This window comes from Streptomyces sp. PH10-H1, assembly GCF_030063355.1.
In the GTDB taxonomy this organism is placed as follows: Bacteria; Actinomycetota; Actinomycetes; order Streptomycetales; family Streptomycetaceae; genus Actinacidiphila.
Genome location: NZ_JASISZ010000005.1, coordinates 1 through 115,343 on the forward strand (window position 1 = coordinate 1; position 115,343 = coordinate 115,343).

Here is a 115,343-nt window from a genome sequence, read left to right on the forward strand (position 1 = left end):
GGGCGCTGGACCCGGGAACGACGCGAACGAGATATCGGCACGTCCAGAACAACGACCCGCACTGATCGAAGTACCGGCCAACTCATCAGTTCATCCGATTCAGCTATGTGCGGAGGATCGGCCTAGCCGCCCACGTCACGCTCCCGCGGCTGCCCGGCCGCGCCCGGCGCCCGGCGATGGCGTCCCGGTGGGCGCCGCCGGGCCGGTACCCGACTGTCGGCGGGGGCCCCGGCCGGGGTCTTGGCCAGGGCGCTTCCGGCGGGCGCCGGCGGGGCGGCGGGCGGGTCCGTGGTGGCGCGCTGCCGCAGGGCGAGCACCCCGAGGGAGACCACCAGGGCCGTCAGCCGCAGCGCGAGCCGTACCGGGTCCGCGGGCAGCCGCTCACCGAAGATCAGCGTCCCGCTGACCATCACGTGCGCGTTGCCGACGACCACCTGCGCCGGTACCAGGATGGCAGCCCGCGAGCGCTGCAGGCCGATCTGCAGGGCGCCGAGCATCAGGACGGCGAAGACGACGTAGATGTACGGATACGGGGTCGCGGCCAGGGCGGCCGGCGCGTGGCGGCCGGTGCGCGCCAGCACCGCGGCGCAGGCCTTCCCCAGCAGTCCGCCGACTCCGTTGAGCAGTCCGACGGCGGCCCCGTAGACCACACCGCTCCCCGTCCGCCCGGCGGCGGAGAACACCAGCAGGGCCACCGCGCCGGACACCGCGGCGACGACGGTCACCGCCACCGGGTGATCGCCGTGCGCGACCCGCTCCTCGCCCGGGTCGTACGACAGGCCGAGCATCACCAGCGAGCAGCCGATGACGGCCAGCGCGCCCCAATCGGCCCGGCTGATGCGCTCCTTGAGCACCAGCGCGGAGCCCGCCACGACGACCGCGGGTCCGACCGCCAGCATCGGCTGCGCGACGGTGATCGGCAGCAGTGCCATGCCCGTCACCTGGCAGCCGAGGCCGAGCAGCATGAGCAGGAATCCCAGGAGCCACAGCGGCCGTCCGAACAGCGTCCGGAACAGGGCGACGGGCGCCCGCACCCGCAGGGCGGGCAGCGCCGTCAGCGCGCTCTTCTCCACCAGCACGCCCACGTTGTAGAAGACCGCCGCGAGCAGGGTCACGAGAAGGCCGGTGATCACGCGGGGGCTTCCGGCACGGTACGGTCCGGTCTCTGCGGCCCCTCATGGGCGGGCGGACCGGCCGGACCGGGCCGACCCGCCGCCCGGTCCGGACCGGGGCCGGGGTCGTCGGAGCCGCCCGGATCGCGGGCCGGGCCCTTGGGCGGTTCCGGCTCCCGCGGCCCGTATGGCCCGTCAGTCCGCTCAAGCCGCCTCGTCTCGCGCGGTCCCTCATACGCGGGCGCGCCGGGCGGCAGCGCCGCGGCCAGCGCCGTCAGGGCCAGCGCCTGGGCGACCGGCCCGAACGCCCCGCGCCCCGGCGCCAGTCCGTCCTGGGCGGCCACCGCGGCCACGATCGCCGCGGCCGTCATCGCGGTGACGGCGACCGCCGGTGCGACGGACGGCCGCCATCGGGCCAGCAGGGCGATCGCGACCGCCGCGAGGGCCATCGGACCGCCGACCACCACCAGGACGAGCACTGCCACCACTGGCCCCGTCAGCTCCCTCGGCGGCCGTTCGCCGGCTTCCGGTCGGCCCTCGCCCCGCCGTCGGCCGAACGCCCCGCAGGCCACGGCCACGACCAACAGCGCCAGCACGACGCCCACCGCCAGCGCGAGATGGTAGGCGCCGGCCGGGTCGTAGTGGAGCCGCACCGTACCTGTCTCGCCCGCCGGAATGACGTACGCCTGCTGCCAGCCGTCGAGGGTGACGGCCCGCAGCTCCTTGCCGTTGAGGGTCGCGGTCCAGCCGTCGGCCCGGTTCTCATGGACCTCCAGATACGCCTCAGGACCCGTCCCGACGTGCACGCTGCGGTCCTCGTCCCCCCACTCCCACTGGGTCAGCGCCCGTACCGGACGGCTGGTGGGCGCCGAGTTCCCCAGGCTGTCGTTGGCAGCCCCGCCGGTCAGCACGGCATCGGTGACGGCGAGCGGCACGCCGCTGCCCGGCGAACTGAGCCGGTGCTCCCCCGCGCCCAGCACGAGCCGCTGGTCGGGAATGCACAGCGTCACCCGCACCGGCAGTCCCGCGGTGAGATCGCCCAGGGTGCCGGACGCGGAGGTCTGGTAGGCCGTGCCGTCCACGGTCACGGCCGGGCCGCTGCCGCAGGGCAGTTGGAAGGTGCGGGACGTGCCGGCCGGTGTGTGGCGCAGGTCCGCGAGCGCCGGGAAGTGGACCTCGGCCAGACCGAGCGGCAACGGCAGCCGGGTGCCGGTCACCGCGTCGTACACGGTCAGTCGCTTGACCTGAGGGAATGTCAGATCGATCCGGTCGGTGCGCAGCGCGGGCCGGAAGACGACATGGCCGTCCGACTCGACCTGGCCCTCCCGTACCCCGTCGGGGCTGCTGATCCGCACCGACAGCGGCGGCGCCGAAATGCCCTCCGCCGCTTCGAGATAGAGGTCGCCGATCGTGCGTCTACCCGTCCAGCTCAGGTGCAGCGCCGGATCGGGTCCGGCCGCGATCCAGCCGGTGAGATAGGAGCCGTCGATCAGATTGGCGGGGCGGAACTGCGGCAGGCCGCCGAGTGCCGGACTGCCGGTGATCTTCAGATCCCCCGTGTCCTGGGCGGTGGTCTCCAGCAGGCGGTCCAGCGCGGGGCCGGGGGCGGGCAGGGCGCTGAGCCGCGCCGTGAACGACTCGTCGCGGTCGGTGGTGAAGATACGGGCCAGCTGGGTCTCGGGATTGCCGCTCCCGGCGATTCCGGAGCCGGCGGTCTGCCGCTGGAAGGAGTAGACGACTCCCCCGGGGCCGCTGGTCGGAGTGTCGTGCGGGGCCCGCAGAAAGCGCGTGATCCGCACGTCCGGTATCGACACCTCGCTGATTCCGGCCCCGAATCCACCGGGAACCGCGCCCTTGGCGGCGGCGATGGTCAGCTTCAGCGTCGTGGTGGCGCCCTCCGGCGCGCGCAGGGTCTGCTCCCGGTCGTCGGGTGTGACGGTGTCGGTGACCGAACCGGTGTCGGTGGTGACGGTGATACGGGTGGCGACCGGCCGGAAGGAACTGTCGGCCAGGAGCCGGACCTTGACACCGTCCGACAGGTCGATCCGCCGGCCGAAATCCGTCCGCAGCCACTGGCCGACCGGGGTGCCCGCACTGCCCTCGACCCAGGCGGTTCGGGCGTCGCCGTCGAAGGCGTTGACGGGATCGAAGGCGGGCGACTGGAGCAGCCAGGAACCGTAGGTGGAGGCGGTGACCGAGGCCGCGCCGTCGATCACGGCGGTGGTCTGGTGGCCGGCCGCCGGGAACTGCAGCAGCAGCTGGCGCGGTGGATCACCGCCGCTGCCGTCCGCCCGGCCCGGCGGATTGGTGCCGGACGGGGTGTAGGTGTATGAGACGTTGTCGCGGATCAGGCCGAAGGAAGTGTCGGTGCGGCGCAGTCCGTCGGTGACGATCAGCGGGCCGGTGTCCGAGCCGGTGGCGTCGCCGGTGAGGGTCACCGCGCGCCCGTCGAGCAGTCCGCCGGCCGAGGCCGGAAGCAGCGATTCCGGGCCACCGCTGAGCTGGACGGCGCTGGACTCGGCGAGCACCGAGACCGGGTCCTCCGGCCGGAGCGTCGGGTCGACCGCCTCGTAGATCTCCACGGCGCGGTACTGCTGGTCGATGGCCTGGATCTGCAGCGGAGTGCCGCTGCGGATGGGGCTGGCAGGGGTGACGGGGCCGAACCCGGTCACCAGGCGGAAGCCCGACAGCTGCAGAGTGCGGTGGTAGAGCGCGGGCGAGACGAACTCGAACTGGGCCGGGTCGAGATCGTGCCGCACCACGACGTAGCGGATGCCGCCGCGCGCCAGATAGGCGGCCAGTCCCGGCACCTGCGACCCCGAGGTCATGGCGCGCTCGGCGGCGTCCAGATAGCGCTGCGAGCCGGCGCCGCCCATCGGGATGAGGGTGCGCTGGACCCAGCTGGACTCCGCGTAGGGCTGCAGCGCGTCGTCCGTGGTGGTGCCCCAGGCGTAGTAGCCGTGTGAGGCGGCCGGTTCCAGCAGCGCCCGGCCGTCCCCGCCGTGCCCGGCCAAGTAGGTGGCGGTGTCCTTCCAGTACCCGGGCACGGCGGTGAACGAGCCGCTCTGCAGCACCCGTCCGCCCAGGTACGGCAGTGCGGCGCCCAGCAGCCCGGCGGCGAGGAGTACGGCCACGGCGCCGCGCAGCAGCGGCATCCGGGGCAGTGGCCGTCCCAGCAGATGTATCAGGCCGATCACCAGGGGAAGCGCGATCAGTGGCTGGAACTTGTAGACGCTGTGGAACGCCTCCCCCGGCCCGTTGAGGAAGTCCTGCAGCGGGCCGTGGAAGGGACCGCCGAGCCGTCCCGGATACACCGCCATCGTGGCCACCGCTCCGGCGCACACACTCCACCGCAGCCAGCGGGCCTCCGGCACCTCCGACCGCGCCAGCCCGCCCAGTCCCAGGGCGGCGACGAATCCCGTTCCGGCCACCGCCCAACCGGTGCTCACCAGGACCCAGCCCGAAGGGAGCGCCGGTGAGCCGAAGTTGAGGTAGTCCAGCCAGTTGCCGGTGCCGCGCAGCGCCTCGGTGGCCGCCATGGTGCTCGCGGTGGTGTGCGGGGTCTCGATGTACGGGAGGAAGTCGAACCCGTACCCGGCGAGCAGCAGCAGCGGCAGCCACCACCACGCCGTGATCAGCGCGACGGCCGCCAGCCACCAGCCCAGCAGCGCGCGGCGGCGCGGCCCGGCGGTCCGGGTGAGCAGATAGAGCAGCGGGGCCGGCAGCACGGCGAGCACCGACACCGCGTTGACCCCGCCCATGCACAGCACGGCGACGCCGGACCGCGCGGCACACAGCAGCGGGGAGGACCCCGCCCGCGCCCCGTCGGCCAGCGGCACCAGCACCCAGGGCAGCAGCGCGAGCGGCAGGACGGCGGCGGAGGTGGAGCCGACGAGCGCGGTGAGCGTCGGCCACAGCGCGTACGCGAGGCCGCCGACGAGACGGCTTCCGGTGGTGCCGACGGCCAGCCGTTCGGTCAGCCGGACCGTGCCCCAGAAGGCCACGGTCACGATCAGCGCCATCCACATCCGCTCGACGATCCAGGGCGGCAGCCCGATCCCCTCGGCGATCGCGTAGAAGGGACCCATCGGGAACGCGTAGCCGACCGCCTGGTCCTGCAGTCCGCCGAACCCCTGGCGCGGATTCCACAGATGGCCGAGGCGGCCGAGGAACCCGCCCGGGGTGAGGACCAGGTCGAGTTTGGTGTCGAAGACGATCCGTCCCGGGGCCTGGAGGAGCAGCCCGAGGAAGGCCGCCGCCCACACGGCCAGCGGCCACCCCCCGCCGAGGCGGTCGCCGCCCCGTCCGGCGAGCCACCTTCTGAGCCGGGGACGGCCGGGGCCGCCCGGGGCGGGGGGAGGTGGTCGCCGGGCGGTGCTCTCGGCGGAGGACGGTCCGGCGGTCTCGGTGGCACTCACGTGCTCCCCTTCCACGGTCCGGGCGGTCGAGCACTCGTGACAGGCGTGGCTGGCGCGTTACGCTATTGCGGAGCTGACAAACCGTCAATAATGTGTGCGATGTTGCCTGGGAAAGACCAGGGACGAACGGTGGGCCCACACAGGAGGCGGACCGATGGGCATACAGGTCCTGTGGATCGTCCTCGCCGTCACGGTGGCGGGCGTGTCGCTCGCCGTCGCCGCGGCATTCGGTCTGGTCAATGTGAACGATCCACCTCCTCAGCAGCGCAATGTCCCGCTCATCACGTACGGGGTGTCGTCCTGACAGCGGCGGGTGTACCCCGGCCCGCGGACAGCAGCACCTCCGCGATGGCGTCGGCGATCGTGTCCGGGCGGTCCACCGGCACCAGATGCCGGGTCCCGGGCGCCAGGCGGTACCGCCCGAGGGGGCTCATCGAGGCCAGCGCCCGGTGCGGCCGGGGGTCGCTCAGCGGGCCAGAGATCACCTGAAGCGGCACCTCGGGAAACTCCCGTTCCCTTCTGAGCGCGAGGAGTTCGGCGTTCAGGTCGCGGAAGAGCACCCGTTCCACGAGGGCCGCCTTCAGACAGTGCCCGGCACCGTACGCGCAGCGGTACGCGTCACCGACATCGTCCGGGTCCCGGCCGCGCAGCGACTGCGTCCGTACGCCCTGCCGCCGGATCGCGGGCGCCACCAGCTGACTCAGACCGGTCCAGCGGAACACCTCCCCCGCGCCCTTGGCCGCGCGCACCCGTGCCCGCGGCCAGCGCAGCGGCGCCCCCACCTCCTTCTCGGCGGCGGCTTCCACCAGCACCACCGCGGCGGTTCGCTCGGGCAGCAGACGGGCGAACGCCTCGGCGTACAGCCCGGAGAGCGAATGCCCGACGAGGACGACCGGGCCGACCGGACTGCCGGGGCCGTTTGGGCCGTCGGTGCCGCCTGGGCCGTCGGTGCCCAGGACGTCCAGCACCGACGCCAGCCACGCGGCCTGGCCGGCCAGCGTCGGCGCGTCCGGCGACGGCTCGCTCCGGCCGAGACCGGGCCGGTCCACGCGGATCACCCGGCACCTCTCGTCCAGCGCCCGCACCAGCGCCTCCCAGCCGAGCCACGCCCCGCCGAGCCCGGCGCCCAGCACCACCGCGGGACCCGTGGCCGGCCCGTCCTCCACGACATGCACCGCCCGCCCGGCGACCCGGACGAACCTGCCGGGCGGGCGCCCGGCCGGCTTCAGGGGCACAGCCTGGCGCAGCCTCCGTGCCACGATCGAGGGATGGGACGACATCGGCGGCCTCCTCGACGACCGGAGGGCGGTGCGGACGGTGAGCGGTGGGGCGGTGCGGAGGGGGGTTGTGCGGACGGTGGGGCGGAAGTCAGCCTTCCATCTAAACTGACACGCCGTCAATTACTGATCCCGGCCAGATCGGCGGAAGGCCGGTTCCGGCACATTGTGGAAGACACCGCCCGGTTCCTCACCCGCGGGCGGGGACAGACCGGCCACGGGGCGGCGCCGGCCGATCGTGCCGCTGCGGCTGCCGGGGAAGGCGTTCAGCGGCTACCGCGCGGGCGGCAATCCGACGCCGGACCACGCGGACGGCGGGATCACCTTCGACGAGTTCCTCGCCGGCCGGCAGCCGAACGCGGGTAGGTGACCCGGCGCAGCGCTTCCCCGTCCCCCGAACCGGCGGGGAAGTGCTGCGCCGGGCAGTCGTGGACCCCCGGGACTACCGGTCGAGCAGCGCGTCCTGCTCGTCGCGAGCCCGCCGCCGCGGGTCCCAGCCCGGCCGGGGGATGGAGTCGAGCAGCAGCCGGGTGTAGGCGTGCTGCGGGGCGGTGAGCACCTGACCGGTGGGCCCGGACTCGACGATCCTGCCGTGCCGCATCACCAGCACGTCGTCGGTGACGGACCGGACGACCCCGAGCGTTCAGGCCGATCGCCTGTCCCGCCGCCTGTACGGCGGTCGCGAGCAGCGCCACGTCCTGGCCGATCGGACTGGTCGCGACGGTGATCGTCTTCCCGGCGGCGCCGGCCTGCCTGATCAGATCCCGGGCCGCCGCCAGGTTCCGGGCGGGGTCGCCGGTGGCCGCCGGCAGCGCGGTGAAGGCGGAGTCGGCGACCGGGCCGGGGGCGGCGGACCAGGCGGCGCGCGGGGAGAGCGCGGCGGTGACGCTGCCCACCCCGCCCAGGCCCGTCTTGACGAAGCCGGGACGGTCCAGCGCCATCGACAGCGCCCGGCGCACCCGGACGTCGCCGAGCGGGCCCTTGAGGTTGGTGACGTTGACGTTGACTGTGGTGCGGCCCTCGCCGAAGTACAGGTTGCCGACGCCGCTGGACCGCAGCCGGGCGTAGCTCTCCGACGGGATCAGATAGCCGCCGTCGGCCTGTCCGCTCAGCAGTGCGTTGGTGAGGGCGGACGGATCGGTGAGGAACTGGAAGACCGCCTTGGCCGACTTGGCACGCGTGCCCCGGTAGCCGTCGAAGCGGTTCAGCGTGATCGACTGGCCCTTGGTCCAGGTACCGAGCGAGTACGGCCCGGTGCGGTCCAGGCCGCCGGAGGTGCCGTAGTCCTTGCCGGCCGCCTTGATCCCCTTCTCACCGGCCACGACGCCGGCCGCGCTCGCCATGTACTGCGGGAACTGCGAGTCGGGGCGCTTCAGTTTGACGGTGACACGCAGCGGTCCTGTCTTCGTGACGGACTCGACGTTCTCGAAGTTCTGCGCCCAGGACGAGGCGAGGTCGGGATTCATCTGCCGGCGGAGGCTGTAGACGGCGTCGTCGGCCGTCATCGTGGAGCCGTCGTGGAAGCGCACCCCGGGCCGCAGCTGGTAGACCCAGGTGGTCGGGTCCGGGTTCTCCGCCTTCTCGGCCAGTCCGGGGACCACGGTGAGCTGCGGCGTCCAGCGCATCAGGCTCTCGCAGACGTTGGAGAGGATCATGTTCTGCTCGTAGTCGAACGCGGAGATGTAGTCCAGGGTCGGCGGTTCCGCGTACAGGGCCCAGGTGAACGAGGACAGGTCCCCCTTCGCCGCCGGGGTCCCCGGCGAGAGGCTGTACGCCGCGCCCGGAGAGGCGCTGCCGCCGGTGCCGGGCGGCCCGGAGCAGGCGGCCAGACCGCTGGCCGCCAGGGCGAGGGCGGCCAGCGCCGCCGGGCCGCCGGTGAGCCGGCGGCGTACGGAGACGCGCGGCCGGGGCCGCGGTGCGGATATCGACGCGATCGGCGCTATGGACATGGTTACTCCCTCTCGGCGACGGGGCGGGTCAGCGACCCGTACAGCTCGGGACGGCGGGTGCGCAGCAGGCCGAACTCCCTCCAGTCCCGGCACTGCTGGAGGTCCAGGTCGGCGACCAGGACGGCCGGCCGGTCGCGGGGCGCGCGCAGCATCACCCGGCCGTAGGGGTCGGAGATGAAGGACCTGCGCCGGACGCTGGAGTTCATCAGCGAGCGCGCCGAGCGCCATACCACCGACCGGGCCGCCGACGCCCAACCGCTGGAACCGCGGGAGGAGTTGCGGCAGACCCTGCTGCTGGAGTTCCAGGACGCCCCCGCCGTACGGGAGAACAGCACCGCCTGGGGGGAGTTGAGGGCCAGCGCCGTCTTCGACCCCGAGCTGCGCGAGGACCTGGCCAAGGCCACGCTGGTGTGGGTGCAGGAGATCGCCGAGCTGCTCGGCCGCGCCCGCCCCTCCGGCACCGCCCCCGCCTATGCCGCCTCCGCCGAACGGCTGACCGCTCTGCTGGAGGGATTGAGCGTCCGCTGGCTCAGCGGTTCCCTCCCGCTGGCGCACGCCCGCGAGCTCATGGCGCAGGCCATCGACGCGGAACTGCGCGAGTGACCGGCTGACGCGGTGACCGTGCGGGCGGCACATACACGGACGCCGCCGACGCGGGTCAGGTGGCGCTGCGTTCGCTCGCTTCCCTGATGTCCTGTCCCCCGATGGCGCGGCCGACGGCGTCCGACGGCTCGACGGAGGCGTCGCGGCGGCCGGCGCGCAGCAGTTCGCGCCACTGCTCAATGCCCAGGTTTCCCGGGTCGGTGGTCGCGACGAAGTTCTCGACGAGGGCCAGGAAGCGGATCGGGTCGGTATGAAAGGGGAAGTGGCCGGCCCCGTCGAAGATCTCCAGCCGGCTGCCGGGCATCGCGAGGTGCGCGTCGTGCGCGTGCCGCACCGGGAGCACGCTGTCCCTTGATCCCCACAGCAGCATGGTGGGCATGCCCCGCACCAGATAGCAGCGGTCGAGCATGGTGACCACCTGGCCCCGCCAGTCGACCACCGCCCGCAGGGTCCGGATGAAGGCGCTGCGGGACGTCGCGTCGGGCAGAACGTTGACCAGGTTGAGAAGATCGGGCGCGTCCTGGCCCAGATCGGTGTTCAGGAGCTTCATCAACTGGACGAAGGCGTGGGTCTGCAGCCGCATGGTGGGCAGTTTGAGCAGCGAGAGCATCAGGTCCGCCCCGGGCAGCGAGACCGCGCGCAGGACGGGATTGACCTCCCGGCCCACCCCTCCGGTGCTGACCAGTACCAGACGCTCGGTGCGCTCGGGGAACTGGTAAGCGAACTGCATCGCCACGCCGCCGCCGAGGGAGTGGCCGACCAGGGTGGCCCGCTCGATGCCGAGCACGCCGAGCAGATCACGCATGCCGTTGGCGTAGGCGGCCACCGAGTAGTCGGCCCGCGGCTTGTCGGAGTCGCCGTGGCCGAGCAGGTCGGGGGCGATGACGGTGTGGTGACGAGCCAGGCCGGGGATGAGGTCTGCCCAGGTGGCGGAGGAGTCCCCGATGCCGTGGATGAGCAGGATGGCAGGACCTGACCCCGCGATCCGGTAGGCCCTGCGGTAGCCGTGCACGACATGGTGGCGCAGCTCGACGTCCTCGTTGGCCAGCGTACGGAGCCGGCTCGCGCGCGGCGGGCGCCGGCCGGCTGTTCCGGTCGTGGCTGCTCCGGTCATGAACGCGCCTCCCTGCTCACGGTGCGGGTGGGCGCGCGCCGATCGGGCGCTCCACACCTGCACCGAGCGTAGGAACGCCTGCCGCGTGCGCGGTTTCCGGCAGGTTTCACCTCGGCAACGTTCCCCGCCCGATCTCCCCTCAGGTAGTCGTGGCGCGGGGCACGCCGGTTCCCGCCCTCCCGTGCCGGACGGGAATCACCCCGCCACGGCGATCCGTTCGACGAGTTGCAGGGCGAGCGGATCGGCGGCGTAGACGATCCGCACGACGCCGTCGGCATGCCGGTCCGCGGTCGCCGCGACACCGAAGACGTCCCGCAGTAGCGCCGGTGTGAGGACCTCCAGCACGGGGCCGGCCGCGACGACGACGCCCTGGCTGAGGACGACGAGGTGGTCGCAGAGCCGGACTGCGAGATCCAGATCGTGCAGGACCGCCAGCGTGGTGGTGCCGATGGCGCGGATGAGGGAGAGCAGTTCGAAACGGGCGCGGATGTCGAGGTGGTTGGTGAGTTCGTCGAGGACCAGCAGATGGGGCCGCTGGGCCAGCGCGCGGGCCAGCAGGACCCGTTGGCGTTCGCCGCCCGACAGCGAGGCGAAGTCGCGGTCGGCCAGCGGGCGCGCGCCGCACTGGTCGAGGGCCCGGCCGATCGCTTCGTGGTCGTCGGGTCCGTCACGTCCGAGCAGTCCGTGGTGCGGGGTGCGGCCCAGCGCCACGATCTCCTTGACGCACAGGCTCGTCGGATGGCCGACGTCCTGGAGGACGGCGGCGGTGCGGCGGGCGGCGGCGCGGGCCGGGATCGACCAGATGTCGTCGCCGTCGACGCGCACCGCGCCCCGGTCGGGCCGCAGCGAGCGGTAGACGGCGCGCAGCAGCGTGGACTTGCCGCTGCCGTTGGGACCGACGAGTCCGACGATCTCGCCCTGGCCCACCTCCAGGCACACGTCCCGCAGGATGGGCTGGCGGTCCAGGGCGATGTCGAGATGATCGACGCTGAGTCTCATACGGAATCCAAGCTCTTGTTCCGGCGCAGCAGCCACAGGAAGAAGGGGGCGCCGAAGAGGGCGGTGAGGATGCCGAGCGGCAGTTCGTTGGGCCGGTCCACGGTGCGGGACAGGAGATCGACGACGACGAGGTAGAGCGCGCCGGTCACGGCGGCCAGCGGCAGCAGCCGGCGGTGGTCGGCGCCGACGGCGAGCCGCACGAGGTGCGGGATCATCAGCCCGACGAAGCCGATGCCGCCCGCGACCGCGATGATCGTGCCGGTCAGCAGCGAGGACAGCACCAGCAGCGCGGCCCGCAGCCGGTGCACCTCCACTCCGAGCGCGGTCGCGGACTCGTCCCCGGCCAGCAGCGCGTTCAGCCGCCGCCCGTACAGCGCGAGGACGACGGTGGTGCCGAGCACCGCACCGCTGACCAGCGGCAGCTGGCCCCACTGCGCCCCGGCGACGCTGCCGAGCATCCAGAACATCACCGAGCGCAGCTCGTTGGGGGTGGCCCGCAGCTGCAGATAGCTGGTGGCGGCGAGGAACAGATAGCCGATGGCGACGCCGGACAGAACCAGCCGGGTGGGGGCCAGCCTGCCGCCGCGCTGTCCGAGGAGGAAGACGAGCGCGACGGCAGCCACGGCCCCGGCGAACGCCGCCGAGGAGACGCCCAGGCCGCCGAGTGCGCCGGTGGTCATTGTCATGACCAGCACGGCGCCGAGCGACGCCCCGGAGGACACGCCGAGTACATAGGGGTCGGCCAGTGGGTTGGCGACCACCGCCTGCAGCACCACTCCGGCGACGGCGAGGCCGCCGCCCGCGAGAGCGGCGAGCAGTACCCGGGGGATGCGGAAGTTCCAGACGATCTGGTCCTGGACGGGGTCACCGGTGAAGGACCCGCCGCCCAAGTGGGCGAGGACGATGTGCCAGGTGTCCTCAAGGGGAACGCTCACCGCTCCGATGCCGACGGCCACCATCATCACCAGGACGAGCAGGACGAGCAGGACCGGCAGCAGCACCAGGGTGGGCAGCGGCGTTCGGGTTCCGCGTGTGCGTGTGCGTGAGGTCATCGGCGGCGGGTCAGAGGGCTTCGGGGTGGAGCATCCGGGCGACACGCTCGACGGCGACGTCGTTGCTGGGCCCGAGATAGATGGAGTCGGACAGGACGACGTACTTCTTGTTCCTGGCCGCGCTCCACTGCGGGAATTGCGCGAACAGCTTGCGGGCGTAGGCGTCGGGATCGGGATCGTGATAGCTGACGACGACGAGGGCCTCCACCTGTGCGGCGGCCACCTTCTCCTTGCTGAGGTCGGCGAAGGAGTTGCCGGTGACCGAGGCGAACGCGTTGGCGCCCACGGCCTTGGCGAGGATGTCGTTCCAGATGCCGACGCCCGCGATCGAGCTGAACTCGTTCGCTCCCATCGTCATGTTGGAGAAGATCACCATCACCTTCGGCGGCGTCGCGCCCGCGGCCGTGCCGCTCAGCTTGGCCTTGACCTTCGCGCTCACGGCGGCGATCCGGGTGCGCGAGTCGGCGATGAGCTTCTCGGCGCGGGCGCTGACGCCGAAGATCCTCCCGAGGTCGCGCAGCATCGAGTAGCTGTCGTCGATGGACGGCGGACCCTTGACGGAGGTCACGTCGTCGCAGCCCTTGACCGGCATATAGGTGTTCGCGCCGACCGACGCGAGGTCCTTACGGGTGGCGTAGCCGTTCTTGGGGTCGAAGCCGAAGCCGGTGGTGGACAGTACGAAGTCGGGACGGAGGTTGAGCATCGCCTCGCGCGGGATGTCCTGGATGTCGTTGAGGTGCACTCCCCCGGTGGGGAGCTTCGCGATCGCCTGGACGCGGCCGGGCACCTCCGACATGCCGTAGGACTGGGCGTTGGCGATGATGCGGTCGCCGAGGCCGAGGGCGAGCATCGAGGACACCTCGGCGACGGACGCGCCGTTCATCACGACGACCCGGCTGGGCGGCCGGGTGTACGTGGTGGTCTGCCCGCAGTCGGTGACGATGACGGGGTAGCCGGGCCCCGGCGGTTCCGCTTTGCCCGCGGAGGCCGCCGTCCGGGACGAGGCGCCACAGGCCGCGGTGGCCAGACAGAGTGCTCCGACCGCGAATGCGGCGGTTGGCCGTTTCCATGTCATGCGGGCTCCTCGGGATGATGCGGACTCCGCTTCAGTAGTCGGAGCGGACTCCGCCCGGGTTCCCGGATAGCGCGAACCGTCTGTTCCGGATCAGTGACGGGGCAGCCCGCGCTCCCGGGCCGGGGGCGGCAGCGCTCCGGTGGTGACGCAGCGTTCGAGGTAGCGGAACACCAGCGCCCGGTCGATGGGCGGGCAGACGATGCCGGTGCCGTCGAGCCCATGCAGCAGGTTGTCGGCGATCACCCGGCCCAGACCCAGCTCGGGCGCCGCGCCCCCGTCGCTGGTGATGCTGTTGCCGGCGCTGCTCGCGGTCTCCGGGTCGTCGCCGGTCCAGGAGTCGAAGAACGCGAGGGTCGTGGTAGCGACGTCGGCGGCGCGCGGCAGGTCGGCCCGCCACCGCGCGAGCGGCATGCTCTCCACCGGATAGCCGAACTCCCGTATCCAGGAGTAGAGATCGGCGAGCCGGACGGTCGGTATGGGCGCGTAGTTGTATACCGACCGGCCGGTCGGAGCGATGGTGGCGGCAGTGTCAGTCGCATTGGCGGACAGCCGTACGACGGCCTGTGCCACGAAGTCGACCGGGGTCCACACCTCGGCCTCGAACAGGTCGGGCACGATACCGGCCGGTATGCCCGCACGCAGCACGCTCCACAGGAAGTCGCGCTCGTTGACGTAGCCGGTGTCCGCCGCGCCGACCACCCGGCCGAGCCGGTGCAACGTGACCGGCAGCCCGCGTTCCGCGGCCTGTTCCGCCAGCCGCTCCGAGGCCCATTTGGACTGCTGGTAGCCGTAGACGAGTCCTGGATGCGGCGGCAGGAACGCCTCCGCGACCTCAGGGCTCGCCCCGGCCGGCGGCGCGACGGACAGCGTCGAGACGAGATGGAACGGCGTGCTGCGGGCCGCCGCCATCCGCAGCAGCTGCCGGGTGGACTCCACATTCGGCGCGCGCAAACTCGCGTACTCGCGCATGATGCTGACGGTCGCCGCGTTGTGGTAGATCGCGTCGCAGGTGGCCGCCAGTTCATCGAAGCGCGCGGCGGTGAGGCCCAGCCAGGGGCGGGCGAGATCACCGGGCTCAGCGATGACGCGGTGTTCGGACCCGGGCGGCAGCCGCAGTTCCTGCTCCTCGACGGCCCGGCGGATCCGCTCGCCGGCCGCTTCGCGGTCCTCGGCCCGTACCAGGCAGACGACGTCCGCATCCGTGGCCGCCAGCAGCTCGGTGAGCAGATGGACGCCGACGAATCCGCTCGCTCCGGTGAGCAGCACCCGGCGCGGCGGCGTCGCGGTCACGGCGCCGTCGGCGCGGGAGAAGGTGATGTCGTCGTCGAGTACGGAGTCGGCGAGTACGGAGTCGGCGAGTACGGCTCCCGGCACACCAGCGGGCTGCGCGGCCTCGGGCGCGCCGGGGCTCCGCTGGTCGTCCAGATGGCGGGCGAGTTCGGCGGCGGTGGGGTACTGGAAGAGCCACGCGACGCGTACGTCGGTGTCCAGCTCGACGCCGAGCCGGTTGGCGACCTGGATGGCCTGCAGGGACTGCGCTCCGAGGTCGAAGAAGTCGTCCTGCGGGGTGATGGCCTCGGTGCCCAGAATGCGCGCCCAGGCGGTAATGATCGCCTGCTCCGTGGCGTTGGCGGGGGTGGCGGCAGCAGCAGTGGACGGCTCGGCCGTCGTCGTCCCTGCCGTCGTCGGTTCGGCGAGCGCGTTGCGGTCGATCTTGCCCGAGCCGGTACGGGGCAGCCGGTCCGTGAGGACGACGGCGGACGGGATCATCGCGGCGGGCAGTGTCGCCCGCAGATGCTCACGGACCTCGGCGGCCGTCGGTGCGGGTGGGTCCGTGACAAGGTGCGCTGCCAGCCGGCGGGTGCCGTCCGGCAGCACCTGACCGACGACGGCTGCCTCCCGGATGCGCGGGTGCGTGAGCAGCACGGTCTCCACCTCCGCCGGCTGCACCCGGTGCCCGCTGATCTTGAACTCGCCGTCGGCCCGTCCCACGAACCGCAGCTGTCCGTCCGAGCCGAGCCGCACCAGGTCGCCGGTCCGGTACGCGCGCGGCCGGTCCGGCAGTTCCGGCAGCGGCTGGAACCGGGAGCCGTCGAGGTCGGCGCGACCCCGGTAGCCCCTGGCCAGCGCGTCGCCGACGAGATACAGCTCGCCGACGCCGGGATCCGTACCGCCCTCGCGCGCGGGAGAGGCGGGAAAGACGGGAGAGGAAGAGGTGACGACGACGGCCCGCGTGCCGGGCAGCGGGCGGCCGATCGGGACGTCCCCGAGCGCCAGTTCCGGCGCGTGCAGTTCGGCCACGGTGGCCACCACGGTCGCCTCGGTCGGCCCGTAGGTGTTGAACAGCCGCACCGACGTGCCTACGGCCGCCCGCCAGCGGTCCACCCGCTCGGGCAGCGCCGCCTCGCCGCCGATGATGACGGTGCGCAGGCCGGACGGCAGGGCCGCGGCTCCGGTGGAGACCGCGTACGCCAGCTCGTGCCAGTACGCCGTCGGCAGATCGAGCACGCTGATCCGCAGCCGCTCGCACGACCGCGTCAGGACCGGCACCGACTCGGTCATCTCGTCGGTACGCACCACGAGCACGGCGCCCGCGCACAGTGTCAGGAAGATCTCCTCCACGCTGGCGTCGAAGTGCAGTGGTGCGAACTGCAGCACCCGGTCGTCCGGGCTGATTCCGTAGCGATGGGCCGCGCCCGTCACGAAATGGGCCAGCGCGCCATGGCCGATCTCAACGCCCTTGGGACGGCCGGTGGAACCGGAGGTGTGGATGACATAGGCGAGCCGGTCGGGATCCGATGAGGGGGCGCCGAAATCGCCCGCGTCGAGAACGCCCGGGTCGTCCAGGTCGTCGAGCAGGAGCAGCGGCAGGCCGCCTCCGGCGAACCGGTCGGCGTACCCGCCGGTGGTGATGACGGCCTGTGCCGCGGAATCGGCGAAGAGCGCCTCGATCCGCGCGGCGGGAGCGCCCGGGTCCACCGGGCAGTAGGCGGCGCCCGCGAAGAGGACACCGAGAATCGCGGCGATTGCCTCGATGCCCCGCGGCAGCGCGACGACCACCAGGTCCCCGGCTGTGACGCCCCGACGGGACGCCGGCCGGCCACCTCACGTGCGGCGGCGACCAGTTCGGCGTAGCTGAGCGCGGCACCGTCGTACTCGACGGCGGTCGCACCGCCGCGCAGGGCGGCGTGCTCGGCGATCACGTTGAGGACCGGACGCGCCACGCTGGGCAGGGGTCCCCCGTCGAGAGTGACGGCGGTTCGGACGGAGCGGCCGGCCGGGCGGCTGCCCAGTTCGCGGAGCGGCCGGCCGGGGGCCGCCGTCGCGTCGTTCAGCAGGGCCAGCAACGAACCCTGGTGCAGGGCGAGTTCGGCCTCTCCGTACAGCTCAGGGTGCGCGTCGAAGGCGAACCGCAGGCCCGCGCCCTCGGCCCGGTCGTAGACGTTGACGGACAGGTCGTCGACCGGTCCTGCGGACACATTGTGGACGGTGCTGCGGTGTCCAGCGAAGCGCAGGTCGTACTCGAACGGCATGATGTTGACGCCGGGACCCGACAGCCGGCGCTTGCCGCCGACCAGTTTGAGCTCATGGCGCAGGTGCTCGTACCGGTAGCGCTGGTGGGGCAGTCCGGCGCGCAGCTCCGCCGAGACACGGGCGACGAGATCGCGCAGCGAGTCACGTTCGCCGACCACGATCCGCAGCGGCAGGACGTTTCGGACCATGCACGGCACCCGCAGCGACACCGAGCCGAGGCGGCCCATCGCGGGCAGGCTCAGCACCACTTCGGGCTCGCCCGACACCTGGCCGAGATACCCGGCGGTGACCGCGAGCACCACATCGGACCAGGTGGCGGAGATCTCGCGGGCGACCGTGCGCAGCGCTTCGGTCTCTGGCGCGCCGAGGTCGGTGACCCGCCGCCGGAAGGTACGGGCCGGCAGTGCGGAGCCGTCGGCGAAGCTGGGCACCGCCGGCCGGTCCGCGAACCGGCCGGTCCAATAGGCCCCGTCGACCGCGCGCCGCTTCGAGGTCAGATAGTTCCGGTCCTCCTCGAAGACCGACTCCAGGGTGCCGAAACCGCTCTCGCCCAGCGGAGTGCCCTCGGCGAGCGCCGTGTAGACCTGCGCGACCCGGTGGGCGACGAGCGACAGGCCGAAGCCGTCGAGCGCGATGTGATGGACCCGGTGGTACCAGAGGAACTCCTCGGGCCCGGTCTGCAGCAGCGCGTGCCCGAAGACCGGGTCGCGGGCGAGATCGACGGGACGGGCCAGGTCACGGTCCATCCAGTCGGTGGCGGCGGCGTGCGGGTCCGGTTCGGCGGTGAAGTCGGCGGTGTGCATGCGCCAGTCCACGGCCGGGACTGCGATCTCCCACGGACGGCCGTCCGCTTCCACGAACCGGACGTTCAGCGCCTCGACCTCGCCGACGACGTGATGTACGGCCTTGTCGAAGGCCGCCACGTCCACGGGACCGTGAATCTGCACATACTCGGCGGTGTTGTACGCCGGGCTGTCCGAGTCGAGCTGCTGGCCGGTCCAGATGCCCTCCTGTGCGGCGAGCAGGGCCCGGCGCTCTCCGGGCTCGGTGCGGCGGTCAGGCGTCGGCACGTGCGCCTCCGGACTGCCGGTCCGACAGCAGCTGCCACCACTGTGCGAAGGAGGTGCGTTCCGCCAGTTCGACGAAGCTCACCTCGGTGCCGGCCGCGCGCCACCGCTCGGCGAGGGTGACGATGCGCAGCGAGTCCAGGCCCGCGTACAGCGGGTTCTCCTCCAGGTCGACCTCGTCCGGCTGTTGATGGAGGAACTCCGCCAGATCCGCGCGGAAGGCCGCGAGCGTCAAAGGAGGCACAGGATTAAGGGGCGTTGAAGGTTTCAAAGATGTCGATGGCGTCAACGGCGGCGAAGGCTCAGACATGGCGGTCTCTCTCGAAGTCACGCGGGACGTCATGGGGCGTCGGGGTCAGTTGACCTTGCGCCGGGCGTCGCCCCAGAAGCGGTCGCGCAGCTCCCGGCGCAGGATCTTGCCGCTCGGGTTGCGGGGCACATGGTCGATGAACTCGTAGGCGGCCGGCAGCTTGAAGGCGGCCAGCCGGTCCACCAGGAAGCGGTGCAGGTCCCGGGGCTTGGGCTGGTCCTGGCCCGGTGCGGCGACCACGAAGGCATGTACGCTCTCGCCCCAGCGCTCGTCGGGCGCTCCGACGATCACCGCTTCCGAGATACCGGGGTGTGCCTCGAGCGCCGACTCGATTTCTGCCGGGTAGACGTTCTCGCCCGCCACGATGATGGCGTCCTTGATGCGGTCGCTGATGAAGACATAGCCCTCGTCGTCCAGGTATCCGGCGTCACCGGTGTGCACCCAGCCGTCGACCAGCGTCTCGCGGGTCTTGTCGGGCAGACCCCAGTACTCCAGCATCCGGGCGGGAGTGGCGAGGCACACCTCGCCGACGGCGCCGGGCGGCAGCGGCTCTCCCTTGTCGTCGATCACCTTGCAGCCGACGCCGGGGTAGGGCCGCCCCGCCGCCTTCATCCGCGCGTCGCCGGGCACATGGGCGGCGGGCGGCAGACAGACGGCCGTGTTGCCGGTCTCGGTCAGACCGTAGATCTGGGCGAAGTCGCTGCCGAACATCGCCAGGCTCTCCTCGAGCAGCGCCTCGGAGATCGGCGAACCGCCGTACACGATCTTGCGCAGGGCGGTGAAGTCCTGGGGCGTCAAACCGGGTTCGGCGAGGATCATGCGCAGCATGGCGGGTACCACGCAGACGGTGGTGATTCCCAGGTCCCGGATGAGAGCGACGGCGCCGGGTGCGGAGAAGGCGCGCATCGCCACCACCGTGACTCCGGCGTTGAAATTCTGGGTGGCCCACCACAGTCCGCCGACGTGGAAGCCGGGTATGCCCACCAGGGCGATGTCACCCGTCCGCCAGTCGATCCAGTCCAGGCCCTCGCCGGCCAGCGCGTCCCGGATGGCGAAGAAGCTGCGGTGCGCGAGCACGACTCCCTTGGGCAGCCCGGTGGTTCCGCTGGTGTAGAGCTGGGCGATGGGGTCGTCGGGACCGGAGCCGGGGTCCAGGTCGGTGTCCGGCTGGGCGTCCTTCCACGGCGCGAACGCCGGCCGGCCGCCGATGGCCGAGGGGACACCGATGGCGGACGGGACGCCGAGCAGCACCACGGTGCCCGGCACACCGGTCGGCATCCGCTCGACGACGGGAGCGAACTCCGTTTCCAGAAAGAGCAGTTGGCTTGCCGAGTCCTGGAGGATGTGGCTGACCTCGGGAGCGGCCAGCCGCCAGTTGACCGGCACCAGCACCGTCTCGCTCTTGGCGCACGCGAAAAGGATCGCGTAGTACTGCTCGGACTCCCTGCCGAGGTACGCGACCCGCGCGCCCGGCGCCAGGCCCGCGGCCCGGATCGCGTGGGCGATGCGGTTGCTCTCGCGGTGCAGCTCCTCGTAGGTGAGGGTGCGGTCCTCGCAGCGTACGGCGACGGTCCGCGGCCGTTGGCCGGCGTGGAAGGCCGCGGTGTCCCACAGCGTCCGCAGGAACGGGTAGTACGGGCGGTCGTCGTCCTGCGCGCGACGCGCCGTGGTGACTGGGGAATCGGCCATGGTCGGTTACTCCGCTCTCCGTCGGCCGCTACGGCCGGTGCCACGCGCCGCCGCCTGTTCTGCGGGGAGGGGCGGCGGCGCGTGACGTTTTCAGGGGGCCTTCAGGACGTGCCGAGGGCGGCGTTCTCGACGGCGTTCTCGACGGCATTGACGAAGGCGAGCTTCACTTCACCGTCGCAGCGGCCGCCCGCCGCGTCCCAGTACCGGTAGGAGGTGTCCGCGATGATCAGCGGATCCCCGCCGCCGGGTGCGCGTCTGTCCACCGCGAGGAACTCGAACTCACCCGAAAAGGCACGGGCGTTGATGGGCCGCCGGAAACTGCCGCCGAACCGGGCGATGAGGATGTCGGGCAGCTGGTGCCGCCAGTAGTCCTCCAGCGTCCAGGAGCTGAATTCGGCGAGCAGCCCCTCCTTGACCGCCTTGGCGACCACGTAATACATCATCTGGTTGTAGCTGATGTTCACTTCGACCGCGTTGAGGTGCCCGGTGTCGTCGATATAGCACGACTCATCGATGGAGAATTCGCAGACTGCCGACACCCGGCCGTTCTCCGCGGTGACCTCTGCGGATTTCAGATATTCACAGTGCGCTTTGTAGGGCCGCAGTACCTGCGGCAGGAGCTCGGTGTCTGTGCCGAAAACGGTCATGCCGCTACGCCGCCGGCGCTTCGGCTTCGTAGAGCTTGCGCTCGTCGTGCACAGTGACACGGAAGGAGACGGTCGGCTCCGGAGTGGTGGTGTGCAGCGCCCGGTGGATCAGGCTGCGGTTGTCCCACACCAGCAGGTCGCCCTGCTCGAAGCTCTGCAGGTGGATGGCGGGATGGGTGAACTCGTCGTCGAGCTGCCCGGTGGCCTCGAACAGCCGGTGCAACAGCGTGTCGTCGACCGGCTCGCCGTTCGCGTCCTCCAGGCCGACGGTGAAGCCCTCACTCAGATACAGGACGGTCTCACCGGTGAACGGGTGGGTGAAGGTGGTGGGCTTCACCACCGGCGGGGTCTTCGTCGCGACCTCGTCCAGGATTTCAGAAATGGGCCGGTACACGTCGTGCGGGCGTATCTTGAAGTACTTCCGTACGGTGTGCCGGGCATAGGTTCCCGCGATGTCCCGCTTCAGTTCCTCGGACAGCGCCTCGTACGCCTTGACCATGTCGATGAAATAGGTTCCGCGGCTCTTCTGCGGAATCACCTGCGGATAGATGAGCGTGAGGCCGAACGGTTCCGGCATGAACTGGTAGTCGGCGTGCCAGAATTTACCGGTCTTCGGTACGCCGATCTGCTTGCCGTCCTTGGGGACGTTCGAGGAGACGAATATCTCCTCCACTTCGGGGTGCTGGTACATCGGCTCGTAGTACGTTTCGGGACGGCCCAGCCGCTTGCCGAGTTCGAGGAACTGCTTGGGCGACAGGTCCTGCCCCTTGAGCACCGCGATCTTCTGCGTGTAGACCGTCTGCTTGAGCGTGCCGATGTCCTCGGCGGAGGCGGCGGTGTAGTCGAATCCCTCGACGCTCGCACCGAACGCCTTGCCTGCCTGCGGAGTGACCTTCATGAGTTCAGCCCTTCGTGCGGTGAGTGGATGACGCGCTGCCTGCGGAGGACCCGACGGCCTCGAGCTTGTCGTCGATCAGCCGTACGGTCTCGTCGAGGGTGAGGTCGCCGCGGAGCTCGTTGTCCGCCACCTCGATCCCGAGGTCGCGCTCCAGACGCATGCTGATCTCGACCATCGTCAGCGAGTCGACATCGAGTTCGGCGAACGACGCCTCCGGACGGACCAGCTCCGGGTCCGCGTCGTGCAGTTTCGCGATGATCGCGACCAACTGCTCGTAGGTGGTGCTCATTTCAGCTGTCTCCTCCGTTGTCTTACGGTTGCCGCGGGTGCCGGAAGCGGTGAGATCGGGCCACCGCAGGACACAGGAGCCCCAGGTGAGGCCGCCTCCGAAGGCGGTGAGCAGGACCCGCTGCCCCGGCTGGACGGTCTGCCGGGCGGCAGCGTCGGCAAGGGCGAGCGGGATCGAGGCGGCGCCGGTGTTGCCGACGGACTCGATGTTGGTCACGCAGGCGGTCCCGGGCAGCCCGAGTTCATCGGCCACCGAGTGCAGGATCCGCAGATTGGCCTGGTGCGGTACGAAGTGGTCGAAGTCCTCGATCTTCCAGTCGGCGCGCTCCAGCACCGCGCGTGCCGAACCGGCCATACGGGTCACGGCGTGCCGGTAGACCTCTTTGCCGCGCATCGCGAAGTGCTGGTCGGCGCGGGTGACAGCACCGCCTGCGGAGCGCTGCCGGGAACCACCGGCCGCCACCATGATCAGTTCCTCGCCGGCGCCGTCGCTGCCGAGGTCGAAGTGGGTGACCGCACCGAGTTCACCGGCCCGCCCGGCGCGCAGCACCACGGCTCCCGCCCCGTCGCCGAAGATGATCGCGTTCGCCCGGTCATCGGGGTCCACGATGGTGGAGTAGGTGTCCGCGCCGATCAGCAGGACCCGGCCCGCGACCCCGGCCGCGATGAGCCCGGCCGCGGAGGCCAGCCCGTACACGAATCCGGTGCACACCGCGCTGACATCGAACGCCGCCGCGCCGGTGAGGCCCAGCCGGCCGGCGACCACGGGCGCGGTGGCGGGGCAGGAGTGGTCCGGGGTGGTGGTGGCCACGATCACCGCGTCCACCGTGGCGAGTCCGGCCGACTCCAGCGCGCGGCGGCCCGCCTCGACCGCCAGATCGGAGGTGGCCTGCCCGGGGTCCACGAAGTGCCGCCGGCCGATGCCGGTACGGGTCCTGATCCACGCGTCGGTGGTATCAAGGCGCTGCGACAGCTCCTCGTTGGTCACGACCCGGGGCGGCAGCCAGCCGGCGAGACCACAGATGACGGCGACGGGATGGGACGCCTCCGGCCGGCCGGCCGAGTCGGTGGGATCGGTCGGATCAGTCGGATCGGTCGGATCGGTCAGGGGGTTCTGGTCGGTGCGGGAGTTCGGGCTGAGCACGGCGGTTCTCCTCGGGGTGCGTGCACTGGAGCGGATGCGAGAGGCCGGCAAGGAGCGAGAGGACATCGGAACAGACACGGACGGCGGGCGGCGGGCGGTCGGCGGTCGTCAGCTGCCGGGCTTCACGGGCCCGGAACTCTGCGGAAGGCCAGCAGCACCACCGCGCCGAGACAGATTCCGGCCGCGATCACGTACACGGCCGTGCGGATGTCGCCCAGCAGGGCGTGCCGCAGCGCGCCGCCGGCGAGCCCGCCGTGACGACCGGTGTCGGCGACGGCCACCAGCCCCGCGAGCCCGACCGCTCCGCCGACCTGCAAGGTGGTCGACGCGAGACCGGACGCGATGCCCTGGTCCCCGGGCGCGACGCCGGCGGCGGCCGCGATCCACATCGCGGTCCAGCCTGCGCCCTGCCCGAGGCTGAGCAGCACGATCCCGGGCAGCACCCGCGCGTACGAACCGTCTGAGGTCAGCCCGAGAGCGAGCAGCGCCGCTCCCGCGGCGCCCAGCAGCAGCGAACCCAGCAGGGTCCTCCTCATCCCGACCGCGGCCACCGCCCGCTCGCCCGCCTTCGTTCCGGCCGCCACCACGAGCGCCGGTACGAGGAAGGCGAGCCCGGTGCCGAGCGGGCTGTAGCCGCGCACCGTCTGGAAGTACAGCGTCAGGAAGTACGGCAGCGAGCTGAAGGTCGCGCTGTACACCGCGGTCAGCGCCATGGCGGCGACCAGGCTCCGGTGGGCGAACAACCGGGCCGGGGTGAGCGGATCGCGAGTGCGCCGCTCGATGGCCGCGAAGGCCGCGAGCAGCGCGACGGACGCGGCCGAGCAGACGAGGACGGAGCCGCTGCTCCAGCCCGCCTCGGGCGCGTGCACCAGGACGAAGACCAGCAGCGTGATGCCGCCGGTCGCCGTCAGCGCACCGGACACGTCGAACTCCCGCCGCTCCGCCCGCTCCTCATCGGCGGGGAACAGCATCCGCCCCGCCACCGCGATCGCCGCGGCCAGCGGCACGTTGACGAAGAAGACGGACGGCCACGCGAAGACGTCCACGAGCGCTCCGCCGAGTAGCGAGCCGAAGCAGAGTCCGCCCGCGCCCGCGGCGCCCCAGACCGCGAGCGCCCGGTTCCGGGCCGGCCCCTCGTCGAAGAGCGTATTGATCAAAGAGAGAGTGGCGGGAAACAGCAGTGCCCCGCCGATGCCCTGGACGGCGCGGACGGCCACCAGAACGGTGGCGGATCCGGCCAGTCCGCCCACGAGCGAGGAGCCCGCGTACAGCAGCGCGGCGGCCACGAAGACCGGCCGAGCAGGTCGGTGGCCCGGCCGCCCAGCAGCAGGAAGCCTGCGGTGGCGACGACGTAGGCGCTGACCACCCATTGGAGGTCCTGCGCCGAGAAGCCGAGGCCGCTGCCGATGCTGGGCAGCGCGACGTAGACGACGTTGAAGTCGAGCGCGATGACAAGCTGTGCGGTGGCCAGAACGAACAAGGACAGTCCGAGACGTTGGCGCGATGGAGCGGGTGATGACTTCAGTGCAGACATGCTCGGACGTTCCCCCTTGGAATCCGCTCCTGGTCATATGCCCGTCATACGCCGGGAGCGCGGCCCGTCCTGGATCCTGACCGAGGTCCGGGTACGCGGCAAACGCCGGGCATTCGATTTGGACTGGCTTCCGCCCCTGTTGCGAATTCGGCTTCACTATGATCCGGAGGGGGCACCGGAATAGGAGCAGAGGGGTCACAACGCCGATATCTGGCCACCGAAATGGACACCAGCGGGTACCGTGTCAACCCGGCCGATCGCCGAACCGACTGTTTTTGGCCATTCCTGGACCGCTGCCGGGCACAGGAGATGGCGAATTCCGGCCGTAACTCCCTTGATTTTCCGTCGTTCGCGTCGCACCGGTCTTGAACAGCCGTTTAACAGTAGTCGGATGAGGCAGGCATTCAGTTCCCGGGCCTTCCGACATTTTTCCTCACACCATACTGAGTTGCCAATCTGGCTACTACCCCCGTACGGCATGCAAACATGAGGGAGTGGCATTGACTCCCGTGACGGAATCCCTCAGGCGCTCACGTTCTTCCAGCTCCCGGCGTATATCCCGGGCCGCGCCCCCACCGGCCCTGCTGGGTTTTGTGGCGCTGCTGGTGGCGCTGATGGCGGTCTCGTTCGCGGTGGGGCGCGCGGCCGGGCCGGTGTCTCCCGGCATTCACCGGACGGGTGAGGATTCCCCCGGCGTCTCCGACAATCCGTCGCCCGGGTCCGGGCCCGGTTCCGCGCCCGGATCGTCGTCGGGGCCCTCGTCGGAACCGGGCTCCGAAGACGGCGGGATGCCGGGCATGGGCGGCATGGGATCACAGAGGACCGAGATCCCGGTGGCCGGACGATGACGGGCGCGGACCCGCGTCCCGCGGCGGACGCCCCCCGGCTCACCACCGACCTGGTTGTCGGCGGGATGACGTGCGCGGCCTGCGTCGGCCGTGTGGAGAAGAAGCTCGGCCGGCTCCCGGACGTGACCGCGACCGTGAATCTGGCCACCGGCCGGGCCCGCGTCACCCACCCCGCCGAGGTGTCGGCCGACCGGCTGATCTCGGCCATCGAGCAGGCGGGTTACACCGCCGAACTCCCGCGTCCGCCCGCCCCGGCCGTCGGTGCCGACGCCGATTCCGGCTCCGGCAGCGGCAGCGGCAGCGGCACCAGTGGGGACCCGGCCCGCGATCCGGACCGGGACCGGCTGCTGATCACCGCGCTGCTCGCGCTCCCCGTCATAGCGCTGTCCATGGTCCCGGCCTGGCAGTTCAACCACTGGCAGTGGCTGTGCTTCACCCTCGCCGCACCCGTTGCCGTGTGGTCGGCCTGGCCGTTCCACCGGATCGCGCTGCGCGGCCTGCGGCACGCCGCCGCCACCATGGACACCCTGGTGTCCCTGGGCGTGGCCGCCTCCTTCTTCTGGTCGGTGTACGCGCTGTTCCTCGGAGGCGCGGGCGAACAGAACATGCGGATGCCGTTCACCTGGCTGCCGACGGCGGGCGACGGGGTCGCGCACGTGTATCTGGAGGCCGCGGTCGGTGTTCCGCTATTCGTGCTGACGGGACGGTATCTGGAGGCACGGGCGCGGCGCGGCACCGGCTCTGCACTGCGCGCGCTGGCCGAACTCGGGGCGAAGGACGTTGAGTTGCGGAGCGCTCACGACCGCGGCGGCACGCGGGTGCCGATCGCCGACCTGCGCGTGGGCCAGGAGTTCCTCGTCCGTCCCGGTGAGAAGGTCGCCACCGACGGTGTGGTGGTGGAGGGCAGTTCCGCGCTCGACCTCTCCCTGGTCACAGGCGAGAGCACACCGGTGGAGGTCGGGCCCGGAACTCAGGTCGTGGGCTCGGCCGTGAACTCCGGTGGCCTGCTGGTGGTGCGGGCGACAGCGGTCGGCTCCGACACCCAACTCAACCGGATCACCAGCCTGGTGACCGACGCCCAGGCGGGCAAGGCCCGCATTCAGCGGCTCGCCGACTCCATCGCGGGTGTGTTCGTGCCCGCCATCATCACCGTCGCGGCCACCGTGCTCAGCTTCTGGCTGGGGGCCGGAGCCGGCGCCGAGGCCGCCGTGACCGCCGCCGTCGCCGTACTGGTCGTGGCCTGCCCCTGCGCACTCGGGCTCGCCACCCCCACCGCCGTTCTCGCCGCGACCGGGCACGGGGCCCAACTGGGCATCCTGATAAGTGAACCCGAGGCACTGGAGCGGCTGCGCGGGGTGGACACCGTCGTCTTCGACAAGACCGGCACGCTCACCACCGGCCGGATGACGCTCGTCGAGACCACGACCCTCCCCGAAGGGCCGGACGCCGCCGAGGTGCTGCGCCTGGCGGGCGCGGTGGAGCACGGTTCTGAACACCCCATCGGACGGGCGGTGGCCGCAGCCGCACGGCGCGCCGGGAAGACCGGGGAGGATGCTGCCCTGCCCGAGGCCGTCGGCTTTCGCGCGCTGCCCGGCGTCGGTGTGCGCGGTCGGGTCGGGGGCCGGCAGGTCCTCGTGCACAGCCCCCGGGACCACGCGGCTCTCCCCGATGTCCTGCGCCAGGCGCTCGACCGGGCGGCGCTCGCCGCGCACACAGCCGTCCTCGTGGAGCTGGACGGCCGGGCGGTCGCCGTCCTGACCGTCGGCGACACCGTGCGGCCCTCCAGCTACCGCGCCGTACGCCACCTGCGGGAACTGGGCATCGAGCCGGTCCTGGTGACCGGCGACGGGCTCGCCGCGGCCGAGGCGGTCGCAGGCCAGGTGGGCATCGAGCGGGTGCACGCGGGCATCGTCCCGCAGGGCAAGGCGGCGATCATCGAGGAACTCCGCGCCTCCGGGCGGCGGGTGGCCATGATCGGTGACGGCGTCAACGACGCCGCAGCGCTGGCCGTCGCCGACCTCGGGATGGCGATGGGGGCGGGGACCGACGTGGCGATCGGCGCGGCCGACATCACACTCGTCCGCGAGGACATGGAGGCTGTCGTGGACGCGGTCCGGCTCACCCGCCGCACACTGCGCACGATCCGCGCCAACCTCGGCTGGGCCTTCGCCTACAACATCGCCACCGTGCCGCTCGCGGCGACCGGCTGGCTCGATCCGATGTTCGCGGCCCTGGCGATGTCGGCCAGTTCCGTGCTCGTCGTCGGCAACAGCCTGCGGCTGCGGGCCCCTTCGTACGGACCCGGAGGCAGGTCCCGGCGCGGACCGGGACGCCCCGGCAGCCGGTCCGGGCGCACGCAGGGACAGCGGCCGGGCGGAGAGCGATCCCTGGTGGGTGCGCGATGAGCGCGATGAGTACGCCGACCCGGAACCGCCGGAACCAGCCGGCCTCCCCCGCCGACCGTCCCATCCGTCCGCTGCCGGGTCCGCTGCGCGCCGCCCTGGTGCCGGTGGCCGCCTGCGCGGCCGCGCTGGTGCTGCTCACCGCCTATACGGCGACGGGCTCGGCCGGCGAGGCCCCGGCACGGATCAGCGTCAGCGACGCCCGCGTCTTCCGGCCCACCAACGCCGAGGCGACCGCGGCCCTCTTCACGATCCGCAACTCCGGCGGCACGGCCGACCTCCTGCTGTCCTTGGACTCCCCGTTGCTGGGGGACGCGATGCTCGCGCGCACCGTGGTGCGGGACGGAGGCGGCCGGATGACCCCGGCCGGCCCCGTCGCGGTGCCCGCGCGCGGTGCCGTGACCATGGACCCGGCCGGGCTCGATGCCATGATCCTGCGCCCGCCGCAGCTGCGGTTGGGGCAGAGGGTGCCGTTCGTCCTGCGCTTCCGGGACAGCGGGGAGATACGCGTCGAGGCCGTGGTCGTGCGTGCGGGAGCCTGTCCGCGGTGGGACGACGGGCCCGTCAGCCCACGTGGGCCACGTCGGCGGAGCCGTTCGCCACCGTCACCCCTCCCCCATCAGCTTGCGGATCTCGGTGATCAGGACGACGAGCGCCTCACGCTCCGGAATCGTGGTGCCGGGGTGCCAGAGGTCGATCAGCAGAGCGGTGCGCGGCCGCGTTCCGCGGTTCCACGCCTCGTGCTCGAAGGAGTAGTCGAACATCAGGCACTTCCCCTCCTCCCAGGTCCGGGTCTCACCCGCGACCGTGATGCCGCAGCCCTCCGGGATGTCCACCGCCAGGTGCAGGTTGATGCTGAAGTTCCACAGATCGTGATGCGGGGCGATCGACGCGCCGGGCAGCAGCGTGGAGAAGTGGCTCTCCAGTAGCGGGCAGATCTTCCCGGTGGCGACTGCGTACTCGCTGAGCACGTCGTACGCCGTCGGCACGACGTCCGCCAACTCCCGCACCAGGCGGCCCTTGCGGAACAGATACAGCGCCTGCCAGTCGTCCTGGCGGGTCAGATAGTGCTCGTAGTCGGAGAACGCGCTGCGACGCGCGGACCAGGCCGCCGCCAGCTCGCTCTTCACCGCGGTGTGCGCGGCTTCGAGGGCGTGGACCACCGGGGCCAGCTCCTCGTGTTCGTACGGGTCGTGCCACGGGCGCTGCGAGATCCCGGGCATGATCCACTTCGCGCCCTTCTGAAGCGGGTGCCGTTCCTGCCTCCCCGGTTCCAGCATCCGCTCGACGCGCTCGATCGCCTCCGCTCCGTACTGCTCCCGCAGTGCGGCGAAGGCTTTCTCTATCTCGGGGGTCATGGGTGGCTCCAGACGTGGTGCTGAGTGGCGTGGTTCTGAGTGGCGTGGTTGTGATGGAGGGCCTCCGGGCTCGGCACCGCTTCCGCCGCCCGGAGCAGGACGACCAGGTCGTCGCGGGCCCGCGCGACGCGGGACCGTACGGTGCCGATCGGGCAGCCGCTGGCGGAGGCGGCCTCGGCGTAGGACAGGCCGAGGAGTTGGGTGAGTACGAACGCCTCGCGGCGCGGGGCCTGCAGGGTGTCCAGCAGTTCGAGCACGGCCACGCCCTCCTCGAAGCCCGGTACTCCGATGGGCTGGGTCCCCTCGGCGGCGCTGCGCCAGTCGACGGCGTCGGCGATTCGGGGCCGGGCGGCGGCATGGCGGTAGCGGTCGACGACGGCCCGGCGGGCGATCGACAGCAGCCAGGTCCTCGCGCCGGAGCGGCCGGCGAACCTCGGCAGGCCGCCCAACGCCCGCAGGAACGTATCCTGCGTCAGGTCGTCGGCGCCGTGCACATCGCCGCTCAGATGGGCGGTGAACCGCCAGACGTCGCTGTAGGTGGCCCGTACGAAGCGCTCGACCGCCGCTGGATCACCGCCGCGCGCGGCGAGCGCCCATTCGGTGACCTGTTCGTCGTCCTTGCGAGCCGACGCCCTCGGGGCGCCCTTCAGCAGGGCATGAATCATCGTAAAAGGTCCTTCTCGTGCTGCGCGGCCGCACCACGGCGTGAAGCGGCCGTCGGCGAGCGGCACCTCAGGACCGGCGATGTCCGTCCGGACGGGGCCAGGTCCATGTCCCCCGCCCGCGGTCGGCGGACGCGGGGAAGGAGCCGCGTGGTCAGGGACCGGCCTGCGCGCTGACGCCCGCCGTCTGCGCGGCGGCGTGCGGGCAGGCGGGCACTCCGCCCGTCACCGGGGCACCGGAGGGTTCTCCGTCAGGCGCGAGGGGGACGAACGGTCAGCAGTGCCACGCGAGTTGTGGTGGTCCCCGGCGAGACAGGACGTGGTGCAGCAGTACGCCGCGCAGCGCGTGCGCGGGAGCATCATCGGCGGCCCGGCGTACCGAGAGCGGGTCATCGGCCGGCGCCGTACGGGCCGGGATGAACAGCACCCGCCATACGCGCCGCAGCGGCGCGGCCACCAGGGCCGTGAGAGCCCGTCCGAGCCGGAATGCTGCCGCCTCACCGCGCCACAGCCACAGTCCGCAGACCACGGCGGCGAGCAGGTGGGCGAAGAACATCGCGGTGGAGTCATGGCCGCCCGACGCCATGCCCATGGGGTCCGAAGCGGTGCTCCGGTGACCGGCGGAACCCGCCATATCCATGCTCATGTTCATCGGCATGTGCATGTGCATGCCGCCGATGCGCATGGCCCAGGCCGTCGCGGCCGAACCGCCGTGCAGGTCCGCCATGTCGTGGGACATGAGGCCGGCCGGTTCCCGGCCGGGCGACTGCGTGAGCCCGAACAGGGTGTGCAGGCCGAGTTGGGCCACCACCGTGGATCCCGTGACCACCAGCGCGCCGCGCTCCCGCCCGGCGAGCCACCAGGCCACCGAGGCCGTACCGGAGAAGGCCGCGCCCAGCGACCACAGCGGAACGGCGACTCCGGAAGCCCAGGAGTGACCGAGCGCTGCCATCGACACGCAGACGGCAGCGAACAACGCGGCTCGTGCGGTGCGGGACGCCGGCCCGGTGGTCATGCCGCCATCGTGCCACCCCAGCCCGTCCGGTGGGGGCGATACGCCCCCGGACCAGACCCTTTGTGATGCACGCGATCCGCTTCCGGCGGGTCCGGAAGGCGCCGGCGGGTTCCCGGCCGGGGACCGTGCCGGAGGTGCCCTCTTGGTTTCCGGGCCGCTGGGTGCGAGCATGTCGGTCGCTCGTGAACGACTGGGGTTGGCGGAGTATTCACCGTGGTTCCATCCACGCGCCGCGGGGAATTCTCCGCTGCCTGAGGAGACTGTCACCGCATCCGCTCCGCCATGGACGACCCAGGAGGCCGGCCTTCATGACCGCCATCGACCGCCGACGATTCATGCAGCTGGCGGGCGGCACGGCCGCCGCTTCCCTGCTGTCGACCAGCATCGCCCGCGCGGCGGAGATCCCGGCAAACCGCCGTACCGGCTCCTTGCGGGACGTGGAGCACATCGTCGTCCTGATGCAGGAGAACCGCTCCTTCGACCACTACTTCGGCACGCTGCGCGGCGCGCGCGGATTCGGCGACCCGCGCCCTGTGGTCCTGCCCAGCGGCAAGCCGGTGTGGCACCAGTCCGACGGCACCAAGGACGTCCTGCCGTTCCATCCGGAGGCGGACAACCTCGGCCTGCAGTTCCTCCAGGACCTCAACCACGACTGGAACGGCGGCCACGCCGCCTTCAACCAGGGCAAGTACGACAAGTGGGTGCCGGCCAAGAGCGCCACGACGATGGCGTACCTGACGCGGGAGGACATCCCCTTCCACTACGCGCTGGCCGACACGTTCACCATCTGCGACGCCTACCACTGCTCGCTGATCGGTCCCACGGACCCGAACCGCTACTACCTGTGGACCGGCTTCACCGGCAATGACGGCAAGGGCGGCGGACCGGTCATCACCAACGCCGAGGCCGGCTACTCCTGGACCACCTACCCCGAGCGCCTGGAGCGGGCCGGGGTGTCGTGGAAGATCTATCAGGACGTGGGCGACGGCCTCGACGCGCCCGGCGGCTGGGGCTGGATCCAGGACGCCTACCGGGGCAACTACGGCGACAATTCGCTGCTCTACTTCAACCAGTACCGCAACGCCAAGCCGGGCGACCCGCTGTACGACAAGGCCCGCACCGGCACCAACGCCAAGGCCGGGGAGGGTTTCTTCGACATCCTCAAGGCCGATGTGGCGGCCGACCGGCTCCCGCAGGTCTCCTGGATCGCGGCGCCCGAAGCCTTCACCGAGCACCCCAACTGGCCGGTCAACTACGGCGCCTGGTACATCTCCCAGGTGCTGGACGCGCTGACGTCGAACCCGGAGGTGTGGAGCAAGACCGCGGTCTTCATCACCTACGACGAGAACGACGGCTTCTTCGACCACATCGTGCCGCCGCACCCGCCGGTCTCTCGCGCGAACGGGCAGTCGACCGTGGATGTCACCGGCGAACTGTTCGCCCCCGCCGGATCCGACAAGAGCGTCGCCGGCGCCTACGGCCTGGGGCAGCGGGTTCCGATGCTCGTCGTGTCGCCGTGGAGCAAGGGCGGCTGGGTCAACTCCCAGGTGTTCGACCACACCTCGATCATCCGCTTCATGGAGCGGCGCTTCGGCGTCCACGAGCCGAACATCTCGCCCTGGCGCCGGGCGGTGTGCGGCGACCTCACCACCGCGTTCCAGTTCGCCAGGACCGACACCGCGGTCCCGGCGCTCCCGCCCACCGACGGCTACCTGCCGCCGGACCGTGACCGGCACCCCGACTACGTGCCGGTGCCGCCGGCCAATCCGGTGCTCCCCAAGCAGGAACCCGGACTGCGCCCGGCCAGGCCGCTGCCGTACGACCTGGCCGCCGACGGCCGTACCAGCGTCACGGACCACCGGCTGCGGATCGACTTCGCCAACCACGGCAAGGCCGGCGCGCACCTGTATGTGACCTCCGCGACGAACACCGAAGGACCGTGGACGTACACCGTCGAAGCGGGACGGCGGCTGTCCGACAGCTGGAGCACCGCCGCGGCGGGGAACAGCGCCTACGACTTCACGGTGCACGGCCCCAACGGCTTCCTGCGGCAGTTCACCGGCCGCGCCGACAGCCGGGGCCCGGAGGTCAGCGCTTCCCACGACGGGGACAGCGGCCAGGTCCGGCTGGTGCTCACCAACCCGGGCGCCACGACCGTCAAGCTCACCGTCAAGGACGGCTACGGACACGAGCGCCCGGCCACGTACCGGCTCCGGCCCGGTGCGCGCGCCGTCCACACCGCGCACCCGCGCCGCAGCCACGACTGGTACGACCTGTCGGTGGTCTCCGGCCAGGACGGCAGCTTCCTGCGCCGCCTGGCGGGCCACGTCGAGACGGGCCGGCCCGGTACGAGCGACCCGGCGATCGCCACCGGCTGACCGGGGTCCTGCCCCCTTCACCTCCGTCATTCCTTCCCCTCACCGGACGGTCAGGGCCGGCGCGGCGAGCGCCGGGTCCTGGCGGAGGATCAACTGCTGTATCCGGGTCAGCTCCTGTCCCGGCTCCACCCCGAGCTCGTCGATCAGCATCTCCCGGGTGGTCCGGAACAGGGCGAGCGCTTCCGCCTGCCGCCCGGAGCGGTACAGCGCGAGCATCAGCCTCGCGCGCGGCCGCTCCCGGAGGGGGCATTCGCGGATGAGCCCCTTGAGAACGGCGACGGCCTCCTCGTGCCGGCCGAGTGCCAGGGCCGCGTTGGCCTGGTACTCGGCCGCGGACAGCCGTAACTCCTCCAGCCGGGCGATCTCGGCGGCGAGCGGCTCATGGCCGGTGAGACCGGCCATGGCGGGCCCTCGCCACATGCGCAGCGCCCTCGTCAGGCAGCGGTAGGCATCCATCGCCTGGCCCGCCTCCAGGTGCGCCCGGCCGTCGCCGACCAGCCGCGCGAACCGGACGCCGTCGACCTGTTCGTCCCTGGCGTGCAGCGAATACCCGCCCGGGACGCTGCGCACCAGGCGCGTCGCTCCGGCCGGGCCGGGTTCCAGGAGCTTCCGGAACCGGGAAACGTAGCTCTGAAGACTGTTGACGGCACTGGGCGGTGCGTCGTCCCCCCATACGTAGTCGATGAGCCTGGGCACCGGGACAAAGGTGTTGCGGTGCATCAGCAGGGCTGCCACGACAGCTTGTTGTCTACGCCCTCCCGGGCTGATCGAACGGTTCTCGTCGGCGATGGTGACGGGTCCGAGTACGCGGAACTCCATGGTCTCCCCCCAGACCGATGGTGCGTTATTCACCGTCATTGTTTAACACGTGGATCTCATGGATGAGAAGGACGCCTCATACGCGGTCTGCACGCAGTTTGCACGAATTCTGCAAGCGAGCAGAGGGACGCTGTCATAACCGGCTCCATGGGGGAGCCCTCGGGGGTGATCCGCCATGTCTGCAGACCCATCAATGGTACAAAACGCGCAGGGAGATGCCGAGTCCGTCATACTGACCGCGGCCGGGCAGGTCGGCGTCCATGAAGGGCGTTCGAACGGCAACTGGAACAACATCCAGCGCTACAGCGATGAGGTCCCCGGACTGGAGTGGTCGCAAGGTCAGCCCTGGTGTGCGACGTTCGTCTCCTGGGTGGCGCTGCGCGCCGGCGCCGCGAGTTTGCTCCCGTGTACCGCGTCGTGCACGACGGGCGTGGGCTGGTTCCAGGACCAGGGACGGTTCTCGGAGTATCCGGCGGTGGGAGCCCAGGCGTTCTACGGAGTCGGCGGCTCGGAGCACACCGGGGTGGTGGAGCGGTTCGACGCGACGTTCATCTACACCGTCGAGGGCAACACCAACGTGAACGGCTCCGCCGAGGGCGACGGGGTCTACCGCCGGGTGCGGGAGCGCAAGTCGGCGCGGGTGTACGGGTACGGCTACCCCAAGTACGCCGGCGGCATCGACTCCGCCGACCCCGCCTGGCCCCGCCCCACCCCCGTCCCGCACCCGGTCGACCTCGAACCCTTCCCGGGCGCCCAGTGGTTCCACACCGCGCCGCACAGCCCCATCATCACCGCGATGGGCCGCCGGCTCGTGGCCGAAGGAGTCGCGGTCTACACCCAGGGCCCGGGCCCGCAATGGACCGACACCGACCGCCGCTCCTACGCCGCCTTCCAAGTCAAGATCGGCTATCGGGGCACCGACGCCGACGGCTGGCCGGGGCCCGTCTCCTGGGCACAGCTGCGCGTGCCGAAGGGCTGACCTTTCGCACGGATATTCCGGAATCGAATTGCCATTCCACGCACATGAGTTCGCGTTACCGAGGCATTGGATATTTTCGCGCGGGGGGCGCCATGGCTCGATCCGGCACATCGGTGAGGAATTCGCCGCGAATCCCGCGACCGGCACCGGTCGAATGAGTGTTCCGGGCGGGGCGTGAAGCCCTGCCCGGCCCTAGCCGACGTCGATGCCGTACTCCAGGACCAGCGCCTCGAGCCCGCCCTCATATCCCTTGCCGCCCATGACGAAGTCCCAGTCGCCGCTCGCCCGGCGGCGGAAGGAACCGAGTATCAGGGCGGTCTCACCGGACCGGCCGTCGGAGACCTCCAGCCGGCCGAGCTCGGCTCCCGAACCGTCCGACAGCCGGATGAACGCGTCGGTGAACCCGGACAGATCCGCCCGCGGATTGACCTCGGGATCGATCGACACCGCCAGCACCAGCCGGTCGGCGCTCGCGGGCAGCGCGTCGAAGGCGACCCGGATCGCAGCCTTGTCCCTGGCGGGGCGGGCAATGGCGCACACCGTCCCGTCGGGGGTCCGCGCGTTGTTGAAGAACACGAAGTGATCGTCGCTCAGCGCGCGGTTCCCCCGGCAGACGAGGGCGCACACATCCAGCGCGACACTCCCCGACCAGTCCATGCCCAGCACGTTGTACTCGCCGGCGGGTACCGGGTCGGCGGCCGCCGGAGTACCCCGCTGAGCGGGAACACCCGCGCCGCCGCCGAGCCGGCCGCGCAGTCCGTGACGGCCCAGCAGGTCGACGAGTTCGGTGCCGGAGATCAGCGTCAGCGGTTTGCCGTTGGCGAAGGTGTAGGAGCCCGGACCAAAACCCGACGTCGTCACCAGGACGCCCTTGTTCGCCCCCGCCCCCTGCACCGTTCCGAACAGATCGCGCACCGCCGTGGGCGGCACCGTATGGCGGTAGCGCTTCACCTGCACGATGATCGTGCCGCCGCTGATGGGATCGGGATCCAGCGCCTCCACATCGACACCGCCGTCGTTGGAGCGCTGCGTCATGACCGCCTGCATGCCACGGGCCCGGAACAGGTCCGCCACCAGCGACTCGAACTCGACGGGGTCCATCTCGAAGAGATCCGGATCCTCCTCACCCCCGCGCGAGACCATCCCCCTGCCGAAGTCGTCCGGCACCGCGCCGGGCCGCACCACGGCCCGCTGGTCGGGACGCGCGGACAGCCGGCCGCCCAGACCGTCCACCAGGCAGTCCACGGCGCTGACCTGCCCGAGGTTCAGCCGGCCGAAGACCAGGCGCTCCGCCAGGACCGTGGCGAGAAAGAGCTGCGCCCGCTGTCCGGTCGACGGGTCGTGGTCGTCCACGAATCCGTTCAGCGTCACGGAATCCAGCGTGCCGAACTCGTCCGCCGCGAACAGTTCCCGCAGCGCCAGCAGCACACACTGCGCCACCACGTCCCGGTAGACCGCCCGCCGCTGCCCCACAGGACGGGCGGTCTCCTTGTCCTGGTCCGCGGTGACCAGGTACCGCACCGATTTCGCTCCGGGCACGATGTCGTAGCCCGGCAGCTCCCAGTTCAGTACGAGCCGCCGGCCGGCCGGGTCGTAGGCGCACGACACCTGGCGCGGGAACCCCTCCGGCCACGCCGTGGAGGCGTACAGCGCCGCGGAGAAGTACTCCACCACCGTGTCCGCATCCCCGCGGCGGAGGGCGACCGCGTTCTCCGCGATACCCGCGTTGTGCCGACGGATCTCCGCCAGCTGCGCGGCCCGCCAGCTGTCGTACTGCCGCCCGTGCGCCGTCAGTTGCTGCTGCCGCTGTGCCTCGGCGGCCCGCGCGGCCCGCAGGTCGCGCTCGTACCGGGCCTGCGCCTCCTGCGCCCGCCGCCCCGAGCCGAACCCCCACCCGGACTGCGGCTGATAGCCACTCTGCTGCGGCATCCGGACGGGGACGGCGAGCCGGCCGGGGGCGAACGGCTCCAGCTGTTCCGAACGCAGCAGCGCCGTCGTGCGGAACGCCGGAGCCCGGCAGCCCACCGCCAGCAGCCGGGTCAAGGACTCGACGCGCGAGTCCAGTTCCTGCGTACGCCGCCTGGCGTCCGCCTCGCGGCGCTGCCGGTATGCCGTCTGCTGCTCACGATGGCTGCGGGCGAGTTCTCGCTCGGCGGAGCGCTGCTCCCGCAGATGCGCCTCCAACTGGCGTTGTCTCTGGCGCTGCGCCTCAGCCCACACGCCGATCGACCGGTTGGAGCGATTACTCATCCGGGCACGCGCCCTCCCTCCGGGCCGCCTGACGGACCCGGAACTGTGCACTGGCGGACCGGCCAGCAGTACGACATATCGCGGTGCTTCGACTCTAGTCGGCGCCCGGCCGGTGTCAGGCCGTTTCGGGGGCGGGGCCGCGGTGGAAGCGGCCGTCCAGGAAGAGGAGCGGCGCGCCGGGTTCGGCCTGGTGGTGGAGTACCTCGCCGATGAGGACGAGATGGTCGCCCGCGGGGACGATCCGGTCGCGGCGGCAGATGAGCGTGCCGATCGTGCCGTCCAGGAGCGGCACGCCGTACGGGCCGGACCGGAAGGGGAGTCGGTCGAAGCGGTCGCCGGGTCCGGCGAAGCGGGCGGCCAGTTCGCGCTGGTCGGCGGCGAGCAGATGCACCGCGAAGTGCGCGCCGGCGGTGAAGGCCGCCCGGTGGGTGGAGGCACGGTTGAGGCACCACAGGACCAGGGGCGGGTCCAGGGACAGCGAGGTGAAGGAGTTCACCGTCAGCCCGGCCGGCCGGCCGCGGCGGACGGTGGTGACGACCGCCACGCCGGTGGCGAAGCGGCCGAGCACCGACCGCAGCGGCCGCTGTTGTCCGCGCTCCGCCGCGTCCGTCGTCACCGCTCCGTCCGTCGTCATCGCGCGGCTGCCGCCTTGCGCCGGCAGGTGTCCAGTGCCTCGGTGATGTCGGAGTCGTCGGGGGCCAGTTCTGCGGCGATCTCCAGGTCGGCGAGGGCCTCTTCCCAGTGGCCGGTGTCCTGGTGGACGAAGGCGCGGTTGTAGCGCAGCGCGGGGTCGCCCGGCTGCAGTTCCACGGCGTGTCCGAGGTCGCCCGCGGCGATGTCCAGCTCACCCATGTCGTAGGCGAGGGCGGCCCGGCCGGACAGTGCGGAGATCATGTCCGGGTCGGCCTTGAGGGCGACGTCGAAGGCGCCCCGGGCGGCGGTGAACTCCTCGCGCTCCGCGTGCACCTGGCCCACCACCACGTGCAGATAGGGGTTGTCGGGTTCGTAGCCGAGGCCGGTGACCGCGTCCCGCATCGCCGCATCGAGTTCCCCGGCCTCCAGCAGCAGGCCCGCCCGGTTGACGTACGCGTCGACGAAGTCGGGTACGAGCTCCAGTACATAGCTGAAGTCGGCGAGGGCGCCCGCGGTGTCGCCCTCGGCGAACCGGAGGTCACCGCGATTGTAGTAGATCTCCGGGAAGGGAGGGGAGAGCCGCATGGCCCTCGCGTAGTCCTCGAACGCCTCCTGCGGGCGCTCCAGCCGGCGCAGGATGTTGCCGCGTTCCAGGTAGTGCTCGGCGTGGTTGGGGTCCTCGCGGATAACGATCGCGTAGTCCGCGAGGGCCTCCTCGATCCGGCCGAGGCTGAGGTAGACACGGGCCCGGTTGTTCTTGAGCACGGAGCGGTGCAGCACGTGTTCGTCCGGGCCGAGCAGCTCGTCGAGGCTGTCGATGGCCTCGTCCACCAGCCGCAGCGCATCGGCCGGCTCACCGAGATTGACCTCCACCAGCGCCAGGCCGTTCTTGTAGAAGGCGCTCTGGAAGGCCCGTTCGCTGCGGTCCTCGATCAGCGACGCGGTGGCGATTGCGGAGTTCAGCCAGGACTTGGCCTTGAACTCGTCGCGGTCCTCGGGGTCGTTGTGCCGGGTGTAGAGCATGGCGGTGTTGTAGGCGGCGGCCATGTGGACGCCGGGCTTGGTGGAGTTCAGCCGGGCCTGGTCGTCCAGCCGTTCGGCCTCGTAGGTACGGCCCAGGATGGAGAGCGACAGTGCCACTCCTTTGGTGAAGGCCCACCAGCGGTTGTGCTCGGTCCTGGGGTCGACCAGCGCCAGCCCCCGGCGGCCGTAGTCGACGCAGGCTTCGTAGAAGCCGTGGCACAAGCTGTGGTCCATGGCGTGGAAGACTGCGGGCACCCCGGCGCCGCCGGGGTCGGTGCCGTGCTCCAGGTGGTAGGCGATGGCGCCGAGGCGGAGCGACTCCTCGTCCAGCAGGGCGAGTTCGGCGGCGCGGCGGTCGTGCAGCCGGGCCCGCTCGCCGGGGTCGAGGGCCTCGTAGGCCGCGCGCGGGGCCGGCTCGTCGCTGGTGCAGTCCGAGGCCACGTAGTCCCACGCGTCGGCGGGTCCGCCCGCATCGGATCCGGCTGTCGCGCGGATCTGCCCGGCCTCCGTCAGCCGCGCGCGGCCGGCGAGGACGGACAGCAGCGCCTCGTCGTCGGGCCCGGTGCCGCCGCTGCGGACGACGACGGTCAGGTGCGCGGGGTCGATACGGCGGACCAGCGCGGTGAGGAATTCCAGGTCGGTGCTCTCGGCCTGGTCGGCGTTCTCCACGACCAGGACGCGCGGTCCGTCGGCGGCCAGACCGTCGCGGACGAACTCCACCAGGCCGTTGGAGATACGCGTGGTACGTAACCGGGCGTAGTAACGGGTGCGTTCGGCCGGGAGCGCCATGGAGGTCAGCGTCTCGCGGGAGTTGGGGACGACGGCGCTCAGGTCCGGTGCGGCGGAGAGGAGTTCGATGTCGTAGCGCTCGACGAGTTTCCGGTCGCGGAGCAGAACACCGGGCACCATGGCGCGTACGAGGGTCCCGGCCGCGGTGTACGGCCCGCGCAGCCTGCGGTGCGCGTCCACGGTCATGGCGGATCCGGTCGGCAGGCCCAGCCGCTCCATGACGGCCTCGCGGTCCCTGCGCAGCCCGCCGCGAACCCAGTGGTGAGTAGGGACAACCTCGTTCATGCGGACTGCTCCTTTGCGTCGCGTCGTGCGGCGGTTCAGTTGGCGGTGGCGAGGGTGCGGCGTCGGTAGCCGCGGACGGCGAGGATGCCCGCGAGGATCAGCTCGCCGAAGTTGAGGACCAGGAAGACGGTCACGTCCAGGACGTTCAGCGGCGAGGTGTCGGAGAAGAGCTTTCCGACGGCCAGCCCGGTGATGCGGATCGCGGCGGGGATCACGGCCGTGATGAGCAGCCCGGTGAGGACCGCGTAGCCGGTGACCATCAGCCAGACGTACCAGCGGGCGACCTCGCGGTCGCGCGGGGTCCAGGTCTCCGCGTCCACGATCTTGTCGCGCCGCCCGATCAGGCCGTAGAGCCGGTTCTGGAGCATCCCCTTGGCCACGGACTGCAGGTCGTTGCAGCCCAGCACGGTGGTGGCGAGGAAGTACAGATCGGTGCGCAGGAAGAAGTAGAACTGCCAGGCGAACCGGAGCAGTGTGCCGAAGGCCATCGCAAGCAGGAAGCGGCCCAGGAATCCGGCGAAGCCGTCCGAGGACACCAGGGGCACCGCGCCGAGGGTCAGCCCGGTCACGACCAGGACGTCGACGAGCATGCCCGCGAGCATCGGCAGGTAGCGCTTGCGCCGTGGAACGGCGACGAGTCCGTCGAGTTTGGTCAGGAAGACCACGTAGTAGAAGCGCCGGCCGATGCTGAGGGAGGAGTTGAGCCCGAGCCGGCGTCCGGCCAGCGCGTGGTAGGACTCGTGCAGCAGGATCCACGGCGCCTGGCCGAGGACGTTGCCGAGCGCGAGGGCCACCAGGGACGAGCTGGTGAAGAAGATGTTCTGGTAGGTGGGGACCACGGCCGGTTCGCGGAACATGGCGACGATGCCGGCGATGAACAGCAGTCCATACAGGACCCAGGCCACGGGCGAGAAGAGGGCCTTGCCCAGCCCCTGCCAGCGCACCGCGCGCACCTCGGCGACTTCCTCGCCGTCCGGCACGAGCAGTTCGAACGCCTCGAGGACTTCGAGGAATTCCACCATGTCGACCGTCTCGCCGTACTGGGTGTTGTACCAGCGGGCGGCGTCGTTCGGGGTCTCCCCGGTCTCCAGGCGGCGCAGCAGCGCGGCGCCGTCGGCAGGGAAGAGGCCGTAGGAATCGATATCGGCCCGGCCCACGGTGACCTCGTCGCCTTCCTCCAGGAAGGTCAGCGGGTACAGCCTGAGGGGTCGGTCGAGGTCCACTGCCGCGGCGTCCATCACTACCTCACTGTCACTGGTCCGCAGGAGTGCCGGTCCGGGTCGCGGACGTCATGGCCCGGACCGGCTGGAGCTCCGCGAGCCGCGGCGGGCCGGTATCAGCCGGCTCGCCGCGGCTCGGAAGGGAAAGGTCAGGCGAGGACGGGGCCGCCGCCGCAGTAGCAGGACGTGGCGGCGGAGGTCAGGCGGACAGTGCCGGCCTTGCGGACAACGATCTTCTTCATGTTGTGCTCCTTTTCCGTGATGTGACGCATCGTCGGACGCGGTCGCGGCCGATGCTCCCGACGGGCGGGAGGGTCTGGGTGGCGCAAAGGAACAGAGACTGATGTGAATGAGATTCGCGCTCTCATTCATCTCCGCTCACAGGCTGGCACGCGTCCACTCGGGCGTCAACAGCCTTGAGTGCGCCTGGATTTGACCGCCGACACATCGGATGTCCGGCCAACCACCCTTCTGATCAAGCCAGTTGCAGCCCATAGCACAACGTGATGAACGTGCACCCGGTCTCCACAGGCAGGGCGGTCAGATCCTCGCCTCACCAACTAAGATGCGGGGAACGCAGAGCGGACCCCACCCGCGCTTACCACAGGCGATACGCAGGGCACTCGACCAAGGGAGGTATGCGGTGCCTGATCCGATGTCTGGCACCCCGACGCTCGCGGACAAGATCGACCGGCTGTTCGACGTCGTCCGCGGCCCGGACCACGCGCCGTACACCCACGAGGAGGTGGCACGCGCGTGCCGCGAGGCCACCGGGGAGAGCTTTTCAGCCACTTATTTGTGGCAGCTGCGCACGGGACGAAGGGACAATCCGACCAAACGTCACCTCGAAGCGCTGGCTCAATTCTTCCAGGTGCCGCCGACGTATTTCTTCGACGACCAGCAGAGCGCCCAGATAGCGCAGGAGCTCCAGCTCCTCGGGGCACTGCGGGACGCGGGGGTACGCGAGGTGGCGTTGCGTGCGGTCAACCTGTCGCCCGAGGGCCTCGGAACCATCAGCGACATGATCGAAGTCATCGCCCGCAGAGAGGCGGGATTGCGCCGCGCAGACTGATATCCACTGGTCCACCCCTGGGCATAGGATCGCTCATCGCTCATATCGCTCATGAGCGGTTGCTGATCGTTGTGCGGTGCCTTGCCCGGGGAGGGTTCTTATGGGGGACTACGCGGAACAGCAGAACAAAACGTTGTGGCGGCGATGTCGGCGGACAGTAGCGGCCCTGCCGCTTCCACGGCCGTTCGACGCCACCGCCTTCACCGAGGCACTGACCGAACAGCGGGGAAGACCGCTGGTTCTGGTGCCCTTACCTCCGCACGCCTGCACGCCCTGCGGAATGCTGGTGACGACCGACCGGGCCGACTACATCGGATACCCGACCAGTACCAGCGCCCTGCACCAACAGCACATACTGCTCCACGAGGTGGGCCACCTCGTCCGCGGCCACGCCGGCGTCGCGCATCTCGACTCCTCGGCGTCCCGGGTGCTCCTGCCCCATCTGTCGGGTGAGCTGGTCCGGCGGGTGCTGGGCCGCAGCGTCTACTCCGACGTACAGGAGCAGGAGGCCGAACTCATCGCCTCGCTCGCCCTGCACCGGCCGACGCGCAAGGTCCGGCGGCCACGCGACGCCTGGCTCGCCGCGGCCGACCGCACCGACGTCACCGAGGCGTTGGCCCGGCTCGGCCCGATCGTCGGCCTCGCCGCTTCCACCAGGATCCGGGCCACCGCCACCGTCGGGCCCTTGCGTACGCTTCCCGCTCCGGGAGCGGGTACGTGACCGACGCGGTCGCTTTAGCCGGTTGCCTGATCGTCCTGGCGGGTGTCGGCTGGAAGCTCCTCACCAGCCGCTCCACTCCGGCCGAAACCTCTGTGCGCTATCTGTACGGCTGCGCGCTGTCCATGGGCGGCGCGCTGGCCGTCCTCGCTCCCGCGACCACCCGCCTGGCGGGCCGGGCAGGACCGTTCGCCCTGTGGACCGCTCCGGCCGGACAGTGCTTCGACCTGGCCGCGATGGCGTTCCTCGCACTGGTCGCGCGCACGGCGGGCGCCGCGCCGCACCGCCGTACGGCGGTCCGCCGGCAGCTCACCGGGACGCTGGCGGTCACGGCGGCCGGTCTCGGCGCGTATCTGTGCGCCGGAGTGAGCCGTGAGGGCCGGGACCTGGTCGCGGCCGCCGGGCACGAGGGGTTCCTGGCGGCGTACAACGCCCTGCTCACCGCGCACACCGCATGGTGCCTGGCCGTGCTGATCCGGAGCTGCACCCGGTACATCCGGTCGCGGCTGCTGCGCGGCGGGCTCGGCCTGATCACCGCAAGCGCGGCCGTCGGCCTGCTGTGGACGGTATGGAGCCTGGGCGATGTGTTCTCCGCGCTGGCCACCGGACGTGAGGACGGATGCGAGAGCACCGTGTCGGCGCTGGCCGGCACGGTCTGCCTCGCGCTGGGCCTGGGCGGGACGATGGCCTCCGTCTGGGGCCCGCCCGCTGCGGCCCGCGTCCGGCGGACGCTGGCAAGGCTGCGCGCATGCCGCGGCTACCCCTGGCTCGGCCCGCCCTGGGGCGCGGCACACGACGCCGCCGCCGGGTTACGGGAACGGCTGCCGGGCGGGCGGGCGCTGCCCACGCCGGCCGGCTGGCTGCGGGCCTGGCGCGGCTACCGCAGAATCGGCCCGCTCTGGACCGCGATGCACGCGGCTCTGCCGGAGATCGCACTGACCGGACCCGCGCTGCGGCTCGGCTGCATCCCGCCGCTCGGCGCCCAGTTCGCGCTGTACCGCCGCATCATCGAGATCCGGGACGGGCACCTGGCGCTGCGGCCCTACTTCCATCCGGAGGTCGCGGCCTGGACCGCCGAGGCGGAGGGCTCCGGTCTCGACGCCGGCTCCGCGCGGCTGGCGCCGATCGTGGAAGCGGCGACGATAGCCGCCGCCCTGGAGGCGGCGCGGTCGGGACGCCGCTCCATCCCGGGCAGCTGCGAGGGATATGTGCCGCCGGAGGTGCGCGCGAGTGTGGAGGCCGAGACGGCCTGGCTCATGCAGGTCTCGGACGCCTTCATCGGCTCCCCCGCCGTCGAGCTGGTCCGGTGCCGGGTCCGGGCGGGTCTGGTCGACGGATACGCGACGGCCGTCGGCCCCGCGTCGGCCCGCCCGGCTTTGCAGGACCGGAGCTCGCCCCGGCTCCCGGGCTGAGGTGCGGCCGGGCCGGACACGCCTCAGCCCGCGTCCGGGCCCTGGGTGTGCTCCGGCTCCCGGTCCGGTCCTGGTCCTGGCCCTGGCCCCGGCCCTGGCTTCCCGGCGGGGATCCGGTTGTTGTCGGCCCGGTTGTTGTCGGCCCGGGCGCCGGGCCCGGGCTCTCCGCGGCGGACGGATCCGGGGGCGCGCCGGGCCGGACGCAGCGGTCTGAGCTGGGAGGAACAGAGGTGCCACGGCACACTGATGACCATGACGCCGGGAGTGAACAGCAGCCGGCTCTTCAGCCACAGTGCGGACTGGTTGTGCAGCGCGTTCTCCCACCAGTGTCCGACGACGTATTCGGGGATGAAGACGCTGATCACGTCACGGGGACTGGCGCGATTGAGGGAGCGCACGTACTGCACGACCGGGCGGGTGACCTCCCGGTACGGGGAGGCCAGGGTCTTGAGCGGCACGTCCATGCCGTAGGCGTCCCACGCGGCCTGGAGCGCTCTCGTCTCATCGCGGTCGACATCGACGGTGAGGGCTTCCAGCGTGTCGGGGCGGGTGGCGCGGGCGTAGGCCAGCGCCCGCAGCGTGGGCTTGTGAATCTTGGAGACCAGGACGATGCCATGCACCCGGGCGGGCAGCACCATCTCGTCGGTCTCGTCGGTGACGGCCAGTTCCGCCGCGGTGTTGTCGTAGTGCCGACGGATTCCGCGCATCATCAGCCACAGCAGCACCGCGGCGATCACCGCGAGATAGGCGCCCTGGGTGAACTTGGTGGCCAGCACGATCACCAGCACCAGGCCGGTGACCAGCGCCCCGAGACCGTTGATCGCCCGCGCGGTGTGGTGGCGGCGGCGCAGCGCCGGGTCGGTCTCGGTGCTCAGGGTGCGGTTCCAGTGCCGGACCATGCCGGTCTGGGACAGGGTGAAGGAGGTGAACACGCCCAGGATGTACAGGTGGATGAGGTTGGTGACCGAGGCGTGGAAGGCCCACAGCAGGCCGCCGGCGACCACGGCCAGCGCGACGATGCCGTTGGAGAACGCGAGGCGGTCGCCGCGGGTGTGGAGCTGGCGGGGCAGATAGCGGTGCTGGGCCAGGATCGAGGACAGCAACGGGAAGCCGTTGAACGCGGTGTTCGCGGCCAGCACCAGCACCAGCGCGGTGGCGGCCTGGATGAAGAAGAACCCGACGCTGTGGTCACCGCCGAAGATCGCCGCAGCGAGCTGCGCGATGACGGTGCGCTGCGGGGTCGAGGAGCAGTCGCCGGTGACGCCGGTCAGCCGGCAGGTGTCCTCGGTGATGTGCACGTCGGAGATCATGGCGAGGGCGGTGATGCCGGAGAACATGATCACCGCGATGATGCCCATCGCCGTCATCGTGGTCGCGGCGTTCTTCGACTTCGGTTTGCGGAAGGCGGGCACTCCGTTGGAGATGGCCTCCACCCCGGTCAGCGCCGTACAGCCGCTGGAGAACGCGCGCAGGCTCAGCATCAGCAGCGCGAAGCCCGCGAGATTGCTGTCGCCCGGTTTCGGGGTGATGCCATAGGCGGCGGACTCCGCCACCGGTGCGTCGCCCAGCATCCACCGCAAGAGGCCGGTGGCGCACATGATCAGGACGCCCGCGATGAACAGATAGGTCGGCGCGGCGAACGCCCGCCCCGACTCCCGCATCCCGCGCAGGTTGACGGCCGCCAGCAGTGCGACGAATCCCACCGCCATCACGGTCCGGTACGCGTTCACGGACGGGATCGCGGAGATGATGTTGTCGACGCCCGAGGCGACCGACACCGCGACCGTCATCACGTAGTCCACCAGCAGCGACGCGGCCACCACCAGCCCGGCGGACGGGCCCAGGTTGGTGGCGACCACCTCGTACGAGCCGCCGCCGGAGGGGTAGGCGTTCACCACCTGCCGGTAGGACAGCACCACCACCGCCATGAGCCCGACCACCGCCATCGCCACCCAAGTGGTCAGATGCAGATAGGCCAGACCCCCCAGGGTGAGCACCAGCAGGATCTCCTGCGTGGCGTACGCCACCGACGACAGCGGGTCGGACGCGAAGATCGGCAGCGCCAGCCGCTTGGGCAGCAGCGTCTCCTGCAACCCCTCACTCGGCAGCGCCCGGCCGATCACCATCCGTTTGACCGCATCCACGATTCTCGCCACGTGGGCGAGCGTAGAGGCACGTCAGGCGTCTTGATCACCGCCGCGCGGCGGCCACCACCCCGGTGATACGGCAGCGGTCCCGCACCTCACCCTCGTCCAGGAGATACAGCGGCGTACCGAACCGGTCGGCGGCCTCGGCGAGCGACACTCCCCCGACGGTGACATCGCCGCCGGGCGCGGTCCGGGCCGGGGCGGGCCAGATGGAGAGATCGTGGGGGTCGTCCCCCGGAAGTGCTGTTGCGGCCGGGGACAGGGAGAGTGACATGGCAGAAGCCCTTCTAGCCGATCAGCAGGTTCAGGCAGGTTGGGGACGACGGACCGCCCACCGGCACCGCGGCCGGGGACGCTGCAATGACGCTATCCCCGCAGGTCAGGGCCCCGACCCCGGCCCTGACGCGTGCCTGACGCGGAGAGACGATCCCTGACGCGCCCTTGACGTACGGACTACGGCCCGACCGCCTCGCGCGCTGCCCCGGCCGCCTCGCGCGTTCCCCCGGCTACCCGTCCGCGAGCAGGGCGTCCAGCCGGGGGAAGTGCCGGGCGATCGGATCGCCGGTGAAGTCGCCGATCCAGCCGCCCTCCTCCGCGAAGAAGCGGATGGCGGCGAACTCCGGGCGCGGACCCATGTCGAACCAGTGCCGGGTGCCGGCGGGCACCGACAGCAGGTCGCCCGCCTCGCACACGACGGCGAGGACCAGCCCGTCCAGGTGCAGGTAGAAGCAGCCCGTGCCGTGCGCGAAGAACCGCACCTCGTCCTCCGCGTGCCGGTGCTCCTCGAGGAAGGTGGAGCGGGCCTTGGCGGCCTTCTCCTCCCACTCCGGGCCCTCCTCGGCATGAAGGCGCACGATGTCGGCCAGTCGCAGCCCCTGCCGTTCGCGGAGCTCGTCGATCTCGGCCCGGTAGGAATCCAGGAGCACGTCGGAGCCGAGGCCGGCGGTGACTTGGACGCGCAGCGGCCAGCGCTGGAAGGAGACGCCCTGGGCCCGCAGCGCGCCGGTGATCTTCGCTTCGTCGCGGGTCCTGAGCAGCACTGTTTCCGGTTTGTCCTCGAGCATGATCTGAAGGAGTGTCACGGTGTCGGTCCTCTCACAGTGCGGCAGCCCGTCGAGGCGCGTACAGAGGGAACAACCATGAGTGCTCCTCGGCGCGATGCTGATGCCCCGCCAGCGTGCCACCTGAGGGACGGCCCGGACATCAAGCCCGGCCGGGCGCGGCCGGTTGCCACCCGGCTGTCACCCTCCGGGCCCGGCCGCGCCGTCGTACACCGGGCTCGCGCCCCGGCCGTCAGCGGCGCGGGACTGGGGGCGCCCGCCCGCTGCGATGCCAATCCGGACGACCCGGGCAATGGCACAGCAAAGTTATCGCTTGTCAGGTAAAGCCGTGGGAAGCAATCCGCCAACAGGCTTGTCCTGCACATGATCTACGGGTGTGATCGCGACAGCCGCCCAGCGCGGTCTGACTCCACACAAGGAGGATTCATGCCCAGAGTTCGTCCGCGGCAGCGTGCCGTGGTCGCAGCGGCCGGGGCCACCGCCCTCACCGCCGCCGTGCTCATATCCGCCCCGCTGACCGGGGCCGCCACCGCGGCGCCCGCCGCCAAGGCCCCGGTGACCCGGGTGGTGCCCGCCGTCGCCGGCCACCACCTCGTCCGCGCGGTCGGCAGCCCGCTCAGCACCGAAGAGTGCCAGGCGAAGTGGAAGATCAACTGCTATACGCCGACGCAGTACCGGCAGGCGTACAACCTGAATCCGCTGTACCGCGCCGGGATCACCGGCAAGGGCCGCACGATCGTCATCGTCGACTCGTTCGGCTCGCCGACCATCCAGCACGATCTGGACGTGTACAGCAACCAGTTCGGCATCAAGAGCGCTCCGGTGCAGGTCATCAAGTGGGGCGACGTCCCGCCGTGGGACCCGGCGAACGCGGACATGACGGGCTGGGCGGGCGAGTCCACCCTGGACGTGGAGATGGCCCACGCCGTCGCCCCCGACGCGAAGATCATCCTGGTGGAGACGGCGGTCGCCGAGACCGAGGGCGTCACCGGTCTGCCGGAGATGATGGACGCGGAGAAGTCACTGATCGACCGCGGTATCGGCGATGTCATCACCCAGAGCTTCGGGGCGACCGAGAACACCTTCCCCGGTTTCGACCAGGGCGACTTCTCCAGCATCGAGAACCTGCGGTACGCCTTCAAGGACGCGGCCAAGCACGGCGTGACCCTGCTCGGGTCCTCCGGTGACAGCGGCGCCACGGACTACGTGGCCGACGGCAGCGCCAACTACCCGTACGCCGTGAACTCCTGGCCGTCGGCGGACCCGCTGGTGACCTCGATCGGCGGCACTCAGCTGCACCTGAACGACGCCGGAAACCGCACCGCGCCGGACAGCGTGTACAACGACAACGGGGCGAGCGGCGGCGGGCAGTCGCACGTCTTCGGCCGTCCCGCGTACCAGAACGGCGTCAAGGGCATCGTCGGCGACCACCGCGGCACGCCCGACATCTCGATGGCCGCCGCGGTCGACGGCGGCGCCTGGGTGTACTCCAGCTACGACCCGAAGTCGATCGGCTGGGACGTCTCCGGCGGCACGAGCGAGGCGAGCCCGCTCTTCGCCGGCATCGTGGCGCTGGCCGACCAGGTCGCGGGGCACCGCGTGGGCGACATCCACAACGCGCTGTACACACTGGCCAAGCAGTCCCCGCACAACCCGTTCACCGGCGTCGTGGACGTCGCGGACGGCACGAACAACACCTATGCCGGGGTCCCCGGCTACACCGCGGTGAAGGGCTACGACATGGCGACCGGCGTCGGCACCATCGACGCGGCCCGCTTCGTGCCGGCTCTCGCCCTGCAGAGCTGGCTGCACTGATTCAGCGCTGGGTGCACTGACTGAGCGGCACGCTTCCGGCCGCCGCCGTACCCCCGGGCGGGGCGGCGGACGGTCGTCGCCACGACGCGGCGGCGTTGTTCAGAGCTCCGCGCCGGGGGACGGGGTACCGTCGGCGCCGGCGTGCAGGACCTGGTCCGGAGCGAGCGTCCGCGGGACGAGCCGGGCCGCGACCTGACTGATCGGCAGGCCCTCGCGGCGTGCGTACTCCCGCAGACTGCCCGGCGCCTGTTCGATCGTCCGGTCTCCGGCCGCGGAGAGCAGACCCTTGGCCTGCTCCACCGTGGACTTGGTGGTGAGCGCATGCTGCAGCCGGGTGAGGATCTCGCTCACCGGCCGCGGCTCGGCCGGCCAGTGCAGCACACCGTCAGGACCGCGACGTCGGCCATCGCCTGGACGAGGTGCAGATTGGCGTCGGTGGCGTCCCCGGCCCGGCAGAAGAAGAGGCCGACGGAGCCGACCGTCCGCTCGTGCAGGCGCAGCGGCACCGTGTGCAGGGCCAGGAAGCCGGTCGCCTGGTGCACCTCGTCATGACTGCCCTCTGCCTCTGCCGCCCAGGGTACGTCGCCGTTCGACGATCCGCTCATGTCCTCGTTGGTGTGCAACCGCAGTACCGCGGCGGTGACCGCGTCCGCCACCAGCAGCGCCACCCGCAGTTCGGGCTCCGACAGCGCGCCCGCGACCGTGCGGTACAGGTCCAGCGTCCCCGCGGCAATCGCCCCCACCGCCAGCGGGAAGGAGTACACCGCGCGTACTCCCAGCTCCCGGGCTCCCTGGGCGAAGACCGGCCACCGCTGCGCGTCGGGCCCGCGCTCCAGATCGTCCACGCACACCGCGGCCCCCCGTTCGAACGCGCGTCGGCACGGGCCGTCGCCCAGACTGGACTGGAGCTCGGCCAGTCGCGCCGCGACCGGCCCGGACGAACACAGCAGGGCACGGGACTCCCCGCGCCCGTTCATCAACGAGATCGAGGCTCCGGAGACCGAGAGCAGGTCGACCGCCGCCGTGCACAACAGGGCGGGGATCCGCTGCGGGCAGGCCCGCAGCGACCAGCGGCGCCTGGCCGACCTCGCCGAGCAGATCGTCAACGGCCGGTAGTACTGCGCCGATCGGCCTCGGGGACTCCCGGCCCGGCCTCGGCGGGGTCGCGGGCCGGGAAGCGCAGTCGGCCGGCGACGTCAGCGGGCCTCGATCCGCCCATTGGCGCGCAGCGAACCGCCGCAGGACAGGGTCTCGGTGCCGTCGCCCCTCACATAGCCGCCACTGATCGTGGCGACGGTCACCGGCCACCGGATGTTGCTGGTGTCGAGGCAGTCGACGGTGAGACGCCAGGTGTACGACGCTCCGCTGTAGCAGGTGGCCGTGGCGGAATTGCCGCTGCCCGACAGGAAGCACGGAAGCTGAGCGGCCTGCGCGGGAGCCACGGTCAGCGCGCCGGCAGTCGCGGCAGCGCAGGCAGCCAGGCCCAGCAAGGTCTTCAGTCGCACGGTGGGACCTCTTTCGCATGGCAGGTGGGGGGAGTTCGGCGACGACGACCAAGATCTCGCGCCGTGGCCACTATGACGTCCGGTAGCACCTGGGGTCTAGACCAATTGGCGTCGTTATCACGGGACTTGACGATCCGAACGGCGGCATTCGTCCCGCCACGCACATTACGTAGGGCCGGAATTCCGCCATCGCTCAGACGTCGGTGGCGGTGCCCGCGAGGCGGGCGAAGACCACGACGTTGTCGGCGTAGCGGTGTCCGTCGAAGGCTCCGCCGCAGGTGATCAGGCGGAGCTGGGGATCCGGCTGCGGCCCGTACACGGCGGCGGTGGGAAACCGGTCCTTCGGGAAGCGCTGGACCGACGTCACCTGGAAGCGGGCGCTGCTGCCGTCGCTGAGGGTGACGGTGATGACATCGTCCGGCCTGAGCAGCCACAGCCGCGCGAACACGGCGGGACCGTCGAGGGAGTCGACATGGCCCACCATGACGGCCGGGCCGATCTGCCCGGGGACGGAGCCGCCGCCGAACCAGCCCGCCTGCGCCGGATGTTGCGGAACCCGCAGGACGCCGGTGGACGACAGCGCGAGGGTCTCCAGCGTGCTGCGGACCTGGATGGCCGGGATGGACAGCATGCTGGGGCGCACCGCGGAACCCCGGGCGGAACCCGGCGGCCGGGTGGCGGACGGGACGGGACCGGGCGGTGCGACGGCCGACCGGGGCGGCCTGGTCACCGCCGGTGGGATCGGAGTGCGACAGGCTCACGCCGAGTCCCACCGCGCCACAGAGCGCTGACGTCGCCCCGAGCAACGCCAGCGATCCGAGGGCGACCCGGTGCGGCCGCCCGGGTCGGGCGTGCCGCGGCGCGCGGGTCCTGGTGAGACGCACCATGAAGTCTCAGGTCCGTCGCAGGCGCCGCACGGCGAAGAGGACCGCGCCCAGGCCCAGCACCAGAGCGGCGCTCCACCAGGCGGCAGCCGGCAGGCCGGAGGACGAACCGCCTCCGCCCGCCGTTGTGGCGGCTGGCTTGCTGAGACCGCCGAGACCCGCCTCGACACCGCCGCCCGGCTGGGTGGCGGGCCCGCTGGAGTCGGTGAGGTCCAGCAGCCTGGGCGCCGCACCCGAGGAGGAGAGCACCACCAGGGTGTGGGTGCTGCGGCCGGCGAGTTGCAGCGTACGGGTGGTGCTGGCAGCACCCGCGCTGACCTTCACCGTGGTCGCACCGGCGGGCACCGTGCGGTAGGGCGTCGAGGTCGGGAAGCGCAGCTGGCTCGGGTCGTTCCGCGCGACCTGGACGGCGACGGAGGGCTGGTTCAGCGACGCCTGGATCACCCGTACCCCGGCCTGGTCCGCCGGTGCGGAGAGCTGATCGGCGAGCGTCCGCAGCTCGAGCGCCGATCCAGGGCCGAGACCGGCCACCGTATAGGCCTTGCCCTTCTCGACCCGGACGGTGGAGGAGATCACCGGGGCCACGGAAGGAGCCGCGCCCGCCAGCCGCATCGCCACCGTGTACTGGCCGCCCGCCACGGACTCGTACGGCGAGGCATCGCCGTACGAGACGTTCTTGAGCACCATCGCGGCCCTGGAGCCGCCGAAGGGGTACAGGTACACGTCCACCGCGGGAGCGCCCGGCGAGAAGTGGGCGAGTCGCAGCCAACCGCCCGCCCCGGCAAGGGCGGTGGCGGGTGCGGCGGAGGCGGTCGCGGCGGCGGGACCGGCCGGCACGGCGATGCACAGTGCCGCCGAGAGCAGGGCGGCCGCGGGTCTGCGGAAGAAACTCGTCGTGCGGAGGGAACGCGTCATACGGAGCAGCCTTTCTGGCGTACGGGGTGGTCGGACGGAGTCGGACGGAGTCGGATGCCGTTCACGGAGCCGGATCGTTCTGCGGGTTAACCGGTGCCGGCTGGGAGTAGAGCAGGCTCAGTACGGCCGGGGAGTCCGCCCGGGCCGCGCGGGACACGGTCTTCAGCGGGCGGTAGGGCGCTTGTTGTGCCGCGATCAGGGCCCGTAGGGCGGTGGCCGGCCCGGCGGTGCCCACGGCGGACACCGTGTCGATGGCGGTGATGTCCACCGCGCTCCGGGGAACGCCCGGGCCCGCACCGGGGGCGGCCGCGCCGAAGGACTCGACGGTCAGGGTATGACCGCTGCTCAGCGTCGCGAGCAGCGCGCACACCCGCATGTCCACCAGCCCCTGTTCCAGCGGGGTGCGGGCCGGGGCGGCGACCGTGACACGGCTGTTGGCCAGCAGCGCCCTCCCTGCGAGGCGGCGGTCGGCCAGATCGGCGGCCATCGCGCGGGAGTAGGACGCCCGGCCGGCATGCGCGACGGCCTGGACCGTGACCTGTTGGGGCCCGGAGCCGAACGCGGCGAGCGGCTCCGCGGCCGTCACCTCCAGGACAGCGGCGCCCAGGCGGGTACGCAGGGTCGAGGTGAGCACGGCGATGTCCGCGCTCTGCAGTTCCAACGCGCTGGCCTTGACCCACACCATCGACGAGGCGGGAAAGCCGAGTGCGGCGAGCGATCCGCACACGGCCGCGTCGCAGGCGACCACCTGCCCGGAGCCGACGTGCTGGGCGATCCACCGGGCCGTCTCAGTACGGACCGCGGGCGGCAGTTCGGGCCCCGCGGGACCGGGCGGGCCGCTCGCGACAGTGATCGCCTGCGGCCCGGCGCGCTCCGGATGACCGTCCACGGTGACCAGTACGACCCCTGCGGCGATCAGCGCGACGGTGGTCGTCGCCGCCGTACCGACGAGGAAACGGCGGCCCGCGGAACGGTGGCCGTCCCCGGTGCGCGGGATGGTGGGACCCACCCCTAATCGCCTGCGGCCGAAGGAGCGGAGGGCGTTCCAGCGGACCCGCGCCCAGGTCGGCTCCCCACCCGGCGGGGTGCGTACCGGCGCGACGGGCGGGGCGGCCAGTATCACCTCGTCCGGCCATGGCGAAGGCCCGGTGTCACAGCGCGATGACTCGAGCCCCGGAGCAGTGCCCGGCGGCTGAACCCGCTGCACCGGTCGACGGGGTTCGAAGAAGTCCTGTGGCATTGCACTCGTTAGAAGGACGGGCGGCGGAACTGGCTACCGCAGAGCTGGTCCGGCGGTTCGTTCCTTGCGGCACCGTGCATACGTCGCCCGAAGTCCGGGCGCGATCATCACGGCACCTGGTGCGACTACAAAGAGGTTCGAATATCAGCACAGTTGGTCGATGGTGGCAAGGTCTCTCCCCGTCCGCAGCCAGGACCCGCCGACCGGGCTCGCAGCCCGGATCGCTGAGCGGCCCGCCGAGCGGGCCCTGATCACAGGGGCGCCGGGGAGGAGGCGCCGGGGATCAGCAGTTGGGGGGTGCTGCTGCCGTCGGCCGGGACGCTCCACAGGTCGGTGCTTCCGACCGCGCCCTCGGTGGGGAGGGCGTAGGCGAGGGTGCTGTTGTCCAGCCAGGTGGCCTGGTCGTCGACGCTGTGGTGTTCGGCGAGCGGCGTCTCGTGGAGCGTGCGCAGGTCGAGGACGTACTCGCGCCAGAGTGCCGCGCCGCGTAGGACGCGCTTCTTGAAGGCGACGCGGGTGCCGTCCGGGGACAGGGACGGACATTCGACGTTCTGCGTCAGGGTGGTGACGGTGCGGTGGGCGAGGGATCCCCGGATGAGATAGGTGCGGCCGCCGGTACCGAGAGTGGCGTAGAAGGTCTCGTCGTCGGCCGCGAAGGTGACACCCCAGAAGTTGGCATCGGCGGCGTGGTACTTCTTGCCGTCCAGGAGGATGGTGAACTCCTCCAGGTTGGACGTGAGTTGCCAGGTGCGGGTGTCCAGGATCGCGGTGCGGGTGGAGAAGAAGGCCGCGCCGTAGGATTCACCGCCGACAAAGACGGTCCAGGCGGCCAGATGTCCGCTGGGCGAGACCCGGGCCCGGCTGGGGATGCCCGCGAGCGGGAAGCTGCGCAGCGTGCCCAGGTTCTTGTCCAGGACCAGGGCGCGGTTGCTCTGCGCGACCGCGCCGGGGGCGGACTGGAGGCAGACGCCGGTCCCCGCGGCAGCGTAGAAGCGCTGGCACTTGACGCCGGAGGCGGTCCGCCCGGCCTTGGGGTCGGCGGCGGGGACGGAGGCGAGTTCGGTGAGGTGCGGGCCCCGGGCCCCGTTGAGGAAGGCCACCTTTCCCGACTGTGTCAGCGTCACCTTGCCCGCGCTGACCGCGGGTCCGCCCGCCTGCGGCTGGTTCTTCTGATCCGCGTGCGAGGAGGCGCGCAGGATCAGTACGGTACCCAGACCCGCGAGGAGCAGGACCGCCATGGCGAGTACGAGCAGGCGGCGCAGCGGTGTCATCGGGATCCTCGGGGGTGTCGGGACAGAGCTGATAGCTGGGCGGGTGCGAGGGCGGCAGCCGGTTCCGGCGCGCACCCCGGGATCATCGGCGGCCACCCGCCGGCCGCAGCACGACACCGGCGACGGCCGCACAACAGAGCAGGCCGACCGCGGAACCGGCCAGCGCCGGTCCGTCCCCCCAGAGCGTCCAGGCCGCGCCGAAGGCGAGCGAACAGCAGAAGCGGGCCAGCGCCTGACCGGTGCCGACCAGCGCGAGGCCGCTGGCGCGCAGTTGCTCGGGGACGATGTCGGCGACCACGGCGGGCAGCACGCCGTCGGTGGCGGCGTAGAACATGCCGTGCAGCGCGAGCACCAGGAACGGCAGGGCTGTCGTGTCGGGGGCCCAGAGCAGCAAGGCATAACCCATGAGCAGCAGGGCGTGTCCGGTGAGGAACACGCCGCGCCGCCCGACCCGGTCGGCCAGAAAGCCGACGGGCACGGCCAGCAGAAGGAACACGGCGGCGGTGCCGAGCGGCAGCAGCGGGAACCACTGCTCGCCGAAACCGGAACGGCGTTGCAGCAGCAGATAGACGAAGGCGTCGCTGACGGTGGTGAGACCGAGCAGCGCGGCGCAGCCGGCGAGCGCGCGAAGGCGTGGCAGCCGCAGCAGCCGCAGCGCCTCGCGAACGTCGACGGGTCGCTTCTCCTCGACCGCGACCGCGGCCACGGCCGTGTTGCCGGTCCCGGCTTCGGCCTCGTCCTCGCGCCCGGCCGCCGGTACGGCCCGCGCACCGCGCGGCTTCCCCGGGACGAACAGCACCAGCACCAGCACACCGACCGCGGCCACACAGGCGCTGACGCCGAAGACGGCGTCATAGCCGTCGGTCGCCGCGCGCAGGATCAGGAAGGCGGCGACGGGTCCGAGCACGGCGCCGGTGGTGTCCATCGCCCGGTGCACCCCGAAGGCCAGGCCCTGGTACTCCGGCGCTGTGGACAGGGAAATCAGCGCATCGCGCGGGGCGGTGCGCAGTCCCTTGCCGGTGCGCTCCAGTGCGAGCACCGCGCCCAGCGGCCCGAGGCTGTGGGCGAGCAGCAGCAGCGGTTTGCACACTGCGGACAGGCCGTAGCCGATCCCGGCTATGAGTTTGTGGTTCCGCACCCGGTCGGCGAGGTGACCGCCCGCGAGCTGCACCAGCGCGCTGACCCCGTTGTAGACGCCGTCGAGTGTGCCGAAACCCAGCGGGCTGAGGCCGAGTCCCACGACGAGATAGAGCGGCAGGACAGCGGTGACCATCTCCGAGGAGATATCGGTGATCAGGCTGACCGCGCCCAGCGCGAAGACAACCGAGGTGACCGCCGGTACCGGGCCGCGCTTGCGACCCGGTGCGGTGTTCGCCCCGCTGGGGGCGGAGCGATCCGCGAGATACATGATCAGGAGCTCCAGTTGCCGGTGTCGTCGGAAGCGGCGGAGGAGTTGTCGGCGCAGCCGAGGCCGTCCATGTACTCGAACGTGCGATGAACACTTTAGTGGTTGTATGTGATGGCGGAGGGGGTTCCCACGGAACAGGGCATGTCCAGGACCCCTACCAGGCACTTTCCCCGGGCGGGACCCGTCCTGCTCCCGGTCGGGGTCCCGCGATCAGCCCTCCCGGCTGCTCTCGTCCCGCAGCCAGGTGCCGAAGTCCTGTGAAGCGATCGCCTTCCTGGACCCCCGACGGGCGACGAGTGCGGCGGAGATGAAGACGACGACGCCCAGGAACAGCCGTGGCTCCGCACGGAGCAGCGCACGAAGATCCGCCATACTCGTCCGGGCCGACGGCTGGGCCGGAGGCTGCTCCGAGGACCGGCCCTTCGCGCGGGCCGTCTCCGGAATCTGCTCCCGCTCCTGGTACTGCTCCAGCTGGGCGGACGAAGTCGCCGCCCGGATCCGCCGCTTGATCAGATCGGACCAGGTACGCGGCGGGTGGACGACGACCCGGGCCGTGTCCACCACCAGCCGCTCATCGGGTCCGAAGGCGAGCGACGCGGCCAGATCGTCGGCCATCAGCGGCGGCAGTGCGGCGATGCGTGCGTGCCCCGCCTCGGACACCGCGATGACGCCCCGGCCGAACAGGCCCTCCCGCACGGCCGGCAGCCGCTGCCACACCCGGTAGTACGCACGGACCCGCCACGCACAGCCGGCCAGCGGGAGGTCCCGCTCGGGGGCCGTCGCGAGCAGTGTCGACGAGTTGTCCAGCGTATGTGCCAGCGCCCGGACGTCCGAGGTCCCGATCACCACATCGGCGTCCACGTACAGCCGGGGGAAACCGCGCGCGTGCTCGTCACCGACCCTCAGCGCCGCGTGCTTCGAGGGGGCCGGGATCTCGACGACCCGGACACTCGCGCCGCGGAGACCCGCGACCCGCGCGGTGTCGTCCGTACAGCCGTTGCACACCACCACGATGTCGATCTCGCCGGCGGAGGACTCCGCCAGAAGCGAGTCCAGGAGGCGGCCGATGACCCGGCCCTCGTTGTGGGCGGGGATCACGATGCTCGTCACCCGGGAAGTATGCGGCCATGGAGCACGTTGTTGCTGAGTGTTTCGTCCAACTGTCCCCCCAGCTGGGTCCGGTGGTCTAGATTGAGCGTCGGCGGACCGGTTTGGGCGGGGAATATCACCCCTGGCCGACCAGTTCCGGCAATGCTGTGATCAATTCGGGGAATTCTGGGGCGGATTGATGCCAGCGGGGGCTCCAGCGCGCTCGGACAAGCCAGACCGGGCCCGGACAGTACACGCGCGTCAGGGTTCTGCCGTGGGAACGACACGGCAGCACTCGTCACAACTGATCAAAACGGATTCCGGCTGCGGGGGGAAGATGCAGCCGGCCGTCCGGAATCGTTCGGTCAGGTGTAAGAACCACGTACTCCTCTGCGACCGTCGGTGTCCGTACCGCCCTCCCGTCACGTGAGTTGTCGGCAGGACGGGTGCGGGGACGCCTGCCGGCCGGGCGGAGTACGTAGAGCACCGTGGTGGGGGGAGCATGACCGTTGAGCAGGTCACGCATGAGTCACAGGTTGTGGAACGCGGGATTCCAGGGGTGCGCCGACAGCATTCCGATCGGCAGCACCAGGACATCCCGCTGGTCACGGACGGCCTCGCGGCCGCGGCCGCCCTGCGGGGCAGGCACGCGCCCCGCCGTCGGCTGAACGGGCGCCGGGCAGCATCCCGCCGCAGGGGCACGACGGTCCCTGCCGGGCCGCCGCGCGGCGCCTGCGACGTGTCCGCGCATCTCACGTACCTCACCCATGAACTGTCGACGCGTCAGCCAACGCGCACGAACGCGTGCGCGAAAGGAAGAGGAACACTGTGACGGACACTGTGAAGGGCGCTGTGAAGAACGCCGGCGCTTCCGGGCGGGGACCCGTGGAGCCGTTGGGGGTAGCCGTGGTCGGCGCCGGTTACTGGGGCCCGAACCTCGTCCGCAACTTCCAGTCCAGCCCGCGGTTCCGGCTGCGGTGGCTGTGCGATCTCGACGTGGACCGGGCACAGCGGGTCCTCGGCACGTACTCCACGGTCCAGGCGACCTCGGACTACGCGGCGGTCCTCGCCGATCCGTCCGTGGACGCCGTCGCCGTGGCCACTCCCGCCGGAACGCACCTCGAGGTGGCACTGGCCGCGCTGCGCGCCGGCAAGCACGTGCTCGTCGAGAAGCCACTGGCCGCCACCTACGCGGACGGTCTGCGCCTGGTGACCGAGGCCGAGGAGCGCGGTCTCACCCTGATGTGCGACCACACCTACTGCTACACACCGGCCGTGGGCCGCATCCGGGAGCTGGTCCGCTCCGGTGATCTCGGCGAGATCCACTTCGTCGACTCGGTCCGGATCAACCTCGGACTCGTCCAGAAGGACATCGACGTCATGTGGGATCTGGCCCCGCACGATCTGTCGATCCTCGACTTCATCCTCCCCGACCACGTCGAGCCGGTCGCCGTCGCCGCGCACGGAGCCGACCCGATAGGCGCCGGACAGGCCTGCGTTGCCTATCTGACGCTGCAGCTCAACACCGGGGCCATCGCCCACGTGCACGTCAACTGGCTGTCCCCGACCAAGGTACGGACCACCATGGTCGGCGGGTCCAAGCGCACTTTGATCTGGGACGACCTCAACCCCGCTCAGCGCGTCGCGATCTTCGACCGCGGGGTGGAACTGTCGACCCCCCAGGAGATCGGCGCGGACGAGCGCCGGGACATGCAGATCTCCTACCGGTCCGGCGACATGGTGGCGCCCGCGATCGGGGAGAAGGAAGCGCTCGGCAGCATGGTCGACGAGTTCGCCGCCGCGATCAGGGAGCGCAGGGCTCCGCTGACCGACGGCCGGGCGGGCCTTCGGGTGCTGGACATTCTTGAGGCGGCGTCCCGGAGCCTGGAGTTCCGCGGCGCGGTCGTCGGCCTGCGTGCCGGACGTTGACAGTTCCACGGAACACCAGGACCGATTCAGTGGGGGAACAGAGTTGAGCACCGTACGAGGCAAGAAGATTCTGGTCACCGGTGGCGCGGGCACCATCGGATCCAACCTGGTCGACCTTCTGGTCGACAACGGGGCACGTGAGATCGTCGTGCTCGACAACTTCGTGCGCGGCCGGATGGCCAACCTGGCTCAGGCCATGCCGAGCGGCGTCGTGGAGGTCGTCGAGGGCGACATCCGCGATGTGGCCACCGTACGGAAGGTCACCGAGGGCGCCGACCTCGTGTTCCACCTCGCCGCGATACGCATCACCCAGTGCGCGGAGGAACCCCGGCTGGCGAACGAGGTCATGGTCGACGGCACCTTCAACGTCCTGGAGGCGGCGGCCGCCGCCGGCGTGGGCAAGGTGATCGCCTCGTCCTCGGCATCCGTCTACGGCCTGGCGGAGACCTTCCCCACCACCGAGCGCCACCACCCGTACAACAACGACACGTTCTACGGGGCGGCGAAGGCGTTCAACGAGGGGGTGCTGCGCAGTTTCCACTCCATGTACGGCCTCGACTACGTGGCACTGCGCTACTTCAACGTGTATGGGCCCCGGATGGACATCCACGGTCTGTACACCGAGGTGCTCATCCGCTGGATGGAGCGGATCGTGGCGGGAGAGCCGCCACTGATCCTCGGCGACGGCACCCAGACGATGGACTTCGTCCACGTCAGGGACATCGCCAGGGCCAACCTGCTGGCCGCCGAATCGGATCTCACCGACGAGGTGTTCAACGTGGCGAGCGGTACCGAAACGAGCCTGCGCGATCTCGCCCTCGCGCTGCTCGACGCGATGGGTGCGGATCTGGAGCCGCTGCACGGTCCGGCCCGCGCGGTGAACGGGGTGACCCGCCGCCTCGCGGACACCACGCAGTCCGCCGAACGCCTAGGGTTCACGGCGGAGATCGATCTGCGCACGGGGCTGCGGGACCTGGTGGACTGGTGGCGCGCGGAGCAGAGCGTGGACGCCGCCGCGAAGGCGGCTCAGGCCGCCGAGCCGGCGCAGGCCGAGCACGCCGCGCAGGCCGCGCACGAGCAGGCCGCGCGATGAGCGCCGCGGTGGATCCCTCGCTCTCCCGCATCCCGGTGATGATGCCGTGGCTGGGCGAGGAGGAGGCCAAGGCGGCCGCCGACGCGGTGCTGTCCGGGTGGGTCGCCCAGGGGCCCCGGGTCGCCGAGTTCGAGCGCGTCTTCGCGGAACGGGTGGGCGCGGAACACGGCATCGCGGTGAGTTCCTGCACCGCCGGCCTGCACCTGACCCTCATCGCGCTGGACCTGGGGCCCGGCGACGAGGTCATCGTCCCCTCGCTGTCGTTCATCGCCACCGCCAACGCCGTGCGCTACGTCGGGGCCCAGCCCGTGTTCGCCGATGTCGAGGCGGCCACCGGCAACCTGACGACGGCCACCGTGGACGCGGTGCGGACGCCCAGGACGAAAGCGGTCCTCGCCGTTCACCAGGGCGGGGTGCCCGCGGATGTGCACGCCCTGCGTGCCGCCTGCGCCGACTGGGACCTCGCTCTGGTCGAGGACGCGGCCTGTGCGATCGGCTCGACCGTGGGCGGCAAGTCCGTCGGCCACGGCGCGCTGCTCGCGGCATGGTCCTTCCACCCGCGCAAGGTGATCACCACCGGCGAGGGCGGCATGGTGACCACGGACAACGCACAGTGGGCGGAGCGGTTGCGCCGGCTGCGCGAGCACGGGATGAACGCGTCCGCCGCGCAGCGGCACGCGAGCACCAAGCCCATCCTGGAGAGCTATCTCGAAGTCGGTTACAACTACCGGATGACCGACATCCAGGCCGCGGTCGGTCTGGTCCAACTCGAAAAACTGGACGAGGTGGTGGCGCGGCGCCGCGCCCTGGCCGCCCGCTACGAGACACTGCTGCGGGACATTCCGGGGCTGACCGCGGTCCGCGACCCCGAGTACGGGCAGGGCAACTTCCAGTCCTACTGGGTGCTGCCGTCCGAGGACTTCCCGGCGAGCCGTGACGAACTGCTCGCCGCGCTCTCCGAGGCCGGGATCTCCGCCCGGCGCGGCATCATGGCGTCGCATCTCGAACCCGCCTACCAGGGACATCCCTCGGCGCCGCTGCCGGTCACCGAGCGGATCAGCCGCGACTCGCTGATCCTGCCGCTGTTCCACACGATGACCGAGGCCCAGCAGGACCGCGTGGTGGCGGTGCTCCGCGAACAGGCCGACGGATGAGCGGCCCCGCCAGACCCGGCCCGCCGGGCTCCGGCGCGGAGAGGTCCGGAGCGGAGAGTTCCGACCGCTCCGAGCTCGTGATCATCGGCGCGGGCGGGTTCGCGCGGGAGACCGCCCAGGCGGTACGGGATGCCAACGCCGAGGACACCGCCCGGGGCCGCGCCGAGCGCTGGAAGCTGCTCGGCCACCTGGACGACAACGCGGCGCTGCACGGCCGGGAGGTGGACGGCATCACCGTGCTGGGCGGGTGCGACCTGGTTCACGAGCTGCCCGGTGCGCGGCTGGTGATCTGCGTCGGCAACCCCCGGGACTACGCCGCACGGGCGCGTCTGGTGCGGCGACTGGGGCTGCCGGAACACCGCTACGCCACGGTGATCCATCCTGCCGCGGTGGTGTCGGGGACCTCGGCCGTCGGCCCCGGCTCGGTGCTCCTGGCGCACAGCGTCCTGACGGCCGCCGTGCGGGTGGGGGCGCATGTGGCCGTGATGCCGCACGTCGTCCTCACTCATGACGATGTGATCGGGGACTACGCCACGATCGCCTCCGGTGTCCGGCTCGGCGGGGGCGTACGGCTGGAGCGGGGTGCCTACGTGGGTGCGGGGTCCCTGGTCCGCGAGTGCACGACGATCGGCGCGTGGTCGCTGATCGGTATGGGAAGCACCGTGCTCGGCGATGTGCCGCCGGGCGAGGTCTGGGTCGGCAGTCCCGCCGGCCGACTGCGCGAGGCGGGGATCCCGGCACTCGACGAGATCCGAGCCGCTGGTAACGACGTCGGCCGCCGGCCGGCTGAACGGATGGGGAGCTCAGTCACATGAACCAGATACCACTTGTCGACCTCAAGGCGGCCCATGCCGAAGTCGCCGATGACGTACGGGACGGTTTCGAGCGCGTTCTGGCGGCCACCGCGTTCATCGGCGGCGAAGAGGTCCGGGAGTTCGAACGCGAGTACGCGGCCTTCGCCGGTGTCGCGCACTGCGTCGGTGTGGCAAACGGCACCGACGCCCTTGAACTGGCGCTGCGGGCGAGCGGTGTCGGGGTCGGCGACGAGGTGGTGCTGCCGGCCAACACCTTCATCGCCACGGCGGGCGCGGTGGCCAGGATCGGTGCCAAGCCGGTGCTGGTGGACTGCGATCCCGACAGTCTCCTCATGGACCACCGGGCCGCACTCGACGCGGTCGGCGCAGCCACCCGTGCGGTCGTGCCGGTCCATCTGTACGGGCAGTGCGCCGCCGTGACGGAACTGGCCGGTGCCCTGCCCGCGCACGTCAGGATCGTCGAGGACGCGGCGCAGAGCCAGGGCGCGACGCGCGACGGCCGCTCCCCGGGAAGCGGCGGGATCGCGGCCACCAGCTTCTATCCGGGCAAGAACCTCGGCGCCTACGGTGACGCGGGCGCGGTGGTAACCGACGACGAGGAGCGGGCCGACCTGGTGCGCGCGCTCGCGAACCACGGCGGCGTCGCCAAATACCGCCATGACGTGGCCGGGTTCAACAGCCGCCTGGACGGACTGCAGGCAGTCGTCCTGCGGGCCAAGCTGGCCCGGCTGGCCGACGGGAACGCGGCCCGGCGCGTGGCCGCGGCGCGCTACGACGCGCTGCTCGGCGACTTGTCCGGCGCCGGGCGCGTGGTGCTGCCGGTGACGGTCACCGGCAACGAGCACGTGTGGCACCTGTACGTCGTGCGCGTCGCCGGAGCGGACCGTGACGCCGTCGTGGGCAAGCTCAACGCGGAGGGCATCGGGGCCGGGGTGCACTATCCCGCTCCGGTGCACCTCACCTCGGCCTTCGGCCACCTCGGGCACCGCCGTGGCGACTTCCCAAACGCCGAGGAGGCAGCGGACCGGATGCTCTCGCTTCCGCTCTTCCCGCAGATCACCACCGATCAGCAGCAGCAGGTCGTGGACGCGCTCGCCGATGCACTGAATTGAGGCCGTTCGCCGCCGGATCTCACTGACGTGCGATCCGGCGCCGGTGCTCGCCTCACCCGCTCTGGTCTTCACCCCGTCTCACCGAGTCGGGTCGTCACTGCACTGCCGCTGAGAGGTACAGATGTACAGAAGGAGCAGACTGCTCCGGGGCGGGCTCTTCGCCCTGGCCACAGCCTTGGTAACCGCCGTACTGCCACCGCTGGCCGTGGTCGCCAGCGCCGCTGATCCGTGTGGATCAGGCATGAACCCCGTCGTCTGCGAGAACTCCAAACCGGGCACACCGATGGACCAGTGGTTCGCGCCCAACGCCTATGGCAACGTCCAGGGATTCACCACCCAGGAGAGCGTCCAGGCAGGCGACACCATCCAGTTCAAGATCCAGTCCCCGGCCGCCTACCATGTCTCGGTCTTCCGTCTCGGCTACTACGGCGGCAACGGAGCGCGCCAGCTGTCGACCGCGGCGCAGGCGGCCCAGACGTATCCCGCCAACTTCACCAAGGACGGCACGGCGAACACCCCGATCGACACCACGGTGGTCGACGGGGTGCCGGACGGAAAGCCGCGCAACTGCGGAACCGACACCACCACCGGCCTCGTGGACTGCGGCAACTGGCCGGTGACCGCGACCTGGACCGTACCGAGCGACGCGGTGTCCGGACTGTACATCGCCAACCTCGACCAGGCGGACGGCAACGGCGTGATGCCGTACCCGTTCATCGTGCGCAGTGACTCCAGCCACTCCGACATCGTCGTGCAGACCGATGACGAGACATGGCAGGCCTACAACCTGTGGGGCGGCCGGAACCTCTACGGGGGCACCGGGCCCGCACCCGACGGGCGCGCCTACCAGGTCAGCTACAACCGGCCGCTGGACATCGGCGGCGACAACGGCGTTTACGGCTCCGAGTTCGAGATGATCTCCTGGCTCGAACGGAACGGCTACGACGTCAGCTATCTCTCCGGCATGGACGTGTCCACCAAGGGCTCCCTGCTGACCAACCACAAGATGTTCATGTCCTCCGGCCATGACGAGTACTGGTCCCAGGAGCAGTACAGCAACGTCCTGGCGGCCCGGAAGGCAGGGGTCCACCAGACCTACTTCAGCGGCAACGAGGTGTTCTGGAAGACCCGGTTCGCACCGAGCACCGATGGCACCAGCACCGCCAACCGGACGCTGGCCTGCTACAAGATGACCAAGCTCGAACTCCCGCAGCCGGACGGCATCCCCGACCCCACCGGGATATGGACCGGGTCCTGGATGGACCCCGGTATCACCGCGCACGGCGCGCCCTTCCAGCCACAGAACATCCTCACCGGCTCGCTGTTCTCGGTGAACGGCTACCGCAGCGACGCGCTGACGGTGCCCGGCGCCTACAGCAAGCTGAGGCTCTGGCGCAGCACCACGGTCGCGAACCTGGCCCCGAACCAGACCGCCACCTTCCCGACCGGGACGCTCGGCTACGAGTGGGACAGTGCCGTGTCCAACAGCAGCAGACCCGCCGGCCAGATCGATCTGTCGTCCACCACGGTCGACGTCACCGACGGCAAATTGCTCCTCGACTACGGGAACACCTACGGCAACGGCACCGCGACCCACAACCTCGTCGAGTTCCGCGACCAGACCTCGCACGCCCTGGTATTCGGGGCGGGAACCGTGCAGTGGTCGTGGGGTCTGACCAACATCCCCACCAGCAACCCGAACGCCACGGTGGTGACCGAGGACAAGCGGATGCAGCAGGCCACCGTGAACGTGTTCGCGGACATGGGCCTCCAGCCCAAGAGCCTGCAGAGCGGCCTCGTCCTGGCGACGGCCTCCACGGACACCACCGGCCCCGCCATCACCGTGACCACCCCCGCCGCAAACGTCACCGTGCCCGCGTTGCGGCCGGTCACCATCACCGGGACCGCGGCCGACTCCGGCGGCGGCGTGGTGGCCCGGGTGGAGGTGTCCACCGACGGCGGAACGACCTGGAACCCCACCACCGGTCTGACGTCCTGGAGCTACAGCTGGACTCCGACGACCATGGGCTCGGCACAGATCAAGGTGCGCGCCGTGGACGACAGCGTCAACATCGGCGCCACCACCACCGTTCCGCTGACCGTCGGACCCCAGCAGTGCCCCTGCACCGTGTGGCCGGCCGCGGCCGTACCCGGCACCGTCAACGCCGGTGACGGCAGCGCGGTCGAGCTGGGCGTGAAGATCCGTACATCGGTGACCGGTTCGATCACCGCCGTCCGGTTCTACAAGTCCCCCGCCAACACCGGCACCCACACCGGCAGCCTGTGGAGCAGTTCGGGCCAGCGGCTCGCCACCGGCACCTTCACCAACGAGACCGCGTCCGGCTGGCAGCAGCTGAACTTCGCCTCGCCGGTGCCGGTGAAGCCGAACACCACCTACATCGCGTCCTACTTCGCACCGGGCGGCGGATACTCCTACGACAGCACCTTCGCGAACAACGCCGCGGGACTGGCTCCGCTCACCGCGCTGCAGTCCGGCACCGACGGCGGCAACGGCGTGTACCACTACGGTTCGGCGGGCGGCTTCCCGTCCTCCGCGTCGTCGGGAAGCAACTACTGGGTGGACGCCGTCCTGGACACCTCGACGGCCAGCACCGTCCCGCCCGCGGTCACCTCCACCTCGCCGACGTCCGGGGCGACCGGCGTGGCGATCACCGCACCGGTCAAGGCCGTCTTCAGCGAAGGGATCGACTTCGAATCGCTGGTGTTCACCCTGAAGGCCGCGAACGGCACCACCGTGCCGGGGGACAAGGTGCTCAGCGCCTCGAACAGCGCGACCTTCACGCCGTCCACCGAACTGGCGCTGAACACCACGTACACGGCTTCCGTCCAGGCCGCCGACCTGTGGGGCAACACGATGGACGCACCGACCACGTGGTCCTTCGTCACCAGTGCCACACCACCAGCGGTCAACTGCCCCTGCACCCTGTGGAACGCCTCCACGGTGCCGAGCACGACCGATCTGACCGGCGACGCCAACTCGGTTGAGCTGGGCACCCGGTTCCAGTCGGCGGTGAACGGCTACATCACCGGCGTCACCTTCTACAAGGGCACCGGCAACACCGGCACCCACTCCGGAAGCCTCTGGTCCGCCACCGGCACGCTGCTCGCCACCGGCACTTTCGCCGGCGAGACCGCGTCCGGGTGGCAACGGCTCACCTTTGCCACCCCGGTGGCCATCACCGCCGGCACCCCGTATGTGGTCTCCTACCACGCGCCGAACGGGAACTACGCGGTCGACGGAGGCTACTTCACCGGAGCGCACCAGTCCTATCCGCTGGTCGCCCCGGCCGACGGCAGCGGAGGATCCAACGGCCTCTACCAGTACGGGAGTGCCCCGGCCTTCCCGACCGGCACCTACGGATCCGCGAACTACTGGGTCGGCCCGGTCTTCACCACCACCGCACCGCCAGCCGCCGCGCTGGCAGGCACCTCAACTGAGCCCACCGCGGCCACGACTCCGGCCAAGACCGCGACTCCGGCTCCGACCGCACGCACCCACCGCCGCAAGGGAGGTTCCCGCTAGAGCGGGCCCGCGAGACCGGCAGGAACACAGCAGTCCGCACGACCACGTTTCCACCCGTACCCACCGGTGCGGATCGGGGGAGGCGGCCCGGCAGGACAGGGCCGCCTCCCCCGAGGCCACCCGGGGATTGGCTTCCTTACGATGAGCACCGTCAGCGTCGTGATTCCCTGCTACAAGTACGGCCACTTCCTGGCCGACTGCGTGCGCAGCGTCCTGGACGAGCAAGAGGGCCTGGACGTCCGGGTGCTGATCATTGACGATGCCTCACCCGACGACTCGGCGGAGGCCGCGTACAAGCTGGCGGCCTCCGACCCGCGGATCGAGGTCCGCGTCCACGAACGCAACATGGGGCACATCGCCACCTACAACGAGGGCCTGCTGGAATGGGCCGACGGAGACTACGTCGTCCTGCTCTCCGCGGACGACCGGCTGGTCCCCGGAGCCCTGGTACGCGCCGCCGCGCTCCTCGATGCTCATCCGGAAGCCGGGTTCTGCTACGGCCGGCCACTGCGCTTCCAGCACGGCGGGCCGCTGCCCGCGGCGCGCACCGGGAGCACCGGCTCGGTCGTCTATCCGGGGCTGTGGTGGCTGGAGCGGCGGTTCCGCGAGGCGACCGGGTGCATCACCTCACCCGAAGTCGTCGTCCGCACCAGCCTGCAGCGCACGGTGGGCGGCTACGATCCCACCCTCCCGCACGCCGGCGACATCGAGATGTGGATGCGGCTCGCGGCGCACGCCGACGTCGGCTACATACGCGGGGCGGACCAGGCCTTCTACCGGGTCCACGGCAATAACATGTCCACCACGGACTTCGGCGGACAGCTCGACGATCTCCGGCAGCGCCTCATCGCCTTCGACTCGGTGCTCGACAAGTGCGGCGACCGGCTGCCGCGGGCCGACCTGCTGTCACAAGCGGTGCACACCCGGCTCGCCCGCTTCGCGCTGCGACGGGCCTACCGCGCTTACGACCGGGGGCGTACCGGTGTGGTTCCTGTCGGGGAACTCGTCGCGTTCGCCGGGGAATGCCTGCCCGGCTACAAGGCCCTTCCGGAGTACCGGGCGCTGCGCCTGCGGCAGCGCATCGGCGCGAGGACGATGCCCTATCTGCAGCCGCTGGTGCTGTCGGCCGTGGTCGAGCGCGGGCGCGAGTGGTTCTGGTGGAAGTCCTGGAAGCGCCGGGGAATCTGATGCATCGTCAACCAAGGCCTGCTCTCCGCTCAGCTGGACAGCGGAACCTCGCGGATCCGGCCGGCCGCACGCCGCAGCCAGCCGGTGCCCGTGCCGCGCCGCCCCATCATGTACTGGTCGGCCCACAGAGCGGACAGCACCCCGCCGGCCACGCCCAGCAGGGCCACCCCGGTCAACCCGCGGCTCTTGATGCCGTACTGCCCGGCGGCGCTCGGGGGCACCAGGACGTCAACACTCATCAGCGACGCGGACGCGATCCCCTGTGCCGTCTGCATGTCCTGCACATGCTTCGAGTAGACCGCGATGATCTGCCGTACCGCCGCGTCCGCGCCGGCGGGATCCTCCTGCTCCGCCTGCACCTGCAACGAGGGGATCAGATAGCGCGGAGTCGCGCTGGTGCCGCTGTTGCGCGGAACCAGTTGGTACTTCCCGCGGACGCCGGCGGCACTCAACTCGGCGACCCCCGCAGGCGATTGCAGCTGCTGGATGACCGCGGAGGAGACCGCGGCGAGCGGCGGCTGCAGATTCGTGAACTGGTTCGGCTGCCTCCCGGTCACCGGCGGTTTGAGCACGACAACCGCCGAACTCATATACAGCTGGGTGGGGCGCAGCACCTGGTAGGCCCCGGCAGCGGTCAGCACCATCGCGAGGACCAGCACGTACCAGCGGCGGAGCAGCGCACGGACGAGCTCGCCAGGCGACACAGTGTTTCCTTCCGTCAGCACCGATACTGGCAGGACACAAGGGAAGCCGCCACCGAATCGGACATCCCGCGGCGGACGTCTCCGTACCCGTACCGGCACGTCCTATGCTGGTCCGGGGCCCTGGACCGACCGGTCCCGCGCACCGAGCCGGGGGTGGGTTCGTGAGCCTCAGTGAGCTCATCGCCGTGCTGCGCAGGCGGTGGTACCTCATGGTGCCCATTACCCTGCTCAGTCTTCTCGCGGGCGGGTACCTGTACCGAACGGTTCCGGTGGCCTACGAGTCTCAGAGCTCCATCGCCCTACTCGACTCCACGGCTGTCGCCAAGCTGGCCCCCACATTCGGCAATCCCATATCGAACGCGGGCGGCTCACTGGTCGTCACGGCCGATGTGCTGATCAGGACCCTCGCATCGACCGACGCGGCCCGGGACCTGCACGGCCTCGGTGTCACGGACTCCTACACCGTCGGCTTCGCGGCGAACACCTCGGGCCCGCTCCTCACCCTGGCCGTCACGGGAACCGACCGGGCGAAGGTGCTCCGGGAGACCACGATCATCACCGGCTTCGCCGACGAGCAGTTGAAGGCGCTGCAGGCCACGGCCAAGGTCGCGCCCGCGTACTTCGTCCAGACCGCTCCCGTCGTCCTGCCGCAGACACCGGTATCGCAGCTCAAGAGCAGGTACCAGGAGGTCGTGGGCGTCGTCATCCTCGGGACCACCATCGCGTTCGCGCTGTCCTTCGTGACCGAGAGCGTCGCCTTGACCCGCCGCCGCAAACGCGCCGGGGCGGCCGCCCCTTCCCCTCCCGCCGTTCCCCCACCCGGCGGGCGGGCGCCCAAAGGCCTCCTGAGCCGGCGGCTGGACGCCACCACGATCCTCACCGTCTACCTGGGGCTGGCCCTCTTCATCCCCTCGGATCTCGCCCTGCCCGCGCTCGGCGGCGTCGGCACACCGGCCAACGTCTTCGCCCTGCTCGGTCTCTTCTGGTATCTCGCGACCTGGCTCGCCGGCCGCGTCGTCCCGGCTCCGGGGACCCGGCTGCCGCGCGTCGCGATGTGCCTGCTCGCCGCCGCGGTGCTGATGTCCTACATCGCGGACGCGAACCGCAGCAGTTCACACAAGGAGGTCCTGGGGGCCGACCGGGGACTCATCGGTCTCCTCGTATGGGTCTCCCTGGTGGTCCTGGCCTCGGCCGGAATCCAGGAGCGCGGCCGCCTCGAGGTCCTGATGCGCCGGCTCGTCGTGATGGGCACCGTCGTTGCCGTGATCGGCTACTACGACTTCTTCGCCGCGACCAACATCGCCGACTCCATCCACATCCCCGGCCTGCAGTCGAGCGTCGCCCACATCTCGACCATGGACCGCGGCTCGTTCACCCGGCCGCGCTCCACCACGGCGCAGCCGCTGGAGTTCGGCGGGATGCTGGCCATTCTCGTCCCGTTCGCCGTCCAGCAGGCGCTCAACCCGGTACGTCGGCACCTCAGCTGGATCCGCCGCTGGGGACCGGTCATGAGCATGGGCGGCGCCCTGCCGCTGACGGTGTCGAGGACGTCCATCATCGGCGCCCTCATCGTCGCCCTGATCATGCTGCCCCGGTGGAAGCCGCAACGGCGTTGGGCCGCGATCGGCCTGCTGCTGGGTTCCATCGCCGGCTTCAAGGTGATCATTCCCGGGCTGATCGGCACCATCACCACGCTGTTCGCCACCTTCCTGTCGAACTCCGACAGCAGCACCCAGGCCCGCACCGTGAAGTACTCCGCGATCGTCCCCTACCTCTCCGAGCGTCCCCTGTTCGGACGCGGATTCGGGACCTTCACGCCCAGCCTCTACTTCTTCACGGACAACCAGTACATGCTGACCCTGGCCGAGATGGGCGCCCTGGGGCTCGTCGCGCTCCTCACCCTGTTCATCACCGGCATCCACACCGGCGGTGCCATCCGCCGACTGGCCCGCACGGAGTCCGACCGGGAGCTCGGGCAGGCGTTCTTCGCCTCGGCCGTGACCGCCCTCGTCATCAGCGCCACCTTCGATGCCCTCAGCTTCCCCATGTTCGCGGGAATGTTCTTCCTGACCCTCGGTGCCGGCGGAAGCTATCTCGGCTTCATCCGGCGCGACGCCGCTGCCGCTGAAGCCGCGGCCGGCGCTCCTGCCGCACCATCCGCACCACCCGCACCTCGCGCCGCGCCCGCCCGGCGCGAGGCCGAACCCCAACTCGTGGAGTCCTGATGCCCCTCCAGACCGAGGCCGAAGGCACCGGCCCCGTCGCCGTCCTTGTCGTCACCTGGAACAGCGCCGCAGTGCTTCCGGAGTTCATCGCATCGCTCCCGGAGGGCATGGACGGGCTCGACTGGCGGCTCGTCGTCGCCGACAACGACTCGGCCGACGACACCGTCGACCTGGTGCGCGCCCTCGCGCCCGGGGCCGTGATCGTCCAGACCGGCCGCAACGCCGGATACGCCGCCGGCGTCAACGCGGCCCTGAACGCCGCCGCGGAGTGGGACGGCGGCTACCGGGCGGCGCTGGTGTGCAACCCCGACATCCGCATGGGGCAGGGCTGCGCCAAGGTCCTCATGGACGCGCTCGGCACTCCCCTGCCCGACGGCACCCACATCGGGATCAGCGTCCCGCTGCTGTACGAGGAGGACAACCGCACGCTCGTCCACTCGCTGCGCCGCGAGTCGAGCGTGACCCGGGCCTTCGGCGAAGCGGTACTGGGCAACCGCCGGGCAGGCCGCTTCCCGCGCTGGAGCGAACTGGTCACCGACCCCGCCGCGTACACACGGGCGACGCGGGCGGACTGGGCGGCCGGAGCCCTGATGGCACTGTCACGGCAGTGCCTGGACGCCTGCGGGCTGTGGGACGAGTCGTTCTTCCTCTATTCGGAGGAGACCGAGTACTGCCTGCGCGCCGGGGATCACGGCTACGCCACCTGTCTGGCGCCCGCAGCCCGTGCCACCCACCTCGGCGGCGACTCGAGGGTCTCGCCACGCCTGTGGACGCTGCTGACCCTCAACCGCGTCCGGCTGTACCGGCGCAGGCACGGAGCCGTGGCAACCGCCTTTTTCCGGGCGGCCGTTCTACTGCGGGAGACCTCGCGGGCCGCGCTCGGCCAGGCGCCCAGCAGGGCGGCCGCAGCGGCCCTGCTCAGCTCGGAGCAGCTGCGCGCTACACCGGGTCCTGCTCCGCACGCACCGCTGTCAACGACTTCGTGATGCCCAGTACCCGCTCGTTGAGCAGTACCGAGCCGGGGAACAGATACCGCATCTCGGCGCGGGTCAGCAACTCGATGTTGACCACGGCGCTCATCCCCTCGTCCGGGCTGCCGGGGCGGCTGTGGACGAGGGGCCAGTGCCGCACCAGACGGGCCCGGACGGCCAGCGGCAGGAACTGGAACCCGGGTGCCAGGAAGTGCGGTTCCACCGGGAAGTAGCGGTAGGGCGTCTGAATCCAGTGCTGCGGCGCCAGCGACTCGACCGCGGCGACGAACCGCCGGCGCTGGCTGTGGCCACCGACGTGCTCGATCGTCGAGTTGGAGAACACCAGGTCGTGGCCGCCGAGGGTGGCGGCGACCGCCGGATCGGTCACGTCGGCGACCTCCGCGGTGATCCAGTCGGGCAGCTCGGCCGGGTGCTCCTCCAGGTTGATCAGGTGCACGTGCTTGGCGCGCAGCGGCGCTCGCAGCCACATCTCGGCGGTGCCGCCCAGGTCCACGACGCTCATGTCCTCAATGCCGGGGAAACAGCGCCGGAACCGCTCCCAGCGGGCGACGCGGAGGCGCTCACCGACCGAGCCGGGAGCGTCGACGAAACGGTTGCGGAGTGCACGGGGGCCGGGCATCGAATAAACCACCTGGGATTGGACCGCCGGGACAGGGTCGAGCCGCTGCACGAACGGGCATGGTACGAACGGTGTGGTGCGCGAGCTGTAGGCGCAACGGTACGCGGGGCAGGGCCACTTCTCAGGCGGTCGTGCGGATTCAGCCGGACGCTCGCGGCGGGTCCGGCTGCTCCCACTCCGTGTAAAAGCTCGACGGGTTCACCAGGTACCGGACGGTGGGATACGGCACGTGCCGCACCTGGTGTCTGCGACCGTACCGGTGGATGAGCTCCCAGTCCTCACGGGGCAGGACCTCGGGCGCCCGGCGCAGCCGGCTGAAGTAGAGGGAGCGATTGCGGCGGGCGACAAAGGCGTTGGTGTCCAGGAAGGACTCGCGGGCGGCCCGGCGGCGGTCGAAGGGCACCGAGAGGATGTCCCGTTCACTCCCGTCGGGCAGGACGCGGCGCAGCGCCGTGTAGACACCGTCGGGGCCGTCAGGTGCCTCCAGCACGGCGAGCGCCTGCTCGAGGTGGTCCGGTTCCCACAGGTTGTCGTCGTCCAGGAAGGCCACGTAGCGCGACCGGGTCAGTCTGATGCCCACATTGCGGACGACCCCGGCGGTGCCCGTGTTCCGCGCCAGCGAGACGGCGAACAGCCGTGGGTCATCCGGAAGTTCGGGCAGCCCGGCACCGTCGTCGACAACCATGACCACCTGGTCCCGCACGGTCTGGTCCAGGACCGAGCGCACGGCTGCCAGCAGCGCCTCGGGGCGGCGGTGGGTGGCGACCACCGTGGCGACCAGGGCGGTGGCGGCGGGCGCCGGAAGGGTGGGCGCCAGTCGTCGCGTCTCGGCGTCCTCGAAGCGTCGCAGCCGCAGGGCGGAGGGCGCCAGCAGGACCTTGTTCCTGGTCTCGAAGAGCACGAGCCAGCCGAAGGCCCACTTGAGCAGTGACCAGGGCGCCCGGGCGATACGTCGCATCTTGTTCCTTCTCACGGGGACGGCTCGGGGTTGACCGGGCGGCCGTCCGAGGTGCGGTTGCCGCTCCACACGTTTCCGGCGCCGGCCGCGTTCCAGGCGGCGACCGCACCGTACGCGCCGGAGCCACGGTGGTACTGCACCGAGAAGACATTGTTCGTGACCTTGATTCCGGTGGCGCCCTTGCCACCGCCGTACAGTGCGTACGCCCCGCCGGCCAGCCAGTTGCCGTCCACGGTCGCGTTGGCGACGACACCGGTGTCCGCGAACAGGCCGATGCTCCCGGAGGCCCCCTGATCGGAACTCACCGGATTCAGCAGCGTGTTGTGCCGGATGGTCAGGGTTCCCTTGTTGCCGCCGTCACTGATCACCGCGTTGGTGTGCTGCCACTCGCCACCCAGGTTCCGGAACGGGGCGATGTCGTGCACATAGTTGTCGTGGATGTTCCCCTGCCCCATCGACAGCGCATCCCCGTACACCGAGACGTCGCACCAGCCGACCTCGACCGAGCTACCGCCCATGTTCGAAACCGCGTAGTCCTCGCCGCCGTTGTCGGGGCCCTTGCCCGGCACCGCGGTGATGGTGGTGTGCAGGATCCGCAGGCCGCTGAACCCGGCGCGCAGGTTGATGCCCCACCAGTTCGTGGAGGTGACTCTGCTGTCGATGACGGTGACGTTGTTCGCGTAGATGTCGAGCGAGCCGGTGATGTCCCAGCCCTGGATGACCGTACCGTCGTCATGGATGCTCAAGGCCCCGGTGCTGTGGGGCGTCAGGGCGGTGCGCGGACCGGTCGTACGGGCATCGGGGAAGCGGCAGGCGCTGGGGGACGCACAGCTGCCCGTCGCCGGGGGCTGCTCGGTACCGCCGGTAGCGGGGGGACTGGCTGTCGAGCCGGGTGCGGACGCCGTCCGGCCGGGCCCTGCTGCGGCCGTTCCACCAGCGGTGTCCGGACCGGTACCGGTAGCGGCGGACGCTCCGGGGGCACAGGTCATCGCGCTGTCCGGGCAGGCCGCGACCGAATGCTCGCCCACACCGGAGCGGGATGCCTGAAAGACCGTCAGCACAACGGCCAGCAGCACCCCCGCGAGCAATAGGCGGCTTCTTCTCCGTACCATGCGACCCACCTCGTGGTCTCGTCCGTACCCGGCGCCGGGCCTGGTGTCCCAGTGTCCCGGTGCCCTGGTGAATTCATGCGGATTTTCGGTGCTTTGCCCGGTGGCGGCCACCACTGGGGCGGGAGCCGAGCAGGAAGCCGCGGCTGGGCAGTACGCACACCACGTAGCCGGCCAGGGCGGCCGTGCCGATGGCGAGCAGTGCGAGCCGGCTGTCGCCGAAGTACCGCTCCAAGCCGATGATGATCGCGGCCATCACGGCTCCGCCGAGGAAGGGCCACGCGCATGCCCTGGCGATCGAACCGAGTCTTATGCCTCCCCGGCTCAGAACGAAAAGGAACACCGGCACCACGATGCCGCCGGCGACCAGCACATGGCCCTGCGCGACGCCGACGATTCCGTCGGCGCGGGCGGCGACAACGAGCACGGGGACCAGGACGGCGAGCCACAGACCCTGCACCATGATGAGCGACCGGCGCTGACCGATCGCGACCAGGCAGTCATAGGCGAGCTCGCACCCGATACGGACCAGGCCGAGGGCCATCAGCCAGGGCAGCGCCTTGGCGGCGGGAAGCCACTGGCTCCCGTAGACGAGTTCGACGAGCGGGCCCGCGAGGATGGCCAGCAGCACGCACAGCGGAACCGTGCCGGTGATCAGGACGCCCAGGGCACGGCTGAAGCCCTGCGCGAGCGCCTGCGGCGACTCGGCCAGCCGGGAGAAGCCGGCGAAGGAGACCCGGCGTGCCGCCTCGGAGATGATCCGCACGGGCCAGCCGGACATGTTGAACGCGAGCACGTAGAAGCCCAGGGACACCTTGCCCAGTGTCGAGCCCACCACCATGGTGTCCACGTTGACCACCCCGAGGGCCAGCATGCTGGCCCCCGCGAGCGGAAGCCCGAACCTGAGCAGCACCCGGGCCTGCTCCGGGTCCCAGCCGAACCGCAGGGTCCCCGGCGCCGCCAGGCAGCAGCCGATCAGGGCCGCGACGTTCCCCACCACGGCTCCCCAGGCGAAGCTCATCGCGCCCCAGCCCTCGAAGGCCAGCAGCAGGGTCACCGCGGTGCTGAGTACGAAGTTGAGCGCGTCGATGACCATCCGTTTGCCCTGGGCGAACTCCCGGGTGAGGAAGCCCGCGGGCACCTGGGAGAGCCCGTCGAGCACCACGCAGATGCACATCACCCGCAGCACACCCGAGGCGTCCGGCGAACCGAGCAGCCGGGCCACCGTCGGGGCCGCCGCGAACAGCGCCACGTACAGCGCACAGCTGGAGAGCGTGCTGAGGGTCAGCACGGTCGGCGCGAACCGGCGCGCGTCTCCCTCCCAGCGCACGATGGCCAGCCCGACGCCCAGTTCGTTCGCGGACAGCAGGACCAGCAGCACCGTCTGGGCGATTCCGTACACGCCCCATTCCGCCGGTCCCAGGACGAAGCGCGCCAGCACGATCCCGGTCGCGAAGTTGCCCAGCCGCATGACCACGGTGTTGATCAGGCTCCACTGGGCAGCGGAACGGACCTTCTGGCCCAGCGACGGCGGGGCGGGAGCGGGTCCTGACTCGGCTCCTTGCTCAGTTCCGGACTCAGCTCCGGACTCAGCTCCGAGGGGAACGCGGGGGACGGGGAGCCCGGTCTCGGCGGGCGTTTCGTCGCCCGGGGCGGCCGTTAAGCGTGCCCTGTCCATGAGACGATTCCTTGTCGAGCGGCTCGTAGGATGCGCGGGTCACACAAACCGGTGCGCTTCGGTCTCGGTTGCGTCCGGCTGAGCTTCTTCGACCGGCTTCGACCACCGAGGGGCCGGCCGGCCGGCGGGCTGTCCTGCCGTCGGCTGCCCGGCGGGCGGTTGTCCGGCCGCCGGCTCTCCGACTGCCTGCTGCCCGGTGGTCCGCTGTTCGTCCGAATTTGCGTCCGCCACGTCATCGGCGTCGTCGTCCACGGACGGCGGAAGTTTGTGCGGCCGTAGGCGGGCCTCGACGAAGAAGGTGCCCGCCATGCTGAGCACGAACCCCAGCAGGCCGGCCATGATGAGGTATTGGAGCCTGGTCTTGGTCTGGGGCACCGGGTTCTGCGGGGGCACGATCGTCGTCATGCGGATCATGGCCTTCGGGGCGACCGACTGCTGCGTCTGGAACTGCTGCAGCCGTTCCGCGGCGTAGGCCGTCAGGATCTGGTCCGAGGCGAGAACGCCGGCCTTGTCGGTGCCGGTGACGGTCAACCACATGAGCGGGCCCTGGGCGTTGTCGGCGATCATGGCCTGATAGATCCCGGTGAGACCCCGCGCCTTGAGCTCGGTGATCGAGGCGTCGGAGTTCAAGTTCCGGGCGAGGCTGTCGGCCATTCCGGTGAGCGAGGTCTGCGTGCTCAGGAAGGGATTCCCGTCGAAGGCGACGGTGGCCTTCTGGGAGTTGAGGAGTCCCACCGTGCTCTGCGACTGGTACTTGACCGGAACCACCAGGTAGACGCCGGCCGTCAGAGCCGCGGTGAGCAGCAGTCCGGGCAGCAGGACGTACCAGCGCCTGCGCATGACCCGACAGATCTCTGCGAGATCCATTTCCCTCCTTCACGGCGTGGAGTGTCGTAGTAGCATCAATGACCTGTCCACGGACAGCGGTCAGGGCTTGGCCGTCATGCGACTCTACGGAGCCTCATGAGAAGCCACCCCGTTCACGGGGCGGAGGAGTCACGGTGTTCCCCCTCGCGGTTCCTATCGTGTGTGCTGCGCCGGGCTGACAGTGGATCAGTAATGTATATCGGTGGGCCGCGGCCGGTCGTGCGCGGTACCTCCCCCCAACAGGACCTGGGCGATCCGGTCGCTCGCGTGGCCGTCCCACAGTTCCGGGCAGCGCGGCGCGGGCGGGTTGTCCAGCACCCGGTTCACCGTGGACACGATGCGCTCCGGATCCCGGCCCGCCAGCACATTGGTGCCCTGCTCGACGGTGATCGGGCGCTCCGTGTTGTCCCGGAGGGTCACACACGGCACACCCAGTGCGGTGGTCTCCTCCTGGATGCCGCCCGAATCGGTCAGCACCACGCGGGCGGAGTCCTGCAGGGCGATGAAGTCGAGATATCCGGCCGGCGGGACGAGCCGGATGCCGCCGGGCACGCCGAGTTCGGCCAGCCGCCCGGCCGCCCGCGGGTGCACGGGCAGCACGAGCGGACAGCGGCCGGCGATCTCGCCCAGCGCCTTCAGCAGCGCGGTGAGGGCCTCGGGATCGTCCACGTTGGCCGGCCGGTGCAGCGTGACCAGGCCGTACTCGCCCCGGGTCAGCCCGTACCGTTCCAGGATGTCCGACTCTCGCGCCCGGTCCAGGTTGGCGAGCAGCGTGTCGATCATGACGTTGCCGACGACATGGATCTGGTCGTCCCGGTAGCCCTCGGCGCGCAGGTTCACGGCCGCGTCGGGCGAGGGGGCCAGCAGATAGTCGCTGACCCGGTCGGTGGCGACGCGGTTGACCTCCTCCGGCATGCTCCAGTCACGGCTGCGCAGGCCGGCCTCCACATGGGCCAGCAGCGGGCCGGCTTTCGCGGTGACCAGGGCGCAGGCCAGGGTGGAGTTGATGTCGCCGACCACGACCACCGCTTCCGGGGCCACCTCGTCGAGCAGCGGCTCGAATGCCGCCATCACCCGTCCGGTCTGCTGGGCATGGCTGCCGGACCCGACGCCGAGGAAGCGGTCGGGAGGACGGATGCCGAGGTCCCGGAAGAACACATCGTTCATGGACTCGTCGTAGTGCTGTCCGGTGTGGACGAGGACCACCTCGGCGCCCCGGCGCTCCAGGGCGTCCATCACCGGTTTGATCTTCATGTAGTTGGGCCGCGCTCCCGCGACGCAGACGATCTTCATCATCGTTTCAGAGCACCTCGATCGTGGGTCCTGACGACAGCCGGCGACGGCAGTCGAGGACGAAGGAGGCGTGTTCCTCGATGAGTTTGTAGTCGAAGGAGTCATGGTCGGTGAGCAGGACGACCACGTCGGCGGCCGCCAGCTCCTTCTGGGTCGGTTCAACCCTGACGAGCCGGGCGTCCACCTTCATGCTCTCCACCACATGCGGATCCGCCGCCCTGACCTTCGCCCCCATGTTGAGCAGCAGTTGTGAGATGCGTAGCGCCGGCGACTCCCGCGCGTCGCCGGTGTTCTTCTTGTAGGCAAGACCCAGCAGCAGGACGCGGGAGCCGTTCACCGAGCGGCGTTTCACGTTGAGCGCGTCGATGACCCGGCGCGTCACGTACTCGGGCATATGGCTGTTGATGTCATTGGCCAGCTCGACGAAACGGAAACTCTGGCCGAGCTCGCGCTGTACCCGCCAGGACAGATACGACGGGTCGATCGGCAGGCAGTGGCCGCCGACTCCGGGGCCCGGCGTGAACTTCATGAAACCGAAGGGCTTGCTGGACGCGGCCTCGATGGCCTGCCAGACGTCGATGTCGAGATGGCGCGCGAACATCGCTATCTCGTTGACCAGAGCGATGTTCACATGCCGGAACGTGTTCTCCAGCAATTTGGCCAGTTCGGCCTCCTTCGGCGAACTCACCGGCACCGTGGTGTCGACGAGATCCGCGTAGAAGCCCTGGACGGCCTTCAACGACGCCGCGTTGACTCCGGAGACGACCTTCGGCGTCTGCTGGAAGCCCCAGACGGGGTTTCCCGGGTCGATGCGCTCCGGGCTGTAGCCGAGGTGGAAGTCGGAGCCGGCGGTCAGCCCCGAGCCGTCCTCGAGGAGCGGCGCGAACAATTCCTGGGTGGTGCCCGGATACGTGGTCGACTCCAGGACGACCGTCGCTCCGGGGCGCAGATAGCGGGCGAGGGTGCGCGCCGACTCCTCGATGTACCGGAGGTCGGGCACGCCTTCGTGCAACGGGGTCGGCACGGTCACCACGGCGACGTCGAATCCGCCGCAGTCCCGGGCCGAGTCGCTCGGGCGGTACGCTCCGCGATCCATCGCGGCGCGCAGCCGTTCCGCGGAGACGTCCTCGACGTAGGACTCCCCCGCGGCGAGGCTCTTGACCCGCCGGGTGTCCACGTCGTAGCCGATCACCTCGTGCCCGACCTCCGCCGCACGGATGGCCAGTGGCAGCCCCACGTATCCCTGTCCCACCACGACGACGCGCATCAGTATCTCCTGTTCGCGGTACCGGTTGACGGTGTGCGGTGGATGAGCTCTCGGACCGTCATGAGGAGGAAGAGAGCGTTGGTGGTGAAGTAGCGCTTGGCCAGCCGGCGTGGTTCCTGCAGCGTGCGGTAGAGCCATTCGAGGCCCATGCGCTGCCAGAACTCGGGCGCCCGTTTGGTGACTCCGGCCAGGATGTCGAAGGAGCCGCCGACACCGTGCACCACATGGGCGTCGGTGCGTTTGCCGTAGCCGGCGGTGAAGATCTCCTTCTTGGGCGACGTCATGCCGAGGAACAGCATCTGTGCGCCGCTGTCGGAGACCGCGTCGGCGACCGCCTCCTGCTCGGAGTCGTCGAAGTAGCCGTTCCGGCTGCCGGCCACCCGCAGGTCCGGGAAGCGCTTGGCCACCTGGACCAGCATCAGGTCCATTACCTCCTGCTTGGCACCGAGGAAGTAGACGGACATGTCCGCCGACTCGGCCGCGGCGAGCAGGCGCATGAACAGGTCGATGCCCGCCACCCGCTCCGGCAGCCGCGCGCGCAGCACCCGGCCGGCCCAGACCACCGCCTGCCCGTCGGCGAGGACGAGGTCGCATCCGGCCACCGCGTGGGAGAGCCGCGGATCGCGCCGCATGTTCACCAGCTTCGCGGCGTTCACCATCCCTATCTCCAGCTGTTCACCGTTGCGCACCGCGGTGAGGCAGCGCTGCACGGTCTCGTCCATGGTCAGTGCGTCCAGCCGGACCCCGAACAGGGTTTGCCGCTGTGTCATTTCTGCGCTCCCCCGAGCCACGCGTACAACATCCAGCCGAATTCGTACGGTCGGCACTCGCGGTCCACCGAAGCGGGCCGGAACAACCGGTCGAGCGGCCCGAGATGGAGACTCGGCACCACCCGGGTGGTGAGGCCGCGGGCGGCGCGGACGGCCTTCTTCGGATCGCCGCGGTAGACCTTGCGCCAGGTGACTCCCAGCTCGTCGAGGATCATCGGCTCGCCGGGGCTCCCCGGAGCTGCCGCGAGTTCCGGCACCTCCGTCATCCAGCGCAGCCCGCTGCGGATCGACGCGCTGAAATCGCTGCCGCCCGCGTCGGTGAGGTCGAACAGGGCGGTCGGAGCCATCGCGTGCTGATGCACGCTGTAGACCGGATACCCCTCCACCACACTGCCCCGGCGCGCGTCGTAGTGCCACCACCACTGCCCGCCGTCACCCTGCAACGCGCAGATGCGCGCGGCGCAGGCCTCGGACGCGGCGAGCGCCTCCGGATCGCCGCCGCTCGCATGCGCGCGGGCAAGGGCCTGCAGCGGATACGTCTGGTCGGCGAAGCAGGCCACATGCGACCGGTACCAGGGCACCAGGCCCGGCCCTGTGGCATGCGGGAACAGCGGACTGTCCCCGATCCTGGCCCGCAGCAGGCGGTCCCGGGCCGCGGCGAAACGGCTCTCGACGTCCACGGTGCCGCGAGCGGCCGCGAGGGCGGACAGCACCCATGCCGCCTCGACCGTGTGTTGCGGCCGGCCGTGGTCGTCCAGGCTTGCGACCCGTTCGAGCGCGTCCGGCAGCTTGGGGTGCTCGGTCTCGGCGGCGGCCCAGGCGATGAGCGCCGCGTCACCGAGATTCCTCACCTCGGGCAGCCGCTGGATCAGCAGGCCGACGAACTCCTCGACGGTGTGCCCGCCGAGCACGGCGCGCTGCCGGTCCACGGGCAGGAGCCGGGATCCCAGCGCGGTGATGGCCGCATACCGGGTGCTGATTCCCCGCTGCTCCAGACGCCAGGAACCGTCGGGTGCCGCGGTCCCGGACATGGTGAAGACAAAGGTGTCGCCGCCCGGAAGGTACATCGCGGGCAGCCCTGCCTCGGCCACCGCGAGCAGCCGCTGAGCGAGGGCGTGCAACGGCAGGTCCTCGCGGGCGAGAGCCACTAAGCGTCTGGTTGTCATCGGACCCCCACCCCGCTGCCGACCGGTCCGACGCGGACGGCCGGCTCGACGCGGACGGCCGGTTCGGTACACAGGGCCCCAAGGCCATCGCTCGTGCTTCCGGCCTCTCCGGGCAGGACTCGTCGATCATGCCGTCGGTCCCCCCGACGGTTCCCGCTGCGCGCACCCGGCGAATCGGGCGCGTCGGCGATACGGATGCGCGGACCATTCATGTCCGAGCTGTACGGCTCTGACACACCTACCCCCCTCTGGTCACTCCTCGTTCTGACCTGCGGGTGTCGCTCCACGGACGGGGCACATGTGACGCTGCTCGTGCTGGGTCGCCGGCATCGCCCCACCGATGCCGTGAACCAATCCGACGACGCACTGACTGCGAGCCCTTCCGACTGCGTGTCGGAAGCAAGCACATTTGAACAGGCAGCATCCGCCGGAGCGGTTCTCACTCCGACCCAACTGCCACAGGTGCCCCCACCGTGTACAACCCCCCACTGCGCACGTCTTCTTGCCGTGCTCAGCTCGCGCGTACATACACACGGTATGCCTACGGATGTTCACTGATTGACGTTTTGAGGAAATGACGTTCGCCAACCTTCCGGGCAGGCGCGACCGGGTTTCCGGGATTCGCGGCAACTGCCCACGTCAGAGCGGGTTCCGCCGTGTTCGGCAGGGATGAATCACGGGTGGAATCCAGGGCTCAGATTGACTGAGCGTCAGCTGTTCAAAACCCGGGGTGGCCGAAACCCGTCGGTGCCGACGGCCACAGCCCTTGGTCATCCGCGAGCACAGCCTTGATCACCGGCAGCCGAGGCTCTTGGTCCATCAACCGCGCTCGACGAGCGTGCCGTCCCTCTCGTCGTACAGCGCGCCGGTGCTGGGGCACTCCCACGCATCCTGCTCGCCGTCGCGCTCCGCCAACTTCACCCCGGCCCGGCCGACCCACCCGATCCGCCGCGCCGGCACACCTGCCACCAGCGCGAAATCCGGCACGTCCCGGGTCACCACGGCGCCCGCCGCGACCAGGGCCCAGCGGCCGACGCGCACCGGCGCGACGCACACGGAACGGGCGCCGAGCGAGGCGCCCTCGGCGACCAGTACACCCACGGCCTCCCAGTCCCCGCCGCGCTTCTGCTTGCCGTCGGGATCCACCGAACGCGGGTAGAAGTCGTTCGTGAGCACCACGGCAGGGCCGACGAACACACCGTCGCCGAGCTCGGCGGGCTCGTACACCAGCGCGTAGTTCTGCAGCTTCACGTTGTCGCCGATCCGCACACCCGGACCGACGTACGCGCCCCGGCCCACGATGCAACTGCGGCCGAGCCGGGCCTGTTCGCGGATCTGCGCCAGATCCCAGACCGTGGTCCCGTCGCCGAGCTCGGCTGTGTCATCGACCTGCGAAGTGGGTTGAATCCTGACGCTCACGGCGCTGTCCCTTCCGGCGGGGGTGCACGGAATGTGCAGGCCGAGCATAGGCGTTGGCATCCTCCTGGGCCGTTTCCTCCGCCTTCTCCGGCTCCGTACGGGGCCGCCCTCTCCCCCACCGGACTTGGACTCTTCTGCGGATCTGCTGGACTTGTGCGTTTCCGGCGTCGCGGGTGTTGACATGCCTGCGCGGCGAGCCGGGAGACTACGTCGTCAAACGTCCGATGACTTGATGTGCGTAGACGCGAACTGTCCGGTGCGCCCCTTGAAGGGAACGTCAATGTCCCGACCTCTCGACCCCCACCGCACGGACCACTCCGAAGCGGTCCCACCCTCCCGGCGCGCCCTCCTCGGCGGCGCGCTCGGCGGCTCGCTCGGCGCGTTCCTGGCCCTCGGGGGGCTGCCGCAGTTCACCGCGCACGCGGCCGGCCCCGGGCCGCCCGTCCTCGGTATCACTCGTGCCCGAGGCCGACGCCATGGCGCTCTGGTACCCGGCGCCGGCGAGCGAGGCGTCGATCATGGAGCAGGGGCTGCCCATCGGCAACGGCCGGCTCGGCGCTCTGGTCGGCGGCCATCCCTCGCAGGACTTCCTCTACCTCTCCGACGCCACCTTGTGGACGGGCGGGCCGAACACCGACCTGGGCTCCGACGGGCAGTTCCCCTACGACACCGGCAACTTCGGAACCTTCGGACTGCTGGCCAAGGTGTTCCTCACCCTCCCGGCGCACACCACCGCGGCGGTCACCGACTACCGCCGCCGGCTCCGACGTGACGTTCACCGGCTGCTCCGAGGTGCTGATCGTCATCAGCGGCGGCACCAACTACTCCCCGACCGCCGTCGGATTCAAAAACCCGGCCGCCGATCCGCGAAGCATCGCGGGCACCCGTGCCGCCGCGACCGGCGGCACGGCCCTGCTCGCGACCCATGTCGCCGACTACCAGGCGCTCTTCAATACAATGACAGTCAGCCTCGGTACATCGACAGCCGCGCAGCGGGCCCTGGACACGGCAGCCCGGCTCACCGCCCGCGCCGCGTCCAGCTCCAAACCCGACCCCGAACTGGAGTCGAGCTAGCTGCAGTTCGGCCGCTATCTGATGATCACCGGCTCGCACGGCAGTGTTCCGCTGAACCTCCAGGGCCTGTGGCTGGACCGGAACGACCCCGACTGGATGGGCGATTACCACACCGACATCAACGTCCAGATGAACTAACTCCACCGCCGACCTCGCGGCCGTCGTGCAACAGCCCGACACCGGCACCCAAAGCCAGCACTGGCGCCGAACAGCCCTCTGAGCCGTCAGCCGCCGACCACCATCCGGCCGATCCGGGGGTGCCGTGTGTCAACGGCGACGAAAGGTCGCATGAAGACACGCTCATGAAGGTGAGAAAAGGGACATTTCTGCCGGCGCATCACGGGGCAGCGGCACCTGAGGGCTACGGTCGGGGGATGGACATACCCCAAGGCACCGTGACCGTCCGCGTTGAAGGCCCGCCCGAGCGTCTGGGCGATGCACTCGCAGCCCTTCATTCCGCCGGCATCACGGCAAAGGGGGTCGCCTACCGGACGGGCGCCATCGACGCCCGATTCCACGATGGCTCGGATTGGCCGACGGAGGAGGTCGAAAAGGCCTGCGCCGAGCGAGCCGGAGCGGTGGCGGCTCCGTTGGGGTTCTCCGTCACCCAGACGGCGATCTGGCCGATGTCTCTCGCCTCGATCAAGGACGTCGTGAACATCGCGACGGGCGAACGACTGGGCAGCGTCAACGAAGACACGTCCCGGGTGGTGCAGGAGCTGTTCATCTCGCGAAAGGCGCGAGCGGCCGGGCTCAGCCGCGATCAGGTCGAGCTCAGGGACCCGATCGAGCCGATGGAACCGACGGAACCGATGACGCCGGGCGCCTGAGTCGTATCGGCACGGCGGCGGTCCGGGGCTCCCCGCAGTTGCGAGGAGCCCCGGACCTCTTCACGTCAGCTCACCGCCTCACGGGTAGGCGGCGACATTGCTGGGAGTGGTGTTGGCGGGGGTGATCGCCCCCGTGTCGTTGATCACGTGGGTGATGGTGCCCACGCCGCCGAGCGACACGGTCAGGGCGTCGTGGAACCTCACACCGGAGGTGTTCGGCACCTCGAATGCGTGGTAACTGTTCACCGCCGGGTTGACGTTGAAGTAGCAGTAGCTGCCGAGCCCCCACGCCTCGTGGGTGGTGACGCCCGCGCCCACCTTGTAGGCGGCGTAGCCGTTGACTCCGGCCGAGCTGTTCCATGCGGCCTGGTTGGGCACGTCGTACGGCATCTCGTTCTGGAAGAAGATCGTCTTGCCGTTCTGACCGTTCCAGATCACTTCGTACTTCTGGTAGTGCTCGACGAACAGCCCGGTCGCCTCGACGTTGGCGCCGTTGACGATCAGACCGTTGTCCGCCGTGTTGGTCGTCCAGCCGACCGTGCCCGCGTTGCCGTGGTCGGCCCGCCAGGCCCAGATGTGGTCGAATGACCGTGTTGTTGCTGTTGACGATCAGACTGGTCGTCGCCTTGCCCGCGAACTCGCCGCCGATCCGGAAGAACACGTCCTGGACGGTCGTCGGGTCGGCCGCGTGGCTCGCGGACGATCCGGCCGGTCCGACCGTCAGCAGGGCGGCCGAGTTGGTGGTGCCGGCATCGAACAGCAGGCCCTTGAGCCGGACTCCGTCCACGTCGGCGACCTGCATCGCGTTGACCCCGTTGTCGGGCACGAACGTCGGATAGCCGATGCCGAGGACGGTCGTGTTAGCCTTGGTGACGTTGAGCGTCTGGTTCAGGTGGTAGACGCCCGGGGTGACGAACAGATTGCAACCCTGGGAGAGGGCGGCGTTGATGGTGGCGGCCGTGTCGCCCGCCTTGACCACGTAGAACTGGCTCATGGGCAGCGAGCTCCCGGGCGTACTGCCGCTCGCCCAGCTCGGGCCGGAGGCGTTGGTCCGCAGCGACGGCAGGAACACCCGGTACTTGCCGGTTCCGTCGATGTACAGATACGGCACGTCGCGGGAGACCGGGGTGGTGGCCAGGGTGGTCTCCGGCGGGTTCGGGAAGGTGTTCGCGGGGGCGCCGGTGGTGCCGGAGAAGACCATGTTCCACACGCCGCCGGCCCAGCTCCCGAGGCTGCTGTCCCGGGTGTACCACTGCTGCTGCGAGACGGAAGCGGCCTGACCGCTGACCTTCGTGTCGGCGACATAGCCGCCGCTGGCCCAGCCGTAGCTGGCCGGGAAGAGCTGCAGCCCGCCGTGGACGTCGATCCGGCGGAACGGGGCGGCCTGTGCCACGGCCCAGCGGTTGGATCCGCTGGAGGGGTTGATGGCCAGGTTCTCGGCGGAGCGCCAGAAGTTCTGCGTCGCGTTGCCCGCATCGGAGGCGTTGAACGCGTCGACGGTGACGTCACCGTTGATCGTCACGTCGTCCGGGTTCTGCCCGAGACCGGCCACCGACGTGTAGAAGCCGACGTTGTGCTGCACGCTGTACGTGCCCGGCTTGTAGAGGTCGGCCACCCGGTTCTCGCTGAACTGCGCGGTGTTGGTGTCCTTCATCTGCGCGAACTGCGCGTCGAGCTGCGCCTGGATGGTGGCGCTGGACATGGTCGGGTCGAATATGTGCACATTCGAGCCGAAGTTCGGCGTGTCCGACTGGACGGGGCAGCCCGCCGACGTGCCGATGGTGTAGATCGCGGTGGCCACGGCGGAGTCGGTGAGGCCGGACTTGAAGGCGATGGCTTTGACCGTGGTGGTGGCGGCGACGCTGATCGGGCCGCTGTAGAGGGTGGAGGTGGCGGTGGGCGTGGAGCCGTCACGCGTGTAGCGGATGCTCGCACCGGCGGTCGCGTCGGCGAACGTCACGGTCTGGGCCGACGTGTAGGTGCCGCCCGCCGGACTGAACGTCGGTGTGACGACCGATCCGCCGGTGCCGCCGCCGCCCTGTGTGTAGGTGAAGTGCGGCGTGTCGTACTGCGGACCGCTCTTCTCGTAGGTGAACCAGTACTCCAGGACCGTGCCGGTGGTGAGCGAACTGACGGTCCGCGTCCAGGTGCCGGCGCTGTTGGTCATACGGAAGTTCAGCTGGTTCGCACTGTTCACGAGGTAGTGCACATCGACGTAGAGCGCCGCCGTGGTGGGCGTGAACGAGATCTGCGCCTGCGTCGCGTTCAGTTGGGTGACGCTCTGGGTGTAGTCGGACGCGTCGGCCGAGGCGACCCCTGCGACCTGGGTGAGGCCCAGCAGCCCGGCCAGTGCGAGAAGGAGGGCGCCCAGCAGGGCGACGGTGCGCCGGTACGGGGGTGGTGTGGGCCCGGTGCGGCTCGGGGGGAAGGTTCTGCGCATGGGGTGGGAGTCCTTTCACCTGGGTTCGCGAAGTGAACGCCAGGTCAGCGCGGAGAAGTGGGGGGTGAATCGCGCTCAGTACTGCAGATTCAGGGTCATGGTCCCGCCATGACCCTTTGAATCAACCTATTGAGAACGCTCTCAATCTACGGATAAGGGAACTCCTGGATTCGTAAGGCAGTGTCGAGTGGCCATGGCGAGCCGTCAAGAAGATGGGCAGGATTCAACCTTTGAACGATCGTCACTACCCGTCTCCGGGGGAGGAACTGCCGCCCCTGGACAGATGTGCGTGTCCGGTCCACTTCTCGACCATGACCACCCCTCGTCCTCAGGCTGCCGTGCGTCCGCAGCTGTCCGAAGCCATCGGCGCCGTGGCCGGGCAGATAGCCGGGCTGCTCCGGTCGTGTACGGACAGCCTCGGTGCCCATCCCCGGCGCGGAGTGGACCGTCGGGGAGTCCGCGGCACATCTCGTCCTGGCGAACGAGCTGATGGCGTCCCTCGCCGCCGGCCACGAGCAGACGTACGGCGACGGCACCCCGGGAGGTCTCGCGGCTGCCAACGCCGCGTCGCTGTCCGCTTTCGCCGAACGCGACACGTCCGTCCTGGCGGACGGGATCGTCCGCCACACAGTGGCGTTCACCGACGCGGCCGACCTGCGGTCCGCGGACGAGCAGACCGTTACCCCGCTGGGGCCCATGGACCTGGGAACCCTCGGCTCCTATCTGCTGACCCACATGCTCGGGCACGGCTACGACATCGCCGCGGCCCTGGGGCAACCGCACATGGTCGACCGCGACCGGGTCGATCTCGCGATGCCGTTCCTGATCACCGCGATGCCCCGGGTGGTCGACGCGCGCGCCGCCGCCGGTCACAGTGCCTGCTACGCACTGAGAGTGCGCGGCGGCACCCGGTTCGCGCTGACGTTCACCGACGGCACAGCCACCGTGAGCGCCGAACCCCCGCGCCGCCCCGACTGCACGATCGTGGCCGGCCCGGTCACGTTCTTCTGTTTCGCCAGGCGGACCGGACGTTCCTGTCGTGCGGAACGAGGTACATCGACCCGGACCCGTACGTGCCGGCGTCGTTCCATTCCACGCTGCGGATCTGCGGGAGGGGATGCTTGTCCTTACGCATCACGATGAACCCTTGGGTCCGGACCGTCACGTGCTGTCCGTCGAAGTGGATTTCCCCGCGGTTCCTGCCGCTGGCTTCCATGCCGCCCCCAGAGCTCCGGTGGACCGGCATCCTTCCATGGGTTCCGGGGACACGGCGAGACCTCGGTAGGTCACCGAGTCACCGAACTCCCATACCGACCGTGGGCGCGGCCACGGGCGCAGCTGTGGCTGACGCGTCGTCGCCCCATCGTCCGGCACACCAGTCACACGCGGCACGGAACGGTACCAGCGATTCCGGGTTCTGCTCAGGTGTTTATCCAATGGTGATGATCCCTCAACAGCAGGACCACAAGCGGCGCTAGCGTCCGGTGGCATCCCGGGAAGGCGGTGCGCACCACAAGTCGGTGCGGACCCTCCGCGTTGGCGCCCCCTCTCCCGGCAAGCGGCAAGGAGGCACTGTGCGGTCATTCGTCCCGCGATCCGTCCTCAGCGCGTCCGTCGGTTCCCGGTTCACGGTGGGAACCGCCCTCGTCATCGGTGCCCTCGCGGTGACGCTCGTGGCGCTGTTGATCCCCATGCAGAAGTTCGGCGGGCAGAGTTCCGCGGCGGTTGCCGGCCCGATCGCGGACGACGGCGGCGGGACGGTGAACACGCCGTCCGGACCGCTGACACCCATCGACCGGGAATTCATCCGGAAGGTCCGGCTCGCCGGGCTGTGGGAGTTCCCCGCCGGGCAACAGGCTCAGCAGCGCGGTACGCAGGAATCGGTCAGAATCGCGGGCACCCATCTCATCGAGGGGCACACCGAGCTGGACATGCGGGTCAACGCGGTGGGCAAGGCCCTCGGCGTCGACCTGCCCAGCCAGCCCAGCAAGGAGCAGCAGGGCTGGCTCTCCCAGCTCGACGGTGCTCAAGGGGCCGACTACGACCGGCTGTTCGTCAATCTCCTGCGCCGTGCGCACGGAAAGGTGTTCGCGCTCGTGGCGCAGGTGCGGGGGCAGACCCGTAACACCATGGTCCGGTCCCTGGCCACGCGGGCCAATGCCGTGGTCCTCGACCACATCTCGGTTCTCGAGGACACCGGGCTCGTCGACTTCGGCGCGCTCGCCGACGGGAGCACGCCCTCCTCCGGGAAGCCCGTGGTCATCATCACGGCTTCCGCTTCGACTCCGGAACGACGAAGTGAAGTGAAGTGATCTCATGAGTCAGAAGGACCATAAACGCTCCCGTCTGCCCAACAAGGCCGTCGCGGTGCTCGCCGCGTTGGTGTTGGGCAGCGGGGGGGCCGCGTTCATCGCGGCGAACGCCTCCGCCGGCAACGCGACGCCGGACGCCGGGCAGACGCAGTCGGTGACGGGGGCGGGGACGGGAGCGGCCACCATCGCCTGTCCCGATGTGGGCGACCAGCTGCAAACCGTCCCGGAAGAGGCCAAGCCGGCGGTCGATCAGAATCTCGCACAACTCGACGCGCAGGTCGCGGATTCGTACAAACAGATGGCGTCCGGGCAGTCGGACAGCGCCTCCTTGCTCAGTAATCTGCAACAGGAGCGCAGCGGGACGATCACCCGCATCTCCGATGCGATAGCCCAGGTGTCCGAACCCCCCGCCGGGCTCGATGCGTTGAGCACCTGCCAGATGAAACCCGCCGACAGCGCGGGCGCGCAGAGCGACCCCAATGCCGCGCAGAACCAGCAGAGCCAGCAGAACGTTCAGAACGGGCAGGTAGCGCAGAACGGCCAAGGTACGCCGAACTCGCCGAACTCGCAGAACTCGCAGAGCGCGCAGGCCCCGCAAGCGCAGAGCCAGGGCAAGGGCCCGTCGCGTGCCGACTTCGTCGACATCACCAAGGTCAGGCCGAACGTGAAGGCGCCCCGCGCCGGGGCCGGCGCCTCCACCGGCACCTTCGCCTCGAAGTGCGGCCGCAACGAGAACGGGCACCTCAACCCCGACAACGTCATCGTCGCACCCGGTGTGAGCAATGGCGCCCACCATATGCACGACTACGTGGGCAACAAAACCACGGATGCCTTCTCCACCAATGACAGTCTCGCCGCAGCGGGCACGACCTGCAGCAACGGAGACCAGTCCGCCTACTACTGGCCGGTGCTGCGGGTGCAGAACGGCGGTCAGGAGAACGACGCCAACGCGCCCGGCGGCGGCCAGGACGCCAACGTCGGCAAGATCCTGCAGCCCAAGAACGTCACGATCCAGCTGAACGGCAGCCCGGTCGGCAAGGTGACGGCGATGCCGCGCTTCCTGCGGATCATCACCGGCGATGCCAAGGGCTTCACCAACGGCACGGCCAATACCAACGCCTCATGGAGCTGCACCGGTTTCGAGAACCGCCAGCTGAAGGACAAGTACCCGATCTGCCCGCAGGGCAGCGACGTGGTGCGCACCTTCACCTTCCAGAGCTGCTGGGACGGAAAGAACATCGACAGCGCCAACCACCGGACGCATGTCGCTTTCGCGGACGCGAACGGCGCCTGCGGGCAGGGCTTCAAGGCGATCCCGCAGCTGGTGGAGCGGATCACCTACAGCGTCCCGAAGGGTGCACGGATCGCGGTGGACAGTTTCCCGGAGCAGTTGCACAAGCCGGTGACCGACCATGGTGACTTCATCGACGCGATGTCGGACAGCCTGATGAAGAAAGCCGTGAACTGCATCAACGGCGGCCGCAAGTGCGCGTGACGACGGCGTGACGAGGGGAAGGACGGCGCCAGGCGCAACCGGCCGGCGCGCGTTCCCCCGATAGGACCCTCGGGGCGAGCGCTCCCCACGCCCCCGCTCTGCCCCGAGAAGGGCGATGGCCCCGGAGCCGACTCCGGGGCCATCGCCGAACGTCGTCGCGGACCAGCCGCCGCCCCCTCCCGCAGACCATCCGCCGCCTTTCCATGGAGGTCCTGAGCGGGCAATTTTCCCCCCGTTTCCGTGCGGTGACTGTGGAACGGGTACGGTTCGGCGCACGTCCCATGGAACACGTCTACGGGAGCCGGGCCGAATCCGGAACGAACGGCGTAGATGCCCGAATGTGCGAGGTGTTGCGGTGCTTGGCTCTCGCGAAGCCCCGGACGACCATCAACGCGCGGGCGAGCAGGAGGCCGGCGGGCAGGAAGCCGGGCCCACCGACGGGGAACTGACCTCCCATGAGCATCTGCCCGCCGGCAAGCAGCTTCCCTCCGACCAGGAGTTGCCCTCCGACGAGGAGCTCACCCGGCAGCTCAAGGACGGCTACGGCTCAGGCACCGCGAACCCCGCCGCGGGCGACATCCTGTACCGCCGTCACCGCGAGGCCACCCTCGCGTACGCGCGCAGGTGCTGCCGCGACCCTCACGACGCCGAGGACCTCGTGTCGGAGGCATTCATCCGCACCTTCCAGGCCGTCCGCGCCGGGGCCGGTCCGCAGGGGGCCTGGCGGTCGTATCTGCTGGCCGTCGTCCGGCACACGGCCATCGAGTGGAGCGCCGGCGAGCAGAAAGCGCTTCCGACGCCGGACTTCGAGTCCTGCCGGCAGCAGTCGTCCGCCGGAACCGACCCCCAGCAACACCTGCTGGCCAGCGAGGATCGTCAGCGGCTCGTCCGCAGCTTCAACACACTGCCCGAGCGCTGGCAGGCCGTCCTGTGGCACACCCTCGTCGAGAACGGTTCCCCCCACGAGGTCGCGACCCTGCTGGGCATCACCCCAAGTGGTGTGACCTCCTTGGCCTTTCGCGCCCGTGAAGGGCTGCGCGCCGCCTATCTGCACGCCCACCTGGACGGCGTGGACGACGACCGGTGCCGTCATTTCAGCGCCATGATCGGCACGGCGATACGGCGCGGCGGTACCGCCCACAGCCGTGATCTCGCACGGCATCTGGCGGGCTGCGCGTCCTGCTCGAGGGCCTACGCCGAACTGCTCGCCCTCAACGCGACGATGCGCGCGGCGGTCGCCGCCGGACTGTAACGCGTATCCGCGTGTGACTCGTGTCGGCGTGACTCGTGTACGCGTGTGACCCGTCTCCGCGCGACTCGTATATACGTGCGACTCGTATCCGTGCCACTGGTCCCGTGCCACTCGTACCCGGCGGATCACGGATGGCCCGTGATCCGCCGGAGCGGACCTGCCCGGCAGGCGCGGAGCGGATCAGAGTCCGTTGACCCGCGCTTCCCTCGCGACGACCAGCGGCCGGAAGCCCGCCGTGACCGTTCGCGCCCTGCGGGTCACCCGGGAATGCCGGAGCCCTATCTGCGCCATCAGCCGGCGGCTGCGGAGCGCCATCTCCAGCTCGAAGCGGGTGCGCGGGTCCCGCAGTCCCTGACCGAAGAGCTTCTCCAGCTGGCGCATGCGGTAGCGCACCGTCTGGGGGTGCACATTCAGCGCCTTCGCCGCCTCGGGTGCTCCCCCGCCCTCGAGCCAGGCGAGCAAGGTCACCTCCAGCCGCTCGCTCTGCCGTGGCGTCAGTCCTGCCAGCGGCCGCAGCCAGCGGGCCGCCAACGCCTTGGCCAGCGGCTCGTCCTGAAGGAGCAACAGGGTCGAGAGGTGATCGTCGACGAAGACGACCCGGGCGTCCGGGCCTACGGACGCGGGGGTCAGGTTCAGCAGGCGACGTGCCCAGCGCAGTGACGAACCGGCGTCACGCAGCGGGACTGCGTGTCCGGCCGCGGCGGAACGGCCGCGCAGAGCGGCCTCCAGTGCGCCACGGGTGTCCGGGTCGGAGCTCGGTATCAGCAGGCATGGCCCGTCGGCGCCCATGCCGACAAGGCAGCCCTCCAGGGCCGCCGCCAGCTGCTGCGTCTCACCCGGAGTGGCGAGAGCGACGGCCCGTACCGTCTCGGGGAGCGGCCAGCCGGCCTGCCGGGCCAGCTCCGGGAGCGAAGCCGCTGATACGGCCGCGCCACCGGTCAGCGCCTGGAACAGGTCCTGGCGTGCCCGGTCGAGTGGTGCCGGGGTGGCGGGCGGCACCTGGTCACGGTCGCCGTCCTTCTCCGGCTTCCGGTAGCCGAGCGCGGTCAGCAGAGCCTCTTCGAGCCCCTGCCGGACCATTTCACGGCCCATGTCTTCCAGAAGGTCGGCAAAGCCGGGAATTTCATGCCGAAGCACCTCGACCATCTGATCGGCCAGTGACGGGAGTTCTTTACGCAGAACGCGGGTCCACTCGCCACGGGGGAGGGACCAGATGCGGTTCAGAAGTTCGCACATCTCTACCTCGTTCATGCCGGGGTAAGACCTGCCTGAGGGGAGGACAGGTCTTGCGGAGGTTGCCTCCATCGCCGGTCGTACTCTCCGGCAAGGGAGTTGAGGGTCCTCCTGCACCCTCCTAGAGGTTGCTTCCCGCTGACGGTCCCGGGGTTTTGCCCCGTCTTTACCGTCAGGGTGCGGCCGGTCCGGTTTAGACCCGAGTCCGGCTGAACCGGAAGCACTTGGTTGAGCATCTTCCGCAGTTGCGCACCGTGACGACGACGCAGGAGCGAGAACTTGTCACAATGCGATAAATCTTGTGGAGATGCTGGGAAGTTCGGCGATGCTGCTGCACCCCGGCCACTGCTCACCGGATATGGAGGCGATCCCTCCAACACCCGCGCCGGAGCCGGTCGGACCGCCGTTGAGCGCCGGCGACCTCCGGCCGCTTATGCCCCGGTGCGGCCCGTGCCGCCCTGGGCTCACCGCTGCCGCCGGGCAGCACCGACACCAACCCCCTGGGCTCCGGGTACGACTTGGAGTGCTCGGCACCCCCGCGCTCGGGAGGCTTTCCTTATGCCCTTGTCCCAGATGCAGTTGCCCCACTCGAACAACCCGGACAACTCGAACAACCCCAACCGCGCGCACCCCTTCACCGGCGGAACCAACGGAACCAACGTGACCGGCGCGACCAGTTCACACCGGTCGCGCCGAAGGAGACGCCATGCCGGAGCGGTCCCGGCCGGCGGGCGGCGGGCCGTCCACCGGCCGCCACTGCTGTCCGGAGCCGCCGGGCTCCGTCCCGGCACGATCAGCGCTCTCGTCCTGGTAGTCCTCATCTCCCTGACCGTCGCGGGCAACGCGGGGGCCTTCACCCGGACTTGGGAGTTCCTGGACTACGGAGCGGGAGTGCTCTCGCTCGTCTCGCTCACTGGCACCGTGCTGTGGGGACTGGCCGCCACCGACCGGCTGTTGCTGCACTCCAGCCACCGGCTGCTCGCCCAGGGCGTGCACCGTGGCCTGGCGACCGCGGGATTCGGCTTCCTCGCCCTGCACATCTGGGTGAAGGTCCAGAACCAGGAGACCAGCGCGACCGCGGCGGGCGTGCCCTTCACCGACGCCCACCAACCGCTGCTGATCGGGCTCGGCACACTCGCCGGATATCTCTTCCTGACGGTGGCGGCGACCGGCGCGGTGCGCAGCGCATTCGCCTCCGGCGGGCGGTCCCACTGGTGGCGGGCCCTGCACATGGGCGCGTATCCGGCATGGGGCGCGTCACTGGTGCACGGCCTCAAGTCCGGGCGGCCCGCGAGCGGCTGGGTGACGGTGGCGTACGCCCTGTGCCTGGCCGGCGTCGCCGTCGTGCTCGCCGTACGACTCAGGTCCAGACGGCGCGGAGTGGCCGCGCGGCGCAACGCCGTATCGCCCCCCGACCTCCGGATCGTCCCACCGCCCGAGCCGGAGTACCCACCGCGTGCCGCCGCCTACGCGGCGCGCCAGGGGGCGGAACGCATGGAGCGGTTCGGCCGACGGTTCGATGCCCCGACCCAGCAGTTCGACCCTCCGACTCAACGGTTCGACAGCTCGACCGGATGGCGGCCGTGACCGGCATCCGTCCCGCGCTCGGCTGTGTGGGACCGCCTCGGCTCCTCGCGGGTCTGGACGAGGTGGCGCGGGTGGACCGCGTCACGCATCTGACCGTGCACGGTTCGCTGCCCCTGCTCCGGCTGGACGAGCTGGTGGCGCTCGCCGAGAACATCGACCTGCGCGGCCGCGGCGGAGCGGGCTTTCCCTTCGCCCGGAAATTGCGGGCGGTGACCCGGTCGGCCCGCGACCGGGACGGGCGCACGGCAGTCGTCGTCAACGGCAGTGAAGGCGAACCGGGTTGCCTCAAGGACACGGCACTGCTGCTGCACGTCCCGCATCTGGTGCTCGACGGCGCCCTGCTGGCCGCCACGGCACTGGGCGCCGAGGAGGTCGTCCTCGGCGTGACCCGGCCCGACGTCGAGCAGTCGGTCCGCGACGCCATCGCAGAACGCGGCCCGGTCGGCCGTACCCTCCGGGTGGCCCGGCTGCCCGAGCGCTTCGTCACCGGGGAAGGGTCCGCTCTCCTCAGCGGGCTGAACCACGGTCCCGCTCTGCCTTCCGGACGTGCGGTCCGCTCGAGCGACCGGGGCCTCAATGGCCTGCCCACCTTGCTGTCCAACACCGAGACGTACGCCCAACTCGCCATCGCGGCCAGGCTCGGCGCCCTCGACTTCCGCGCGACCGGGCTGCCGACCGAACCCGGCACGATCCTGGTGACCGTCGCCGGATCCTCGGTCATGGAGACGCCGAGCGGGGTGCCGCTGACCTACGTCCTGGAACTGTGCGGCACCGGCCCCGGCCAGGGCGTCCTGGTCGGCGGCTACCACGGCAAATGGCTGGACCCGTATGCCGCGAAGGCGGCGGAGATCTCCCGGGAATCCCTGGCCACGTTCGGCGCCGTGCTCGGAGCGGGAGCGGTGCTGCCGCTCCCCGAGGACACCTGCCCGGTCGGCGAGATCCTGCGGGTGACACGCTGGATGGCGGGTGAGTCGGCAGGCCAGTGCGGGCCCTGTGTACTGGGGCTGCCCGCGCTCGCCGACACCATCGAACAAGCCGCCCACGGAGGCGGACTGGCCGCCCTGGACGCGGTACACGCACGCCTGCGAGCGGTCAGACGCCGTGGCGCCTGCAGCCACCCCGACGGCACATCGAACTTCGTGGAGTCGGGACTCGCCGCGTTCCCCGACGACTTCGAGGACCACGCGCTCGGCAGCGGCTGCGGCCGGCCGGTCCTCGGGATCCTCCCGCTGCCCGCCGACGAGACCACGGTCGGGCCACCCGCTGAAGAGCGCACCGAGCGGCTGGTCGTGGACTGGACCCTATGCCAAGGGCACGGGCTCTGCGTGGACATCCTCCCCGAGGTCGTCCGGCTCGACGCCGACGGCTTTCCGACGCAGGCGTCGATGGAGCTGCCCGCACGGCTGCGCCCGAAGGCGCTGCGCGCGATACGGCGCTGCCCAGCCCTCGCACTGCGCATCCAAGAATAGGGCAGCAGCAAGGCCAATGGGGCCGCCGACAATGCGCCGACGGCCCGGCCGACCATGCGCCGGTGAAGAGAATGACCGCCGCAGATAATTCCCGCCGCCGCGACTTCAAGCGTCGCGCCGCCGCACATCGTTCGGTTTTTTGCCTGATGTGACAAGTTTTGAATCCGCTGAACGCCAACCGCCGTGCCTCCCGTATCCATTACCGACGGCGCGAAGCCGCCGGACCGAACGTGAAGGAGCGATCATGGTAAACAGGCGTCGTGCGGTATTCGCTGGAGCGGCCACCGTGGTCTTTCTGCTGACAGCAGGGTGCAGCAGCAACGGAAAGACCGGCAACACCGCCCAGGAAAACCATGTCCAACCCGCGGGAGACAGCAAGGACATCGGGACCGGCTACGGCACGGATTACGGTTCGAGCGGCTATGGAACGGGCGGCTCGAGCTCCGCGCCGAGTGCGGAAAAGAAGGGTGAGGCGGCCAAGGTGCTGGCGGTGCGGAGCGATGGCAAGCTGGGGCCCATCGTCACCGACAGCAAGGGCTTCACCCTCTACAGGTTCGACAAGGACACGGCCCAGCCGTCCAAGTCCAACTGCGTCGGCGCCTGCGCCATCACCTGGCCGGCCGTTCCGGCGGACGACGCCTCCGCTTCCGCGGGCATCAAGCCCGAGCTGCTGGGTGAGGTCGCCCGGGCGGACGGTTCCCGGCAGCTGACCCTGGCGGGCTGGCCTGTGTACCGCTACGCCATGGACACCCAGGCCGGCGACACAAAGGGCCACGGTGTGGGCGGGACCTGGAACGCGCTGGCGCCCGACGGCAAGAAGGCCGGACAGCAGGCCGCCGGCCAGGCCCAGGACAGCGGTATGGAGCTCGCGGTCACCGACAACGCCCAACTCGGAAAGATCATCGTGGACGGGCAGTGGAGGACCCTCTACCGGTTCAACAAGGACAGCGCCTGGCCGATGAAGTTCGGCTGTGTCGGCGCCTGCCTGGACACCTGGAAGCCCGCCAAGCCTGTCGACAAGACCAAGGTGAGCGGCGTGGCCACCAAGCTGGTCGGCACGGTGACACGGCCCGACGGAACGAAGCAGCTCGCCATCAACTGCTGGCCGGTCTACTGGTTCACCGGGGACTTGAAGCCCGGTGACATCAACGGCCAGGGCAAGATGGGTCTGTGGTTCGCGGTTACTCAAGGCGGCAAGAAGGCTGGAACTGGTTCCTAGAACCGGCGGCCCATGGTGTCATTTCGCACGGGAATGTCCAGGCGCCCCGGTCACCGCGCCAGGATATCCCCGTGCGGGCACCGGGAACTGAGCCGAACTGGAACTGAGCCGAATAAGACGAATTCCGACCGAAGCAATGAGGTTGATGTGCCGAATCTGAGACTTCGACGAGTCATCACGGCGCTCTGCGTGGTCCTGTTGAGCGGCTGCTCCGGTAATTCCCCCACGAAAAGCCACGTAGCGGCAGATCCCGTCCCCACGCAAAGCCATGTTGCGACCGGTCCCGCCTCCATACAACAGATCGCCGCCGTCATCCGCTGCACAGCCAAAATCAGCGTTGACGCAACAGAACTGCGCCAAGGAGCGTGCAGGACCGATCAGGGCGAGTACCGCATGCTCACCTTCGCGGCGGACACCGGGCAGAAATCCTGGCTGACGGAGGCCCAGATGTACGGCGGCATCTACCTCGTAGGGAAGCGCTGGGTCGTCACGGCCCAGTCGCAGGAAGCCCTGCAAGGACTGCGCGCCGTGCTCGGCGGAACCATCGAGACGGGGGCCGATCACACCGGCCACCATGGCTGAGAGGAGGCGAGAACACCACGGCTGAGGGGAGGTGACGAGACTACGGCTGGCCGCCGCGCCCCGCCGCACGGCTCGGCTGTACCCGCTTGGGCTCACCCGGCATCTTCGGGTAGTCCGGCGGGTACGGCATGTCCCCGAGACCGCGTTCGTGTTCATCGCGGTCGGCGAGCTCCAGGAGGGGCTCCAGACCGTACGACTCTTCCTCCATGTCCGCGTGCACGTCGCCGAGTTCGGCGTAGCGCTTGGGCATCGTGGACAGGTCGAAGTCCCGCGGCTGCACGTCGTCGAGCTCGGCCCAGCGCAATGGCGCCGACACCGGAGCATGCGGTTTCGGGCGGATCGAATAGGCGGAGGCCATCGTGCGGTCGCGGGCGGTCTGGTTGAAGTCGACGAAGATCCGAGCGCCGCGCTCCTCCTTCCACCAGGAGGTGGTGACCCGGCCCTCCATGCGGCGCTCCAGCTCACGCCCGACGGCGATCGCGGCGCGCCGGACCTCGGTGAAGGTCCACTGAGCCTTGATCGGCACGAAGACGTGAAGCCCGCGCCCGCCGGACGTCTTGGGCCAGCCAGTCATCCCCAACTCCTGCAGCAACGACCGGAGTTCATGGGCAACGGCGACCGCGTCCGTGAAGTCGGTGCCGGGCTGGGGGTCGAGGTCGATACGGAGTTCGTCCGGGTGGTCGGGCCGGCCGGACCGTACCGCCCATGGATGAAAGGTCAGACACCCCAGATTCGCCGCCCAGAGGACGGCGGCCGGTTCGGTCGGGCACACCTCGTCGGCGGTGCGGCCACTGGGGAAGGTGATCCGGGCCGACGGGATCCAGTCGGGCAGGTTCTTGGGGGCCCGCTTCTGATAGAAGGACTCGCCCTCGACGCCGTGGAGATAGCGCTCCATGGTGGTCGGGCGGTCGCGCAGCGCGCGCGTAATGCCGTCCGCGACGGCCAGGTAGTACCTGGCCACGTCCAGCTTGGTGTAGCCGCGTTCCGGGAAGTACACCTTGTCCGGGCTGGACAGCCGTACGGTCCGGCCGCCGACCTCCAGCTCCACCGCCTCGCCCTTGCCGATGTCCTTGCCGTCGCCCTTGCCCATGCACGCCACGGTAGGCGAAGGGCGCGAAGGTCGCATATCGGCAATAATCGGATGCATGGATCTACCGGTCATGCCGCCCGTGAAGCCGATGCTCGCCAAGTCCGTGGCAAAGATTCCGCCCGGTATGCAGTACGAGGCGAAGTGGGACGGGTTCCGGGCGATCGTGCACCGCGACGGGGACGAGCTGGTGATCGGCAGCCGTACCGGAAAGCCGCTGACCCGCTACTTTCCCGAGCTGGCCGAGGCGCTCCTGGACCAGCTGCCGGCGCGCTGCGTCATGGACGGCGAGATCGTCATCGCCCATGACGGACGGCTGGACTTCGACCGGCTCACCGAACGCATCCACCCCGCCGAATCCCGCGTCAAGCTCCTCGCCGAGCAGACTCCGGCGAGCTTCATCGCCTTCGATCTGCTGGCTCTCGGCGACGAGTCCCTGCTGGACCGTCCACTGGCCGAACGGCGCCCCGCCCTCGCCGAAGCCCTCTCGGGGGCCCTCGCCCCTGTCCATCTGGCGCCTGCCACCACCGATATCGCGGTGGCCCGGGAGTGGTTCGAGCGGTACGAGGGCGCCGGTCTCGACGGAGTGATCGCCAAGCCGCTCGATCTCCCGTACCGGCCGGACGCCCGTCTGATGTGCAAGATCAAGCATGAACGGACCGCCGATGCGGTGGTCGCCGGGTACCGCCACCACAAGAGCGGGCCCATCGTCGGCTCGCTCCTCCTCGGCTTGTACGACGACTCGGGCGTACTGCAGCACGTGGGCGTCTGCGCGGCCTTCTCGATGAAGCGCCGCGAGGAACTGGTGGCCGAGCTGGAACCGCTGCGGATGGACGACCCGGTGGCCGGCGGCCACCCCTGGGCGGCGTGGACGGACGAGTCGGCCCATGAGGGCGCCCGGCTGCCCGGCGCGACCAGCCGCTGGACCGGCAAGAAGGACCTCTCGTGGGTGGCGCTCCGCCCGGAGAGGGTCGCGGAGGTGGCGTACGACCACATGGAGGGCGACCGGTTCCGGCACACCGCGCAGTTCCGACGCTGGCGCCCGGACCGCTCCCCCGACAGCTGTACGTACTCCCAGCTGGAGGAACCGCTCCGGTACGACCTCGCCGAGGTGCTGTCGGGCGAGTCGGCCGGTGAGTGACCGACTTCGTCGCTGAGGCGACCTCGCGGCGGCCTCCTGCGAGCCGGCCCGGTCGCGCCGCCCGACCGCCGGGCGAGTGACCGTACGCCGGTTCGGCCGTCCCGGGAAGAACGCGGGGCTCGTCAGCGCTCCCTGAAAGGGCAGGAAGCAACGAGCAGAAAGAGAGCCGTCATGGCGGATCAGCCGCACACCGAGCAGAGCAGCGCCCGTGGGCACACGGTCGAGATCGAGCAGGGCACACTGCACGTGCGGGTCGAGCACGCCGGTCAAGTCCTCGCGGACAGCCACCGGCCACTGCTGCTGCGCGAGACCGGCCTGCCGGTGCGGTACTACCTCCCGGCAGCGGACGTCCGAATGGACCTGCTGACACCGTCGGAGAGCCACACGTTCTGCCCCTTCAAGGGCACGGCCTCGTACTGGTCCCTGCCGGACGGCGCCAAGGATCTCGTCTGGTCGTATCCGGAGCCCATCCCCGAAGTCGCCCAGATCAAAGATCACCTCTGCTTCTACGACACCGCGGTCGTCACCGACGAAACGTAGTACCAACACCTCCGACCGCCGTTTGCTCCACCGCACTGCGGTGGCGATGCTTCAATTCGCGGTCGCATGCCCGGCTCAGGACACTAGGGAATCCTCCACTCCTGGGCCTTGTTGCCGGGGGTGCAGGCGGTCATGGTGAGCTGCCTGCCCAGACCCTCGTCGGTCAGGCAACGGTCCCCCATGTAGTCCTTGAGGTAGTAGGCGCCCGGTGTACTTGCGCCCTCCACCTTCCAGTTCGCCAGATAGCTGAAACGGTCGAGAGGGACACGTTCCCGTTCGTCTCCTGGACGAGGTCCGGGCCACTCATGTTGCACGGATTGAATTGGTGCCAACTGCTGGGGACGGAATGCACCCAGCCGTAGGCGGTCGCGCCGCCCATGATCACTGCGGTGCCCCCTGCCAGACCGTCCTTGGCCAAGCCGACCTTGCCGCCGTCGCCCACGTTGACGATGGAGCCCCAGTTCGTGCCGCCGCAGCCCTTGGGCTTGGTGGGCGTCTGCGCCGGAGGGCCGGGCTCGGGCGTCGAAGCAGGTGGGGCCGGAGAGTTGGCCGGAGGCTCGGTGGCGCCGCCGCCACGCGGTGGGTTGCCCTGCCCGCCCGCCACTCCGCCGCTGCCCGGCACCAGGTTCACCGGCTGGTTCCCGGTGCTCGGTGGGACGGTGACACCGGGGGGAGCGGCCGTGCCGGTGCCGGCCGTCGAAGCCCCGGGCGACGGCGCACCGGTACCCCCTGTATTGGACGCCGAGGCGGATTGCCGCGGATCGGGCGCGTTCGCCTCGGACCGGTAGGGGGTCCGGTCGATGAGCAGGACCGTACTTGCACCCGCCGTGATGATCACCGGGATGATGAAGGGCACCAGGAAGCCGCGCCGCTTCCAGCGCGGGGCCCGCTCGGCAACAGCGCGGGACCCCCCCGGCTCTGCCGACGTCGTCCGCTGCGGGGGCGGCGACCACGGGAGCAACGGGGGTGGCGTCCACAGGGGCGGCGGGAACAGCAGGAGCAGCGGGAGCAGCGGCCACAGACCCGTCGCCGATCGCAGCACGCGCTGCGGCCGCCATCGCGGCGTCGTCGAAGCGGTCCTCGGGCCTCTTGGCCAGTGCGGTGGCGGCGAAGTCGCGAACCGCCTGGGAGAAGGCGGCCGGGAGTTCCGGCGCGGGCTCCCTGATGTGCTTGAGCACGATTTCGAGCACGCTCTCACCGGTGAACGGAGCTTCTCCGGTGAGCAGTTCGTAGCAGACGACGCCGATCGAGTAGAGGTCGGAAGCCGGGGTGGCGGCCGCGCCCTCGGACTGTTCGGGGGCCATGTAGAGAGCAGTGCCGAGCACCGCGTGAGAGGCAGTGATCTTGGTGCTCGCCATGGCGCGCGCGATGCCGAAGTCGGTCACCGTCACCTGGCCGTCGCCACGGAGCATCAGATTGGACGGCTTGAGGTCACGGTGCACGATGTCCTGCTGGTGCGCGGCGTGCAGCGCGTCCAGCGCCGTGGCGAGGAGGCCGAGCGCCTGCCCGGCCGGCATCGGCCCGTTCTCCGCGAGGACCTCGTGCAGCGGCTGTCCGTCGATGAGTTCCATGACGATGTAGGCGACCCGGTCCTCGGAGTCGTCGCCGTTTTCGCCGTAGTCGTGGATGTCCACGATGCCGGGGTGGCGGAGTGCGGCGAGCAGTTGGGCCTCGCGCCGGAAGCGTGAGGCGAACGTGCCGTCCTCAAGCAGCGCCGGATGCAGGATCTTGACCGCGACCTGCCGCGCCAGCACCTCGTCGTCGGCGCGCCAGACAGCGCCCATGCCCCCGCTGCCGATCCGCTCCGTCAGCGTGTAACGGCCCCCGAGCACAGTCCCCCGACCCCTCGTACCTCGCCCCTCGTGTCATTTCTTCCGCCGCGGCGGATCGTCGGTCGCACAGTTTGCCGAGGAGGCCAACCCCCTCACCTATGTCACGGACTGTCCATCAGTTCCCTGCACCGTCCATGTCGTCGGCACCGACATCGACGGCGTCGTCGGGCCGCAGGGATCGCCAGATGCTGTCGGGGAGAATGCGCGCGGCCTGGTCGAGGTCGAGGTCGTAGGTGTTGGACAGCCAGCGGCGCGCTGCCTCGGCGACCGGGCCCATGATCAGGACCTCGATCAAGGGGCCCGGGATGGGGATGATCTCGCCTCTTGTGATCCGGGCCTGCATCCAGTCGGCCATGTCCGCCAGCTTGATGGCCTTGACGGCGTGGATCTCCTCGGCATGCGCGGCCAGATAGCCGGAGTAGGCGGAGGCGTGGAGGAAGAGAGCGGCTTCCCGGTGCTCCGCGGTGAAGCGCAGGTAGGCCAGGACGAGGGCGCGGACCCCGGTGCGGGCGGTACGCGTGCGGCTCAGCGCGGCAGTCATCTCGTCGAACAGTTGCTCCATGCACCGGGTGTAGAGCGCGGCGGCGAGGCCGTCGAAACTGCCGAAGTGGTGGTAGAGGCTGCCCTGGCTGACTCCACTGGCCGCGGTGACGGCGTTGACGGTGAAGCCCTGCCGGCCCGACTCGGCGAACAGGTACAACGCCGTGGTCAGGAGCTGGTCGACGGTCGCCTAGCCCCGTTGCTGCTTAGGAGACATCGCCGGACCGCCGATCGACCACGACGGTCTCCTCCACGACCGCCCCCACGACCTCATTCACCATGCCGGCCGGCCTAGATCAGAACTAGAGAATTTATCTAGAAAACCTCTCCACAGCGGGCGTCGGCCGGTCCACATTCCGGCCATGGCTGGTCACGAGTCCGATCAGACGCCCGGCCCTCCGGGCATCGTTCGGTGATCGTCGCGTTCCGGCGCACGAAAAAGCCCGCTGATCTGGAGTTTCCTCCAACCCAGCGGGCTTTCAGCACCCCAGGGACTCTGTCGAGTCCAAGCTCCACACCGCCGTGTGCTCCGGCAGGACCACCCTGGCTGCCGCGCAGAGCGCGATCGTCACGGACTGGTCCACGGCACTGGCGAAACTCGGCCTGGGCTGACGGAGCCCCGCACGGAGACGGATCACGCGGGGCTCCCTTCAATGCTCTGCTCACTGACCCGCGCGCCGAGGGCGACGCGGGTCAGTGGATGCGGAGAGGGTCAGCCGATGCCGACGGCGGCCAGGGCGGTGGTCCAGTCGGTGGCGATGGCCTGCTGGGCGGGGGCGAGCTGAATCGTTCCTGCACAGACCGCCTTGTAGAGCTTGAACTCCACGGTGTCCTTGTCGCCGGCTGTCGAGCCGCCGGCCTGGTAGCGCGGTTCGGGCCACAGGTTCTGCGGGCTGCGGGGGTCACCGCCGAGGCTCAGGTTTATGAGGTGGTCCTCTTCGTAGTCCGCGGTGGAATTGTCGGCGTACCCGTATTCGGCTATCTGCTTGACCTTCAGGGCGTTGGTGTAGCTGGTGGGCGGCCGGATGGAGGTGCTGTAGCCGCCGACGCAGATCCTTGAGTGGATCGTCGCCTGTGTGACGGCCGGGTTGAGGGCGCCGGGCTGGCAGGTGGCATCGGGCAGCGGCAGGTAGGACTGCGAACAGACGGACGCGGCCGTCGCGGTGGCGGTGCCACCGGTGACGGCGATGAGTCCGGCGGCCGTGAGAGTGAGCGCGGCCGCGGTGGCGGTCAGGCGCAGAGTCGGGCGCATGGGGGTCTCCCGCGAGTTGGTGCCCGGGTGGGGCCGGGCGGCTTCCGGTATGACACCACCCACCGCATCTATGCGGGTAGACCTCTGCGGTGAACATCAGACGACCTCCACGTACTCCTCACGCACACATGGCACGCGCTTGGTGAAGGCATGGGGTTATGAAGGGAGTTGTTACACGGGGCGGGCCCGGCAGCAGCATCCAGGTGGCGGTCGTACACCCGGCGTTTGTCCCGCGCCGACAGAGGGTCATTGGAGGCAGGCCGGTTCGCTCCGGTGTTGTCAGTACGGCACCCGTTCCGGCGGAGCGGTGACTCACCGGAGACCGCTGCCCGGGCGGTTACTTGACGGAGCCGGCCATGACCCCCTGCACGAAGTGGCGTTGGAAGGCGAAGAAGACGACGAGCGGGACGATGAGGGAGAGGAAGGCCCCCGGGGCCAGTACATCGATGTTGGATGAGAACTGCCGCATCTGGGACTGCAGGGCGACGGTGAGGGGCTGTGATCCGCTGTCGGCGAAGATCAGCGCGACCAGCATGTCGTTCCACACCCACAGGAACTGGAAGATGCTCAGGCTGGCGATCGCGGGTTTGGCCACCGGCACCACAAGGCGGGTGAAGATCGCCCACTCGGTCGCCCCGTCCATACGGGCGGCCTCCAGCATCTCTCGCGGGATCTCTGCGAAGTAGTTGCGGAGGAGGAAGATCGCGAAGGGCAGCCCGTACGCGACATGGAAGAGGATGACACCGGTGAGGGACCCGAAGAGGCCGACCGCGCCGAACAGCTTGGCGACGGGGAGCAGGCCGATCTGCACGGGGACCACGAGCATGCCCACGACCAGTACGAAAATCCAGTCCCGGCCGGGGAACTCGAGCCAGGCGAAGGCGTAACCGGCCATGGAGCCGAGCACGACGACGGCGATGGTGGTGGGCACGGAGATGAGGACCGTGTTCCAGAACGCCTGCGTTATGCCGCTGTCGGCAAGGATGGTGGCGTAGTTGCCGAAACTGAGTCCTGCTGGGTGAGTCAGCGTGGTCCACCAGCCGGTTGTGGCATTGTCCTCGGCCGGCCGAAGGGACGAAATGAACAGGCCGAGTGTGGGGACCAGCCAGATCAGGGCAATGATGATCAGCAGGCTGTGAATGATGCCGCCTCTCAGCCGGCGCGCGAGTCCGGCGGCGCGGCGGGACTGCGGCGCACGATGTGTTGTCGCCGGCGACGGGCTGAACGACGCGGGCGCCGTGGTCCGATCCGCGGCGGCGGCGCTCTGATGCACGGTCATGCCTGGCTCCTGCGGAAGCGTCGGATGTTGAAGATCATCGCCGGGACCACCAGGAGCAGCAGCACGACGCCGATGGCACTGCCCAGGCCCTGGTTGTTGCCGCCGCCGAACGAGACCAGCCACATCTGCAGGGCCAGCACGTTGGCGTCCTGCTGGACCGGTCCGGGAGCGATGATGAAGACCAGGTCGAAGACCTTCATCACGTTGATCACGAGGGTCACGAAGACCACGCTCAGCACAGGAGCAAGCAGCGGAACGGTGACCCGCCGGAAGATCTGCCACTCGCCGGCGCCATCTATGCGCGCCGCTTCCAGTACCTCCCTGGGCAGCGCGGACAAGCCCGCGCCGATGAGGACCATCGAGAAGCCGGTCCAGATCCACAGATAGGCGCCGATGATGGCCGGTGTGACGAGGGTGGGACCGAGCCACGAGACGCCGCCGTAGGGCTGGGCGAAATTGCTCGCCGGCAGACGCACGCCGTAGTCGCCCTGCTTCAGGCCGGTGAACCGGAACGTTCCGTCGGACCCGGTGGTACCCCGGGCGACCACATGTGCGCCGCGGGTGAGTTCGACGGCCATCTGCGGCAGTCCGTGCTCCAGCGGATCGATCTGCTGTGGCCTGCCGCGCCCGCCGGGCGCGAAGTCCAGGTACACGGTTCCGGCTACCGTGTCGTTTCCGGCCGGGGAGCTCTGGGCCTGCCGCGCGCCGGCGGGGAGGGATTCGGGCCGAAGGCCGACCAGCCCGAGTGTGAGGGTTTGGCCCGGCCGGACGGTGTGTGCGGTGCGGTAGGAGCCGTCCTTCTCTGCGGCCAGCACCGTTTCGTCCCGGGCTCTCGCCCCCGGGTATGAGGATTCGTCGACGAAGAGGTGGTGCGTTCCGACGGTGATGGCATTGAGGACGCCTCGCTGTGGGTCCTGCTCGTAGACGAGACGGAAGGTGATGCCGGTGGCGAGGAAGGAGATCGCCATCGGCATGAAGATCAGGACCTTGAACGCGGTGGCCCAGCGCACCTTCTCGGTGAGCACCGCCAGGATCAGGCCGAGGCAGGTCAGCACTGCCGGCGCGACCACGACCCAGATGGCGCTGTTGCGGATGGCCTTGAGGGTGGCGGGGTCGTGGAACATCTCGCTGTAGTTGCCCAGACCGATGAACCGGTCTCCCGACGCGTCGAAGAGGCTGCGGAAGATGGAGTAGAGAACGGGGTATCCCACGAGCGCCCCCAGCAGGAGCAGTGCGGGGAAGGCGAAGACCACAGCGGTGACCTTGCGGCGCCGGACGGAGCGTTGCCGGGGCGAGCGCCCCCCGTCCCCGGCCGTGGCGTGCGACGCCTGACGGGTGATCACGGACATGTCGCTCCCTCAGCTCTTGTAAGCCTTGGCGGCCGCGGTCTCCAGCGCCTGCGCGGTCTTCAGCGGGGTGGACGGGTCGCGGAGGAAGTCCTGCAGGATCTTCCACTCGCCCGATCCCTGGGTGCCTCCGAAGGCGGCCGGGGCCTGGTCGGACATGTCGAAGCGGACCGTGTCGCCGGCGTCGACGAGAGACTGGGCGGTCTGCCGGGTGGTGTCGTCCGGGTAGGCGGAGGTGTCGAGTTTCCGGTTGGGTGAGAGGTATCCGCCCTCCTTGGCCCAGATACCGGCGGCCTCGGGGCCGGCCAGGAACTCGATGAGCTTCATCGCGGCCTTCGGGTTCTTTCCCGCCTTGAGCGCCACCGCGGCGTCTCCGCCGCCGACCACCGGCTTGACGCCGCCGGTGACTGCGGGGAACGGGAAGAACTTGGCGTCCTGGCCGACCTTCTTGTGCAGCGACCCGGAGATCAGGCCGCTGACGAAGTCACCTTCGTAGACCATGCCGGCCTTGGGGGTCTTGCCGAAGACCTGGTTCACCGATTCCGGGAAATCGGTCTGCAGCGCGCCCGAGCGGCCGCCGGACATCAGGCGGTCGTTGGAGAAGAGCCGGCCGAGCGTGGTCAGGGCCTTGACCACGGTGGGGTCGGTCCAGGGGATCTTGTGCTGCGCCAGTTCGTCGTAGTGTGTCGGGCCGGCCTGCGAGAGGTAGAGGTTTTCGAACCAGTCGGTGAGCGGCCAGCCGGCCTCACCGGCGACGGCGAACGCCGGCAGTCCGGAGTCGGAGACGCTGCCGGCGGCGGTGAGCATCTCCTCGAATGACGTGGGGATCGTGACTCCGGCGTCCTTGAGGGCTTGGGGGCTGTACCAGACCGTGGACTTGTTGGACCCCTTGAAGTACAGCCCGTAGAAGGTGCCGTCGACCGTGCCGTAGTTCTTCCACGCCTTGGCGAAGTTCGTCGCGACGGTCGTGCCGATCTGCGGGGACAGCGGGCTGAGCCAGCCCTTGCGGGCGAACTGCTGGAGCACGCCCAGCTGCGGCACCATGACGACGTCCGGGGCGTTGCCTCCCTCGATCTTGCTGCCGATGATCGTCGACACGTTGTCGCCTGTGGAGACAAAGGTGGTCTTGGCGCCGGTCTTCGCCGAGAAGGCGTCCAGCACCTTCTTGAAGTTCGCCTGTTCCACACCGGTCCACACGGCCGCCACAGTCACCGTCTGGCCCTTGAGTTCCTGCGTGCCGCCGGCGCTGTCGGTGGTGTTCTGCCCGCCGGAGCAGGCCGTCGCCGCCAATGCCAGGCTGAGTACTGCCGCGGTCGTTGTCGCTATGCGCTTCATTGCCGGTGTCCTTTCGTGGGTGCCGTCCCGGGCGGGAGCGGCCGAGGGGTGGTGCGCCGTCCGATGTGGTGCCGGTCAGGAGGTGGGCAGGCCGCCGACCCACCAGGCGGCGGTGTTGGCCGGCAGCGTCCCGGGCGGGCAGCCGGCACTGGCGAGCAGCGGGATGCCGGGGACAGGGGCGGGAACGGGGTCGTCGCCGAAGTTGACGGCGCAGACCATGCCGTCGCCCCGGACGAACGTCAGGACCTGTGGTGGGGATTCCAGCCAGCGCAGACTGCCCTCGCCGAGCTGGGGAAGCTGCCGGCGAAGGTTCAGCCCCTCGCGGTAGAGGTGCCAGAACGATCCGGTGTCGCTCAGCGCGCGGTCGGTGGTGTGCTCCGCGAACCAGGCCGGCTGCGGAAGCCATGGCTGCACCGTGCTTCCCGGGGCGGTGAAGCCGAAGGGTGACGCGTGACCGGACCACGGCAGCGGGACCCGGCAGCCGTCGCGGACGTAGCGGCGGGAGCCGGTCCGGTGGAAGATCGGGTCGGTCAGGGCGTCGTCCGGCAGGTCCAAAACCTCGGGCAGGCCGAGTTCTTCACCCTGATAGACATATGCGGCTCCCGGCAGCGCCAGCATCAGCAGCGCTGCGGCGCGCGCCCGGGTGGCACCGAATCCGCCCGTGTCGCCGTCGTACCGGGTGACGGTGCGGACCTGGTCGTGGTTGTTGAGTACCCAGGTGACGGTGGATCCGGTGCCGGCGATGTCCCGCAAGGCGTCGTCGATGACCTTGCGGAACTCACCGGCGCTCCACGGTGCGCTCAACAGGTGGAAGAAGAAGGCCTGATGCAGCTCGTCGGGGCGTACGTAGGCGGCTTGGTCGGCGGCGGTCGGCACCGAAACCTCGCCAACCAGCAGCCGGTCCAGGCCGTCGCGTGCGGTGTACTCCTCGCACACCGCACGCCAGCGACGCCAGACATCGTGTACCTCGGGCTGGTTCCACGCCAGGGGGTTCACCGAGTCCCTGGTGCGCTCGTCGGCCGCCGGGTCGGGTGAGTCCGGCAGCTCCGGGTGACGGAACAGGCCGGCTGCCACGTCGATCCGGAAGCCGTCGACGCCGCGGTCGAGCCAGAACCGCAGGACGTGTTCGAAGTGGCGGCCGACTCGGTGATCACGCCAGTTGAGGTCCGGCTGCTCCGGAGTGAACAGATGCAGGTACCACTGGCCGGGCCGGCCGTCGGTTTCCCGGACGCGTGACCAGGCCGGTCCGCCGAACATCGCCCGCCAGTTGTTGGGCGGGAGTTCTCCGTCCTCGCCTCGGCCGTCGGCGAAGTGGAACAGGGAACGCGCGGGGTCGGCCGGGCCGCCTGCCAGCGCCTCTTGGAACCACGGGTGGGCGCTGGAGCAGTGGTTGGGGACGATGTCGATGACAACCTTGAGCCCGAGCCGGTGGGCATCGGCCACCAGGCGGTCGAATTCGTGGAGGTCGCCGTAGAGCGGGTCCACCGCGCAGTAGTCGGCGACGTCGTATCCGTGGTCGTGCTGCGGCGAGGGGTAGAAGGGGCTCAGCCAGATGCCGTCGACTCCGAGCCTGCGCACGTACGGCAGTCCCACACGCACTCCGGCGAGGTCGCCGACGCCGTCGCCGGTGCTGTCGAGAAAGCTCCGGACGTACACCTGGTACACGACGGCGTCACGCCACCAGGGCTGCGGGCGGTCGGCGGGAGTGTCCGTCTCGCGGCGGATGGAGTCCTCGACTGGGGCTGTGAACATCCCGTCACCATTCTGAATCCGGGCGCGCGAACTCGTCGGCGCTGGCGCTGTGAGAGGCGATCCGGTGTCGCTTTCCACCGCCTGCGGGCAGTGCGAAGCGACGCACCTGGTGCGATCGCGGAAGGGTGATGCGCCTGTGACGACAGAACTCGTCAGGACCGGCGTTATGCATACATGTTAAGTAGATGAGTCAGGGAGGTGTCAAGAGAGCTACACGAAAGTGACCTACAGGGAGAGAGTTATGATCGCAAATGGATCTAATGTCCGAGTACTGGGGGGCGGCTTCGCTAGTTAACAAGTAACTAAGCGGCTCGCTGGTTGCTCCTCACGCCCGGGGCTCAACCGCCGCGGACGACGTCCCCGAGTTCCCTGTTCAACCGCACGATCGCCTGCTGGGGGGTCAGACGCAGCGCCAGCGCATCGTGAGTGACGGCCGCGACGACCAGACTCACCTGCTCGTAGCGGGCGCTCTTCGGCCGCGGCCGGGCAGCCCTGACGCTCTCCTCGAGGACCGGGAGGTAGGGGAATCGCCGGATCAGCTCCGGATCGGAATACAGCGACGCCCACACCGGAGGCAGTGAGCCCTCCGTCAGAACCCTGCGCTGCACGCTCTCGCTCGTCAGGTAGGCGATCAGGTCGGCGGCGGACCGCCGGTGCTGCGAATGGGTGTTGACCGCAAGGTTGGAGCCGCCCAGTACGCCGGCCCCGGGGCCGTCAGGACCGGGAAGCGGCACCACGCCGAACTTGCCGGCCACCTTGGAGTCCTTGGCCGAGGCGAGACTGTAGACGTAGGGCCAGTTGCGCAGGAACAGCAGCTTGCCGCTCTGGAAGGCCCGCCGGGACTCCTCCTCCTTGAAGGTGAGCGCCGCTGGTGGGATCCAGCCCTCCCGTACACCCCGGACGAGGAAATCGATGCCCCTCAAGGCCGCCGGGGAATCCACGGTCACCTGGCGTCCCTCACCCGACAGGATCTCGCCCCCGGCGGACTGGACCGCCTCGACCACGTTGACCGTCAGGCCCTCGTAGGGCAGGAACTGTCCGGCGTAGCCGTCGATGCCGTACTTGGCGGCGACGGTGGTTGCCAGCCGTTCCAGCTCGGCCCAGGTGCGCGGCGGCTTCTCACCTTCGCGGTCCAGGAGGTCCTTGCGGTAGTACAGCAGCCCGGCGTTGGTCACGTAGGGCATGGCGTACAGCCGGCCGTGGAATGTCGCGGTCCCGGCGACGGAGGGCAGCAGGCGGTTCAGGGGCAAACCGCGGCTGTCCAGCGGGGCGATCCACCCCGAGCCGGCGAACTCCGACGTCCACGCCACGTCGATGTTGAGCACGTCGAAGCGATCACTCCCGGAACGAAGACTGTCGGCCATTTGCGATCGCACTTCGTCCGCGGCCTCGGGCAGCTCGATGAGCTTCACCCGCTCCGAGGGATGGGTACGATTCCAGCCGTCGAGCACGTCCTTGAGGTATCCGGTCAGGTCACGGCCGGTCACCAGGGTCATCGGTCCGCGGCCGTCGGAATCGGACGGTCCGTCCGCCGCCCGGGCGCCGGGGCCGGCATAGCCGGCCAGCAGCAGGGCGCCTGCGAGCACTACCCTGCCCGCGGTTCGCGCCCAGCGCATCGATTCCTCCCGGGCAGTCGTCCTCGGCCGCAATATGTACCGCTTCGCCGACGCGTCATGTATACCTGCTGGAGTTGCGCGATACTAGGGCCTGCGGTCAGCGGTCTCACCAGGCGGCGCGCATCTCTAACAAGTAGGTAGCCGGGGAGGAGATCCGACACCGTGCGTCTTCCTCTCATGGCTCTTCTGGCCAAGGGTCCCGCTCACGGCTACGAACTCAAGCAGGCTCTGGAGAAGATCTTCGGAGCGGCGTACCCTCAGCCGAACGTCGGGCAGATCTATGTGACGCTGGGCCGGCTGGAACGATCAGGACTGATCGCGGGCGAAGAGGTCGCCCAGTCCGACCGCCCCAACAAACGCATCTACGAGCTCACCGAGGCAGGACACGAGGCTGTCGCGGCCTGGTTCGACGAGCCGTCCAACGAGCCACGGGTACGCGACGAGTTCTTCATGAAACTCGCGCTGGCTCCGCAGGCCGGGCAAATCGATGCGGTCGCCTTGATCAACAAACAGCGTCGCCACTACCTGAACCTCATGCGTGCCATGTCCCGGCTGGCTTCGGGCGAGGACCGGGACAACCGCGTCGCGCAGCTCCTCATCGAGGGCGCGATGCTGCATCTGCAGGCAGACCTCGACTGGCTGGAACGCTGTCAGGAGGAGCTCGAATGAGACGAAGCGATCCGTCCGCCGGCCCCGCGCCGCACATACTCAGCGTCGAGGGACTGACCAAGACCCACATGACGGACGGCGGCCAAGTGCCGGCCGTGCGGAGTGTCGATCTGCAGATCGCGCGTGGCGAGTTCGTCGCCGTCACCGGGACCTCAGGTGCCGGGAAGTCCACTCTCCTGCATCTGCTCGGCGGTCTGATACGTCCGGACAGCGGCCGTATCCACCTGGACGGACGCCGGGTGGACGGCTTCAGCGAGGCCCGCTGGGCTGTACTGCGGCGACGGCGCATCGGCATCGTCTTCCAGTTCTTCAACCTGGTCTCCACCCTGACGGTGGCCGACAACATCGAACTTCCCGCTCTTCTCGCCGGAAGGACACCACGGCAGGCCCGTGCGGCGCGTGAGGAACTGCTGTCCCTGCTGGGGCTCAACGGCAAGGAGGACAGCCTGCCCAGCGATCTGGCCGGCGGGGAGCAGCAGCGGGTGGCGCTGGCGCGAGCCTTGGTCAACCGCCCCGACATCCTGCTCGCCGACGAGCCGACCGGCAGCCTGGACAGCCGGGGCACCCGGGAAGTGATCCGGCTGCTCTCGCACTTCCACCAGCAGGGCCAGACGATCGTGCTCGTCACGCACGACGCCAAGGTGGCCAGCACGGCCGATCGGGTCATCAGCTTCTTCGACGGCCGGATCACCGACGACACCACCTTCGACGGACCGGCGGTCCCGCCCGTGGCCGCCGCGGACGTCGTCGAACTGACGGGCTGAGCCGGTGCGGGCCACTGCGCGCTGGGCGCTCGCCGATCTGCGCACCCACCGCGGCCAAGCGCTGTCGATCACTCTGGCCACGGCCGGTATCGTCGTCGCCCTCCTGATGTCCGTCGCACTTCTGGAATACGCCGCCAACCCGTGGCAGAGGCTGTTCACCTCCACCCAGGGTGCCCATGTCTGGCTGCGCACCACCGACGACGCGAACACGACGAGTCTGGCCGGCCTGGACGGTGTCGAGGCGTTGTCGGGCCCGTTCAGTACCGTCAATGTGACCGCGAGGCACGGTGGGGAGAAGGCCGTCCTCGGCCTGCGCGCCATACCGGGGGCCGGAGAGCCGAAGGTGGCCCGTCCGGCGCTGAAGAGCGGCCGCTGGCTCGACGGAAGCGCCCAGGACGGTGTCGTCCTGGAGCAGTCGGTCGCCGCCGCGCTGTGGGTGCAGCCGGGCGACTATCTACGGGTGACCGATGGCACCGGCCACGACCGCGATCTGCGGGTGGTCGGGGTGGCCGAGACGGCCGAGCCGCGATTCACCGGCGGAGGCCCGCCGGGCATCGGCTGGGCACCGCCCCAGGCCGTGAGCGGCCTGGGCGCTGGGAAGAACAGCGTCGGACAGACCGTCGGACTTCGTTTGAAGGACCCCGGCGACACCGATTTCATCGTGCAGCGTGCCGTCGAAGCCGCGGGTTCCGACCATGTGGTCTCTGTCTCGACCTGGCGCGACGCACGCTCCGACGCAGAGGGCGACAACCGCCTGCTCGGACTGCTGCTGGGAATCTTCGGCCTCGGCGCTCTGCTGGCTGCCGCTGTCGCGGTGACCGGCGGCGTCGGCAGCCGGGTACTGGCCCAGGTACGGGACATCTCCATCCTCAAAGCGGTCGGCTTCA

92 protein-coding genes and 8 pseudogenes (1 of these 100 running past the window's edge) are annotated in these 115,343 nt (G+C 70.2%); 37 read left to right on the forward strand and 63 right to left on the reverse strand.

The genetic code is table 11. The features are described from left to right. Positions 1-122: 122 nt before the first annotated feature. Entirely contained in the window at positions 123-1,133 is a 1,011-nt protein-coding gene (locus QMK24_RS04920; protein WP_283463884.1) for a hypothetical protein, read from the reverse strand. Then, a complete protein-coding gene (locus QMK24_RS04925) occupies positions 1,130-5,530 on the reverse strand; it encodes an alpha-(1->3)-arabinofuranosyltransferase domain-containing protein (protein WP_283463886.1) in 4,401 nt (1,466 codons plus the stop codon). The genes QMK24_RS04920 and QMK24_RS04925 overlap by 4 nt, the downstream gene beginning before the upstream one ends. Before the next feature lie 154 nt (positions 5,531-5,684). Here QMK24_RS04925 and QMK24_RS04930 point away from each other — a divergent pair, with 154 nt between their 5' ends. Next, positions 5,685-5,834: a hypothetical protein gene (locus QMK24_RS04930; protein WP_283463887.1), complete on the forward strand. Its 150-nt coding sequence runs from the start codon at positions 5,685-5,687 to the stop codon at positions 5,832-5,834. Here QMK24_RS04930 and QMK24_RS04935 read toward each other — a convergent pair. The 3 genes and pseudogenes from QMK24_RS04935 to QMK24_RS04955 form a co-directional block, all read right to left on the reverse strand. Next, complete coding sequence (locus tag QMK24_RS04935) at positions 5,812-6,810, reverse strand: alpha/beta fold hydrolase (RefSeq protein WP_283463888.1); 999 nt, start codon at positions 6,808-6,810, stop codon at positions 5,812-5,814. The genes QMK24_RS04930 and QMK24_RS04935 overlap by 23 nt on opposite strands. A 317-nt stretch (positions 6,811-7,127) precedes the next feature. Beyond that, positions 7,128-8,756 carry an ABC transporter substrate-binding protein gene (locus tag QMK24_RS41425; protein WP_349361986.1) on the reverse strand — a complete coding sequence of 543 codons (1,629 nt, stop codon included), beginning with the start codon at positions 8,754-8,756 and terminating at the stop codon, positions 7,128-7,130. Positions 8,757-8,758: 2 nt separating this feature from the next. After that, a pseudogene (locus QMK24_RS04955) lies at positions 8,759-8,938 on the reverse strand (hypothetical protein); the annotation flags it as partial. Between the two features lies 1 nt (position 8,939). Between QMK24_RS04955 and QMK24_RS04960 the strand changes: the two are divergent. Then, positions 8,940-9,359, forward strand: a pseudogene (locus QMK24_RS04960) (TetR family transcriptional regulator C-terminal domain-containing protein); the annotation flags it as partial. Positions 9,360-9,414: 55 nt separating this feature from the next. Here QMK24_RS04960 and QMK24_RS04965 read toward each other — a convergent pair. From QMK24_RS04965 to QMK24_RS41435, 14 genes and pseudogenes are all read right to left on the reverse strand, one after another. Beyond that, the gene (locus tag QMK24_RS04965) at positions 9,415-10,473 is read right to left on the reverse strand and encodes an alpha/beta fold hydrolase (RefSeq protein ID WP_283463889.1); all 1,059 of its coding nucleotides are present in this window, start codon (positions 10,471-10,473) and stop codon (positions 9,415-9,417) included. A gap of 195 nt (positions 10,474-10,668) precedes the next feature. Continuing rightward, entirely contained in the window at positions 10,669-11,472 is an 804-nt protein-coding gene (locus QMK24_RS04970; RefSeq protein WP_283463890.1) for an ABC transporter ATP-binding protein, read from the reverse strand. Next, positions 11,469-12,524: a FecCD family ABC transporter permease gene (locus QMK24_RS04975; protein WP_502962486.1), complete on the reverse strand. Its 1,056-nt coding sequence runs from the start codon at positions 12,522-12,524 to the stop codon at positions 11,469-11,471. The genes QMK24_RS04970 and QMK24_RS04975 overlap by 4 nt, the downstream gene beginning before the upstream one ends. Before the next feature lie 10 nt (positions 12,525-12,534). Beyond that, positions 12,535-13,599, reverse strand: coding sequence for an ABC transporter substrate-binding protein (locus QMK24_RS04980; RefSeq protein ID WP_283463891.1), 1,065 nt, complete (start codon positions 13,597-13,599; stop codon positions 12,535-12,537). Positions 13,600-13,689: 90 nt separating this feature from the next. Next, positions 13,690-16,659, reverse strand: a complete 2,970-nt coding sequence (locus QMK24_RS04985) for an amino acid adenylation domain-containing protein (RefSeq protein ID WP_349307826.1) — start codon at positions 16,657-16,659, stop codon at positions 13,690-13,692. A gap of 290 nt (positions 16,660-16,949) precedes the next feature. Continuing rightward, a pseudogene (locus tag QMK24_RS41430) lies at positions 16,950-18,203 on the reverse strand (condensation domain-containing protein); the annotation flags it as partial. Next, entirely contained in the window at positions 18,190-18,444 is a 255-nt protein-coding gene (locus QMK24_RS04990; protein ID WP_283463892.1) for a phosphopantetheine-binding protein, read from the reverse strand. The pseudogene QMK24_RS41430 and the gene QMK24_RS04990, both read right to left, overlap by 14 nt. 111 nt (positions 18,445-18,555) lie before the next feature. Beyond that, positions 18,556-20,199, reverse strand: a complete 1,644-nt coding sequence (gene scoC / locus QMK24_RS04995; protein WP_283463894.1) for a fatty acid-ACP ligase ScoC — start codon at positions 20,197-20,199, stop codon at positions 18,556-18,558. A 101-nt stretch (positions 20,200-20,300) separates the two neighbouring features. Then, positions 20,301-20,846: a (2E)-enoyl-ACP glycyltransferase gene (scoD, locus tag QMK24_RS05000; RefSeq protein ID WP_283463895.1), complete on the reverse strand. Its 546-nt coding sequence runs from the start codon at positions 20,844-20,846 to the stop codon at positions 20,301-20,303. Positions 20,847-20,850: 4 nt separating this feature from the next. Next, positions 20,851-21,744, reverse strand: coding sequence for a (3R)-3-[(carboxymethyl)amino]fatty acid oxygenase/decarboxylase (gene scoE, locus QMK24_RS05005; RefSeq protein WP_283463896.1), 894 nt, complete (start codon positions 21,742-21,744; stop codon positions 20,851-20,853). Positions 21,745-21,748: 4 nt separating this feature from the next. Next, on the reverse strand, positions 21,749-22,033 hold the full coding sequence (locus tag QMK24_RS05010; RefSeq protein ID WP_283464059.1) for an acyl carrier protein: 285 nt from the start codon (positions 22,031-22,033) through the stop codon (positions 21,749-21,751). Positions 22,034-22,081: 48 nt separating this feature from the next. Then, positions 22,082-23,056, reverse strand: a pseudogene (locus QMK24_RS05015) (beta-ketoacyl-ACP synthase III); the annotation flags it as partial. A 242-nt stretch (positions 23,057-23,298) separates the two neighbouring features. After that, positions 23,299-24,426, reverse strand: a complete 1,128-nt coding sequence (locus tag QMK24_RS05020; RefSeq protein ID WP_349307829.1) for an MFS transporter — start codon at positions 24,424-24,426, stop codon at positions 23,299-23,301. Continuing rightward, the gene (locus QMK24_RS41435; RefSeq protein ID WP_349307825.1) at positions 24,330-24,710 is read right to left on the reverse strand and encodes a hypothetical protein; all 381 of its coding nucleotides are present in this window, start codon (positions 24,708-24,710) and stop codon (positions 24,330-24,332) included. The genes QMK24_RS05020 and QMK24_RS41435 overlap by 97 nt, the downstream gene beginning before the upstream one ends. Before the next feature lie 844 nt (positions 24,711-25,554). On the opposite strand from QMK24_RS41435, the gene QMK24_RS05025 reads away from it, so the two are divergent. Continuing rightward, positions 25,555-27,963 carry a heavy metal translocating P-type ATPase gene (locus QMK24_RS05025; protein ID WP_283463897.1) on the forward strand — a complete coding sequence of 803 codons (2,409 nt, stop codon included), beginning with the start codon at positions 25,555-25,557 and terminating at the stop codon, positions 27,961-27,963. 5 nt (positions 27,964-27,968) lie between these two features. Beyond that, positions 27,969-28,424 (forward strand): annotated as a pseudogene (locus tag QMK24_RS05030) (copper chaperone PCu(A)C); the annotation flags it as partial. A gap of 141 nt (positions 28,425-28,565) precedes the next feature. Here the strand turns inward: QMK24_RS05030 and QMK24_RS05035 are convergent. The 3 genes from QMK24_RS05035 to QMK24_RS05045 form a co-directional block, all read right to left on the reverse strand. Next, the gene (locus tag QMK24_RS05035) at positions 28,566-29,318 is read right to left on the reverse strand and encodes an aspartyl/asparaginyl beta-hydroxylase domain-containing protein (RefSeq protein ID WP_283463898.1); all 753 of its coding nucleotides are present in this window, start codon (positions 29,316-29,318) and stop codon (positions 28,566-28,568) included. Beyond that, positions 29,315-29,983, reverse strand: a complete 669-nt coding sequence (locus QMK24_RS05040) for a sigma-70 family RNA polymerase sigma factor (protein ID WP_283463899.1) — start codon at positions 29,981-29,983, stop codon at positions 29,315-29,317. The genes QMK24_RS05035 and QMK24_RS05040 overlap by 4 nt, the downstream gene beginning before the upstream one ends. Before the next feature lie 271 nt (positions 29,984-30,254). Then, complete coding sequence (locus QMK24_RS05045) at positions 30,255-30,995, reverse strand: hypothetical protein (RefSeq protein WP_283463900.1); 741 nt, start codon at positions 30,993-30,995, stop codon at positions 30,255-30,257. A 308-nt stretch (positions 30,996-31,303) separates the two neighbouring features. On the opposite strand from QMK24_RS05045, the gene QMK24_RS05050 reads away from it, so the two are divergent. Further along, complete coding sequence (locus tag QMK24_RS05050) at positions 31,304-33,373, forward strand: phosphocholine-specific phospholipase C (RefSeq protein WP_283463901.1); 2,070 nt, start codon at positions 31,304-31,306, stop codon at positions 33,371-33,373. 39 nt (positions 33,374-33,412) lie between these two features. Here QMK24_RS05050 and QMK24_RS05055 read toward each other — a convergent pair whose 3' ends face one another. Beyond that, complete coding sequence (locus QMK24_RS05055) at positions 33,413-34,225, reverse strand: AfsR/SARP family transcriptional regulator (RefSeq protein ID WP_283463902.1); 813 nt, start codon at positions 34,223-34,225, stop codon at positions 33,413-33,415. Positions 34,226-34,385: 160 nt separating this feature from the next. Between QMK24_RS05055 and QMK24_RS05060 the strand changes: the two genes are divergently transcribed. Next, a complete protein-coding gene (locus QMK24_RS05060) occupies positions 34,386-35,171 on the forward strand; it encodes a peptidoglycan-binding protein (RefSeq protein ID WP_283463903.1) in 786 nt (261 codons plus the stop codon). 192 nt (positions 35,172-35,363) lie between these two features. Here QMK24_RS05060 and QMK24_RS05065 read toward each other — a convergent pair whose 3' ends face one another. The 4 genes from QMK24_RS05065 to QMK24_RS05080 form a co-directional block, all read right to left on the reverse strand. Then, positions 35,364-37,421 (reverse strand): restriction endonuclease, encoded by a 2,058-nt coding sequence (locus QMK24_RS05065; RefSeq protein ID WP_283463904.1) that lies wholly within the window; start codon positions 37,419-37,421, stop codon positions 35,364-35,366. Between the two features lie 115 nt (positions 37,422-37,536). Continuing rightward, complete coding sequence (locus QMK24_RS05070) at positions 37,537-38,055, reverse strand: flavin reductase family protein (protein ID WP_283463905.1); 519 nt, start codon at positions 38,053-38,055, stop codon at positions 37,537-37,539. After that, on the reverse strand, positions 38,052-40,151 hold the full coding sequence (locus QMK24_RS05075; protein WP_283463906.1) for a tetratricopeptide repeat protein: 2,100 nt from the start codon (positions 40,149-40,151) through the stop codon (positions 38,052-38,054). The genes QMK24_RS05070 and QMK24_RS05075 overlap by 4 nt, the downstream gene beginning before the upstream one ends. A gap of 35 nt (positions 40,152-40,186) precedes the next feature. Beyond that, on the reverse strand, positions 40,187-41,389 hold the full coding sequence (locus QMK24_RS05080) for a hypothetical protein (RefSeq protein WP_283463907.1): 1,203 nt from the start codon (positions 41,387-41,389) through the stop codon (positions 40,187-40,189). A 637-nt stretch (positions 41,390-42,026) separates the two neighbouring features. On the opposite strand from QMK24_RS05080, the gene QMK24_RS05085 reads away from it, so the two are divergent. The 3 genes from QMK24_RS05085 (at position 42,027) to QMK24_RS05095 (ending at position 44,573) form a co-directional block, all read left to right on the forward strand. Further along, positions 42,027-42,443 carry an XRE family transcriptional regulator gene (locus QMK24_RS05085; protein WP_502962487.1) on the forward strand — a complete coding sequence of 139 codons (417 nt, stop codon included), beginning with the start codon at positions 42,027-42,029 and terminating at the stop codon, positions 42,441-42,443. Positions 42,444-42,543: 100 nt separating this feature from the next. Further along, the gene (locus tag QMK24_RS05090; protein WP_283463909.1) at positions 42,544-43,164 is read left to right on the forward strand and encodes a ParH-like protein; all 621 of its coding nucleotides are present in this window, start codon (positions 42,544-42,546) and stop codon (positions 43,162-43,164) included. Further along, positions 43,161-44,573, forward strand: a complete 1,413-nt coding sequence (locus QMK24_RS05095) for an MAB_1171c family putative transporter (RefSeq protein WP_283463910.1) — start codon at positions 43,161-43,163, stop codon at positions 44,571-44,573. Before QMK24_RS05090 ends, QMK24_RS05095 begins: the two co-directional genes overlap by 4 nt. A gap of 23 nt (positions 44,574-44,596) precedes the next feature. Here the strand turns inward: QMK24_RS05095 and QMK24_RS05100 are convergent, their stop codons facing one another. From QMK24_RS05100 to QMK24_RS05110, 3 genes are all read right to left on the reverse strand, one after another. Then, entirely contained in the window at positions 44,597-46,699 is a 2,103-nt protein-coding gene (locus tag QMK24_RS05100) for an APC family permease (protein WP_283464060.1), read from the reverse strand. Between the two features lie 64 nt (positions 46,700-46,763). Then, positions 46,764-46,994, reverse strand: coding sequence for a hypothetical protein (locus tag QMK24_RS05105; RefSeq protein ID WP_349307824.1), 231 nt, complete (start codon positions 46,992-46,994; stop codon positions 46,764-46,766). A gap of 232 nt (positions 46,995-47,226) precedes the next feature. Next, positions 47,227-47,802 carry a 1,2-dihydroxy-3-keto-5-methylthiopentene dioxygenase gene (locus tag QMK24_RS05110; RefSeq protein WP_283463911.1) on the reverse strand — a complete coding sequence of 192 codons (576 nt, stop codon included), beginning with the start codon at positions 47,800-47,802 and terminating at the stop codon, positions 47,227-47,229. A 405-nt stretch (positions 47,803-48,207) separates the two neighbouring features. Here QMK24_RS05110 and QMK24_RS05115 point away from each other — a divergent pair, with 405 nt between their 5' ends. Then, complete coding sequence (locus QMK24_RS05115; protein WP_283463912.1) at positions 48,208-49,596, forward strand: S53 family peptidase; 1,389 nt, start codon at positions 48,208-48,210, stop codon at positions 49,594-49,596. A 99-nt stretch (positions 49,597-49,695) separates the two neighbouring features. On the opposite strand, the gene QMK24_RS05120 is transcribed toward QMK24_RS05115, so the two are convergent. From QMK24_RS05120 to QMK24_RS05160, 9 genes are all read right to left on the reverse strand, one after another. Beyond that, positions 49,696-49,947, reverse strand: a complete 252-nt coding sequence (locus QMK24_RS05120) for an ANTAR domain-containing protein (RefSeq protein ID WP_283463913.1) — start codon at positions 49,945-49,947, stop codon at positions 49,696-49,698. Then, a complete protein-coding gene (locus tag QMK24_RS05125) occupies positions 49,944-50,702 on the reverse strand; it encodes a GAF domain-containing protein (RefSeq protein ID WP_283463914.1) in 759 nt (252 codons plus the stop codon). The genes QMK24_RS05120 and QMK24_RS05125 overlap by 4 nt, the downstream gene beginning before the upstream one ends. Before the next feature lie 90 nt (positions 50,703-50,792). Then, entirely contained in the window at positions 50,793-51,101 is a 309-nt protein-coding gene (locus QMK24_RS05130) for a hypothetical protein (RefSeq protein WP_283463915.1), read from the reverse strand. Positions 51,102-51,294: 193 nt separating this feature from the next. Then, on the reverse strand, positions 51,295-51,831 hold the full coding sequence (locus QMK24_RS05135; RefSeq protein WP_349361987.1) for a class F sortase: 537 nt from the start codon (positions 51,829-51,831) through the stop codon (positions 51,295-51,297). 163 nt (positions 51,832-51,994) lie between these two features. Continuing rightward, the gene (locus tag QMK24_RS05140; protein WP_283463916.1) at positions 51,995-52,900 is read right to left on the reverse strand and encodes a DUF4397 domain-containing protein; all 906 of its coding nucleotides are present in this window, start codon (positions 52,898-52,900) and stop codon (positions 51,995-51,997) included. A 61-nt stretch (positions 52,901-52,961) separates the two neighbouring features. Continuing rightward, the gene (locus QMK24_RS05145) at positions 52,962-53,909 is read right to left on the reverse strand and encodes a hypothetical protein (RefSeq protein WP_283463917.1); all 948 of its coding nucleotides are present in this window, start codon (positions 53,907-53,909) and stop codon (positions 52,962-52,964) included. Between the two features lie 482 nt (positions 53,910-54,391). Next, positions 54,392-55,411 carry a TolB family protein gene (locus tag QMK24_RS05150; protein WP_283463918.1) on the reverse strand — a complete coding sequence of 340 codons (1,020 nt, stop codon included), beginning with the start codon at positions 55,409-55,411 and terminating at the stop codon, positions 54,392-54,394. A gap of 82 nt (positions 55,412-55,493) precedes the next feature. Beyond that, complete coding sequence (locus tag QMK24_RS05155) at positions 55,494-56,819, reverse strand: MFS transporter (RefSeq protein WP_283463919.1); 1,326 nt, start codon at positions 56,817-56,819, stop codon at positions 55,494-55,496. 210 nt (positions 56,820-57,029) lie between these two features. Beyond that, positions 57,030-57,929 (reverse strand): glycosyltransferase family 2 protein, encoded by a 900-nt coding sequence (locus QMK24_RS05160; RefSeq protein WP_283463920.1) that lies wholly within the window; start codon positions 57,927-57,929, stop codon positions 57,030-57,032. Between the two features lie 807 nt (positions 57,930-58,736). Between QMK24_RS05160 and QMK24_RS05165 the strand changes: the two genes are divergently transcribed. From QMK24_RS05165 to QMK24_RS05195, 7 genes are all read left to right on the forward strand, one after another. Further along, positions 58,737-59,837, forward strand: coding sequence for a Gfo/Idh/MocA family protein (locus tag QMK24_RS05165; RefSeq protein ID WP_283463921.1), 1,101 nt, complete (start codon positions 58,737-58,739; stop codon positions 59,835-59,837). Positions 59,838-59,880: 43 nt separating this feature from the next. Beyond that, positions 59,881-60,930: an NAD-dependent epimerase/dehydratase family protein gene (locus QMK24_RS05170; RefSeq protein ID WP_283463922.1), complete on the forward strand. Its 1,050-nt coding sequence runs from the start codon at positions 59,881-59,883 to the stop codon at positions 60,928-60,930. Next, entirely contained in the window at positions 60,927-62,084 is a 1,158-nt protein-coding gene (locus tag QMK24_RS05175) for a DegT/DnrJ/EryC1/StrS family aminotransferase (RefSeq protein ID WP_283463923.1), read from the forward strand. Before QMK24_RS05170 ends, QMK24_RS05175 begins: the two co-directional genes overlap by 4 nt. Next, positions 62,081-62,899 carry an acetyltransferase gene (locus QMK24_RS05180; protein WP_283463924.1) on the forward strand — a complete coding sequence of 273 codons (819 nt, stop codon included), beginning with the start codon at positions 62,081-62,083 and terminating at the stop codon, positions 62,897-62,899. The genes QMK24_RS05175 and QMK24_RS05180 overlap by 4 nt, the downstream gene beginning before the upstream one ends. After that, positions 62,896-64,011 (forward strand): DegT/DnrJ/EryC1/StrS family aminotransferase, encoded by a 1,116-nt coding sequence (locus tag QMK24_RS05185; RefSeq protein WP_283463925.1) that lies wholly within the window; start codon positions 62,896-62,898, stop codon positions 64,009-64,011. Before QMK24_RS05180 ends, QMK24_RS05185 begins: the two co-directional genes overlap by 4 nt. A 241-nt stretch (positions 64,012-64,252) precedes the next feature. Then, complete coding sequence (locus tag QMK24_RS05190) at positions 64,253-67,555, forward strand: DUF4082 domain-containing protein (RefSeq protein WP_283463926.1); 3,303 nt, start codon at positions 64,253-64,255, stop codon at positions 67,553-67,555. Between the two features lie 141 nt (positions 67,556-67,696). Beyond that, positions 67,697-68,743 (forward strand): glycosyltransferase family 2 protein, encoded by a 1,047-nt coding sequence (locus QMK24_RS05195; protein WP_283463927.1) that lies wholly within the window; start codon positions 67,697-67,699, stop codon positions 68,741-68,743. A gap of 29 nt (positions 68,744-68,772) precedes the next feature. Here QMK24_RS05195 and QMK24_RS05200 read toward each other — a convergent pair whose 3' ends face one another. Further along, the gene (locus tag QMK24_RS05200) at positions 68,773-69,447 is read right to left on the reverse strand and encodes a hypothetical protein (protein ID WP_283463928.1); all 675 of its coding nucleotides are present in this window, start codon (positions 69,445-69,447) and stop codon (positions 68,773-68,775) included. Positions 69,448-69,608: 161 nt separating this feature from the next. Between QMK24_RS05200 and QMK24_RS05205 the strand changes: the two genes are divergently transcribed. Then, a complete protein-coding gene (locus QMK24_RS05205) occupies positions 69,609-71,672 on the forward strand; it encodes an O-antigen ligase family protein (RefSeq protein ID WP_283463929.1) in 2,064 nt (687 codons plus the stop codon). Continuing rightward, complete coding sequence (locus tag QMK24_RS05210) at positions 71,672-72,658, forward strand: glycosyltransferase family 2 protein (protein ID WP_283463930.1); 987 nt, start codon at positions 71,672-71,674, stop codon at positions 72,656-72,658. Before QMK24_RS05205 ends, QMK24_RS05210 begins: the two co-directional genes overlap by 1 nt. On the opposite strand, the gene QMK24_RS05215 is transcribed toward QMK24_RS05210, so the two are convergent. The 3 genes from QMK24_RS05215 to QMK24_RS05225 all read right to left on the reverse strand — a co-directional run bounded on the left by QMK24_RS05215 (position 72,612) and on the right by QMK24_RS05225 (position 74,987). Next, positions 72,612-73,283, reverse strand: coding sequence for a class I SAM-dependent methyltransferase (locus QMK24_RS05215; protein WP_283463931.1), 672 nt, complete (start codon positions 73,281-73,283; stop codon positions 72,612-72,614). The genes QMK24_RS05210 and QMK24_RS05215 overlap by 47 nt on opposite strands. 139 nt (positions 73,284-73,422) lie before the next feature. Further along, positions 73,423-74,241, reverse strand: a complete 819-nt coding sequence (locus QMK24_RS05220; protein ID WP_283463932.1) for a glycosyltransferase family 2 protein — start codon at positions 74,239-74,241, stop codon at positions 73,423-73,425. A gap of 11 nt (positions 74,242-74,252) precedes the next feature. Continuing rightward, positions 74,253-74,987 carry a hypothetical protein gene (locus QMK24_RS05225; RefSeq protein WP_283463934.1) on the reverse strand — a complete coding sequence of 245 codons (735 nt, stop codon included), beginning with the start codon at positions 74,985-74,987 and terminating at the stop codon, positions 74,253-74,255. Here QMK24_RS05225 and QMK24_RS05230 point away from each other — a divergent pair. After that, a complete protein-coding gene (locus tag QMK24_RS05230; RefSeq protein WP_283463935.1) occupies positions 74,980-75,288 on the forward strand; it encodes a hypothetical protein in 309 nt (102 codons plus the stop codon). The two genes, QMK24_RS05225 and QMK24_RS05230, sit on opposite strands and share 8 nt — an antisense overlap. Positions 75,289-75,426: 138 nt before the next feature. Here the strand turns inward: QMK24_RS05230 and QMK24_RS05235 are convergent, their stop codons facing one another. From QMK24_RS05235 to QMK24_RS05270, 8 genes are all read right to left on the reverse strand, one after another. Beyond that, positions 75,427-77,028: an oligosaccharide flippase family protein gene (locus QMK24_RS05235; protein WP_283463936.1), complete on the reverse strand. Its 1,602-nt coding sequence runs from the start codon at positions 77,026-77,028 to the stop codon at positions 75,427-75,429. Between the two features lie 39 nt (positions 77,029-77,067). Further along, a complete protein-coding gene (locus QMK24_RS05240; protein WP_283463937.1) occupies positions 77,068-77,895 on the reverse strand; it encodes a YveK family protein in 828 nt (275 codons plus the stop codon). 186 nt (positions 77,896-78,081) lie between these two features. Next, the gene (gene wecB / locus QMK24_RS05245) at positions 78,082-79,191 is read right to left on the reverse strand and encodes a non-hydrolyzing UDP-N-acetylglucosamine 2-epimerase (protein WP_283463938.1); all 1,110 of its coding nucleotides are present in this window, start codon (positions 79,189-79,191) and stop codon (positions 78,082-78,084) included. A 4-nt stretch (positions 79,192-79,195) separates the two neighbouring features. Beyond that, positions 79,196-80,455 (reverse strand): nucleotide sugar dehydrogenase, encoded by a 1,260-nt coding sequence (locus tag QMK24_RS05250; RefSeq protein ID WP_283463940.1) that lies wholly within the window; start codon positions 80,453-80,455, stop codon positions 79,196-79,198. Further along, positions 80,455-81,225: a WecB/TagA/CpsF family glycosyltransferase gene (locus QMK24_RS05255; protein WP_283463941.1), complete on the reverse strand. Its 771-nt coding sequence runs from the start codon at positions 81,223-81,225 to the stop codon at positions 80,455-80,457. Before QMK24_RS05255 ends, QMK24_RS05250 begins: the two co-directional genes overlap by 1 nt. Further along, on the reverse strand, positions 81,222-82,391 hold the full coding sequence (locus QMK24_RS05260; RefSeq protein ID WP_283463942.1) for a hypothetical protein: 1,170 nt from the start codon (positions 82,389-82,391) through the stop codon (positions 81,222-81,224). The genes QMK24_RS05255 and QMK24_RS05260 overlap by 4 nt, the downstream gene beginning before the upstream one ends. 819 nt (positions 82,392-83,210) lie before the next feature. Beyond that, positions 83,211-83,810, reverse strand: coding sequence for an acyltransferase (locus QMK24_RS05265; RefSeq protein ID WP_283463944.1), 600 nt, complete (start codon positions 83,808-83,810; stop codon positions 83,211-83,213). Between the two features lie 277 nt (positions 83,811-84,087). Further along, on the reverse strand, positions 84,088-84,330 hold the full coding sequence (locus QMK24_RS05270; RefSeq protein WP_283463945.1) for a hypothetical protein: 243 nt from the start codon (positions 84,328-84,330) through the stop codon (positions 84,088-84,090). On the opposite strand from QMK24_RS05270, the pseudogene QMK24_RS41680 reads away from it, so the two are divergent. From QMK24_RS41680 to QMK24_RS05280, 4 genes and pseudogenes are all read left to right on the forward strand, one after another. Continuing rightward, positions 84,329-84,388, forward strand: a pseudogene (locus QMK24_RS41680) (hypothetical protein); the annotation flags it as partial. The gene QMK24_RS05270 and the pseudogene QMK24_RS41680 sit on opposite strands and share 2 nt — an antisense overlap. A gap of 190 nt (positions 84,389-84,578) precedes the next feature. Next, entirely contained in the window at positions 84,579-84,884 is a 306-nt protein-coding gene (locus tag QMK24_RS05275) for a hypothetical protein (protein WP_283463946.1), read from the forward strand. Between the two features lie 21 nt (positions 84,885-84,905). After that, entirely contained in the window at positions 84,906-85,022 is a 117-nt protein-coding gene (locus QMK24_RS41685; RefSeq protein ID WP_502962485.1) for a glycosyl hydrolase family 95 catalytic domain-containing protein, read from the forward strand. Positions 85,023-85,258: 236 nt separating this feature from the next. Then, positions 85,259-85,714 carry a hypothetical protein gene (locus QMK24_RS05280; protein ID WP_283463947.1) on the forward strand — a complete coding sequence of 152 codons (456 nt, stop codon included), beginning with the start codon at positions 85,259-85,261 and terminating at the stop codon, positions 85,712-85,714. A gap of 78 nt (positions 85,715-85,792) precedes the next feature. Here QMK24_RS05280 and QMK24_RS05285 read toward each other — a convergent pair. Both QMK24_RS05285 and QMK24_RS41690 read right to left on the reverse strand, forming a co-directional pair. Beyond that, positions 85,793-87,674, reverse strand: a pseudogene (locus QMK24_RS05285) (pectate lyase-like domain-containing protein). A gap of 111 nt (positions 87,675-87,785) precedes the next feature. Continuing rightward, positions 87,786-88,154 (reverse strand): annotated as a pseudogene (locus QMK24_RS41690) (hypothetical protein); the annotation flags it as partial. Between the two features lie 420 nt (positions 88,155-88,574). Between QMK24_RS41690 and QMK24_RS05290 the strand changes: the two are divergent. The 4 genes from QMK24_RS05290 (at position 88,575) to QMK24_RS05305 (ending at position 93,213) form a co-directional block, all read left to right on the forward strand. After that, positions 88,575-89,297: a maleylpyruvate isomerase family mycothiol-dependent enzyme gene (locus QMK24_RS05290; protein WP_283463948.1), complete on the forward strand. Its 723-nt coding sequence runs from the start codon at positions 88,575-88,577 to the stop codon at positions 89,295-89,297. A gap of 431 nt (positions 89,298-89,728) precedes the next feature. Beyond that, a complete protein-coding gene (locus QMK24_RS05295) occupies positions 89,729-90,466 on the forward strand; it encodes a DUF4142 domain-containing protein (RefSeq protein ID WP_283463949.1) in 738 nt (245 codons plus the stop codon). 4 nt (positions 90,467-90,470) lie between these two features. Beyond that, positions 90,471-91,961, forward strand: coding sequence for a DUF1996 domain-containing protein (locus tag QMK24_RS05300; protein WP_283463950.1), 1,491 nt, complete (start codon positions 90,471-90,473; stop codon positions 91,959-91,961). Positions 91,962-92,316: 355 nt separating this feature from the next. After that, positions 92,317-93,213: an RNA polymerase sigma factor gene (locus tag QMK24_RS05305; RefSeq protein WP_283463952.1), complete on the forward strand. Its 897-nt coding sequence runs from the start codon at positions 92,317-92,319 to the stop codon at positions 93,211-93,213. Between the two features lie 180 nt (positions 93,214-93,393). Here the strand turns inward: QMK24_RS05305 and QMK24_RS05310 are convergent, their stop codons facing one another. Then, complete coding sequence (locus QMK24_RS05310; RefSeq protein ID WP_349361988.1) at positions 93,394-94,464, reverse strand: PucR family transcriptional regulator; 1,071 nt, start codon at positions 94,462-94,464, stop codon at positions 93,394-93,396. Between the two features lie 540 nt (positions 94,465-95,004). Between QMK24_RS05310 and QMK24_RS05315 the strand changes: the two genes are divergently transcribed. From QMK24_RS05315 to QMK24_RS05330, 4 genes are all read left to right on the forward strand, one after another. Next, on the forward strand, positions 95,005-96,033 hold the full coding sequence (locus QMK24_RS05315) for a hypothetical protein (RefSeq protein ID WP_283463954.1): 1,029 nt from the start codon (positions 95,005-95,007) through the stop codon (positions 96,031-96,033). Next, positions 96,021-97,502: an NADH-quinone oxidoreductase subunit NuoF family protein gene (locus QMK24_RS05320; RefSeq protein WP_283463955.1), complete on the forward strand. Its 1,482-nt coding sequence runs from the start codon at positions 96,021-96,023 to the stop codon at positions 97,500-97,502. The genes QMK24_RS05315 and QMK24_RS05320 overlap by 13 nt, the downstream gene beginning before the upstream one ends. Before the next feature lie 244 nt (positions 97,503-97,746). Next, positions 97,747-98,721 (forward strand): SCO0930 family lipoprotein, encoded by a 975-nt coding sequence (locus QMK24_RS05325; RefSeq protein ID WP_283463956.1) that lies wholly within the window; start codon positions 97,747-97,749, stop codon positions 98,719-98,721. A gap of 393 nt (positions 98,722-99,114) precedes the next feature. Continuing rightward, positions 99,115-99,303 (forward strand): hypothetical protein, encoded by a 189-nt coding sequence (locus tag QMK24_RS05330; RefSeq protein WP_283463957.1) that lies wholly within the window; start codon positions 99,115-99,117, stop codon positions 99,301-99,303. 40 nt (positions 99,304-99,343) lie between these two features. Here QMK24_RS05330 and ligD read toward each other — a convergent pair whose 3' ends face one another. Next, a complete protein-coding gene (ligD, locus tag QMK24_RS05335) occupies positions 99,344-100,393 on the reverse strand; it encodes a non-homologous end-joining DNA ligase (RefSeq protein ID WP_283463958.1) in 1,050 nt (349 codons plus the stop codon). A 55-nt stretch (positions 100,394-100,448) separates the two neighbouring features. On the opposite strand from ligD, the gene QMK24_RS05340 reads away from it, so the two are divergent. Both QMK24_RS05340 and QMK24_RS05345 read left to right on the forward strand, forming a co-directional pair. Continuing rightward, positions 100,449-101,531, forward strand: a complete 1,083-nt coding sequence (locus QMK24_RS05340; protein ID WP_283463959.1) for an ATP-dependent DNA ligase — start codon at positions 100,449-100,451, stop codon at positions 101,529-101,531. A 171-nt stretch (positions 101,532-101,702) separates the two neighbouring features. Beyond that, positions 101,703-102,071 (forward strand): DUF427 domain-containing protein, encoded by a 369-nt coding sequence (locus tag QMK24_RS05345; RefSeq protein ID WP_283463960.1) that lies wholly within the window; start codon positions 101,703-101,705, stop codon positions 102,069-102,071. Positions 102,072-102,154: 83 nt separating this feature from the next. Here the strand turns inward: QMK24_RS05345 and QMK24_RS05350 are convergent, their stop codons facing one another. From QMK24_RS05350 to QMK24_RS05385, 8 genes are all read right to left on the reverse strand, one after another. Then, complete coding sequence (locus tag QMK24_RS05350; protein ID WP_283463961.1) at positions 102,155-103,903, reverse strand: protein kinase domain-containing protein; 1,749 nt, start codon at positions 103,901-103,903, stop codon at positions 102,155-102,157. 115 nt (positions 103,904-104,018) lie between these two features. Then, on the reverse strand, positions 104,019-104,615 hold the full coding sequence (locus QMK24_RS05355) for a TetR/AcrR family transcriptional regulator (protein WP_283464063.1): 597 nt from the start codon (positions 104,613-104,615) through the stop codon (positions 104,019-104,021). Between the two features lie 540 nt (positions 104,616-105,155). After that, on the reverse strand, positions 105,156-105,695 hold the full coding sequence (locus QMK24_RS05360; protein WP_283463962.1) for a hypothetical protein: 540 nt from the start codon (positions 105,693-105,695) through the stop codon (positions 105,156-105,158). 337 nt (positions 105,696-106,032) lie between these two features. Beyond that, on the reverse strand, positions 106,033-106,974 hold the full coding sequence (locus tag QMK24_RS05365; RefSeq protein WP_283463963.1) for a carbohydrate ABC transporter permease: 942 nt from the start codon (positions 106,972-106,974) through the stop codon (positions 106,033-106,035). Beyond that, complete coding sequence (locus tag QMK24_RS05370) at positions 106,971-108,323, reverse strand: carbohydrate ABC transporter permease (RefSeq protein WP_283463964.1); 1,353 nt, start codon at positions 108,321-108,323, stop codon at positions 106,971-106,973. The genes QMK24_RS05365 and QMK24_RS05370 overlap by 4 nt, the downstream gene beginning before the upstream one ends. Before the next feature lie 9 nt (positions 108,324-108,332). Further along, positions 108,333-109,655 (reverse strand): ABC transporter substrate-binding protein, encoded by a 1,323-nt coding sequence (locus QMK24_RS05375; protein ID WP_283463965.1) that lies wholly within the window; start codon positions 109,653-109,655, stop codon positions 108,333-108,335. A 75-nt stretch (positions 109,656-109,730) separates the two neighbouring features. Next, positions 109,731-111,407 carry a glycoside hydrolase family 13 protein gene (locus QMK24_RS05380; protein WP_283463967.1) on the reverse strand — a complete coding sequence of 559 codons (1,677 nt, stop codon included), beginning with the start codon at positions 111,405-111,407 and terminating at the stop codon, positions 109,731-109,733. Between the two features lie 338 nt (positions 111,408-111,745). After that, the gene (locus QMK24_RS05385; protein WP_283463968.1) at positions 111,746-113,023 is read right to left on the reverse strand and encodes an ABC transporter substrate-binding protein; all 1,278 of its coding nucleotides are present in this window, start codon (positions 113,021-113,023) and stop codon (positions 111,746-111,748) included. Positions 113,024-113,185: 162 nt separating this feature from the next. Here QMK24_RS05385 and QMK24_RS05390 point away from each other — a divergent pair, with 162 nt between their 5' ends. The 3 genes in view from QMK24_RS05390 to QMK24_RS05400 are tightly spaced (at most 4 nt apart) and all read left to right on the forward strand, a layout consistent with a single transcriptional unit that may run on beyond the window. After that, positions 113,186-113,692, forward strand: coding sequence for a PadR family transcriptional regulator (locus tag QMK24_RS05390; protein ID WP_283463970.1), 507 nt, complete (start codon positions 113,186-113,188; stop codon positions 113,690-113,692). Beyond that, complete coding sequence (locus QMK24_RS05395) at positions 113,689-114,456, forward strand: ABC transporter ATP-binding protein (RefSeq protein ID WP_283463971.1); 768 nt, start codon at positions 113,689-113,691, stop codon at positions 114,454-114,456. Before QMK24_RS05390 ends, QMK24_RS05395 begins: the two co-directional genes overlap by 4 nt. Before the next feature lie 4 nt (positions 114,457-114,460). After that, a protein-coding gene (locus QMK24_RS05400) for an ABC transporter permease (protein WP_283463972.1) crosses the window boundary here: on the forward strand, positions 114,461-115,343 show its beginning. 1,424 nt of this gene lie beyond the right edge of the window; only the first 883 of its 2,307 coding nucleotides appear in the window; it begins with the start codon at positions 114,461-114,463; the stop codon falls past the right edge of the window.

Excerpts from the sequence above, each read along its gene's own strand:
- QMK24_RS04930 (WP_283463887.1), top strand. The coding sequence starts at position 5,685 with ATGGGCATACAGGTCCTGTGGATCGTCCTCGCCGTCACGGTGGCGGGC.
- QMK24_RS04935 (WP_283463888.1), bottom strand. The coding sequence starts at position 6,810 with ATGTCGTCCCATCCCTCGATCGTGGCACGGAGGCTGCGCCAGGCTGTG.
- QMK24_RS41425 (WP_349361986.1), bottom strand. The coding sequence starts at position 8,756 with ATGTCCATAGCGCCGATCGCGTCGATATCCGCACCGCGGCCCCGGCCG.
- QMK24_RS04965 (WP_283463889.1), bottom strand. The coding sequence starts at position 10,473 with ATGACCGGAGCAGCCACGACCGGAACAGCCGGCCGGCGCCCGCCGCGC.
- QMK24_RS04970 (WP_283463890.1), bottom strand. The coding sequence starts at position 11,472 with ATGAGACTCAGCGTCGATCATCTCGACATCGCCCTGGACCGCCAGCCC.
- QMK24_RS04975 (WP_502962486.1), bottom strand. The coding sequence starts at position 12,524 with ATGACCTCACGCACACGCACACGCGGAACCCGAACGCCGCTGCCCACC.
- QMK24_RS04980 (WP_283463891.1), bottom strand. The coding sequence starts at position 13,599 with ATGACATGGAAACGGCCAACCGCCGCATTCGCGGTCGGAGCACTCTGT.
- scoC (WP_283463894.1), bottom strand. The coding sequence starts at position 20,199 with ATGGCCGATTCCCCAGTCACCACGGCGCGTCGCGCGCAGGACGACGAC.
- scoD (WP_283463895.1), bottom strand. The coding sequence starts at position 20,846 with ATGACCGTTTTCGGCACAGACACCGAGCTCCTGCCGCAGGTACTGCGG.
- scoE (WP_283463896.1), bottom strand. The coding sequence starts at position 21,744 with ATGAAGGTCACTCCGCAGGCAGGCAAGGCGTTCGGTGCGAGCGTCGAG.
- QMK24_RS05010 (WP_283464059.1), bottom strand. The coding sequence starts at position 22,033 with ATGAGCACCACCTACGAGCAGTTGGTCGCGATCATCGCGAAACTGCAC.
- QMK24_RS41435 (WP_349307825.1), bottom strand. The coding sequence starts at position 24,710 with ATGTCTGCACTGAAGTCATCACCCGCTCCATCGCGCCAACGTCTCGGA.
- QMK24_RS05025 (WP_283463897.1), top strand. The coding sequence starts at position 25,555 with ATGACGGGCGCGGACCCGCGTCCCGCGGCGGACGCCCCCCGGCTCACC.
- QMK24_RS05035 (WP_283463898.1), bottom strand. The coding sequence starts at position 29,318 with ATGACCCCCGAGATAGAGAAAGCCTTCGCCGCACTGCGGGAGCAGTAC.
- QMK24_RS05040 (WP_283463899.1), bottom strand. The coding sequence starts at position 29,983 with ATGATTCATGCCCTGCTGAAGGGCGCCCCGAGGGCGTCGGCTCGCAAG.
- QMK24_RS05045 (WP_283463900.1), bottom strand. The coding sequence starts at position 30,995 with ATGACCACCGGGCCGGCGTCCCGCACCGCACGAGCCGCGTTGTTCGCT.
- QMK24_RS05050 (WP_283463901.1), top strand. The coding sequence starts at position 31,304 with ATGACCGCCATCGACCGCCGACGATTCATGCAGCTGGCGGGCGGCACG.
- QMK24_RS05060 (WP_283463903.1), top strand. The coding sequence starts at position 34,386 with ATGGTACAAAACGCGCAGGGAGATGCCGAGTCCGTCATACTGACCGCG.
- QMK24_RS05065 (WP_283463904.1), bottom strand. The coding sequence starts at position 37,421 with ATGAGTAATCGCTCCAACCGGTCGATCGGCGTGTGGGCTGAGGCGCAG.
- QMK24_RS05070 (WP_283463905.1), bottom strand. The coding sequence starts at position 38,055 with ATGACGACGGACGGAGCGGTGACGACGGACGCGGCGGAGCGCGGACAA.
- QMK24_RS05075 (WP_283463906.1), bottom strand. The coding sequence starts at position 40,151 with ATGAACGAGGTTGTCCCTACTCACCACTGGGTTCGCGGCGGGCTGCGC.
- QMK24_RS05080 (WP_283463907.1), bottom strand. The coding sequence starts at position 41,389 with ATGGACGCCGCGGCAGTGGACCTCGACCGACCCCTCAGGCTGTACCCG.
- QMK24_RS05085 (WP_502962487.1), top strand. The coding sequence starts at position 42,027 with ATGTCTGGCACCCCGACGCTCGCGGACAAGATCGACCGGCTGTTCGAC.
- QMK24_RS05090 (WP_283463909.1), top strand. The coding sequence starts at position 42,544 with ATGGGGGACTACGCGGAACAGCAGAACAAAACGTTGTGGCGGCGATGT.
- QMK24_RS05100 (WP_283464060.1), bottom strand. The coding sequence starts at position 46,699 with ATGGTGATCGGCCGGGCGCTGCCGAGTGAGGGGTTGCAGGAGACGCTG.
- QMK24_RS05105 (WP_349307824.1), bottom strand. The coding sequence starts at position 46,994 with ATGTCACTCTCCCTGTCCCCGGCCGCAACAGCACTTCCGGGGGACGAC.
- QMK24_RS05115 (WP_283463912.1), top strand. The coding sequence starts at position 48,208 with ATGCCCAGAGTTCGTCCGCGGCAGCGTGCCGTGGTCGCAGCGGCCGGG.
- QMK24_RS05140 (WP_283463916.1), bottom strand. The coding sequence starts at position 52,900 with ATGACGCGTTCCCTCCGCACGACGAGTTTCTTCCGCAGACCCGCGGCC.
- QMK24_RS05150 (WP_283463918.1), bottom strand. The coding sequence starts at position 55,411 with ATGACACCGCTGCGCCGCCTGCTCGTACTCGCCATGGCGGTCCTGCTC.
- QMK24_RS05155 (WP_283463919.1), bottom strand. The coding sequence starts at position 56,819 with ATGTATCTCGCGGATCGCTCCGCCCCCAGCGGGGCGAACACCGCACCG.
- QMK24_RS05175 (WP_283463923.1), top strand. The coding sequence starts at position 60,927 with ATGAGCGCCGCGGTGGATCCCTCGCTCTCCCGCATCCCGGTGATGATG.
- QMK24_RS05180 (WP_283463924.1), top strand. The coding sequence starts at position 62,081 with ATGAGCGGCCCCGCCAGACCCGGCCCGCCGGGCTCCGGCGCGGAGAGG.
- QMK24_RS05185 (WP_283463925.1), top strand. The coding sequence starts at position 62,896 with ATGAACCAGATACCACTTGTCGACCTCAAGGCGGCCCATGCCGAAGTC.
- QMK24_RS05190 (WP_283463926.1), top strand. The coding sequence starts at position 64,253 with ATGAACCCCGTCGTCTGCGAGAACTCCAAACCGGGCACACCGATGGAC.
- QMK24_RS05195 (WP_283463927.1), top strand. The coding sequence starts at position 67,697 with ATGAGCACCGTCAGCGTCGTGATTCCCTGCTACAAGTACGGCCACTTC.
- QMK24_RS05210 (WP_283463930.1), top strand. The coding sequence starts at position 71,672 with ATGCCCCTCCAGACCGAGGCCGAAGGCACCGGCCCCGTCGCCGTCCTT.
- QMK24_RS05215 (WP_283463931.1), bottom strand. The coding sequence starts at position 73,283 with ATGCCCGGCCCCCGTGCACTCCGCAACCGTTTCGTCGACGCTCCCGGC.
- QMK24_RS05220 (WP_283463932.1), bottom strand. The coding sequence starts at position 74,241 with ATGCGACGTATCGCCCGGGCGCCCTGGTCACTGCTCAAGTGGGCCTTC.
- QMK24_RS05230 (WP_283463935.1), top strand. The coding sequence starts at position 74,980 with ATGCTCAAGGCCCCGGTGCTGTGGGGCGTCAGGGCGGTGCGCGGACCG.
- QMK24_RS05235 (WP_283463936.1), bottom strand. The coding sequence starts at position 77,028 with ATGGACAGGGCACGCTTAACGGCCGCCCCGGGCGACGAAACGCCCGCC.
- QMK24_RS05240 (WP_283463937.1), bottom strand. The coding sequence starts at position 77,895 with ATGGATCTCGCAGAGATCTGTCGGGTCATGCGCAGGCGCTGGTACGTC.
- wecB (WP_283463938.1), bottom strand. The coding sequence starts at position 79,191 with ATGATGAAGATCGTCTGCGTCGCGGGAGCGCGGCCCAACTACATGAAG.
- QMK24_RS05250 (WP_283463940.1), bottom strand. The coding sequence starts at position 80,455 with ATGCGCGTCGTCGTGGTGGGACAGGGATACGTGGGGCTGCCACTGGCC.
- QMK24_RS05255 (WP_283463941.1), bottom strand. The coding sequence starts at position 81,225 with ATGACACAGCGGCAAACCCTGTTCGGGGTCCGGCTGGACGCACTGACC.
- QMK24_RS05260 (WP_283463942.1), bottom strand. The coding sequence starts at position 82,391 with ATGACAACCAGACGCTTAGTGGCTCTCGCCCGCGAGGACCTGCCGTTG.
- QMK24_RS05270 (WP_283463945.1), bottom strand. The coding sequence starts at position 84,330 with ATGATCGACGCCTCGCTCGCCGGCGCCGGGTACCAGAGCGCCATGGCG.
- QMK24_RS41685 (WP_502962485.1), top strand. The coding sequence starts at position 84,906 with ATGATCACCGGCTCGCACGGCAGTGTTCCGCTGAACCTCCAGGGCCTG.
- QMK24_RS05280 (WP_283463947.1), top strand. The coding sequence starts at position 85,259 with ATGGACATACCCCAAGGCACCGTGACCGTCCGCGTTGAAGGCCCGCCC.
- QMK24_RS05300 (WP_283463950.1), top strand. The coding sequence starts at position 90,471 with ATGAGTCAGAAGGACCATAAACGCTCCCGTCTGCCCAACAAGGCCGTC.
- QMK24_RS05310 (WP_349361988.1), bottom strand. The coding sequence starts at position 94,464 with ATGAACGAGGTAGAGATGTGCGAACTTCTGAACCGCATCTGGTCCCTC.
- QMK24_RS05315 (WP_283463954.1), top strand. The coding sequence starts at position 95,005 with ATGCCCTTGTCCCAGATGCAGTTGCCCCACTCGAACAACCCGGACAAC.
- QMK24_RS05320 (WP_283463955.1), top strand. The coding sequence starts at position 96,021 with ATGGCGGCCGTGACCGGCATCCGTCCCGCGCTCGGCTGTGTGGGACCG.
- QMK24_RS05325 (WP_283463956.1), top strand. The coding sequence starts at position 97,747 with ATGGTAAACAGGCGTCGTGCGGTATTCGCTGGAGCGGCCACCGTGGTC.
- QMK24_RS05330 (WP_283463957.1), top strand. The coding sequence starts at position 99,115 with ATGCTCACCTTCGCGGCGGACACCGGGCAGAAATCCTGGCTGACGGAG.
- ligD (WP_283463958.1), bottom strand. The coding sequence starts at position 100,393 with ATGGGCAAGGGCGACGGCAAGGACATCGGCAAGGGCGAGGCGGTGGAG.
- QMK24_RS05340 (WP_283463959.1), top strand. The coding sequence starts at position 100,449 with ATGGATCTACCGGTCATGCCGCCCGTGAAGCCGATGCTCGCCAAGTCC.
- QMK24_RS05345 (WP_283463960.1), top strand. The coding sequence starts at position 101,703 with ATGGCGGATCAGCCGCACACCGAGCAGAGCAGCGCCCGTGGGCACACG.
- QMK24_RS05360 (WP_283463962.1), bottom strand. The coding sequence starts at position 105,695 with ATGCGCCCGACTCTGCGCCTGACCGCCACCGCGGCCGCGCTCACTCTC.
- QMK24_RS05365 (WP_283463963.1), bottom strand. The coding sequence starts at position 106,974 with ATGACCGTGCATCAGAGCGCCGCCGCCGCGGATCGGACCACGGCGCCC.
- QMK24_RS05370 (WP_283463964.1), bottom strand. The coding sequence starts at position 108,323 with ATGTCCGTGATCACCCGTCAGGCGTCGCACGCCACGGCCGGGGACGGG.
- QMK24_RS05375 (WP_283463965.1), bottom strand. The coding sequence starts at position 109,655 with ATGAAGCGCATAGCGACAACGACCGCGGCAGTACTCAGCCTGGCATTG.
- QMK24_RS05380 (WP_283463967.1), bottom strand. The coding sequence starts at position 111,407 with ATGTTCACAGCCCCAGTCGAGGACTCCATCCGCCGCGAGACGGACACT.
- QMK24_RS05385 (WP_283463968.1), bottom strand. The coding sequence starts at position 113,023 with ATGCGCTGGGCGCGAACCGCGGGCAGGGTAGTGCTCGCAGGCGCCCTG.
- QMK24_RS05395 (WP_283463971.1), top strand. The coding sequence starts at position 113,689 with ATGAGACGAAGCGATCCGTCCGCCGGCCCCGCGCCGCACATACTCAGC.